The organism is uncultured Agrobacterium sp. (genome assembly GCA_913777615.1).
GTDB lineage: Bacteria > Pseudomonadota > Alphaproteobacteria > Rhizobiales > Rhizobiaceae > Agrobacterium.
This window is the reverse complement of record CAJYTK010000004.1, coordinates 1-115,343: the sequence shown is the minus strand read 5'-3', so window position 1 is coordinate 115,343 and position 115,343 is coordinate 1. Positions and strand designations below refer to the sequence as shown.

At 57.4% G+C, this 115,343-nt stretch carries 99 protein-coding genes, 2 other RNA genes and 2 pseudogenes (1 of these 103 running past the window's edge); 60 read left to right on the top strand and 43 right to left on the bottom strand.

Annotation, left to right across the window (positions count from 1 at the left end; all coding sequences use genetic code 11):
• A protein-coding gene (locus tag QZ862_RS02610; RefSeq protein WP_062440491.1) for a RidA family protein crosses the window boundary here: on the top strand, positions 1–173 show its 3' portion. The gene continues 169 nt to the left of window position 1, outside the view; only the last 173 of its 342 coding nucleotides appear in the window; its start codon lies beyond the left edge, outside the window; the stop codon is at positions 171–173.
• Positions 174–285: 112 nt separating this feature from the next.
• Here the strand turns inward: QZ862_RS02610 and QZ862_RS02605 are convergent, their stop codons facing one another.
• The 4 genes from QZ862_RS02605 to QZ862_RS02590 all read right to left on the bottom strand — a co-directional run bounded on the left by QZ862_RS02605 (position 286) and on the right by QZ862_RS02590 (position 5,107).
• Entirely contained in the window at positions 286–1,050 is a 765-nt protein-coding gene (locus QZ862_RS02605) for a pyridoxamine 5'-phosphate oxidase family protein (RefSeq protein ID WP_296097295.1), read from the bottom strand.
• 152 nt (positions 1,051–1,202) lie between these two features.
• Positions 1,203–2,867, bottom strand: a complete 1,665-nt coding sequence (locus QZ862_RS02600; protein WP_296097293.1) for a thiamine pyrophosphate-binding protein — start codon at positions 2,865–2,867, stop codon at positions 1,203–1,205.
• Positions 2,864–4,069 (bottom strand): CaiB/BaiF CoA-transferase family protein, encoded by a 1,206-nt coding sequence (locus QZ862_RS02595; RefSeq protein ID WP_296036190.1) that lies wholly within the window; start codon positions 4,067–4,069, stop codon positions 2,864–2,866. The genes QZ862_RS02600 and QZ862_RS02595 overlap by 4 nt, the downstream gene beginning before the upstream one ends.
• Positions 4,070–4,141: 72 nt before the next feature.
• Complete coding sequence (locus QZ862_RS02590) at positions 4,142–5,107, bottom strand: alpha/beta hydrolase (protein ID WP_296076307.1); 966 nt, start codon at positions 5,105–5,107, stop codon at positions 4,142–4,144.
• 116 nt (positions 5,108–5,223) lie between these two features.
• On the opposite strand from QZ862_RS02590, the gene ettA reads away from it, so the two are divergent.
• Positions 5,224–6,873, top strand: coding sequence for an energy-dependent translational throttle protein EttA (gene ettA, locus QZ862_RS02585; RefSeq protein ID WP_296015240.1), 1,650 nt, complete (start codon positions 5,224–5,226; stop codon positions 6,871–6,873).
• A 97-nt stretch (positions 6,874–6,970) separates the two neighbouring features.
• Here the strand turns inward: ettA and QZ862_RS02580 are convergent, their stop codons facing one another.
• Positions 6,971–7,441, bottom strand: coding sequence for a VOC family protein (locus tag QZ862_RS02580; RefSeq protein WP_296036192.1), 471 nt, complete (start codon positions 7,439–7,441; stop codon positions 6,971–6,973).
• 296 nt (positions 7,442–7,737) lie between these two features.
• Here QZ862_RS02580 and QZ862_RS02575 point away from each other — a divergent pair, with 296 nt between their 5' ends.
• Both QZ862_RS02575 and metF read left to right on the top strand, forming a co-directional pair.
• Complete coding sequence (locus QZ862_RS02575) at positions 7,738–8,751, top strand: metalloregulator ArsR/SmtB family transcription factor (RefSeq protein WP_296097291.1); 1,014 nt, start codon at positions 7,738–7,740, stop codon at positions 8,749–8,751.
• A gap of 1 nt (position 8,752) precedes the next feature.
• Positions 8,753–9,649: a methylenetetrahydrofolate reductase [NAD(P)H] gene (metF, locus tag QZ862_RS02570; RefSeq protein ID WP_296097289.1), complete on the top strand. Its 897-nt coding sequence runs from the start codon at positions 8,753–8,755 to the stop codon at positions 9,647–9,649.
• A 421-nt stretch (positions 9,650–10,070) separates the two neighbouring features.
• Here the strand turns inward: metF and QZ862_RS02565 are convergent, their stop codons facing one another.
• The 7 genes from QZ862_RS02565 to QZ862_RS02535 all read right to left on the bottom strand — a co-directional run bounded on the left by QZ862_RS02565 (position 10,071) and on the right by QZ862_RS02535 (position 17,903).
• Positions 10,071–11,297: a lytic murein transglycosylase gene (locus tag QZ862_RS02565; protein WP_296097287.1), complete on the bottom strand. Its 1,227-nt coding sequence runs from the start codon at positions 11,295–11,297 to the stop codon at positions 10,071–10,073.
• 237 nt (positions 11,298–11,534) lie between these two features.
• A complete protein-coding gene (locus QZ862_RS02560) occupies positions 11,535–12,326 on the bottom strand; it encodes a GH25 family lysozyme (RefSeq protein ID WP_296015215.1) in 792 nt (263 codons plus the stop codon).
• Between the two features lie 140 nt (positions 12,327–12,466).
• A complete protein-coding gene (locus tag QZ862_RS02555) occupies positions 12,467–13,144 on the bottom strand; it encodes a class I SAM-dependent methyltransferase (RefSeq protein WP_296015213.1) in 678 nt (225 codons plus the stop codon).
• Positions 13,141–14,391, bottom strand: a complete 1,251-nt coding sequence (locus QZ862_RS02550; RefSeq protein ID WP_296076289.1) for a DUF3419 family protein — start codon at positions 14,389–14,391, stop codon at positions 13,141–13,143. Before QZ862_RS02550 ends, QZ862_RS02555 begins: the two co-directional genes overlap by 4 nt.
• A gap of 200 nt (positions 14,392–14,591) precedes the next feature.
• Positions 14,592–15,695, bottom strand: coding sequence for a lytic transglycosylase domain-containing protein (locus QZ862_RS02545; RefSeq protein ID WP_296097286.1), 1,104 nt, complete (start codon positions 15,693–15,695; stop codon positions 14,592–14,594).
• Positions 15,696–15,816: 121 nt separating this feature from the next.
• A complete protein-coding gene (locus tag QZ862_RS02540; protein WP_296097284.1) occupies positions 15,817–16,452 on the bottom strand; it encodes a LysE family transporter in 636 nt (211 codons plus the stop codon).
• A 239-nt stretch (positions 16,453–16,691) separates the two neighbouring features.
• Positions 16,692–17,903 (bottom strand): pyrophosphate--fructose-6-phosphate 1-phosphotransferase, encoded by a 1,212-nt coding sequence (locus QZ862_RS02535; RefSeq protein ID WP_296015179.1) that lies wholly within the window; start codon positions 17,901–17,903, stop codon positions 16,692–16,694.
• 308 nt (positions 17,904–18,211) lie between these two features.
• Here QZ862_RS02535 and QZ862_RS02530 point away from each other — a divergent pair, with 308 nt between their 5' ends.
• The 18 genes from QZ862_RS02530 to murB all read left to right on the top strand — a co-directional run bounded on the left by QZ862_RS02530 (position 18,212) and on the right by murB (position 38,010).
• Positions 18,212–18,952 carry a DnaJ family molecular chaperone gene (locus QZ862_RS02530; RefSeq protein ID WP_296076302.1) on the top strand — a complete coding sequence of 247 codons (741 nt, stop codon included), beginning with the start codon at positions 18,212–18,214 and terminating at the stop codon, positions 18,950–18,952.
• Positions 18,949–19,716, top strand: coding sequence for an N-acetylmuramoyl-L-alanine amidase (locus QZ862_RS02525; protein ID WP_296097283.1), 768 nt, complete (start codon positions 18,949–18,951; stop codon positions 19,714–19,716). Before QZ862_RS02530 ends, QZ862_RS02525 begins: the two co-directional genes overlap by 4 nt.
• A gap of 246 nt (positions 19,717–19,962) precedes the next feature.
• Positions 19,963–20,499, top strand: a complete 537-nt coding sequence (locus tag QZ862_RS02520; protein ID WP_296097281.1) for a transglycosylase SLT domain-containing protein — start codon at positions 19,963–19,965, stop codon at positions 20,497–20,499.
• An 87-nt stretch (positions 20,500–20,586) separates the two neighbouring features.
• Positions 20,587–21,774: an FAD-dependent oxidoreductase gene (locus QZ862_RS02515; protein ID WP_296097278.1), complete on the top strand. Its 1,188-nt coding sequence runs from the start codon at positions 20,587–20,589 to the stop codon at positions 21,772–21,774.
• Between the two features lie 126 nt (positions 21,775–21,900).
• Positions 21,901–23,094 carry an FAD-dependent oxidoreductase gene (locus tag QZ862_RS02510; RefSeq protein WP_296097276.1) on the top strand — a complete coding sequence of 398 codons (1,194 nt, stop codon included), beginning with the start codon at positions 21,901–21,903 and terminating at the stop codon, positions 23,092–23,094.
• An 83-nt stretch (positions 23,095–23,177) separates the two neighbouring features.
• Positions 23,178–23,581, top strand: an RNA gene (rnpB, locus tag QZ862_RS02505) — RNase P RNA component class A.
• Between the two features lie 389 nt (positions 23,582–23,970).
• The gene (gene mraZ, locus QZ862_RS02500) at positions 23,971–24,411 is read left to right on the top strand and encodes a division/cell wall cluster transcriptional repressor MraZ (RefSeq protein WP_296015110.1); all 441 of its coding nucleotides are present in this window, start codon (positions 23,971–23,973) and stop codon (positions 24,409–24,411) included.
• Between the two features lie 14 nt (positions 24,412–24,425).
• Positions 24,426–25,451, top strand: a complete 1,026-nt coding sequence (gene rsmH / locus QZ862_RS02495) for a 16S rRNA (cytosine(1402)-N(4))-methyltransferase RsmH (RefSeq protein WP_296097274.1) — start codon at positions 24,426–24,428, stop codon at positions 25,449–25,451.
• A gap of 1 nt (position 25,452) precedes the next feature.
• Positions 25,453–26,016 carry a hypothetical protein gene (locus QZ862_RS02490; protein ID WP_296015094.1) on the top strand — a complete coding sequence of 188 codons (564 nt, stop codon included), beginning with the start codon at positions 25,453–25,455 and terminating at the stop codon, positions 26,014–26,016.
• Positions 26,016–27,755, top strand: coding sequence for a penicillin-binding protein 2 (locus QZ862_RS02485; RefSeq protein ID WP_296015087.1), 1,740 nt, complete (start codon positions 26,016–26,018; stop codon positions 27,753–27,755). The genes QZ862_RS02490 and QZ862_RS02485 overlap by 1 nt, the downstream gene beginning before the upstream one ends.
• A 58-nt stretch (positions 27,756–27,813) precedes the next feature.
• Positions 27,814–29,274 carry a UDP-N-acetylmuramoyl-L-alanyl-D-glutamate--2,6-diaminopimelate ligase gene (locus QZ862_RS02480; protein WP_296097272.1) on the top strand — a complete coding sequence of 487 codons (1,461 nt, stop codon included), beginning with the start codon at positions 27,814–27,816 and terminating at the stop codon, positions 29,272–29,274.
• A complete protein-coding gene (locus QZ862_RS02475) occupies positions 29,271–30,704 on the top strand; it encodes a UDP-N-acetylmuramoylalanyl-D-glutamyl-2,6-diaminopimelate--D-alanyl-D-alanine ligase (protein WP_296097270.1) in 1,434 nt (477 codons plus the stop codon). The genes QZ862_RS02480 and QZ862_RS02475 overlap by 4 nt, the downstream gene beginning before the upstream one ends.
• Positions 30,705–30,820: 116 nt before the next feature.
• Positions 30,821–31,921, top strand: a complete 1,101-nt coding sequence (gene mraY / locus QZ862_RS02470; RefSeq protein ID WP_296015068.1) for a phospho-N-acetylmuramoyl-pentapeptide-transferase — start codon at positions 30,821–30,823, stop codon at positions 31,919–31,921.
• Positions 31,922–31,924: 3 nt separating this feature from the next.
• The gene (gene murD, locus QZ862_RS02465; RefSeq protein WP_296097269.1) at positions 31,925–33,334 is read left to right on the top strand and encodes a UDP-N-acetylmuramoyl-L-alanine--D-glutamate ligase; all 1,410 of its coding nucleotides are present in this window, start codon (positions 31,925–31,927) and stop codon (positions 33,332–33,334) included.
• 4 nt (positions 33,335–33,338) lie between these two features.
• The gene (gene ftsW / locus QZ862_RS02460) at positions 33,339–34,493 is read left to right on the top strand and encodes a putative lipid II flippase FtsW (RefSeq protein ID WP_296015051.1); all 1,155 of its coding nucleotides are present in this window, start codon (positions 33,339–33,341) and stop codon (positions 34,491–34,493) included.
• A gap of 6 nt (positions 34,494–34,499) precedes the next feature.
• Entirely contained in the window at positions 34,500–35,636 is a 1,137-nt protein-coding gene (gene murG / locus QZ862_RS02455) for an undecaprenyldiphospho-muramoylpentapeptide beta-N-acetylglucosaminyltransferase (RefSeq protein ID WP_296097266.1), read from the top strand.
• A complete protein-coding gene (gene murC / locus QZ862_RS02450) occupies positions 35,633–37,048 on the top strand; it encodes a UDP-N-acetylmuramate--L-alanine ligase (protein WP_296015021.1) in 1,416 nt (471 codons plus the stop codon). Before murG ends, murC begins: the two co-directional genes overlap by 4 nt.
• Entirely contained in the window at positions 37,045–38,010 is a 966-nt protein-coding gene (gene murB / locus QZ862_RS02445; RefSeq protein WP_296097264.1) for a UDP-N-acetylmuramate dehydrogenase, read from the top strand. Before murC ends, murB begins: the two co-directional genes overlap by 4 nt.
• Before the next feature lie 122 nt (positions 38,011–38,132).
• Here murB and QZ862_RS02440 read toward each other — a convergent pair whose 3' ends face one another.
• Positions 38,133–39,437: an MFS transporter gene (locus tag QZ862_RS02440; protein ID WP_296015009.1), complete on the bottom strand. Its 1,305-nt coding sequence runs from the start codon at positions 39,435–39,437 to the stop codon at positions 38,133–38,135.
• A 524-nt stretch (positions 39,438–39,961) separates the two neighbouring features.
• On the opposite strand from QZ862_RS02440, the gene QZ862_RS02435 reads away from it, so the two are divergent.
• The 7 genes from QZ862_RS02435 (at position 39,962) to recN (ending at position 49,273) form a co-directional block, all read left to right on the top strand.
• The gene (locus tag QZ862_RS02435; protein ID WP_296039533.1) at positions 39,962–40,888 is read left to right on the top strand and encodes a D-alanine--D-alanine ligase; all 927 of its coding nucleotides are present in this window, start codon (positions 39,962–39,964) and stop codon (positions 40,886–40,888) included.
• Positions 40,876–41,805 carry a cell division protein FtsQ/DivIB gene (locus tag QZ862_RS02430; RefSeq protein WP_296014975.1) on the top strand — a complete coding sequence of 310 codons (930 nt, stop codon included), beginning with the start codon at positions 40,876–40,878 and terminating at the stop codon, positions 41,803–41,805. Before QZ862_RS02435 ends, QZ862_RS02430 begins: the two co-directional genes overlap by 13 nt.
• Complete coding sequence (gene ftsA / locus QZ862_RS02425) at positions 41,802–43,136, top strand: cell division protein FtsA (RefSeq protein WP_296014966.1); 1,335 nt, start codon at positions 41,802–41,804, stop codon at positions 43,134–43,136. Before QZ862_RS02430 ends, ftsA begins: the two co-directional genes overlap by 4 nt.
• A gap of 93 nt (positions 43,137–43,229) precedes the next feature.
• Positions 43,230–44,990 carry a cell division protein FtsZ gene (gene ftsZ, locus QZ862_RS02420; RefSeq protein WP_296014956.1) on the top strand — a complete coding sequence of 587 codons (1,761 nt, stop codon included), beginning with the start codon at positions 43,230–43,232 and terminating at the stop codon, positions 44,988–44,990.
• 297 nt (positions 44,991–45,287) lie between these two features.
• Complete coding sequence (gene lpxC / locus QZ862_RS02415) at positions 45,288–46,247, top strand: UDP-3-O-acyl-N-acetylglucosamine deacetylase (protein ID WP_296039535.1); 960 nt, start codon at positions 45,288–45,290, stop codon at positions 46,245–46,247.
• Positions 46,248–46,716: 469 nt separating this feature from the next.
• Positions 46,717–47,583, top strand: coding sequence for an outer membrane protein assembly factor BamD (locus tag QZ862_RS02410; RefSeq protein ID WP_296014940.1), 867 nt, complete (start codon positions 46,717–46,719; stop codon positions 47,581–47,583).
• 16 nt (positions 47,584–47,599) lie between these two features.
• Positions 47,600–49,273, top strand: coding sequence for a DNA repair protein RecN (gene recN / locus QZ862_RS02405; protein ID WP_296097262.1), 1,674 nt, complete (start codon positions 47,600–47,602; stop codon positions 49,271–49,273).
• A gap of 76 nt (positions 49,274–49,349) precedes the next feature.
• Here the strand turns inward: recN and QZ862_RS02400 are convergent, their stop codons facing one another.
• The 3 genes from QZ862_RS02400 to QZ862_RS02390 all read right to left on the bottom strand — a co-directional run bounded on the left by QZ862_RS02400 (position 49,350) and on the right by QZ862_RS02390 (position 51,217).
• On the bottom strand, positions 49,350–50,117 hold the full coding sequence (locus QZ862_RS02400; protein ID WP_296039540.1) for an EAL domain-containing protein: 768 nt from the start codon (positions 50,115–50,117) through the stop codon (positions 49,350–49,352).
• A gap of 105 nt (positions 50,118–50,222) precedes the next feature.
• A complete protein-coding gene (locus tag QZ862_RS02395) occupies positions 50,223–50,585 on the bottom strand; it encodes a VOC family protein (RefSeq protein WP_296076238.1) in 363 nt (120 codons plus the stop codon).
• 17 nt (positions 50,586–50,602) lie between these two features.
• Positions 50,603–51,217 (bottom strand): LysE family translocator, encoded by a 615-nt coding sequence (locus tag QZ862_RS02390; RefSeq protein WP_296076234.1) that lies wholly within the window; start codon positions 51,215–51,217, stop codon positions 50,603–50,605.
• Between the two features lie 222 nt (positions 51,218–51,439).
• Between QZ862_RS02390 and ligA the strand changes: the two genes are divergently transcribed.
• Both ligA and QZ862_RS02380 read left to right on the top strand, forming a co-directional pair.
• The gene (ligA, locus tag QZ862_RS02385) at positions 51,440–53,614 is read left to right on the top strand and encodes an NAD-dependent DNA ligase LigA (RefSeq protein WP_296097260.1); all 2,175 of its coding nucleotides are present in this window, start codon (positions 51,440–51,442) and stop codon (positions 53,612–53,614) included.
• A gap of 391 nt (positions 53,615–54,005) precedes the next feature.
• Positions 54,006–55,187 (top strand): hypothetical protein, encoded by a 1,182-nt coding sequence (locus QZ862_RS02380; protein ID WP_296097259.1) that lies wholly within the window; start codon positions 54,006–54,008, stop codon positions 55,185–55,187.
• On the opposite strand, the gene QZ862_RS02375 is transcribed toward QZ862_RS02380, so the two are convergent.
• A complete protein-coding gene (locus QZ862_RS02375) occupies positions 55,169–55,756 on the bottom strand; it encodes a GNAT family N-acetyltransferase (protein WP_296097257.1) in 588 nt (195 codons plus the stop codon). The genes QZ862_RS02380 and QZ862_RS02375 overlap by 19 nt on opposite strands.
• 206 nt (positions 55,757–55,962) lie before the next feature.
• A complete protein-coding gene (locus tag QZ862_RS02370; RefSeq protein WP_296097255.1) occupies positions 55,963–56,883 on the bottom strand; it encodes a DMT family transporter in 921 nt (306 codons plus the stop codon).
• Between the two features lie 130 nt (positions 56,884–57,013).
• Here QZ862_RS02370 and QZ862_RS02365 point away from each other — a divergent pair, with 130 nt between their 5' ends.
• Together QZ862_RS02365 and QZ862_RS02360 are read left to right on the top strand one after the other, a co-directional pair.
• A complete protein-coding gene (locus QZ862_RS02365) occupies positions 57,014–57,604 on the top strand; it encodes a 3'-5' exonuclease (RefSeq protein WP_296097253.1) in 591 nt (196 codons plus the stop codon).
• Positions 57,605–57,667: 63 nt separating this feature from the next.
• Positions 57,668–58,156, top strand: coding sequence for a CreA family protein (locus tag QZ862_RS02360; RefSeq protein ID WP_296014023.1), 489 nt, complete (start codon positions 57,668–57,670; stop codon positions 58,154–58,156).
• A gap of 89 nt (positions 58,157–58,245) precedes the next feature.
• On the opposite strand, the gene QZ862_RS02355 is transcribed toward QZ862_RS02360, so the two are convergent.
• Positions 58,246–58,713, bottom strand: a complete 468-nt coding sequence (locus QZ862_RS02355) for a chemotaxis protein CheW (protein WP_062426540.1) — start codon at positions 58,711–58,713, stop codon at positions 58,246–58,248.
• Positions 58,714–59,004: 291 nt separating this feature from the next.
• A complete protein-coding gene (locus QZ862_RS02350) occupies positions 59,005–59,292 on the bottom strand; it encodes a hypothetical protein (RefSeq protein WP_296097251.1) in 288 nt (95 codons plus the stop codon).
• Between QZ862_RS02350 and QZ862_RS02345 the strand changes: the two genes are divergently transcribed.
• Positions 59,291–59,890 (top strand): SCO family protein, encoded by a 600-nt coding sequence (locus tag QZ862_RS02345; protein ID WP_296097249.1) that lies wholly within the window; start codon positions 59,291–59,293, stop codon positions 59,888–59,890. The two genes, QZ862_RS02350 and QZ862_RS02345, sit on opposite strands and share 2 nt — an antisense overlap.
• A 100-nt stretch (positions 59,891–59,990) precedes the next feature.
• Positions 59,991–60,875, top strand: a complete 885-nt coding sequence (locus QZ862_RS02340; RefSeq protein WP_296039557.1) for a 50S ribosomal protein L11 methyltransferase — start codon at positions 59,991–59,993, stop codon at positions 60,873–60,875.
• Positions 60,876–61,016: 141 nt separating this feature from the next.
• Here QZ862_RS02340 and QZ862_RS02335 read toward each other — a convergent pair whose 3' ends face one another.
• Positions 61,017–61,190, bottom strand: coding sequence for a hypothetical protein (locus tag QZ862_RS02335; protein ID WP_296014029.1), 174 nt, complete (start codon positions 61,188–61,190; stop codon positions 61,017–61,019).
• Positions 61,191–61,452: 262 nt separating this feature from the next.
• Here QZ862_RS02335 and QZ862_RS02330 point away from each other — a divergent pair, with 262 nt between their 5' ends.
• Positions 61,453–63,282, top strand: coding sequence for an aminopeptidase P family protein (locus QZ862_RS02330; RefSeq protein ID WP_296097247.1), 1,830 nt, complete (start codon positions 61,453–61,455; stop codon positions 63,280–63,282).
• A gap of 27 nt (positions 63,283–63,309) precedes the next feature.
• Here the strand turns inward: QZ862_RS02330 and QZ862_RS02325 are convergent, their stop codons facing one another.
• Both QZ862_RS02325 and QZ862_RS02320 read right to left on the bottom strand, forming a co-directional pair.
• Positions 63,310–63,624 (bottom strand): AzlD family protein, encoded by a 315-nt coding sequence (locus tag QZ862_RS02325; protein WP_296014032.1) that lies wholly within the window; start codon positions 63,622–63,624, stop codon positions 63,310–63,312.
• Positions 63,621–64,334, bottom strand: a complete 714-nt coding sequence (locus QZ862_RS02320) for an AzlC family ABC transporter permease (protein WP_296039562.1) — start codon at positions 64,332–64,334, stop codon at positions 63,621–63,623. The genes QZ862_RS02325 and QZ862_RS02320 overlap by 4 nt, the downstream gene beginning before the upstream one ends.
• A gap of 187 nt (positions 64,335–64,521) precedes the next feature.
• On the opposite strand from QZ862_RS02320, the gene QZ862_RS02315 reads away from it, so the two are divergent.
• Positions 64,522–64,770 carry a DUF2164 domain-containing protein gene (locus QZ862_RS02315; protein ID WP_296084926.1) on the top strand — a complete coding sequence of 83 codons (249 nt, stop codon included), beginning with the start codon at positions 64,522–64,524 and terminating at the stop codon, positions 64,768–64,770.
• Between the two features lie 4 nt (positions 64,771–64,774).
• On the opposite strand, the gene pncA is transcribed toward QZ862_RS02315, so the two are convergent.
• Positions 64,775–65,401, bottom strand: a complete 627-nt coding sequence (gene pncA / locus QZ862_RS02310) for a bifunctional nicotinamidase/pyrazinamidase (protein ID WP_296097245.1) — start codon at positions 65,399–65,401, stop codon at positions 64,775–64,777.
• Positions 65,402–65,806: 405 nt separating this feature from the next.
• Between pncA and QZ862_RS02305 the strand changes: the two genes are divergently transcribed.
• Positions 65,807–67,078 (top strand): tlde1 domain-containing protein, encoded by a 1,272-nt coding sequence (locus tag QZ862_RS02305; RefSeq protein WP_296097243.1) that lies wholly within the window; start codon positions 65,807–65,809, stop codon positions 67,076–67,078.
• A 151-nt stretch (positions 67,079–67,229) separates the two neighbouring features.
• On the opposite strand, the gene QZ862_RS02300 is transcribed toward QZ862_RS02305, so the two are convergent.
• Entirely contained in the window at positions 67,230–67,652 is a 423-nt protein-coding gene (locus QZ862_RS02300) for a DMT family transporter (protein ID WP_296039569.1), read from the bottom strand.
• Positions 67,649–68,122 (bottom strand): DMT family transporter, encoded by a 474-nt coding sequence (locus QZ862_RS02295; RefSeq protein ID WP_296097241.1) that lies wholly within the window; start codon positions 68,120–68,122, stop codon positions 67,649–67,651. The genes QZ862_RS02300 and QZ862_RS02295 overlap by 4 nt, the downstream gene beginning before the upstream one ends.
• A 150-nt stretch (positions 68,123–68,272) precedes the next feature.
• Between QZ862_RS02295 and QZ862_RS02290 the strand changes: the two genes are divergently transcribed.
• Positions 68,273–68,398, top strand: a complete 126-nt coding sequence (locus QZ862_RS02290) for a hypothetical protein (RefSeq protein ID WP_296014042.1) — start codon at positions 68,273–68,275, stop codon at positions 68,396–68,398.
• On the opposite strand, the gene QZ862_RS02285 is transcribed toward QZ862_RS02290, so the two are convergent.
• Positions 68,395–69,234, bottom strand: a complete 840-nt coding sequence (locus QZ862_RS02285) for a glycosyltransferase family 25 protein (RefSeq protein ID WP_296097613.1) — start codon at positions 69,232–69,234, stop codon at positions 68,395–68,397. The two genes, QZ862_RS02290 and QZ862_RS02285, sit on opposite strands and share 4 nt — an antisense overlap.
• Positions 69,235–69,350: 116 nt before the next feature.
• Positions 69,351–71,822 carry a UvrD-helicase domain-containing protein gene (locus QZ862_RS02280; protein WP_296097239.1) on the bottom strand — a complete coding sequence of 824 codons (2,472 nt, stop codon included), beginning with the start codon at positions 71,820–71,822 and terminating at the stop codon, positions 69,351–69,353.
• 350 nt (positions 71,823–72,172) lie between these two features.
• On the opposite strand from QZ862_RS02280, the gene QZ862_RS02275 reads away from it, so the two are divergent.
• The 4 genes from QZ862_RS02275 (at position 72,173) to QZ862_RS02260 (ending at position 81,789) form a co-directional block, all read left to right on the top strand.
• Positions 72,173–73,321 (top strand): efflux RND transporter periplasmic adaptor subunit, encoded by a 1,149-nt coding sequence (locus QZ862_RS02275; protein WP_296039577.1) that lies wholly within the window; start codon positions 72,173–72,175, stop codon positions 73,319–73,321.
• The gene (locus QZ862_RS02270; protein ID WP_296097237.1) at positions 73,318–76,482 is read left to right on the top strand and encodes an efflux RND transporter permease subunit; all 3,165 of its coding nucleotides are present in this window, start codon (positions 73,318–73,320) and stop codon (positions 76,480–76,482) included. The genes QZ862_RS02275 and QZ862_RS02270 overlap by 4 nt, the downstream gene beginning before the upstream one ends.
• A 121-nt stretch (positions 76,483–76,603) precedes the next feature.
• Entirely contained in the window at positions 76,604–78,013 is a 1,410-nt protein-coding gene (locus tag QZ862_RS02265) for an FAD-linked oxidase C-terminal domain-containing protein (protein WP_296097235.1), read from the top strand.
• 86 nt (positions 78,014–78,099) lie between these two features.
• A complete protein-coding gene (locus QZ862_RS02260) occupies positions 78,100–81,789 on the top strand; it encodes an AsmA family protein (protein WP_296097232.1) in 3,690 nt (1,229 codons plus the stop codon).
• A 115-nt stretch (positions 81,790–81,904) separates the two neighbouring features.
• Here QZ862_RS02260 and QZ862_RS02255 read toward each other — a convergent pair whose 3' ends face one another.
• From QZ862_RS02255 to ssrA, 4 genes are all read right to left on the bottom strand, one after another.
• Positions 81,905–82,117, bottom strand: a complete 213-nt coding sequence (locus QZ862_RS02255) for a ribbon-helix-helix domain-containing protein (RefSeq protein WP_296097611.1) — start codon at positions 82,115–82,117, stop codon at positions 81,905–81,907.
• Between the two features lie 490 nt (positions 82,118–82,607).
• Positions 82,608–82,805 (bottom strand): DUF4169 family protein, encoded by a 198-nt coding sequence (locus QZ862_RS02250; RefSeq protein WP_296097230.1) that lies wholly within the window; start codon positions 82,803–82,805, stop codon positions 82,608–82,610.
• 57 nt (positions 82,806–82,862) lie between these two features.
• Positions 82,863–83,372: an SspB family protein gene (locus tag QZ862_RS02245; RefSeq protein ID WP_296097228.1), complete on the bottom strand. Its 510-nt coding sequence runs from the start codon at positions 83,370–83,372 to the stop codon at positions 82,863–82,865.
• Positions 83,373–83,561: 189 nt separating this feature from the next.
• Positions 83,562–83,934, bottom strand: a transfer-messenger RNA (tmRNA) gene (gene ssrA, locus QZ862_RS02240).
• Positions 83,935–84,068: 134 nt separating this feature from the next.
• Between ssrA and QZ862_RS02235 the strand changes: the two genes are divergently transcribed.
• The 8 genes and pseudogenes from QZ862_RS02235 (at position 84,069) to QZ862_RS02200 (ending at position 94,942) form a co-directional block, all read left to right on the top strand.
• Positions 84,069–84,377, top strand: coding sequence for a DUF2853 family protein (locus QZ862_RS02235; protein WP_296097227.1), 309 nt, complete (start codon positions 84,069–84,071; stop codon positions 84,375–84,377).
• A 95-nt stretch (positions 84,378–84,472) separates the two neighbouring features.
• Positions 84,473–84,994: pseudogene (locus QZ862_RS02230) on the top strand (thymidylate synthase); the annotation flags it as partial.
• A 286-nt stretch (positions 84,995–85,280) separates the two neighbouring features.
• On the top strand, positions 85,281–86,201 hold the full coding sequence (gene thyA / locus QZ862_RS02225; RefSeq protein ID WP_296097226.1) for a thymidylate synthase: 921 nt from the start codon (positions 85,281–85,283) through the stop codon (positions 86,199–86,201).
• A gap of 1 nt (position 86,202) precedes the next feature.
• Positions 86,203–88,830 (top strand): hypothetical protein, encoded by a 2,628-nt coding sequence (locus QZ862_RS02220; RefSeq protein ID WP_296097224.1) that lies wholly within the window; start codon positions 86,203–86,205, stop codon positions 88,828–88,830.
• Entirely contained in the window at positions 88,831–90,819 is a 1,989-nt protein-coding gene (locus QZ862_RS02215; protein ID WP_296097222.1) for a hypothetical protein, read from the top strand.
• On the top strand, positions 90,819–92,798 hold the full coding sequence (locus tag QZ862_RS02210; protein WP_296097220.1) for a hypothetical protein: 1,980 nt from the start codon (positions 90,819–90,821) through the stop codon (positions 92,796–92,798). The genes QZ862_RS02215 and QZ862_RS02210 overlap by 1 nt, the downstream gene beginning before the upstream one ends.
• Positions 92,795–93,328: a hypothetical protein gene (locus QZ862_RS02205; protein WP_296097218.1), complete on the top strand. Its 534-nt coding sequence runs from the start codon at positions 92,795–92,797 to the stop codon at positions 93,326–93,328. Before QZ862_RS02210 ends, QZ862_RS02205 begins: the two co-directional genes overlap by 4 nt.
• Before the next feature lie 207 nt (positions 93,329–93,535).
• On the top strand, positions 93,536–94,942 hold the full coding sequence (locus QZ862_RS02200) for a site-specific integrase (protein ID WP_296097216.1): 1,407 nt from the start codon (positions 93,536–93,538) through the stop codon (positions 94,940–94,942).
• Positions 94,943–94,978: 36 nt separating this feature from the next.
• Here QZ862_RS02200 and dcm read toward each other — a convergent pair whose 3' ends face one another.
• From dcm to QZ862_RS02175, 5 genes are all read right to left on the bottom strand, one after another.
• Entirely contained in the window at positions 94,979–96,931 is a 1,953-nt protein-coding gene (gene dcm / locus QZ862_RS02195) for a DNA (cytosine-5-)-methyltransferase (protein WP_296097214.1), read from the bottom strand.
• 381 nt (positions 96,932–97,312) lie between these two features.
• Positions 97,313–98,461, bottom strand: a complete 1,149-nt coding sequence (locus QZ862_RS02190; RefSeq protein WP_296097212.1) for an SAVED domain-containing protein — start codon at positions 98,459–98,461, stop codon at positions 97,313–97,315.
• A gap of 55 nt (positions 98,462–98,516) precedes the next feature.
• Positions 98,517–98,987, bottom strand: coding sequence for a Mov34/MPN/PAD-1 family protein (locus QZ862_RS02185; protein ID WP_296097210.1), 471 nt, complete (start codon positions 98,985–98,987; stop codon positions 98,517–98,519).
• Positions 98,968–100,686, bottom strand: a complete 1,719-nt coding sequence (locus QZ862_RS02180; protein ID WP_296097208.1) for a ThiF family adenylyltransferase — start codon at positions 100,684–100,686, stop codon at positions 98,968–98,970. The genes QZ862_RS02185 and QZ862_RS02180 overlap by 20 nt, the downstream gene beginning before the upstream one ends.
• A complete protein-coding gene (locus QZ862_RS02175; RefSeq protein ID WP_296097206.1) occupies positions 100,683–101,894 on the bottom strand; it encodes a nucleotidyltransferase in 1,212 nt (403 codons plus the stop codon). The genes QZ862_RS02180 and QZ862_RS02175 overlap by 4 nt, the downstream gene beginning before the upstream one ends.
• A gap of 503 nt (positions 101,895–102,397) precedes the next feature.
• Between QZ862_RS02175 and QZ862_RS02170 the strand changes: the two genes are divergently transcribed.
• The 7 genes from QZ862_RS02170 to arsH all read left to right on the top strand — a co-directional run bounded on the left by QZ862_RS02170 (position 102,398) and on the right by arsH (position 106,757).
• Positions 102,398–103,144, top strand: a complete 747-nt coding sequence (locus QZ862_RS02170; protein ID WP_296097205.1) for a tyrosine-type recombinase/integrase — start codon at positions 102,398–102,400, stop codon at positions 103,142–103,144.
• A gap of 92 nt (positions 103,145–103,236) precedes the next feature.
• Positions 103,237–103,590 (top strand): metalloregulator ArsR/SmtB family transcription factor, encoded by a 354-nt coding sequence (locus QZ862_RS02165; protein WP_296097203.1) that lies wholly within the window; start codon positions 103,237–103,239, stop codon positions 103,588–103,590.
• On the top strand, positions 103,584–104,024 hold the full coding sequence (gene arsN2, locus QZ862_RS02160; RefSeq protein WP_296097201.1) for an arsenic resistance N-acetyltransferase ArsN2: 441 nt from the start codon (positions 103,584–103,586) through the stop codon (positions 104,022–104,024). The genes QZ862_RS02165 and arsN2 overlap by 7 nt, the downstream gene beginning before the upstream one ends.
• Before the next feature lie 14 nt (positions 104,025–104,038).
• The gene (locus QZ862_RS02155) at positions 104,039–104,566 is read left to right on the top strand and encodes an arsenate reductase ArsC (RefSeq protein ID WP_296097200.1); all 528 of its coding nucleotides are present in this window, start codon (positions 104,039–104,041) and stop codon (positions 104,564–104,566) included.
• Position 104,567: 1 nt separating this feature from the next.
• Positions 104,568–105,626: an ACR3 family arsenite efflux transporter gene (arsB, locus tag QZ862_RS02150; RefSeq protein ID WP_296097199.1), complete on the top strand. Its 1,059-nt coding sequence runs from the start codon at positions 104,568–104,570 to the stop codon at positions 105,624–105,626.
• A 2-nt stretch (positions 105,627–105,628) separates the two neighbouring features.
• Positions 105,629–106,054: an arsenate reductase (glutaredoxin) gene (gene arsC, locus QZ862_RS02145; protein ID WP_296097198.1), complete on the top strand. Its 426-nt coding sequence runs from the start codon at positions 105,629–105,631 to the stop codon at positions 106,052–106,054.
• Positions 106,047–106,757: an arsenical resistance protein ArsH gene (gene arsH, locus QZ862_RS02140; protein WP_296097197.1), complete on the top strand. Its 711-nt coding sequence runs from the start codon at positions 106,047–106,049 to the stop codon at positions 106,755–106,757. The genes arsC and arsH overlap by 8 nt, the downstream gene beginning before the upstream one ends.
• A 3-nt stretch (positions 106,758–106,760) precedes the next feature.
• Here the strand turns inward: arsH and QZ862_RS02135 are convergent, their stop codons facing one another.
• The 3 genes from QZ862_RS02135 to QZ862_RS02125 form a co-directional block, all read right to left on the bottom strand.
• Positions 106,761–107,567, bottom strand: coding sequence for a sulfite exporter TauE/SafE family protein (locus QZ862_RS02135; RefSeq protein ID WP_296097196.1), 807 nt, complete (start codon positions 107,565–107,567; stop codon positions 106,761–106,763).
• 66 nt (positions 107,568–107,633) lie between these two features.
• A complete protein-coding gene (arsK, locus tag QZ862_RS02130; protein ID WP_296097195.1) occupies positions 107,634–108,848 on the bottom strand; it encodes an arsenite efflux MFS transporter ArsK in 1,215 nt (404 codons plus the stop codon).
• Positions 108,841–109,200 carry a metalloregulator ArsR/SmtB family transcription factor gene (locus QZ862_RS02125; protein WP_296097194.1) on the bottom strand — a complete coding sequence of 120 codons (360 nt, stop codon included), beginning with the start codon at positions 109,198–109,200 and terminating at the stop codon, positions 108,841–108,843. The genes arsK and QZ862_RS02125 overlap by 8 nt, the downstream gene beginning before the upstream one ends.
• A 42-nt stretch (positions 109,201–109,242) precedes the next feature.
• Between QZ862_RS02125 and QZ862_RS02120 the strand changes: the two genes are divergently transcribed.
• Positions 109,243–109,758: a DUF6428 family protein gene (locus QZ862_RS02120; protein WP_296097193.1), complete on the top strand. Its 516-nt coding sequence runs from the start codon at positions 109,243–109,245 to the stop codon at positions 109,756–109,758.
• Between the two features lie 359 nt (positions 109,759–110,117).
• Positions 110,118–111,380, top strand: coding sequence for an abortive infection family protein (locus QZ862_RS02115; protein WP_296097192.1), 1,263 nt, complete (start codon positions 110,118–110,120; stop codon positions 111,378–111,380).
• Between the two features lie 439 nt (positions 111,381–111,819).
• Here QZ862_RS02115 and QZ862_RS02110 read toward each other — a convergent pair whose 3' ends face one another.
• The 3 genes and pseudogenes from QZ862_RS02110 to QZ862_RS02100 all read right to left on the bottom strand — a co-directional run.
• Positions 111,820–112,962, bottom strand: coding sequence for a hypothetical protein (locus QZ862_RS02110; protein ID WP_296097191.1), 1,143 nt, complete (start codon positions 112,960–112,962; stop codon positions 111,820–111,822).
• A gap of 1,127 nt (positions 112,963–114,089) precedes the next feature.
• The gene (locus tag QZ862_RS02105; RefSeq protein WP_296097190.1) at positions 114,090–115,160 is read right to left on the bottom strand and encodes an IS3 family transposase; all 1,071 of its coding nucleotides are present in this window, start codon (positions 115,158–115,160) and stop codon (positions 114,090–114,092) included.
• Positions 115,127–115,279, bottom strand: a pseudogene (locus QZ862_RS02100) (transposase); the annotation flags it as partial. The pseudogene QZ862_RS02100 and the gene QZ862_RS02105, both read right to left, overlap by 34 nt.
• Between the last annotated feature and the right edge of the window lie 64 nt (positions 115,280–115,343).

Sequence of the window (115,343 nt, the reverse complement as noted above, 5' to 3'; positions counted from 1 at the left end):
CGAAGATCCTGCAGACGATCATCTACCTTTCCGACATGTCCACCTTCGGTGAGATGAACGCCGTCTGGGAAGGCTGGATCGACCCGGCAAACCCGCCAGCCCGCGCCACCAGCGAAGCAGCGCTCGCGACGCCGGACTACAAGGTCGAATTCATCGTCACCGCCGCAATCTGATCGTCAGGCGATAGATGTTTTGAAAGCCGGTCCATTGGGCCGGCTTTTTCGTTGGACGGAGATTATGTGCGAGAACGGCCAATTCTCTTTCCGTTCGAATCGCTTACCGCGATCACTTCGCAGATTGAGTCAGTGCCTTGGCAAGTTGATTCAAGTCGGTGACCCGCTCGGCAAACCACAGTCTTGCCAGATCCTGTGACGAGGCCAGATTGACGCCGTCAGGATCGATCGAGGTGACGTTCCATGCCCCGGGCTTCCTACCGGCCATGACGGCGAGCCGTGAGGCTTCGCCCTTGATTGCGTTGATGCGGGAAATCTCGTCGTCAACCGCAGCGATCAAACTGTCTGCGCCGCTCAGATTCGTGCGCAGGTCGTCGGCGGTGATGTTGTTGGCGTTGCGCGCAGGGCCGCCATTGATCTGGACACCGTCGATTCTCATCCGGTAAAGCTGGGTGTCCGGCAAACCGAGGTAGAGCTTGGCCTTTGGGTAGCGTGCGATATAGCGCGCCTTGGCGAGTGGTGTTTCCGCGTCGCTCATAAGTTCCGCCCGGCCGACCAATGTCAGACGGGGCAAGGTAAGGGCGTCGCCCTTGTTGAAGGGAGCCAGCACCAGCGAGATGCGGGGATCGGCCTCGATGTTGCGCGCATGAAGCGCCAGGCGGGCTGCGAAGAAGAAGGGTGTTCCATCCGGCTCGACGGCGATGTTGGTGGCGGTATTGTAGGGGTAGCCGCTTGCGGGATCGAGAGTTGCCAGACCGCAGGTTCGGGATGTCAGCAGCACATCGCGTGCCACCCGGATGGCTTCGAATGGCGCACCAGCCGAAGCTTCGATCTTGGCATTGCGGGGTGTGATGACCGGGATTTTGCTGTTGTGCATGGCGGCTTGTCGTTCCTTCATTCCGGCTTTTCAAGGTGACCAAGGCAGCCCAAGGATATTGGGCCGACAAATCACCTTGGTTGCGCGCAAGCGCTTCAGCCTGATCTCTGCCACGGAGACAGGGATGAGGGAAGACAGGAAGATCTACTACCTCAGCTCTTGTTCCTGATCTGCGTCAGCGTGCGGGCAGGGGTGATCGCTTCTGCGTCAAGCTTGATCTCGATTATGGCCGCTTTGCCGCTGGCGCGTGCGCGCTCGAAGGCAGGACCAAAGTCTTCGGTCTTTTCCACCAACTCCCCATGGCCGCCGAAGGCTTGGGCATAGGCGACGAAGTCCGGATTGACGAGATCGGTGGCGCTGACGCGGCCGGGATATTCCCGTTCCTGGTGCATGCGGATCGTGCCATAGGTGCCGTTGTTGACGAGGACCGTGATGATCGGCAGGCCGTAGCGTACGGCTGTAATGAATTCCTGGCCGTGCATCATAAAGCAGCCATCACCGGCAAAGCAGATGACTTCACGCTCGGGGAAGAGATGCTTGGCCGCAACGGCTGCCGGCAGGCCATAACCCATGGAGCCGGACGTGGGCGCGGCTTGTGTGTTGAAGCGGCGGAAACGGTGGAAGCGGTGGACCCATGTGGCGTAGTTGCCGGCGCCATTGGTGAAGATTGCGTCTTCCGACACATTGGCCTCGATCCAGTCCATGATCGGCCCCATCTGCACGTTGCCGGGACCGGTCTGGGGTGGTGTGGACCATTTCAGATAGGCCTCGTGCATGGCAGAGGTGCGTTCTGCCCAGGCTGGGTTTGCATCCATTTTGAGCTCTGCCAGAGCTTCGACGAAGTTCTCTGGCGCGGCGCAGATGGCGAGATCCGGGCGATAGATGCGGCCAAGCTCCTCGGCCTCTGGGAAAACGTGCACCAGCGTCTGCGACGGGTAGGGGATGTCCAGCATGGTGTAGCCGGAGGACGGCATTTCCGACATGCGGGCGCCGACAAGCACGATGAGATCGGACTCCTTGATCTCCTTCGATAGCGCCGGATTGATGCCGATGCCGACATCGCCTGCATAAGAGGAACTCGTGTGATCGAAGAGCATCTGGCGGCGGAAGGAGCAGCCGACTGGCACCTTCAGGCTTTCAGCAAAATTCTTGAAGGACGCAACGGCCTCTTCCGACCAGCGCGTGCCGCCGAGGATGAACATCGGACGCTTGGCGTTTGCGAGCAGGTCTGTGAACTTCGCCATCTGCCTGGGGCCGGGATGGTTCTCCACTGGCGTGTAGGCTTTGGCTTCGGGGGCTTCGACCTCTTCCACCAGCATATCTTCCGGCAGTGTCAGCACCACGGGGCCGGGGCGGCCGGATGTGGCGACGGCGAAGGCACGGGTCACGAATTCGGGAATACGGCGGGCATCGTCGATCTCGCCAACCCATTTGGCAAATTCGGTGAAGGCGCGGCGATACTCGACTTCCTGGAAGGCTTCGCGCTCGCGGGCATCACGCTGCACCTGGCCGATGAACAGGATCATCGGAATTGAATCCTGTCTTGCGACATGTAGACCGGCGGAGGCATTGGTTGCGCCCGGGCCGCGTGTGACCATACAGATGCCTGGCTCTCCCGTCAGTCGGCCCCAGGTGTCAGCCATCATCGCGGCACCACCTTCCTGGCGGCAGACGACGGTTTCGATGCCGCTTTCATAAAGCGCATCGAGAACCGCCAGATAGCTTTCCCCGGGCACGCAGGAGACGCGCGACACGCCATTGGCCTTCAGCGCTTCAACGATCAGTTGGCCGCCGGTTCTCTTTCCCAAAGTCGTCATTGCGCGATGTTCCTTTCGATATCGTCCAGTTCGGCCAGAACTTCGGCCTGATGTTCTCCAAGGCGCGGGCTTGGACGGTTGTAGCGTAGTGGCGTTTCAGAGAGCACGATGGGCGTGCGAACGCCAGGGATGACCGTTCCATCCGCGGCTTCCAGGTCTATACGAAGACCGCGTGCCTGAACTTGTGGATCGGCAAACATTTCTTCGATGGAGTTGATCGGACCTGCTGGAACTGCGTTGCTTTCGCAAGCCGTCAGCAAATCGCGCTTCATCCATTTGAGCGTCTCTGTGGAAACGATCTGGCGGACCTCCAGCTTGTGCGCAACGCGTGCCTTGTTGGTCGCATAACGCTCGTCTTCAGCGATCGCATCGACACCGAGGATCTTGCAGAGTCGCTTGAACTGACCGTCATTGCCAACGGCGAGGATCAGGAAACCATCGGCTGTCGGCACCACCTCATAGGGTGAGATGTTCGGATGGGCATTGCCGAGCCTGACGGGTGGCCTGCCGGAGATCAGGTAGTTCATGTTCTGGTTGGCCAGCACGGCGGACTGCACATCCAGAAGTGCCATATCGATGTGCTGACCCTCTCCAGTGCGGAGCGTGTGGATGAGCGCCGCTTGGATCGCTGTCACGGAATAGATGCCGGTAAAGATATCGGCAACGGCAACGCCTGCCTTCATCGGCTGGCCGTCCGGCTCACCGGTAATCGACATGAAGCCGGACATGCCTTGAACGATGTAATCGTAACCGGCAAAATCCGCATAGGGGCCAGTCTGGCCGAAACCGGTGATGGAGCAGTAGATGAGCTTCGGATTCAGGGCGCGCAGGCTCTGGTAATCGAGGCCGTATTTCTCCAGCCCGCCGCGCTTGAAATTCTCGATCACCACATCGGCGGTCTTAACCAGACGCCGCACGGTCTGGCGGCCTTCCTCAGTCTTCAGGTCGACAGTGATGGAGCGCTTGCCACGATTTGTCGAATGGTAATAGGCGGCCGAAAGATTGTCGCCATCCTTGCTCTCGACAAAGGGCGGTCCCCAGGCGCGCGTATCGTCGCCACCATCCGGGCTTTCAACCTTGATGACATCGGCGCCCATATCGGCCAGCATCTGGCCCGCCCATGGGCCTGCCAGAACCCGGGCGAGTTCGATGACACGGATGCCCTTGAGGGGCGGCTCTTTCGACGATGATGGTTCGACCATGAGTTACCTTGCGCTTTCCCCAGCCTTATAAACGGGTGGGTGAAAGCGCGCATGTGAATTTATCTCATGGGTTTATTCCGTTTGGGCAACGTCACTTTTCTTTCCGTCCGCCGTTCTCGCAGCCCAGGCCGCGAAATCCGCTGCAGGCTTTTCCCAGCCGATCTCGTTCAGTGTTTCGTGGCGCATGCCCTTATAGATCGTGTTCTCAACATCCGAGAAACCGGCGTTGCGAAACCTCTCCGCCAGCCAGTGGATTTCCCGCCCGTTATTGGTGGCGGCATCCTCGTCACCACTAACGAGGAGGACGGGAAGTTGTTTGGGTAGGCGCTCCATCAGCTTCGGGCCGCGATAAGACATCTCGAAGACATCCTGCCACAGCGAAACACTGGCTTCGAACTGACAGAGCGGGTCGCCCACATAGGCATCGACAGCTGCTTTGTCATGGCTCAGCCAGTCGGCAGTTGTGCGCTTCTCCGGCATACGCGCGTTCCAGATGCGAAAGGTGGCCTGCGGCAGAACGGCGCTTGGCACGTCCGAGCCCTTCAGCATTTTTTCGATGCGCAGCACCGCTTGCGCGAGGCGACCCATCACGCCGGTGTTGAAATTGGAGTTCCAGATGGAGAGAGCGTCGAAACGGTCCGGGTGGCTTACGGCAGTGTTGAGCGCAATCAACCCGCCCATGGAGTGACCGAAGAGGATAACCGGTAGGCCAGGATGACGTTTCGCTATGAGATCTCGCATGGCGATGACATCCTCTACGACCTTGTAAAGTCCATCCTTGGGAGCGAAGCGTCCGACGGGGGCGTCCGCAGAGCGCGTGCGGCCGTGGCCGCGATGGTCATGCGCATAGACCTGGAAACCGTGGCTGGCCATGAAATCGGCAAAGTGCCTGTATCGCCCGGCATGGTCCACAAGCCCGTGCAAGATCATCAGGACGCCGCGCGGTTCGCTTCTGGCAGCCTCATGACGATAGGCGAGTGTGGCGCCGGAAGGGCTCTCCAGCCGCTCGATTTTGCCGAACATCAGATCGTCGCCCATGCGCTGTTCCACTTGCTTATTATTGGCCAAGAGGTTGCTCCTCAGCCCCATTTACCTTACATAGCGGCAAATTTCCCAATCCGAATTTTCAAATCCGACGCGGAGCATTCGCTACAATGGCACGCCAATTCATCTATCACATGTCCGGGCTGAACAAGTCCTATGGCGCGAAGAAGATTCTCGAGAACGTGAACCTCTCCTTCTACCCTGATGCCAAGATCGGTATTCTTGGTCCGAACGGCGCCGGTAAGTCCACGGTTCTGCGCATCATCGCCGGTCAGGACAAGGAATTCACCGGTGAAGCCTGGCTCGCAGAAGGTGCGACTGTCGGCTATCTGGAGCAGGAGCCGAAGCTCGATCCCAACAAGAACGCTTTCGAGAACGTCATGGAGGGTGTCGCCGACAAGCAGGCCGTTCTCGACCGCTACAACGAACTGATGATGAACTATTCCGACGAGACCGCCGACGAAGGCGCCAAGCTTCAGGATATCATCGACAGCCAGAACCTCTGGGATCTGGAACAGCAGGTCGAAATGGCGATGGAAGCGCTGCGCTGCCCGCCGAAGGATGCCGATGTCACAGTGCTTTCGGGTGGTGAGCGTCGTCGTATTGCGCTTTGCCGTCTGCTGCTATCGCAGCCGGACCTGCTGCTGCTCGACGAACCGACCAACCACCTTGATGCTGAAACGATCGCCTGGCTCGAAAAGCACCTGCGCGATTACCCCGGCGCCGTCATGATGATCACCCACGATCGCTACTTCCTCGACAACGTCACGGGCTGGATCCTCGAGCTTGATCGTGGCCGTGGCATTCCCTACGAAGGCAACTACTCTGCCTATCTGACGGCCAAGGCCAAGCGCATGCAGCAGGAAGCGCGTGAAGAAGCCGGTCGCCAGAAGTCGCTCTCGCGCGAACAGGAGTGGATTGCTTCGAGCCCCAAGGCTCGTCAGGCAAAGTCCAAGGCGCGTATCAAGGCTTACGAACAGCTGGTTGATGCGGCCGAGAACATCCGTCCCGGTGACGCGCAGATCATCATTCCTGTCTCAGAACGTCTCGGACAGGTTGTTATCGAGCTTGAAGGGATCAAGAAAGGCTTCGAAGGCCGCACGCTGATCAACGACCTGTCGATCAAGCTGCCGCCAGGCGGCATCGTCGGCATCATTGGTCCCAACGGTGCCGGTAAGTCGACGCTCTTCAAGATGATCACCGGTCAGGAAAAGCCGGATGCCGGTTCGATCCGCGTCGGTGAAACGGTTCATCTCGGCTATGTCGACCAGAGCCGCGACGCGCTCGATGCCGACAAGACCGTCTGGGAAGAAATTTCGGGCGGTGCAGAAGTCATCAAGCTCGGCAAGTTCGACATGAACAGCAGAGCCTATTGCGGCGCCTTCAACTTCAAGGGCGGCGATCAGCAGCAGAAGGTCGGCAATCTTTCCGGTGGTCAGCGCAACCGCGTTCACCTGGCCAAGATGCTGAAGGCCGGCGGCAACGTTCTTCTCCTCGACGAACCGACCAACGACCTCGATACCGAAACGCTGGGTGCGCTCGAAAGCGCGCTTGAAGCATTTGCCGGCTGCGCCATTATCATCAGCCACGATCGCATGTTCCTCGACCGTCTGGCCACACACATCCTCGCCTTCGAAGGCGATGGCCATGTGGAATGGTTCGAAGGCAACTTCGAAGATTACGAACAGGACAAGATCCGCCGTCTTGGTCCCGATGCGCTGAACCCGGGCAGCCAGGCTTACAAGCGCCTGACACGCTGAGTTTTCTGAGCCGAGTTCGAAAAAGCGGTTCAAAATCTATGAGGCGAGAGAGGCGGGAGATGATTCCGCCTCTCTTTTTTCTGGAGTAGTCTCTGCTTCAGGAATGATCGGCAGTCAGTTGCTTCCACTCGGAGAATGTCAGCGTTCCAGGGATGTCTGTCCGAGGCTGATCCGGCAAGAGCGCGATATACTCAAGAGAATGACCATCGGGGTCGTCGAAGTAGACGCTGGCTGCGGGCATCCATGGAAAGACGATCGGCTCTTCGATCTCCGATCCTGCACCGTCGCGGGGGATGATGGTTTTTGAACGCAGGTACTCGGATGCTTCGAGCAGTTGCTCAAGGCTGGTCTGAAAAGCGATGTGCAACCGACTGCGCAACGGAGAACTGTGTATGGACCACAGGCCAAGCATGGAGGTCTCGCGACCTGCGATCCAGAAGAAGGCGACATTCCGTTCCGGAATGGTGTGGGCCAGCTCCAATCCCACAACATCGCGGTAGAAATCTATGGATCGATGAAGGTTCGATACGGTCAAATGGGTTTCGTAGAGACCTTTGAGTGAAATCACGAGCGTACTCCTTGTCAAAGCCTGCATTGAGGCTGTTTTTGGAACGCCGTGTTGGTAGGACCTCAAGTATAGTTGAGGTCAATAGAGTTTTTTGGAAATCGCGTGGGGGTGGCAAGTCACGGATCGTGTAGTCGGATCGACCGCGGCTGGATTATCGTGCCGACCGTCTTCCTGACAGGTCGGCTTCGCTCCGGCTTTTCGTGGTGCTTTTCTTGTCCGGATCAAAGTCCTGTCTTGCATCTCTGACTCAATCGTATAAAGATATCTTTATATGTTGATTGGGTGAGGTTGCGGCTTTGGCGCTTGGACTGGATAATCTGGTGGATCTATTGAAGGCGGCGGGAGAGCCTACGCGCTTTCGTCTCCTCGCGCTGCTCTCTGCCGGTGACTTGACGGTGACAGATCTCACCGAAATCCTTGGTCAGTCGCAGCCGCGCATTTCGCGTCACCTCAAGCTTCTTGCAGAAGAAGATCTGATTGACCGCTATCAGGAAGGTGCCTGGGCTTACTTCCGTTTGAAGCAGGATGGCAAGTCAGCCGAGCTCGTGAAGCAGTTGTTATCACTCGCATCCTCCGCCGATGCGGTTCTTGCGCGCGACAACGAGCGCCTCGCCGCGGTCAAACGCGTGCGCGCCGCTCGCGCGCAGGAATATTTCAGCCGCAATGCCTCTGCGTGGGACGAGCTTCGACGTCTGCATGTCAGCGATGAGGCCGTGGACGCGGCACTTTTGAAGTTGATCGGCACCACGCCGGTCGACTCGATGCTCGATCTGGGAACGGGGACTGGCCGTATTCTGCAGCTGCTGAGCGGCATCTATCGTCGTGCCATCGGCATCGACGCCAGCCGTGACATGCTGGCCGTCGCGCGCTCCAATCTGGATAAGGCGGGTGTCTCCCACGCGTCTGTGCGCCATGGTGATATTCTCAATCTGCCCTTGGAAGGCCAGGATTTCGATCTGGTTGTCGTCCATCAGGTTCTGCACTTCCTCGATCATCCGGAAATGGCGATTGCCGAGGCGGCGCGCATGCTGCGCCCCAATGGCCGTCTGGTGATCATCGATCTGGCGCCGCATTCTCTGGAATATCTGCGGGAAGAGCACGCGCATGTCCGCCTGGGATTTTCGAACCAGACCATGGAAGAGTGGCTGAAGAAGGCCGGTCTCTCGCCGGAAAAGTCGATGGACTTGCATTCCGGCAAGGCATCCGCCCAGTCGCTGGACGTCACCATCTGGGTTGCACGCGACCCGCGCCTGCTGATTGCCGGGGATCAATCGGCAGAGGCTCAATTCGTTTCCGCCGGGAGGGCATGATATGACCAAGACTGAAATCGACCGCAACCCTTCCAGCGACTTCAAGCTTTCCTTCGAGTTCTTCCCGCCGAAGAGCCCCGATATGGATGTGCAGCTTTGGGAGACGGTGGAAGAACTGTCCCGCTGGAACCCGGACTTCGTGTCCGTGACCTATGGGGCAGGGGGCACCACCAAGGCGCCGACGCTGGAAGCAGTGCGCCGGATGATCTCGGTGGCAGGCTTGTCGACGGCATCGCACCTGACCTGCGTGGATGCCAGCAAGCGCGAGACACATGAGGTTGTGGAAGAGCTGCGCAATGTGGGCGTCAAGCATTTCGTTGCGCTTCGAGGCGATCCTGCGACGGGAATCGGTACGGCCTACAGGCCGCACCCGGAAGGCTACGAGAACGCCGCTGCCCTGGTGCGCGGCCTGAAGGAACTGGGCGACTTCGAGATTTCGGTGTCCTCCTATCCGGAAAAGCATCCGGAGAGCGAAAGCAACTCCGTCGATATCGAGATGCTGAAGCTCAAGGCGGATAACGGCGCAACGCGGGCGCTGACACAATTCTTCTTCGACAATGATATCTTCGAGCGTTACATGGAGCGCGTCACCAAAGCCGGTATCAAAATACCGGTCGTGCCGGGCATCATGCCAATCCAGAACCTCACGCAGTTGAAGCGTTTTGCCGGTCGCTGCGGCACCAGCATTCCAGCCTTTCTCGACGAGCGCTTTGCTGGTTATGACGATGATCCGGCAGGCCGCGCCAACGTTGCCGCCGATGTCGCCGCCGAGCAGATCCAAGACCTGCGCCGCCGCGGCGTTAACGAATTTCATCTCTACACCATGAACCGCGCGCCTCTGGTGAATGCGGTTCTGGAGAATGTCGGCTTCCGTCCAGCACGCAGATCTGCTGCCTGATGGAACCGCAGTCATTCGGCATAAAAAAAGCGCAGGTACCAAAACCTGCGCTTTTTTAATGGCTTATGAGGATCAACTTGCGGCCGGGCGTCCTAAACCCCAACGTGTCGTCAGATGAAAAGCATCAATCCGACAAACGCAAACGCCACGCCGACTGCCAAGGCATTAAGAGAATTTGTAAGTCCCATGCTCTGCCTCCTGTTCGTTGACAGTAAGCATTATGACCGTTTTGTGTCTTTTGAAAAGCGCTTTTTATGATGCACTGCACACCAAACAGGCCGCTTATGGGTGAAATTGCGGCAGCAATCCATTGAAAAACAACTTATATTACACGGTGAAGATTTCGTTATTCTGACCGTAAAAAAGTAAATGGCCGAGGTTTCCCCCGGCCATTTTCATCGAATCCGATCGTCTCAGATCATTAGAGCTTGTCGAGAAGCTCGCGGGTCGGCCAGCCATCGGCAGGCAGGCCCAGACGCTGCTGTTCGCGCTGAACGGCGATGCGCGTCCCGGAGCCAAGAATGCCATCGATCTTGCCGACATCATGTGTCTTGGCATCCAGCTTCGTCTGCAGTTCCTTCATCTCGGCATCGTTCAGGCCGGGATCCGGGTTGCCTTTGTTGTAGACCGGAGCGCCCATCAGACGTGTGGCGAAATAGGCCGCAGAGGTCGTGTAGATAAACGACTGGTTCCACTCGAGATAGATGTTGAAGTTCGGGTAGGTGAGGAAGGTCGGTCCCTTGCGGCCCTGCGGCATGATGAGCGCTGCCTGGAGATTTGCGAACTTCTTGTCGCCGTCGCGCGGCGTGACCCCGAGGTTGAACCATTCACCAGCGGTCATCGTCCCGCCGAGGCCGGATTTTTCCCATGGCAGGTTTTCCGGCACCGACACTTCCTGAATCCAGGGCTCACCCTTCTTGAAGCCGAGATGCTGAATGAACTTTGCAGCCGTCAGGATGGCGTCCGGCGCACTGCCCTTGACGTTGACGTGGCCATCGCCATCACCATCGACGCCGAATGCAATAATGTCCTTCGGCAGCATCTGCACCTGGCCGATTTCGCCGGCCCATGCACCGGTGTTGGTCGCAGGGTCTAGATCGCCATGCTGGACCATTTCGGTGAGCGCGATCAGCTGTGGTCGGAAGAGCTCCGGACGGCGGCAATCATGCGAGAGCGTCACAAGAGCGTTGCGCGTGTTGAAATCGCCCTGCACGGCGCCGAAATCGGTTTCCATAGCCCAGAAGGCGGCAATGACACCGGCTGGTACGCCGAACTCGTCTTCGGCACGCTTGAAGATGGAGGAATATTCCTGAATCTTCTTGCGGCCCATGTCCAGGCGGCCCTGGCTGACGGTGCGCTGCGAGAACTCGAGGAAGGTCTGGCGGAAAACGCCCTGGGCGCGGTCGCGCGCCAGGACCTTCTGGTCGATCTGCGCACCTGCCAGTGCCTTGTCGACGGCCTCTGCAGGAACACCCTTGGCCACGGCCTCGTCTTTCACGCCTTTCAGAAAGGTGGCCAGATCGCCACCGCAGGCAACCTGTTTCGGATCATCGGCAGAGACAGTTGGGGTTACGGCAAGAGCGGTGCCGCAGGACAGGGCGAAGAGCGTGGCAGCGACTACCAGGCTGCGTTGCGGGAAGCTGAACATCGGAATTCCTCAATGTGCGATTGGCCCACTGGTTTCATGCCCTTTGTGGCAGAAGCATGGGCGACATCGTGAAAGACAATAGCAGGGCTTAGGTTTCCTCAAGCCCTGCGATTATTTCGCAGCACATCTGCCCTTCTCGGCGGAAAAATCAAGTTAAAAGGCTGCGGCGCGAGTGTATCAAGCCGCTTCACGACGAGAGGCTTGGCAAAACTTCCCAGTTTGAAGGATTGGTCGCCCTCAACTGCGAGTGTTGGACGCCGAGGCGACCCATGTGCGCCAGTTCTTTTCGCTTCCAGCAAAGACGTTGATATCTGTCGGCGTGCTGATGCCGGGAATGACGCCCGTGCCGGTATATTGCCAGAAGGCCCATTGGCGGTCCGGATAGATTTCCGATGGGTGTGCGGCAACCGAGCGCACCCAGAAACGGTAATCCTTGAACTGACCGACGAGATTGTCGCGGTGAAAATCGACGCTGGTGTAGATGATCGGACGCTTGCCGTAGTAATTTTCGATGCGGGTGAGAAAGCGCTGAATTTCGGCGCGTACGACGTCCGGCGAAGGGCGGGTCTTGCAGGTCGGCGAGGCAGGGTTCCACTCCACATCGAGAACCGGCGGCAGCTTCATCGATTCCTTCGGCACGTTGCGGATGAACCACTCAGCCTGCGCTTCCGCAGGGGCGCAAAAATAATAGAAGTGGTAGGGCGCGTGCGGCACACCGGCGGCGGCGGCACCGCGCCAGTAGTCGTCAAAACGGGAATCCACGCGGTCGGTCCCTTCCGTTGCCTTGATGAAGGCAAAGGACACGCCGGATTTGCGCACCGTCGCCCAGTCGATCTCGCCATTCCATTTGGAGATGTCGATGCCGTGGACCTCATGACCATGTGGCGATTTGCGGCCAAAATCATGCGGATCGCTATCCTTGAATTTCGGTCTCGCAACGGATGCGGTTTCCAGAAAATCATAGCTGGTGGAGGTGCAGCCGCTGACAAGCAGCAAGGTGCCAAGAAGAGCCGGAATGAGCCGCCGCATGATGTTCCCAGTTAAATGATGTCGCGCCGATGACGGCCTTCGGTTCGAAAGCGCATATCGTTAATCCTCGTTTACCATAACAGGGTAAACAAGCGGTTATGACAAGAGTCCGCGCGATAAAATCATCCTGAAAACGTCAGTCAGCTGTTGGGCGTGGTCAGCACCGCCCTCCAGGCGTAGCCACGTGCAATCGGCTCGAATTCCAGTCGAGCATTGTGCCTTCCGGCAAGCGTTTCCAGCACAAAGCGCAGATTGGCCCTGGGGGTGACGTGAAACTTCGTCAGCCATGCCTGAAGCAGTGAGCGGAACCAGACCGGCAGCTGTTCCTGCTGGCCGAAATCGACGATGTGCAAGGATCCGCCAGGCGCGAGCGAGAGGAGGGCGCGTTCGATGGCCTTCTCCCATTCCGGGATCATCGAGATTGCGTAGGAGATCATGATCCGATCGAAACCATCGTTGCGGCCAAATTCTGAAAGGCGGAACGTGGTGGCGTCGGACACACGCAAGGTGGGACGCGCCGTCTTTCCCGAAAAGTTTTCCGCCGCAGTCGCAAGCATTTCGGAGGAGATATCCAGGCCATAGAGCTTGGCGAGCGGAAAGTGGCGGGCTGCGAGGAGAAGATTTCGGCCAGTGCCGCAGCCGACTTCCAGGAGGCTTCCGCCATGGGGCACATCCAGGCGCTCGATGGTTCTGTCACGGCCGAGGAGATAGTATTTGCGTGTGATGTCATAGATGTGCCGCTGGTGGCGGTACATCCTGTCCATGAGGGTTGCATGCTGAACGTCAGCAAGCCCCACGCTGTCTCCGATGCTCTTCATGCTGACGCCCTCTGATAGATATGAAAGCCGCCATAGATGGCTGAGCGGTCTTTTGCGTTGAGCTCCAGTGAGCGGTCTTCGAGATAGGACCATTGTGCACGAATATCGGATGAAAGACGGCCTTCGATGACACTTTTTTCTGCCGCTGTGCGGAAGATCACTCGGGCATCGGCTGTCGCCGTGCGGCTGATCTGCGCCCACAAGTCGTTGATCTGCACGTCGCTCATCCAGTCCTGCGCGTCCAGCAGCACGTAACGATCTACCGATGAGGCGGGTTTCGAAGCCAAAAGCTCCGTGAAGGTAGCGTGGTGGACGCTGACGCGATCGGTATTTCGACGAATGGCGTCATAATAATCCGCCTTCAGATAATCCGGTAGCGCCCCTTCGCCTGCGTCCGGGTAGCGACGGGCGAAAGCCTGCCAGGCGAAGTAATTGTCTTTCAGTGGAAAATCACATGCGAGCTTTTCCAGGCGTCTGCGCAACACCGGCGCTATGGTATTGCCGTCTGAAAGGCTGGCAAGTTCGTCATATTGCTTAGGTGGAATGCCAAGACCAAAGAGTGAGCTCTTGCGTCTGGTAAGCCAGCGCACCATCGGCTTGTCGAAGAGCGGGGCGACCTTTTGATCGAAGAATTGACGCTGCTCTTCGACAGAACGGGCATTCGCCAAGTCGTTGAGCTTCACTCCGTGAAGGCGCGCCAGGATATGACCTGCACCGATAAAGCGTCCGAGTAGGCCGGTGCGGTAGATGTTGCGATCAAAGACCGAGATGCGACGGCGTCCTGCGATGGTTCGCTTAGACCAGTAAGCGCGCGTCTGCGGGTCGAGGTTTGGAGCGATGAAGCGATCATAGCCGTGGCTGTTGGTGGCGATATCGGCTTTTCCGAATTGGCGCACCACGTCGCTATGGCTCGGCAGGTGACGAAAAGCTGCAAGCTTCAGGCGGTTCAGCGCAATGTGGTGCGGGTTGAGATCAACGACATCGATGCTTTTTGGGCTGCGCGACAGATAGGCCAATGCATTACAGCCGCCAGAACCGATGGTGACGATGCTATGGCCTTCGCGCAGTTCCATGGCTTGCATGTCGACCTCTGGGTCTTCCCAGATCTGTGGATAGACGAGGCCGGAAAACAGCATGCCGAACAGCCGTTCCGAAAAGCCGCTGGTCGATATCGGCTTGTGCTGGAGAAGTGCGCTTTTGAGCTTGGTGTTTTTGCTGAAGCCGGTTTTGGGGGCAGCATTCGTCATATGATTCCACCTATCGTTCGGGTGACAGGCGTGTAGCGTTAGGACGCAACAGTTTCATGACGGCAGATACGGGTGAGAGGCACGAGCGGGCAGGGTGACGTTGCGCCACTGCACCTGTCGGCCACATGCTCACAGCTGGATTTCAACCCAAAACTGCGCAGCAGTTCAAATTGATATGAGGGAAAGAACTTGCCCGTCTGCTACTGGCGCAGGACGTGGAGCATGCCTTTGCGCTTGGCGTCGTAGTAGTAGCCACGGGCATAAAGCCGAACGGCACCGTCGCGGTCGTTCTCGGAAACCTTCCAGGCGCCGCTCAGATATTTTACCGCATAGCGCAGGTTGGTTTCGGCATCGAAGAGGCCGGAAGCCGGGCCATTGAAGCCCATGGAACGTGCTGTGGCGTGCTTGATCTGCATCAGACCGAAATGGCCATGATTGTAAGCGCCGGGATTGTAACGGCTTTCGCGCATGACGACGCGGTGAACCAGATCTTCCGGCACGCTGTACATGGTGGCGTATTTGGAGATCAGACCGCTGAGCTTCTCGCGACCGACGGGCTGCGGTCCGGTGCTGAGACCCTCGCGCGTGCTGATCGCAGCCAATGCTGCGTTCTGCGAGGCGGAGGCATAGGCAAGCACGGTGCTGTCCGGCTTTGGCAGCGGAACAATGGTTTGTGCCCGCACCATGTCTTCGGTCAACTGCACAGGCGCAGCCGATGGGGTGCCGGGCGGTGGTGGCGCTGGCGGAAACGCGCCCTTGACCGCGGCGACCTGCGGCAGGGATGCGGTTGCGGACGTGCTGGCCGCGGCTTGAAGACCGGCTGCGTGTCCGGTGGTCATCGCTGTTGCTGCAACGGGGGTTGCGCCGAGCGAGGCGCCGGTCGAGGCAGACGCCATCTGCGGTGCGCCGGCCGGCGACTGCATCTGCGCGGAAATGGCCGCTGCGGCTGCAATTTCGGCGGCGGGTGGTAGTGCGATGCGACCGCCCTTGACGGCTGCGGCGGCGGGAAGGGGCGTGGTAGCAGACGCCGATGCGACTTCGATTTGAGAGCTTGCGTTGTTTGTGGCGGTGCTTGGTGCTGCCGCCGCAACAGTGCCGGGCTGCTGACCTTCAGTCTGCGCCTGCGCTTCAGGTGCTGTAGACGGTGCATGCGCGGGAGCGGATGCTGCTGCAATCTTGGGGGATTTAATGTCTGAATTTGCGGAATATTCGACGCTGGTGCATCCTGCCAATGCCAGTGCCAAGCCCATAGTGGACGACAAAAGTGACGCCGATCGAAGGCGCAAATTGTCAGAAAATATCATGCTGCCGCCTCTAATTTGCCTGCCGTTTGATGCCCCCGTATCAAACGAAGCACGCAGTCTCCTGGGCGGATCATTAACGCATTGTAAGGAATCCAGCAAGACGGTGAGAAGCAGTTGTGTGTCAGGCCGCGATTCGACGATAGCCGGCGGACACGGCGCGACCCGTTATGAAGCGTGTTCCACGGGCGCTTTTGATCCTTTTCGTGGCCGACGCACGGCGCACGAGAGCGATAGTGCTACGGCCAAAAAACGCTTGAAGCGTCAGGCACAAAATCGAAACGAGCAGAGCCGTAGCCTGCATCTGCGTCAACATCTCGAGGGTATCGCGTGAGCGGTTGATGAACTGCGACAGGAAAGCGATGAAGAATGCGAAGTAGCGCAGTCGCAAGGCCGACAGCATAAAACAATCGACGAAGATTGAGCCGAGCGTTCTGCCCGGTAGATTGTCGTTCTCCGCCTGAGATTCGCGTGCTGCCGGTGTAGCAACCGTCCACAGAGCAAAGAGCATCAACCAGCCGCTGGCCGCCCATTGAAAAATTTCGATGAAGGATTGAGGTGCAAACGTCGTCGCAGCAATCGCGATCGCGGCAGCCGTAAAGGTCATCATGACACCAAGTGCCGCGCCTGTGACGGACGCGATCATGGTGCGCTTGCCGCGGACAACCGCGTAGGTTGCCACCTTGAAGGCGACGGGCGATGGCAATGCGAAAAGAATGGTACAGGCTGCCAAGAAGACCAGCCAGACTTGTGCGGACATGAATACCTCCTTGCCCATCCGATCAATTTACCAAGCAACGAGGCGATAATAAAGCCTTCGTCACATGGAGTTGCCAACATCGCCGTCTTTCCCGCTCCGCGTTGTGCGAAAGCCACGCCAGGTTCTTCATACCCTCACGGCGTACAGGAATCATTGGCCCGGAAATCAAACCGATTTCCGGGCCAATGGATGCATAACCACGCGAATTTCGTCTGTTTTGTCGAGGCAGACGCCTCAGTTTATGCAGCCTTAAAGGGCTGGCCGATGTGATTCATAACGTCGCCGAACCACGGCGCGGAGATGTCGAAGTGCTTGCCGCCCTTGATGCGCGGGAACTCGATCGTGCGCAGCTTCCCGCCCTGATCCTCATCATGGCCGGTGACGCCGGAGATTCTGTTGAGCGCACTTTCTACCGCGAGATCGACCATGCTGTGAATCAGCCGCAGGTCTTCGCCGTTGGCGGGAGCGGAGCGGGCATAATAGCCCGACTTCTGCACCATGGTGCGCTCGGCGCCGATAAGGCTTGCGAATTGCTTCTGGAACCAGCCGCCGACATTGATCGTATCGATCTTCACGTGACCGAAGGCGTCGCGCTTGATCGCTTCGCCAGCCGCTTCACGCTCCGCCACGATGGAATCAAGGCCCGCTCCTTCCGACACGAAGAGTGTCACGAAGCCGTTCTTCTCCATGATTTTTTTCAGGCGTTCGGCTTCCGCCTGAATGTCGAAGGCCATTTCTGGCAGATAAAGACCATCGATGCGCTTCAATTCCTCGCCCATTAACAGGCCTTCGACATAGTCGTTGCCTTTGACCTTCTGGATATAGGCGCGTGCAGTTGCGGCCGTCAGCCAGCCGCAGTGGCGGCCCATGACCTCGTGAATGACGAAGGTCTTGGGTGCAGCACTCTGTTCATTGCTGACATTGTCGAAGAAATTCGCGCCGACTTCGGCAGCCGTCCATGCGCCGAGCGACTGCTTGATCGGCACCACGTCGTTATCGACAGTCTTCGGAAGACCGACGACGGTGAGATCATAACCATTTGCACCGAGATAAGCGGCGAGATCGGCGGCGGTTGTGTTGGTGTCGTCGCCGCCAATGGTATGGAGAATGGTCACCCCGTCCTTGGCGAGGCGGTCTGCGGCAACCTGCAACGGGTTCTGGCCTTCCTTCACCAGTCCGCGCTTGGCGCAGTCTGCAGCATTGGTCAGTTTCACGCGGCTGTTGCCGATTGGCGAGCCGCCGTAGCGATGCAGGAGCGGAGCTTTTTCGCGCATTTCTTTGGTGATTGCGACGCTGTCGCCCAGAAGCACGCCCTGGTAGCCGGAGCGGTATGCCACAATGTCGATCTCGGGAGCGATGTCGGTGTAACGCTCGATCAATCCGCCGACAGCAGATGAGAGGCAGGGCGCCAGGCCGCCCGCGGTCAACATTGCGACTTTCTGTTTGGCCATCGAGGCTCTCCTTTGTCAGTTCCAACGCGTGTCGGGGCAAATGGATGCGACAGCATCATGGTCATGTAAAGTGAATTTCTCAAGAAAAACGGGTATTTCGCGGTATTTTCGAAGAACGGTGAACCGCGTCGGCAATATAATCGTTTCAATGATTACAAGTGTTCGTCATCCCGGAACTTGGCTGTGGAAAAGCTGTTACACTTGCAGTTGGTGATCAGCGCTACGCCAAACTATCATGACGAAAACTTAATGATCTGCGACCTTTATGCATATTGCATTCCAACCACGGAGCCGTCATGCTGATAGACATGATGTTCGATTTCGCCTGTTTGCAAATTTCATCCCTTTGGGAACGGCTGCTCGGCGCAATCGGCGAAGCGGCAGGAAACGTGCTTGGTCGTGTGATCGAAGCGGTACGCACCGTCTTCGAGGGCGACCCGGAAACACGGCGAAAGGTTTCCTTCTCCGTTGCCATCATCGCGCTTTCCGCCAAGATGGCTAAAGCCGACGGTGTGGTCAACGACGCAGAGGTCCGCGCTTTCCGCCAGATATTCGATTTTCCCGAAGAAGAAGCCAGAAACGTCGCAAGGCTTTATAATCTGGCGCGTCAGGATGTCGCCGGTTACGAAGCTTACGCCGAGCGGCTTTCGGGTCTTTGCGGCACCGGACAGGAAAATTGCGAGATGCTGGAAAGCGTGGTTGACGGCTTGTTCCACATCGCCAAGGCTGATGGCCTGATTCACGAAAGAGAATTGGCGTTCCTTGGTCGAATCGCGGAAATCTTCCGCATCACCGACGATCACTTCGAAATGATCATGGCGCGTCACGTTCATATGGAGGGACGAGATCCCTACCGTGTGCTTGGCGTTTCGCCGTCAGACGACTTCTCCGATATTCGCAAGCGCTACCGTCTGCTGGTCGCGGAACATCATCCCGACAAGCTGATCGCTCGAGGCGTGCCCATGGAATTGCATGCGGCGGCAAATGAGCGTATGGCGGCACTCAACGCCGCCTATGCAGCCATCGAGAGAGAACGCCGCGTCGCATGAGTGACTTCACGCCGGACTATGCCGGTGCCAGCGTCCAGCCCTCGCCAAACCATGGCGAGCGAGTGGGCGTGAGCGCACCCGATGCCATCATTCTACATTACACCGGTATGGAAAGCGCTGAACGGGCGCTGACGTGGCTTTGCGATCCGGCAAGTCAGGTGTCCAGCCATTATCTCGTCTTCGAGGACGGACGCATCATTCAGATGGTGGCGGAAAGCCGTCGCGCCTGGCATGCGGGCAAGAGCTTTTGGGCGGGAGAGACCGACCTGAACTCGCGCTCGATCGGCATCGAAATCGCCAATGGCGGCCATCCCGCCGGATTGCCGGAGTTTCCTGAAGCCCAGATAAATGCAGTCGCTGAATTGTGTCGCGACTGTGGCTCGCGGTGGTCGATCAAGCCGGAACGGGTGCTCGCGCACTCGGACATCGCACCTGTTCGCAAGGTTGATCCCGGTGAGAAATTCCCGTGGGACATCCTGTCGCAGAAGGGTGTTGGCCACTGGGTTCAACCGGCGTCCGTCGGCGGCGGACGTTTCTTTCAGCGCGGCGATAGCGGCCAGCCGGTCGAGGCCTTGCAGTCAATGCTGTCTCTTTACGGTTATGGCGTTGAAATTTCTGGTGCTTACTGTGAGAAAACGGAGGGTGCCGTCGCATCCTTTCAGCGTCATTTCCGGCCTGCCCTGGTGGATGGGATTGCCGATTTCTCCACCATCGACACACTGCACAGGCTGATTTCGCAACTGCCAAAATACAAGAACGCGTAACTGCGATTTCGATAAAACCGCTGTGATCGAATCCGCTCTTCGACGTAGTTGTAGAACTCTGCCACAGTAAATCCTTATTAGCCGACTTTAAACGCCGCATCGAAATGCGGCTGGCTGGATATCGTCCTCGACGCCGATACTATCAATGATGAAGACGTTCGGCGGGAAAGTCGCGATGACTTCCCGGATGCGCGCCCTTGCGTGTCCATTACTGCACGTCTTTGTGCCTGGAGACTATTTATACTAATGAGAAATGTGATTGTTTCTGTCTCGGTCTGCATCTCGATGCTGGCCGTGCAGACCGGTATTGTTTTGGCCAAGGATGATGTGAAGACTAAGACCGTGACGCTGCAGACCTTTTTCCGCAAGCCCGGCTATCCCATCCCCGAGCGAACCCTTCCCGCCACGCTGAAGAACGATTACTCCGATCTCATCGTCAAATACGCCAAGCGCTACGGCGTACCGATCAATCTGGCGCATGCTGTTGTTGCCGTCGAAAGCCGCTTCAACCCAAAGGCCCGAGGCAGTGCGGGCGAAGTGGGGCTGATGCAGATCAAACCCGCCACCGCACGAATGATAGGTTATCGCGGCACGGTGAAGGCGCTCTACGACCCTGAAATCAATATCCGCTGGGGTATGCAATATCTTGCCACTGCGCACCAACTTGGAGGTGGCGAGGTGTGCAGCACCATTTTGCGCTACAATGCAGGTCACGCCGCCACCCGCATGAACCCGGTGTCCAAGGCCTATTGCGGAAAGGTTCAGGCATTGATCGAGGGCTGATCGGGCACGACGCGGCATTCGTAAGCCGGGGCTTTTTTCGATGAGCAGAGTTTGTTAGTCAAAAAAGCGCAAGTGGTGGAGCGCAGCATGAGAGACTTTAGGTATATCGTGATCGGAGCCGGGATGATGGGTGCTGCCGCAGCTCGCCATCTCTCGTCGCAGACGGACGGGGTCGCTTTGATCGGTCCTGCCGAACCTTCGAACCGAAAGACCCATCATGGCGTGTTCTCAAGCCATTACGACGAGGCGCGAATCACACGCGGCTTCGATGGCGATCCCGTGTGGGCTGAGCTTGCGAAGCGCTCGATCTCTCGTTACGGCGAGATCGAGCAAAAGAGCGGCATTGGCTTTTATCACGAGGTCGGCTGCCTCTTCAGCGGCAACGGCGCGGGTCTCGGCGGTGCATACGTATCGGGCGCCATGGGTCGCAAGGACGCCTTGGGGTTGACGGTCGAAACCTACGATACCCGCTCGCTTTCGGCTCGCTTTCCGATGTTCTCGCTACCGCAGGATCATCATGGATGGTTCGAGCCGCGTAATGCCGGCTACGTCAATCCACGCGCGATGGTCAAGGCCCAGATCGCGATCGCCGAGCAGCAGGGTGCCTCGATCGTTCGTGAGACGGTTGCCAAGGTTTTCGACAGCTCTCGCGGTGTCGAGGTCGAAACATCGGAAGGTGCGCGCTACTCGGCGCAAAAAGTCATCGTGGCGGCTGGCGGCTTCACGAATATGGGCGATATCCTGCCCGTCAAAGTCGATATGGCGGCCACCGGCCGGACCATCGCCTTCTTCGAACTCGATGAAGACAAGCAGAAAGCCTTCGCCGGTATGCCATCCACTATCGTCCTTGCGGAAAACGAAGACGACATCGTCTATATCCTTCCACCTGTGCGATATCCTGATGGCAAGGTCTATTTGAAGATCGGCGGTGAAAGCGAGAAGGGCCGTTTGGACACGCTCGATCAGGCGATCCGATGGTTTCATTCGGATGGAACGGCGAGTGAAGTGGAATTCCTTGTCCGCCGTGCTGTCGAATTGATGCCGGCTCTTGCAGGATGTCCCATCACCTCCGGCTCCTGCGTCGCCTCCATCACTCGCACCGGCTATCCCTACATCGGCTACACATCGTCTTCCAATATCGCGGTCCTGACTGGTGGCAATTTCGTCTCGGCAAAATCGTCCGACGAAATCGGCCGTCTGGGAGCAGTGCTTCTGCTGGAGGGGCAACTCGGCGAGGATGATTTTGCAGCGCAGATGGCGCCGGTGTTCGTTTGACGATGTCAATGATGCAGACGTTGTCGCAGACGTGCGCCTTCATCGATGTCTTAAATCTCTCTGACGGTGATTCAAGAAGCCGCTACAAGTCACTGAAGCAGAATCTCAAATTGGAGGACACCGGGCATGGCAGCGCAGTTTAAATACATCGTCGTCGGCGCGGGTATGATGGGGGCTGCCGCGGCCCGGCATCTGTCTCTTGGGTCGGATGGCGTCGCGCTGATCGGGCCGAATGAGCCGGCGGACATCGCACGTCATCAGGGTGTGTTTGCCAGCCATTACGATGCGGCGCGGATTACGCGCACCATCGATGACGATGCGGATTGGGCCCGGCTCGCCAATCGCTCGATTGCGCGTTACCAGGAAATTGAAAACGAGAGCGGCATCGATTTCTACCATGAGGTCGGTTGCCTGATCGTCGGCAAGGCGCGCGGCACGGGTGTTCCCTATATCGAGAATGTCTGCGCGGCGGCAGAGACGCTTGGTGTTGAAACACAAGTTCTGGGCGATGCCGAGTTGATCCAGCGCTTTCCTTACTTTTCCTTTGAAAGCGGTTGCGAAGGCGTGTTCGAGCCGCGCAATGCCGGACACATCAATCCACGTGGGTTGGTGCGGGCACAGATTGTTGCCGCCGAGAAGCGCGGTGTTACGCGCTATGACGACGTTGCGGTTTCGGTGCGCGACGAGGGTGGTTTGGCGATTGTCACGACGGTCTCCGGCAAGCGCTATACAGCGGAAAAGGTGCTGGTTGCTGCGGGCGGATTTTCCATCGCAATGGGACTGCTCCCTGAGCCTCTTTCGATGGAAGTCTATGGTCGCACGGTTGCTTTCTTCGAAATCGACAACACCAAGCTTGCAGACTATGCCGAAATGCCATCGCTGATCTACGAGCCGAGTGACGCGAGCAAGCATATCTATCTCTTGCCCCCCGTCCTCTATCCTGATGGCAAGACCTATCTAAAAATCGGCGGTGAGCCCGAAGATATTCTGCTGGGCAGCGACGCGGAACTGCGCGCCTGGTTTCGCGCTGGCGGTAAGCCTGAGGTGCGCGACAATCTCGCAGCCATCGTCAAGACGCTCGTTCCCGGTATCGATGTGGAGAGATTGTCGATGGCAGGCTGCGTCACGTCCTATACGTCGAGCGGTTATCCGGCGATCGGCTATTGCGGATCGCAACGGATTGCTGTTCTGACAGGCGGCTGCGGTGCGGCGGCGAAGAGCTCTGACGAGATCGGGCGGCTGGGCGCGGTGCTCCTGAGGCAAGGCCACCTCAAGGATGAGGGATACGAAACCGATTTCGCACCGGTCTTTTGTCCATAGCGTTGCCACCATCTGCGAACGCGCTCCAGAGCGTGCCGATTTTCCGTTGGCTTTTCATCCTGAACCCGTCTAAGGAGCGCGTGCCAGTTGGCCGGGCAGCCGCGCTTTACCAATGTCGAAAGACGGTAGGGTGAGGAAAGTCCGGGCTCCACGGAAACACGGTGCCGGATAACGTCCGGCGGGGGCGACCCTAGGGAAAGTGCCGCAGAGAGTAGACCGCCACCTTTTAGGTGGTAAGGGTGAAAGGGTGGGGTAAGAGCCCACCGCGCCGCTGGTAACAGGGGTGGCATGGTAAACCCCACCGGGAGCAAGACCGAATAGGGATGACGTGGGGCGCTGCCAAAGCAGTGCCTACAGCCTGTTTCCGGGCGAGTCATCCGGGTGGGTTGCGCGAGGCGGCATGCAAATGTCGTCCCAGATGAATGGCTGCCACGTTCCGGGTCAAACCGGAGCCATACAGAACCCGGCTTACAGGCCAACTGGCGATTTTTCTCTTTTTCCAAAGTGGTGCGAAGCAGATTCCGCTCATCGGAATAGGCTCTTGTTATCGTTCGATAATTTTTGCTCCTGACTTCCGTTAGGTCAAGTGAAGAAGTCGCTTCAAACCCTTGCCGGTAAACCATTCGTTAAACTTAACGGGATATGAATATTCGAATCCGAAGTCGGTTCGCGCCGCCTTCTCCCATTGACGCCCATAGTGTCCCATGGTAACCCAAATGCACACCGCAAGGGGTCGTGTTTTTGACCCGCAATCGCTGAAACGGAGACAAGGCCTTTCCAAGGCTGCAGGACTTTTGGTTCTGCCGGTCAGCGATTTGTCGTGCGTATCGGTGTCGTCTGAGCATGCGGCTTCAGGCGTTTTTGGCGAGTTGTCACATGGGGCGCTTTTTATCGAACGTGACGAACAGGATCGACGCCAAGGGGCGCGTTTCGGTTCCTTCGGCGTTTCGTTCGGTGTTGGCGCAGCGCGAAATCCAGGAGCTTTATTGCCTTCAGGATTTTGCCTTTCCGGCCATCAGCATTGGCGGGCCGGACCTGTTGGATCGCTACGAGCGGCAGATCGCGTCGATGGACGCGTTTTCGCCGGAAGCAAATGCGATGTCGCTGCTGGTTCACGGTGGCGGCGTGTTCATGAAGCTCGACGGGGAAGGGCGGCTGATGGTCACGGATTTCATCCGGGACTTCACCGGCATCACCGCGGAAGTGACCTTTGTCGGTCGGGCGGATCATTTTCAGTTGTGGCGGCCGGAGGCGTTTCACGAGGCGCAGACGGCCGCAAGAGCGGGGCGCAGTTTTTCTGCTGTTCGTCCCGTATAAGGCGGGGACACGGAATGGCGGCGAATTCTGGCGGACGATCTTCTGATGCCGGTGGCGGACCTGTTCGCCACATTCCGGTTCTCCTTCGCGAAGTTTTAAGCGCGCTCGATCCCGCTCAAGGCAAGATCATTCTCGACGGTACATTCGGCGCTGGCGGCTACACCCAGGCGATCCTCGATTGTGGCGCCAACGTGATTGCGCTTGACCGCGATCCCACCGCCATTGCTGGCGGACAAGCGATGGTCGCAGCCAATGGCGGGCGGCTTTCTCTCATTCAATCGCAATTTTCCGATCTGGCAACGCACGCACCCTCTGAAGGGCTTGACGGCGTCGTGCTCGATATCGGCGTGTCCTCCATGCAGATCGACGAGGCAGAGCGCGGCTTCTCCTTTCAGAAGAACGGCCCACTCGACATGCGCATGTCCGCATCCGGCGTGTCGGCTGCCGATGTCGTCAATCGCTGCAAGGTCGGCGATCTGATCCGCATTTTCGGCTTCCTCGGTGAGGAAAAGCAGGCTGGGCGTATTGCTCGCGCCATCGAGAAGAAGCGTGCCGAGGAGCCTTTCCGCACCACCCGCGATCTTGCCGGGCTGATAGAAATCGTCACGCCCCGCAAGGCGAAGGACAAGATACATCCCGCAACCCGTGTTTTCCAGGCGCTGCGCGTCTTCGTCAATGACGAACTAGGCGAACTGGCCAAAGCCTTATTTGCTGCCGAGCAGGTATTGAAGCCCGGTGGTCGTCTCGTGGTCGTTACTTTTCACTCGCTGGAAGATCGCATCGTGAAGAAGTATTTCGCTGATCGTTCCGGCCGTGCGGCAGGGTCCCGTCACATGCCGATGGTCGAAGACAAGCCGGCGATCTTCGATGCGCTGGGCAAGCCGATGATCGCTGCGAGCGAGGAAGAGGCGGAGATGAATCCGCGTGCCCGTTCCGCCAAGCTGCGTGCGGGTATTCGCACCAACGCTGCGGTCCGTTCGCCGGACATGTCAATTTTCGAACTTCCTGATCTCGCCAGCCTTGAAAAGATGGGAGGCTGATATGCTACGCACACTCGACCTCATCCTCGTCGGCGTGATGGTGGCAGCAGCCGTCGTCACCTATTCCATCAAGCATCAGGCCGATCTCAAGCTTGAATCGGTCAAGAAGCTCGAAGCCGAGATCAGGCTAGAGCGCGACACGATCGATCTACTGCGGGCCGACTGGGCGCTTCTAACGCAGCCGAACCGCCTGCATCGTCTCGTCAATGCCTATCAGGCCGATCTCCAGTTGGCGCCCACCTTGCCGACGCAGCTGGCGCAGCCGCAGGAACTGCCGATGCTGCGTTCGCAGTTGCCGCAGCCGCCAGAGCCTGAAGGCATGAGCGTCGAGGACGTGATTGCTGCGGCCGTCAATGGTTCGAAGCCGGGTGCCACACTTGGTGGTGCCAAGCCGAAGTCTGCGCCTGCCGGCCAGATTGTCGCTACTGGCGGCAAGCCTGTTCCAGCACCGGCGCCGCGCTCTCATGTGGCACGCGCGCCGAAGCAGCCGATGCCTGCGCCAAGAGCGCCGGTTGGCGACGAGTCTGGCGAAATGGATGAAACGATAACAGGATCGGTGGACTGATGTCTTTTCTCTCCCGCGTCATGGTTTTGAAGAGCAAGGCCCATTTCTCCGCCAGCACGATTGGCGGAGCGGACCATGCTGCGTTTGACGGTGCGCGCAAGAAGCGCGCTTCGCAGGCAAAAAGCCGCGTCGGCCTTTTGATCTTCGGCTTCGTCTGCTTCTACGGCGTCATCGGCGGTCGTCTGGTGCAATATGGTCTGGCCCAGCAGGAAACAGTGTCCAGCATCGCGCCTGCCGACAGGCTGATGGCCTCGCGTCCCGACCTTCTGGACCGCAATGGCGAAGTGCTCGCCACCGATATCCGCACCGTATCGCTCTTTGCCGAACCGCATCGCATCGTCGATGTCGACGAGGCAATCGAGAAGCTGCGCACGGTTCTTCCCGATCTCGATACGCGCGGCACCTATCAGAAGCTGACCTCCAGTTCACGCTTCCAGTGGCTGCGCCGTCAGTTGACGCCGAAGCAGCAGAGTCAGATTCTCGCGCTCGGCATTCCCGGCATCGGCTTTCGGCCTGAGAAACGTCGCTTCTATCCCGGTGGCCCGACAGCAGCGCACGTCATCGGCCATGTCAATATCGATAACCGCGGCGTTGCCGGCATGGAGCGTTATCTCGACAGTCAGGGCCTTGCGGATCTGACCGCACTCGGCATGACGTCCGATCAGCCGCTGGAGCCGGTGAAGCTTTCCATCGATCTCCGCGTCCAGGCCATCGTGCGCGAAGTGGTGGTCAACGCTATCCAGAAATTCCAGGCGATCGGCGCGGGTGCTGTCGTTATCAATGTGCATACGGGCGAAATCCTCGCCATGGCATCACTGCCGGATTACGATCCCAACAATCCGGCGGAAGGCGCCAAGGAAGGCTGGCTGAACCGCATGTCGAACGGTACGTTCGAAATGGGCTCGACCTTCAAATCCTTCACCATCGCCATGGGTCTGGACGAGGGTGGCATCAACTTGGGGTCCACCTTCGATGCCCGCTTCCCGATCCGCATCGGTGGCTTCACCATCAAGGATTTCCACGGCAAAGGCCGCGTGCTTTCCGTGCCTGAAATCTTCCAGTATTCGTCCAACATCGGCACGGCGAAAATCGCCGATACGGTCGGTACGGAAGGGCATAAGGAGTTTCTGACGCGTCTTGGCCTGTTGTCCAAAATGCAGACGGAGCTTCCGGAAGTGGCAATGCCGACGCAGCCGCGCCAGTGGAAGAAGATCAACTCCATCACGATCTCCTTCGGTCACGGTGTTTCGACGACCCCGCTGCAAACGGCAATTGCCGGTGCGGCACTCGTCAATGGCGGCAAGCTGATCGAGCCAACCTTCCTGCCGCGCACTGTCGAACAGGCCGATCTCGTCGCCAAGCAGGTCATCAAGCCCACCACTAGCCGTGACATGCGCTTCCTGTTCGAGTGGAATGGCGTCAACGGCTCAGGCCGTAACGCCCGTGTCGAAGGCTTCAACGTGGGTGGCAAGACGGGTACTGCCGACAAGGTGGTCAATGGCCGCTACGTGCATGACAAGAACTTCAACGCCTTCCTCTCGGCTTTCCCGATGGAGAAGCCAGAATATGTCGTGCTTTCCTTCATCGACGAACCGAAGACGGACAAGGGCAATGGTGCGGCACTTGCAGGCTCTTCCGCGGCTCCGATGGTGCATGACATCATCGCCCGCTCTGCCGCGATCCTCGGCGTGAAGCCGAAGTTCGGTAAGGATGGCTCGGCCTTGCTCGTGTCTTATTGATTGGTACAGCTTATGATGGACCGGCGATTCGCGTCGGGGGGACATGACGGACACATCAATGAATTTGCGAGATCTATCGGGACAGTCGTTTCCGGAACTGAATGAATTGCTTCGCGCAGATGCCGGAGCGCTGACCATCACCTCGATCACGGCTGATAGCCGCAAGGTCGAGCCGGGCGCGCTCTTCGTTGCCGTTGCAGGCAATAAGGCGGACGGCACGAGTTTCGTAAAGGATGCCGTCGCCAAGGGTGCGGCCGCGGTCGTGACCGGCCAGCCTGTATCCGCAGACGTACCGGTTCTCGTCGTTTCCGATCCGAGATTGTATCTCGCGCTCGCTGCCGCCCGCTTTTACGGAAAACAGCCGGAAACCATGGTTGCCGTGACCGGTACGGCTGGCAAGACTTCCGTTGCATCCTTCACCCGCCAGATTTGGGCTTTTGCCGGCCATCCCGCAGCACAGATCGGCACCACCGGCGTTATTGCGCCTGGCCGTGAGGAGTACGGCTCGCTCACCACGCCCGATCCTGTTTCGTTGCATGCGCTTCTGGCAGAACTCGCCGCAGAAGGCGTGACGCATGCGGCCATGGAGGCGTCGAGCCATGGTCTCGACCAGCGCCGTCTCGACGGCGTCAAGCTCTCGGCTGCCGGTTTCACCAATCTCGGCCGCGATCATATGGACTACCATCCGACCGTCGAGGACTACATGGCCGCCAAGATGCGGCTCTTCGATACTCTTCTTCCGAAGGGCTCTCCGGTCGTCATCTTTGCCGACGACCCATGGTCTGCGCAGGCAATAGAGGTCGCGACCAAAGCCGGTCACGACGTGCGCACCGTGGGTCGAAAGGGTGACTATCTGGCGCTGAAGCGTGTAGAGCACTTTCGCCACAAGCAGATGATCGAAGTGCATCACGAAGGCGCAATTCACGAAGTGGATATTCCGCTCGCCGGCGACTTCCAGGTGGCCAATGCTCTCGTTTCAGCGGGTCTTGCCATGTCCACCGGTGTGCCTGTGGCGGTAGCCATGAAAGCGCTGGAAAAGCTGATTGGCGCTGCCGGTCGTCTGGAACTGGTAGGGCAGACGAAGAACGGCGCGTTGGCTTACGTGGATTATGCTCACAAGCCGGACGCGCTGGAGAACGTTCTGACCTCCGTGCGTCCTTTCACCTCGGGTCGCATCATTACTGTTTTCGGCTGCGGCGGCGACCGTGACAAGGGCAAGCGTCCGATCATGGGCGAGGTCGCCACACGGCTTTCGGACGTTGTCATCGTCACAGACGACAACCCGCGTTCGGAGGAGCCCGCCACCATTCGATCCGAGATCATGGCGGCGGCACAGGGCGCACTGGAGATTGCAGACCGCGCAGAGGCGATCCGCCATGCCGTGTCGATGCTGGGGAATGGAGACACATTGATCGTTGCGGGCAAGGGGCACGAGGAAGGTCAGATCATTGGCGGCGTGACGCTGCCGTTTTCCGACCATGAACAGGTGCGTTCGGCGCTGGAAGGATTGAAGATTTGAACTGGTTATGGACAGTTGCGGACATGATCGCCATTACGGCTGGTCGTCCGGTCGGCAATCTGCCGCAAGGCATTACGGGAATTTCCATCGACAGCCGCACGGTGCAGCAGGGCGAAGCCTTCTTCGCCATCAAGGGCGATCGCGTCGACGGCCATGATTATGCGAGCTTTGCCGTTGCGAATGGCGCGAGCCTGATGGTCGTTGCCGAGGCAAAGCTGCCAGCGCTAGGTCGTTTGACCGTGCCGATGATCGTTGTCGACGACGTGCTCAGCGCACTGGTCAAGCTCGGTATCGCCGCGCGCGAAAGAACCTCGGCCCGCATCATTGCGGTCACCGGTTCCGTCGGCAAGACGACCACCAAGGAAATGCTGCGGCAGGTGCTGGCGCCATCGGGCAAGGTTCATGCGGCGGTGTCGTCCTTCAACAATCACTGGGGCGTGCCGCTGACGTTAGCGCGTATGCCGGCAGATACCGAATTCGGCGTGTTCGAGGTGGGCATGAACCACCCCAACGAAATCCGCCCGCTGGTCAAGCAGGTGAAACCGCATCTGGCGATCATCACCACCATTGCTGCAGCACATCTTGGCAACTTCAATAGCCTCGAAGAGATCGCTGACGCGAAGGCGGAAATTTTCGAGGGCGTGGTGCCGGGCGGCGCCGTCATTCTCAACCGAGACAATGCGCAGTTCGAGCGGTTGGAAGCTACCGCGATCAATGTCGGCATCGAACATATTCTAACGTTCGGCCAGCATGCCAAGGCCGATTTTCGTCTGGCAGATTTCGAAAGCACGCCGAACGGATCGACCATTTGGGCCATCATCAATGGCGAAACGAGCGAGCTCAATATCGCTATTCCGGGTCGTCACATCGCTGAAAACGCCATGGCGGCGCTCGGTGCCGTGGCTGTCACGGGCGCCAATCTCGACCGCGCATTCCAGGCGCTTGGCGCTCTGAAGCCGGTCAAGGGCAGGGGAGAGCGGCATCGCCGTTCCATCGGTGACGGCTCATTCCTGCTGATCGACGAAAGCTATAATGCCAACCCTGCTTCCATGCGTGCGGCAATTGCGCTTCTGGCGCAGGCCGAGGTGCACGGGAATGGGCGGCGCATCGCGGTTCTCGGCGATATGCTGGAAATGGGCGAGTTCGCCGCCGAGGTCCATGAAGATCTGTCGAGCCCGATCTTGTCTGCCGGTATCGAACATGTGTGGCTTGCGGGAGAATCGATGGCGTATCTGCGCGATGCGCTGCCGGAAAGCGTCAATGTCTCCTGGTTTCCAACAACAGGTGAACTGGCGGAGTTCGTGCTGAAATGGGTGCAGCCGGGCGACGTGGTGATGATAAAATCGTCACTTGGCATCGGTTTCGGCAAGATTGTGTCGGCTCTTCTTGACAAGTATCCGGCATTCCCCGAGACGGAGCGCCAGAATTAGGAAGCCTGAAAGGCCGAAATTTTCGGCTTTTTGCGCTCGATACGGAAACAAGAACCTCGAAGCGGTGCTGGTCATCCTCCCGCCCGCCGCTTCGACCGCCTTTCGAAAGGGCAAACATGCTGATCTGGCTCGTTGAACTGTCGGACAAAATTCAAATCTTCAACCTGTTCAGGTACATCACGTTCCGGGCAGGTGCCGCGCTCTTCACCTCAGCGCTCATCGTCTTCCTGTTCGGACCGGCCATCATCAATTCGCTGCGCATTCGCCAGGGCAAGGGTCAGCCAATCCGTGCCGACGGCCCGCAGACGCATTTCAAGAAGGCCGGTACGCCGACCATGGGCGGCTTGATGATCCTCGCCGGCATTCTCGGCGGATCGCTGCTTTGGGGCGATCTGTCGAATGTCTATGTCGTTGCGGTTCTTCTGGTGACGCTTGGCTTCGGCGCGATCGGCTTTTACGATGACTACCTCAAGGTAACGAAGCAGAGTGACAAGGGCTTTTCCGGCAAGGCGCGTCTGGGCATCGAATTCGTCATTGCTGCCATCGCCACGTTTTTCATGATGCAAATTGCGCTGGCGACCGCACCGCATGGAGGGACGCTTGGGAGCTCAGTCGCGTTTCCGTTCTTCAAGGAATTCGTCATCAATCTTGGCTACTTCTTCGTTCTCTTCGGCGCCTTCGTCATCGTCGCGGCGGGTAACGCGGTGAACCTGACGGACGGTCTCGACGGTCTTGCTATCGTGCCGGTGATGATTGCTGCGGCGACCTTCGGCGTGATTTCCTATCTCGTCGGCAATGCCATCTTCGCCAATTATCTGCAGATCAACTTCGTGCCGGGAACGGGTGAGCTTGCGGTGATCGTCGGCGCTGTCATCGGTGCCGGTCTCGGCTTCCTCTGGTTCAATGCGCCGCCTGCCGCGATCTTCATGGGCGACACTGGCTCGCTCGCACTCGGTGGTCTGATTGGCTCGATTGCCGTTGCCGTCAAGCATGAGATCGTGATGGTCATCGTCGGCGGTCTCTTCGTGATGGAAACGCTCTCCGTCATCATCCAGGTGTTCTGGTTCAAGCGCACTGGACGTCGTGTTTTTCTCATGGCGCCGATCCACCACCATTTTGAAAAGAAGGGCTGGACGGAAAGCCAGGTTGTTATCCGCTTCTGGATCATCTCCGTCGGTCTTGCCATGCTCGGTCTCGCCACACTGAAGCTGAGGTAAGCGATGATCCCGGTCACATCTTTCGCGGATAAGAAGGTTGCTCTCTTCGGTCTCGGCGGTTCGGGCCTTGCGACCGCCAGAGCGCTGGTTGCTGGCGGCGCCGATATCGTTGCTTTCGACGACAACCCGGACAGCGTTGCGAAGGCTGCGAGTGAGGGTATCCCGACCGCCGATCTGCGCACGCTCGATTGGTCGAAGCTTGCCGCTTTCGTTCTCGCGCCGGGCGTGCCGCTGACCCATCCGAAGCCCCACTGGTCGGTCGATCTTGCCAAGGCTGCTGGTGTTGACGTGATCGGTGATATCGAGCTCTTCGTGCGTGAGCGCCGAGCGCATGCGCCGGATTGCCCCTTCATTGCCATTACCGGCACCAATGGCAAATCCACCACCACGGCCCTGATTGCCCATATTCTGAAATCCGCTGGCCGCGATACGCAGCTTGGCGGCAATATCGGCACAGCCGTTCTCAGCCTCGATCCACCGAAAGCTGAACGGTTCTACGTGGTCGAATGCTCTTCCTATCAGATCGATCTCGCTCCGACGTTGAACCCATCGGCCGGGATATTGCTCAACCTGACGCCCGATCACCTCGATCGCCACGGCACTATGCAGCATTATGCCGACGTCAAAGAGCGTCTCGTTGCAGGAAGCGATGCGGCCATTGTCGGAGTCGACGATAGCTATTGCACCTTGATTGCCGATCGTATCGAGCGCGCTGGCGTGAAAGTCAGCCGGATCTCTAAGCGCAATGCAGTGGCCAATGGGCTTTACGCCGAAGGCAGCCGGATCATGAAAGCCGAGGGCGGTACGTCGTCGCTGCTTGTCGATCTGGACGGCATCCAGACGCTTCGCGGTAGCCACAATGCTCAGAACGCTGCGGCTGCCATTGCGGCTTGCATTGCAGTCGGCGTCTCCGAGGACGAGGTGAGGTCGGGGTTGAAGTCCTTCCCCGGTCTGAAGCACCGCATGCAGCCCGTCGGACGGCGTGGCAACGTCACCTTCATCAATGACAGCAAGGCGACCAATGCGGATGCATCTGCGCCCGCGCTTTCGAGCTATGACCGCATCTACTGGATTGCCGGCGGTTTGCCGAAGGCAGGCGGTATCGCCAGCCTTTCACCATTGTTCTCGCGTATCGCCAAGGCCTATCTGATCGGCGAGGCGGCAGCCGAATTTGCCGCGACGCTGGGTGAAGCCGTACCTTATGAAATTTCCGGCACGCTGGACAAAGCGGTCGCGCATGCGGCTGCCGAAGCCACGGCAGATGGTCAGAGCGGCAATGTCGTGATGCTATCTCCGGCTTGCGCAAGCTTCGATCAATATAAGAATTTTGAAATACGGGGTGATTCGTTCGTTTCGCACGTCGCTGCACTCGATGGTGTGACGATGCTGGTGGAAGTGCAAAAGGAGCACTGAAGATATGGTAAGCCGTACTGACCGTGGTCCAGTCGCGGAGTGGTTCTGGACAATCGACCGCTTCTTCCTGGCCGCCTTCATTGCTCTCATCGGCATTGGTCTGATGCTGTCCTTTGCCGCGTCGCCGGCGGTGGCCGAGCGCATCGGCCTCAACAGCTTCTTCTTCGTCGAGCGCCAGGCGATGTTCATCGTCCCGTCGCTGGCGATCATGATCGGGCTGTCCTTTCTTTCGCCGCGGCAGGTTCGCCGCGTGGCTATCGTGCTATTGATCGTATCGCTCCTGATGATGATCTTCGCGCTGTTCTTCGGCATCGAGGTGAAGGGTGCGCGCCGCTGGATTTCGATCGGCAGCTTTTCCATCCAGCCATCCGAATTCATGAAGCCAGCCTTTGTCATCGTTTGCGCCTGGCTTTTTGCCGAGCGTGCGCGCCATCCCGAGATTCCAGGCAACCTCTTCGCCATCATCACTTTCGGCATTGTCGCGGCGCTTTTGATCGCCCAGCCGGACTTTGGTCAGACGATTCTGACATCCGTTGTCTGGGGTGGGATGTTCTTCATGGCCGGTGTGCCGTGGTTTTGGATCATCATGCTCGGTGGTCTGGGTGTTGGTGGCATCGTCACTGCCTATCTGACGCTACCGCACGTGGCCGGTCGTATTGACCGATTCTGGACAGGCGAGGGTGACACGTTCCAGGTGGATACCGCGCGAGAGGCGATCATTCGCGGCGACTGGTTTGGCCAGGGCCCGGGCGAGGGCATCGTCAAGCGGATCATTCCTGACAGCCATACCGACTTCATCTTCTCCGTGGCTGCGGAGGAATTCGGTATCGTCTTCTGCATGGCGTTGGTTGCGATCTTCGCGTTCATCGTTCTGCGTGGCCTCAGCCATGCCTTCAAGGAGAAGGACGATTTCGTCCGTTTCGCGGTTGCAGGCCTCGTTCTACAGATCGGCATCCAGTCGATGATCAATATCGGCGTCAATCTCGAACTTATGCCAGCCAAGGGCATGACGCTGCCGCTGATTTCCTATGGTGGTTCTTCGATGATGGCGATCTGCGTGACGGCTGGCTTCCTGCTGGCACTCACACGACACAGACCCGAGAAGCGCGCACAGGAGCGCAGCTTCTTCCGCGTGGGCGCGGGTCTTCCTGCGGAGTAAAGATTTATGACCAAGGGTATTGTTATGCTTGCCGCCGGTGGAACCGGCGGCCATGTTTTTCCGGCAGAAGCGTTGGCGTACGAGTTAAAGGCACGCGGTTACTCCGTACACTTGGTGACCGACAGCCGAGCCGAGCGCTACGCGGGCAAGTTTCCCGCCGAGGAAATTCATGTCGTGCCATCAGCGACGATTGGCTCGAAGAACCCGATCCGCGTGATCAAGGCGCTGGCCACGCTCTGGACGGGTCTTCGCTCTGCGCGCAAACTGATGACTCGACTAAGGCCTGTTGCCGTTGTCGGCTTCGGTGGTTATCCAACGGTTCCGCCGCTTTTGGCATCCACCGGTATGGGTGTACCGTCGCTGCTGCATGAACAGAATGCGGTCATGGGCCGCGCCAACAAGGCGCTGGCAAAGCGGGTTAAGGCGATCGCCGGCGGCTTTTTGCCGGAAAACAAAGGCGAGTATGGCGACAAGATCGTCATGACGGGGAACCCTGTTCGTCCAGCCGTCCTGTCTGCTGCGCATGTTGCCTACACGCCATCCAATTCGGGCGAAGAGTTCAATCTCGTCGTTTTTGGCGGAAGCCAGGGGGCGCAGTTTTTCTCCGCAGCTGTTCCTGCTGCCATCTGCCTCCTTCCTAATGATCTGCGCAGCCGCATCACGCTGACCCAGCAGGCGCGGGTCGAGGATAAGGACAGCGTTGTCGAATCCTACAAGAAGCTTGGTGTGAGGGCGGATGTCTCGCCATTCTTCGGCGATATGGCCGAGCGTATCGCTCAAGCCGATCTGGTGATCAGCCGCTCAGGCGCTTCGACCGTCTCGGAGCTTTCGGTGATCGGTCGGCCGTCGGTTCTCGTTCCTTATCCGCATGCGCTCGATCACGATCAGGCGGCCAATGCGGCGGCTCTTTCCGCAGCCGGCGGTGCCAGCGTCATCAAGCAGGCTGATCTCTCGCCGAATGCGCTCTCGGCGCTTTTGGCTGACGCGATGAACGACCCGGCTCGACTGGAGAAGACGGCTGCTGCCGCCAAGGCCACCGGCAAGCCGGACGCGGCCAAGCGCCTCGCCGATCTCGTGGAGGCGATTGCCGCCGGGGAAAGCGTTCAGCAATTTAAATCGAAGAATGAAGGAGTGCATCCATGAAGATGCCGAAAGCCATCGGTCTAGTCCATTTCATCGGAATTGGCGGCATCGGCATGAGCGGCATTGCCGAGGTGCTGCACAATCTTGGCCATCGCGTTCAAGGTTCCGATCAGGCAGACAGTGCCAATGTGCAGCGTCTGCGCGAGAAGGGTATTGAGGTTTTCGTCGGTCACAAGGCTGAAAACCTTGGCGACGCGGAAGTGGTGGTGGTTTCGACCGCCATCAAGAAGAACAATCCCGAACTGGTCTCCGCACGCGAAAAACATCTGCCCATCGTTCGCCGTGCCGAAATGCTGGCCGAGTTGATGCGTTTCCGCAATGCGATCGCTATCGGCGGTACGCATGGCAAGACCACGACGACGTCCATGGTGGCGACGCTGCTGGAAGCTGGCAATCTCGATCCGACCGTCATCAATGGTGGTATCATTAACGCCTATGGCACCAATGCCCGCATGGGTGAGGGTGAATGGATGGTGGTCGAGGCCGACGAATCCGACGGTACCTTTCTGAAGCTGCCCGCAGATGTTGCGGTGGTCACCAATATCGACCCGGAACATCTCGACCATTACGGCAATTTCGACGCCGTGCGTCAGGCCTTCCGCCAGTTCGTGGAAAACGTGCCTTTCTATGGCTTCGGGGTCATGTGCCTCGACCATCCAGAGGTGCAGACGCTGGTCGGCAAGATCGAGGATCGCAAGGTCATCACCTATGGTGAGAACCCACAGGCGGATGTGCGCTTTTCCAATGTTCGTATCGATGGCACCAAGTCTGTCTTCGATGTCGAAATCCGTCGCCGCCGCACGGGCAAGGTGTTTTCCTTCAAGGATCTCGTGCTGCCGATGCCCGGCCGTCACAATGTCTCGAACGCTACAGCTGCGATTGCAGTCGCCAACCGGCTCGGCATTTCGGAAGCGGACATCAAGAAGGGGCTCGGTTCTTTCGGCGGCGTCAAACGCCGCTTTACGCTTACGGGTGAGTCCAACGGCGTGCAGGTTTTCGACGATTACGGTCATCACCCCGTGGAAATCAAGGCCGTGTTAAAAGCTGCACGCGAGGCCTGCAAAGGTCGCATTATCGCCGTGCATCAGCCGCACCGCTTCACGCGCCTGTCGAGTTTGTTCGAGGATTTCGCCCATTGCTTCAACGATGCCGACACGATTCTTCTTGCTCCGGTCTATGCAGCAGGTGAAGATGCCATCGAAGGTGTCAACTCCGAGACGCTGGTTTCCGCCATCAAGGCGGCAGGCCATCGCGATGCCCGTCATCTTGCCTCGCGCGACGATCTGGCAAAGACGGTTGCAGCCATTGCGAATCCGGGTGATTTCGTGGTTCTCTTGGGCGCTGGTAATATTACGCAGTGGGCAGCGGCGCTGCCGTCAGAATTGGATAGCATTTCAGGAAAGTCTGCATGAGACAGGTGGATGGGGTAAAGTTGCTGGAAAGGCTCGGCGACGGAGTAAAGGAACTAAGAGGACGTGTGACGCCGGACTCGCCAATGGACCGCGTGACGTGGTTCAGGGCCGGTGGTCTTGCGGAACTGATGTTCCAGCCCCACGACACGGATGATCTCATCACCTTCCTCAAGATTCTGCCCGAGGATGTTCCGCTGACCGTGGTTGGCGTTGGCTCCAACCTGCTGGTGCGTGACGGCGGCATTCCGGGCGTCGTCGTGCGCTTGTCCGCCAAGGGTTTTGGTCAGGTCGAGCTTGCTGGCGAAAATCGTATCAAGGCGGGTGCTATCTGCCCGGACAAGCATATCGCAGCCATGGCGATGGATAACGGCATCGGCGGCTTCCACTTCTACTATGGCATTCCAGGCTCCATCGGCGGCGCGCTGCGCATGAATGCCGGCGCCAATGGTGGCGAAACCCGAGACCGTGTCGTGGAAGTCTATGCGGTGGACCGCAAGGGCAACAGCCATGTGCTGTCCAATGCCGATATGCAGTATAGCTATCGGCATTCAGGTGCCGATAAAGATCTGATCTTCACGGGCGCACTTTTCGAGGGTTATCCGGAAGACCGTGCAAAGATCCGTGCCGATATGGACGCTGTGCGTCATCACCGTGAGACTGTTCAGCCGATCCGCGAACAGACCGGTGGTTCGACCTTCAAGAATCCGGAAGGCCACTCGGCCTGGGAGTTGATCGACGAGGCGGGTGGTCGCGGCATGGTGATCGGCGGCGCGCAGATGTCGTCGCTGCATTGCAACTTCATGATCAATACCGGTCACGCGACGGGCTACGATCTCGAATATCTCGGTGAAGCCGTGCGCAAGCGTGTCTTCGAGAAATCCGGCATTCGTCTGGAATGGGAAATAAAGCGCCTTGGCCTTTTCATGCCGGGCCGCGAAGTCGAGCCCTTCCTCGGCGGCTAAGCGCATTCAGTAAGATATAAAGAAAAGCCCGCGAAGTCAGAAACTTCGCGGGCTTTTTTATTAGCTTGATTCAGGCTTCAAGCGGCGCATCGGGAATGGTGCGCCGCCATTGTCGGGATCGCTTACACTTCGTCCTTGCCTGAGGCGAGGATGCAGACCAGCGTGATCACGGCAGCGATGCCGAGATAATAGCCGACGGCGGCCATGCCGTAATTCGTCTGCAGCCACGTCGCGATGTAAGGTGCGAGAGAGGCGCCGACGATGCCTGCGAAGTTGAAGGTCAGCGACGCGCCGGTGTAGCGCACGCTGGTGGGGAAGGGGGCAGCCAATGCCGCGCCGATCAGCGCGTAGGTCATGCCCATCAGTGCCATGGCCGAAGCCGCGAAGATTGCGACGCCTGTTTCGCCGCCGCCCAGAAGAACCGGAAGCAGGAAGGAGAAGGCGGCGATCAAGACCGTGATGACGATCAGCGACAGGCGACGACCGACCTTGTCGCCGACGATGCCCGTCAGCGGAATGAAGATGCCGAAGACGACAGCGCTAAGGATCTGGATTTCCAGCGCGTCGAGGAAGGGGATCTTCAGGACCTTGACGTTGTAGGACAGCAGCCAGGCGGTCGCGATGTAGAACAGCACGAAGGTGACGAGCGCTACAAAGGTGCCGAGGAACAGGCTGCGCTTGTACTTGGTGAAGATTTCCTTGGCTGGAACGGCAACGCGTTCATGCTTGTCGATTGCCTTCTGGAACGCAGGCGTTTCCGAAATGGAGAAGCGAACCCACAGGCCAACGGCGATCAGCAGCGTCGAGGCGACGAAGGGAATACGCCAGCCCCACGAGATGAGCGCTTCATTCGACATGACATGCAGCAGCAGCCAGAAGATACCCGAGGAGAGGAAGAGACCAACCGGTGCGCCGAGCTGCGGGAACATCGCGTACCAGTTGCGTTTGCCCGGAGGCGCATTTTCTGTTGCCAGAAGAACGGCGCCGCCCCATTCGCCACCAAGTCCAAAGCCCTGGCCGAAACGGCAAAGGGCTAGCAGCAGAGGAGCGAAAACGCCTGCTGTTTCATAGGACGGCAAAAGACCGATCACGACAGTAGAGATACCCATCGTCAGCAGTGCTGCGACAAGCGTCGTCTTGCGGCCCACGCGGTCGCCGTAGTGACCAAACACCAGTGCGCCGAGTGGACGGGCAAAGAAGGCGATCGAAAAGGTGGCGAAGGATGCAAGCAAAGCCGTCATCGGATCGCTGTTGGGGAAGAACAGCGTCGGAAACACGAGCACGGCGGCGGTCGCATAAACGTAGAAATCGAAGAATTCGATGGTCGTACCGACCAGGCTGGCAGTGAGAACTCGTGCAGGCGAATTTGTCTTTACATCGTTCGGCGTGGCAGCTGTCGGCGATACAGGAGATATCGCGTCAGTCATGGTATTGGTTCCATTGTTAAGTAAGACTTATGACCTTGGAGGAGGCTGCCGTTGCGTTAACGCAATTTTCGATCCTTTGGAACGACTAAAGCGCAATAAGCTGTAAAAAATCACGAGAATTTCAGGTGTTTTTGGACTTTAAGGTGACAAGCGCTCAATGCGCGGCATCCTTTTGCCGCTCAGCGCCAGTGCCTTAAGGTTCTAAAATCCCTGGGGACAATCGGGCGATCTTAACGAATCGATCTTGCTTTTGATGCCGATGCTCGAAATCCGCGCAATGGATTTATTTGATCCGGCTTAAATTCTGAATCTTGCATCGACCGCAACACTCTGATTCCAAGGAAGGAATCCGTGCCTCATGTGATTCTTTAACAAAAATCGCACCAATGGCCGCTTCGGTTAAGGAAAGTAAACGCTTCGTTAACCTTAATGACGTTTAAGTGTCTCGTACGGGTCGGGCGAGAGAATCGCGAACCATTCCGGTTCCGGTGCCTCGTCTGGAATTTCAGGTGTCAGAGGTTTTTATGAGCGGCAAGCACGTAGCTGTTCTTATGGGTGGGTTTTCTTCGGAGCGGCCGGTCAGCCTCTCGTCGGGAGAGGCTTGCGCGTCCGCACTGGAAGGTGAGGGCTATAAGGTCACGCGGGTGGATGTCGATCGCAACATTGCTGCGGTCCTTGCTGACTTGCGGCCTGACGTCGCCTTCAACGCTTTGCATGGTCCCTTCGGGGAAGACGGTACGATCCAGGGTGTTCTGGAATATCTCGAAATTCCCTATACCCATTCCGGGGTCGCGGCGTCGTCTTTGGCGATGAACAAGTCGCAGTCCAAGAAGATTGCCGCTGCCGCTGGCATCCCTGTTGCTGCCGAGAGGCTGATGAACCGTTTCGATATCGGCTCCGACCATCCGATGGCGACGCCTTATGTCGTCAAGCCTGTTTGCGAGGGTTCGAGCTTCGGAGTTGTCATCGTCACGGAAGATCAATCCCATCCTCCGCAGGTGCTTGGTTCGACCGACTGGCGTTACGGTGATTCGGTCATGGTCGAACGCTATGTTCATGGCCGCGAACTCACCTGCGGCGTGATGAACGGCGAGGCTTTAGGCGTGACGGAAGTCGTGCCGCTCGGCCATAATTTCTACGATTACGACGCAAAATACGCCAAGGGTGGCTCAAAGCATGTCATCCCGGCAGAAATTTCACCGAATATTTACCAAAGAATCCAATCATTGGCGGTCATGGCGCATCAGGTGATTGGCTGCCGTGGCGTAAGCCGTTCGGATTTTCGCTACGACGACCGTTTCTCAGAAGATGGCGAACTTATCTGGCTGGAGATCAATACCCAGCCGGGCATGACGCCGACCTCCCTCGTGCCCGAGATGGCGGCTCATCAGGGCCGTTCCTTTGGTGATCTTGTCCGGTGGATGGTGGAGGATGCGTCGTGCTTGCGGTAAAGGGCAAAAAATCGGCAGCTAGAAAGCGTGACCAGCACGCAGCCGCAGGTGTGGATGACCGGCTGGTTCTTCCGCGTCCGCTGCGCCGTGTCTTCCGCTTTTGTGCGAGCCTTGCAACGGGACGCATTCATATTCCTGCCCATACCGGCACGGTATCGACGCTCGTATTTTTTTCCGCTGTCGGCCTTTACGGCATGTCGCTTGGTGGCCACACGGAGCTTGTTGCTCAAGCAACAACGTCTGCTGCCGGTTTTGCCGTTGAAGACGTCAAGGTCTCCGGTAATCTTCAGACATCGGAAATCGAAGTCTTCCAGCTTCTCGGCCTTGATGGCGCAACCTCGCTGATTGCGCTGGACGTCAACGCTGCGCGCAAGAAACTGACCGAACTTCCATGGGTCGACGATGTGGAAGTGCGCAAGGTCTATCCGAAGACGATCGAAGTGCGCCTCAAGGAGCGTCAGGCCTTTGGTATCTGGCAGCACGGCTCGGAGCTGTCGTTGATCGAAAAAAGCGGCAGTGTCATCGCGCCGTTGCGTGACAACAAATATGCAGGTCTGCCGCTGTTCGTTGGCCGCGATGCCGAAACCGGTGCTGCAGGCTTTGTCGATGAGCTTGCGGACTGGCCGGAGATTCGCAACCGCGTTCGCGCCTATGTTCGCGTTGCCGGTCGCCGTTGGGATTTGCACCTCGACAATGGCATCGTGGTAAAGCTGCCGGAAGAGAACGTGCCGAAGGCGCTGCAGCTTCTGGCCCGTCTCGATATGGAGCAGAAAATTCTTTCGCGCGACGTCGCAGCAGTTGATCTGCGTCTTTCCGACCGCACCACGGTGCAGTTGACGGACGGTGCAGCAGAGCGTCGTCAGGCTGCCGTCGAAGCGCGTAGCAAGGCCCTCAAGAAAGCGGAGAAGAACACATGAGCTTGTTCGGTTCTTCCCAGTTCGGTCTTCCGCGCCTGAAGCCATTGTCGTCCAAGCGCAGCCATGTGGTTTCGGTTCTCGATATCGGCTCCACCAAGGTCGTGTGCATGATCGGCCGTCTGACGCCGCGCCAGGAGAGCGAAGTTCTGCCCGGTCGCACGCATAAGGTAGACGTGATCGGCATCGGTCATCAGCGTTCGCGTGGCGTGAAATCCGGCGTGATCGCCGATCTCGATGCGCTGGAAGGCGTCATTCGCCTGGCCGTCGATGCCGCCGAGCGCATGGCAGGCCTCACCGTCGACAGCCTGATCGTCAATGTTTCGGCTGGCCGTCTGGCGAGCGATATCTACACTGCCTCCATCGATCTCGGTGGACAGGAAGTGGAATCGGGCGATCTGCGCAAGGTTTTGATTGCTGCAAGCCAGCAGTCGCTTCGCCAGGACCGTGCTATTCTGCATTCGTTGCCGACGGGCTATTCGCTGGATGGCGAGCGCGGCATTCGCGACCCACTCTCCATGTATGGCGATCTGCTGGGTGTGGATATGCACGTCGTTACCGCTGAACGCACGGCGCTGAAGAACCTAGAACTTTGCATCAACCGTGCGCACCTCTCGGTCGAAGGCATTGTTGCAACTCCCTATGCCAGCGGTCTGGCTGCATTGGTGGATGACGAAGTCGAACTCGGCTGCGCTGCTATCGATATGGGCGGCGGCACGACGACGATCTCGGTTTTCGCCGAAGGCCGTCTGGTCCATACCGATGCAATCGGCCTTGGTGGCCACCACGTCACCACCGACCTTGCACGTGGTCTCTCCACGCGTATCGAAGACGCAGAGCGTCTGAAGGTGGTTCACGGTTCGTCGCTTGCCAATGGCGGCGTGGACGATCGCGAGATGATTGCCGTTCCGCCGATCGGCGAGGACGATCGCGATCAGCCATCGCAGGTCTCTAAGGCGCTGGTCAGCCGTATTATCCGCGCTCGTATCGAAGAGACGCTGGAACTGATTCGTGACCGGATCCAGAAGTCCGGTTTCAGCCCCATCGTGGGCAAGCGCGTGGTGCTGACGGGTGGCGCTAGCCAGCTCACCGGTCTGCCGGAAACGGCGCGTCGCATTCTGGCTCGCAACGTGCGCATCGGTCGTCCGATGGGTGTGGCGGGCCTACCGGTTGCGGCCAAGGGCCCGGCCTTTTCCACGGCTTGCGGATTGATGATCTATCCGCAGATCGCGGACATCGAAATTCATGCGGCGCAGAGCGGAATGTTCTCGCCGTTTGGAATGGGCAGCGGGCGGATCGCCCGTGTGGGGCAGTGGCTGAAAGAAAGTTTCTGATCCTTTTCCTGCGTATCACGGAAAAGGAATGAGTGAAGATCGAAGAAATTGGCCAGCGGGGCGTTGCCGGCCATCAAAAGAAGGAATGGTAAAATGACGATACAGCTGCAAAAGCCGGATATCACCGAGCTGAAGCCACGCATCACCGTTTTCGGTGTTGGCGGCGGTGGCGGTAACGCTGTCAACAACATGATCACGGCGGGTCTGCAGGGCGTCGATTTCGTCGTCGCCAACACGGACGCACAGGCGCTCACGATGACGAAGGCCGACCGGGTTATCCAGCTCGGCGTGAACGTCACCGAAGGCCTCGGCGCCGGTTCGCAGCCGGAAGTTGGCCGCGCTGCTGCCGAAGAGTGCATCGATGAAATCATCGATCACCTGAACGGCACTCACATGTGCTTCGTCACCGCCGGCATGGGCGGCGGCACCGGCACGGGTGCGGCTCCGGTCGTTGCACAGGCAGCCCGCAACAAGGGCATCCTGACGGTCGGCGTCGTAACCAAGCCGTTCCATTTCGAAGGTGGACGCCGCATGCGTCTGGCCGAACAGGGTATCGAAGAGCTGCAGAAGTCGGTCGATACGCTGATCGTCATTCCGAACCAGAACCTTTTCCGCATTGCCAATGACAAGACGACCTTTGCCGATGCCTTCGCAATGGCTGACCAGGTTCTCTATTCGGGCGTTGCTTGCATCACCGACCTGATGGTGAAGGAAGGTCTCATCAACCTCGACTTCGCCGACGTTCGCTCGGTCATGCGCGAAATGGGCCGCGCAATGATGGGTACGGGTGAGGCTTCCGGCGAAGGCCGCGCAATGCAGGCTGCGGAAGCGGCGATTGCCAACCCGCTGCTCGACGAAACCTCGATGAAGGGCGCACAGGGCCTCCTGATCTCCATCACCGGTGGTCGCGACCTGACCCTCTTCGAAGTCGACGAAGCTGCAACGCGTATCCGCGAAGAAGTCGATCCGGATGCCAACATCATCCTCGGCGCGACCTTCGACGAAGCGCTCGAAGGCCTCATCCGCGTTTCCGTTGTTGCCACCGGCATCGACCGTGTACCGGGCCAGATGGAGCAGAACATTGCTGAAATGCGTGCAGCCGCAGCTGCCGCAGCAAAGCCCATTATCCGTCCCTCCGCGGCCGTTGCATCCGCACCGGCCGCAGTTCAGCCTGCCCCAGTATCGCAGGCACCAAAGACCGTAGATCCGATTGCTCAGACCATCCGCGCTGCGGAAGTCGATATGGAGCGCGAACTTGCTCTGGCCGCTGCCGAACAGCAGCTGCGCCAGGCACAGGCAGAGGCCGAGTTCCGCCCACAGAGCAAGCTGTTCGCATCTGCTCCGGCCGAAGCGCCGGTCGTTGCTCGCCCCGCAGCACCGGTTCAGGCTGCTCCGGCACCTGTATACCACGCTCCGGAGCAGGTCGCAGCGCCGGCTCCGCGCATGGCACAGCCGCAGGCTCAGGTTTATCATGAACCTGCTCCTGTCGCACGCCAGCCGGAGCCGGTTCGCATGCCAAAGGTCGAGGATTTCCCTCCGGTCGTGAAGGCTGAAATCGATCACCGCGCACAGGTTGCTCATGCAGCGCCTGAAGAGCGTGGTCCGATGGGTCTCTTGAAGCGAATCACAAATTCGCTCGGTCGCCGCGATGAAGAAGATACTGTTCCTTCCGACATGATGGATGCTCCGAGCCTTGCTCCGCAGCAACGCCGTCCGCTGTCTCAGGAAGCCAGCATGTACGCACCGCGTCGGGGCAATCTGGATGATCACGGTCGCCAGATGCCGGCATCGTCCAGCCATCACGATGACGATCAGCTCGAAATTCCGGCCTTCCTGCGTCGTCAGTCGAACTGATCGGATTGCCGGTCGGTGAACCGATCAGGCGATTCTACGTTTAGCGAATACCCGGGTTCGAAAGGCCCGGGTATTCGTGTTTCATCCGCTTCGCAAAGGCGAATTTAGATCAATTGTTTCAAATGCTTGTGTCTGTAACAATGCGAAATCAACAGTGATTTGTTATGGCGCTGCACTGTGCGTATGTAAGAGCATGGGTTTGGGAAATGACGTCTTCGTGAAGGCAAAATTTCCCCTCGTTCGACTTCGAACCGAGCCGGTATCGCCGGCTGGTTCACATGAAAAGGCTTAATACGCATGACCATCGGATTGCTCGGTTTCCAAACAACTATCGCCAACCCTGTTCAGCTCAAGGGCATCGGCGTTCACTCGGGCAATCCGGCTTCCATGACGTTTCAGCCGGCGGAAGCCGGAACGGGCATCGTCTTCAGCCGCACGCTGGAGAACGGCACCGTGGTCGACGTGAAGGCCGTTTCTGCCAATGTCGGCAATACCGATCTTTGCACCGTCATCGGCCGTTCGCCGGCACAGTCGGTTGCGACCGTCGAGCATGTCATGGCTGGCATCTACGCCATGGGCATCGACAACCTGATCGTTGAAGTCGACGGTCCGGAAGTGCCGATCATGGATGGTAGCTCCGCACCTTTCATCGAAGCGATCGAGTCGGTTGGTATCAAGAATCTCGGTGTGAAGCGTCGCTACATCCGCGTGATCAAGCCTGTTCGTATTGATGCGGGCGCTTCCTGGGCGGAATTCCGTCCCTATGACGGCACGCGTTTCGAAGTCGAAATCGATTTTGATACGCCGCTTATCGGTCGCCAGACCTGGAAGGGTGACCTGACGGCTGATACATTCAAGAACGAGTTGTCCCGCGCCCGTACCTTCGGCTTCATGCGTGATGTGGAGCGCCTGTGGGCTGCCGGCTACGCGCTCGGCTCGTCGCTCGAAAATTCCGTTGTGATCTCCGATGACCACACGGTCATCAATATGGAAGGCCTGCGTTACGCGAAGGACGAATTCGTCCGTCACAAGACGCTTGATGCCGTTGGCGATCTGGCACTTGCAGGTGCGCAGTTCATCGGTTGCTATCGCTCCTATCGTGGTGGCCACAAGGTCAACGCCAATGCGCTGAAGGCACTGCTCAGCGATCCGACCGCGTATGAGATCGTCGAGGCGCCTGCCGCGCGTCATCCGGTCGTTCGCGCACGTGAGTTTGTCGCCATCAACCAGCCGGAATTTGCCCCCTGGTCCGCTTAAACTCTGCGATACATTCGACCTTTACTAAGGGCTGCTCCTCCAGGCAGCCTTTTTTTATTTGCTGCCGAGACTTTATTACAGTGTGCCGTTAGCGTTGCAGGTTACGCCACCGGAAGAGCTTGCAAAGCGGACTTCAAGTCATCAGAAAAGTGCTTCGTTCAAGGGATGAGTAGTGCCGGTGTTTATCTGTCGCGACGCGTGATTGGCTCTACCGAATGTCGAATACGTCCACCATCGATCACCTGTGCGACGGCGAAAATCTGCTCGAGCAGAACGCTTCCATTTAAAAAGGAAACCCTCTAATAGGAGTTGCACGGGTGGAGATCGGGATTATCGCGTCATGCGCGGTTGCCTGCCATAAAAATGCGTTAATGCGTCATCATTGCGTTGCCCTGCTGGTGCTTTTACGGCTAGAAACGCCTGCAAGAAGCCAAAGCTCTGTGTTGACGCGGGAAGTGGGAACTGTCGAATGAAGCGTGTAGGTTCTGGTGCTATGAATGGAACGATGCGGGTCGGACTCGTGTCGCTGATGCTGCTTGGCGCCGGAACGCTGGTCACTGCCTGCCAGTCCGATCCCGATATCGACATCACCAAACTCGGCGTTGAGAATGATCCGCCGGATGTGCTCTATCGCCAGGCCCTTGCCAATATGAACAAGGGCAACATGACCGAAGCGGGCCGCAAGTTCACAGCGATCGATAAGCAGTATCCTTTCACCGAGTGGGGCCAGAAGGCTCTGGTGATGAACACCTTTATTGCCACCCGCCAGAACAAGAACGAAGCAGCGATCACCTCTGGCCAGCGGTTCCTCAAGCAGTATCCGCGCGCCAAAGACGCCGCCTACGTTCAGTACATGATCGGCCTTGCTTACTCCAAGCAGATTGCCGACGTGACGCAGGACCAACGCGCCGCCCAGCGCACCATCGAAGCGATGAGCAAGGTGGTCAACGATTATCCCGATTCCGAATATGTAGCCGATGCGCAGGCCAAGATCCGCTTTGCGCGTGACCAGCTTGCCGGTCGCGAAATGCAGGTCGGTCGTTATTACCTCGAGCGCAAAGAATATTTGGCCGCGGTGTCGCGCTTCCGTATCGTCGTGGAGCAGTACCAGAACACCAACCAGATCGAAGAGGCGCTGGCGCGTCTTACCGAAGCTTACTACGCCATGGGACTGGTGGATGAAGCCCAGACGGCTGCTGCCGTGCTCGGCAATAACTACCCTGACAGCCAGTGGTATGCCGATTCCTACAAGCTCTTGAAGGGGCAGGGGCTGGAGCCGCGTGAAAATCGCGAATCCTGGATCTCTCGCGCCGGCAAGAAGCTGATCGGAGCCTAAGGCAAGGGCGTCATCCATGCTGGTCCAGCTTTCGATCCGCGACATCGTTCTGATCGAACGGCTCGACCTTGGGTTCGAGGCCGGTCTCTCCGTGCTGACCGGTGAAACCGGCGCTGGTAAATCCATTCTTCTCGACAGCTTGTCGCTTGCTCTTGGCGGCCGCGGCGATGGCGGCCTTGTGCGTCACGGCGAGGAAAAAGGTCAGGTTACGGCCACGTTCGAAGTCGGATTGGATCACCCCGCTCGGCTGCTGTTGCGTGAGAACGGTCTGGACGACGACGGGGATCTGATCTTTCGGCGTGTGCAGTCGGCGGACGGGCGGACCAAGTCCTATGTCAACGATCAGGCCGTTTCGGTGCAGATGATGCGCCAGCTCGGACAACATCTCGTTGAAATTCACGGTCAGCACGACGATCGGGCGCTGGTCGATACCAACGCGCATCGTGCGCTTCTTGATGCTTTCGCCGGTCTTGGCGACGAGGTCGTTTCGGTGCAGGGTCTGTACCGTACGTGGAAAGATGCCGAGCGCGGCTTGAAGGTGCATCGCGCCAAGGTCGAGGCGGCGGCGCGTGAGGCCGATTATTTACGGTCCTCGGTTGATGAGCTGGAAGCCCTGTCTCCTCGCGATGGTGAGGAGGACGAACTGGCCGAGCGTCGGGCCGTGATGCAGAAGTCCGAACGTATTGCCGGTGATATTGCCGAAGCGAGCGAGTTCCTGAACGGCAACGCATCTCCCGTGCCGATCATCGCCTCGATGATGCGGCGACTTGAGCGCAAGAGCCATGAAGCGCCCGGTCTGCTGGAAGACACGGTGCAGCTGCTGGACGCCGCGCTCGACAATCTGTCCAATGCGCAGATGGAGGTGGAGGCAGCTCTTCGCCGGACCGAATTCGACCCACGCGAGCTGGAGCGGGTTGAAGAGCGTTTGTTTGCGCTTCGTGCGGCGGCTCGCAAATATTCCGTTCCCGTGACCGATCTTCCAGCCCTTGCCGAGCGTATGGTGACGGATCTTGCCGATCTCGATGCGGGCGAAGAAAAGCTTGCGAAACTCGAGGCGCAGCTTGGCGTCGTCAAGGCCGATTTTGACCGGGCGGCATTATCGCTGTCGGAGAAAAGGCGTCATGCTGCGGAGGCGCTCTCCGAAGCTGTCATGGCCGAACTGCCGGCACTAAAGCTGGAGCGGGCGCGCTTCAGCGTAGAGGTGACGAGCGATTCCTCCTCGGCGACGGCTGACGGCATCGACGTTGTGGAATTTCATGTCCAGACCAACCCCGGCACGCGACCCGGTCCGATCATGAAGGTCGCTTCGGGCGGCGAGCTCTCACGCTTCCTGTTGGCGCTCAAAGTTGCCCTTGCCGATCGTGGATCTGCGCCGACGCTGGTGTTCGACGAAATCGATACGGGAGTAGGGGGCGCAGTGGCGGACGCCATCGGTCAGCGTTTGAAACGCTTGTCGAAGACTGTGCAGGTTCTATCCGTCACCCATGCGCCGCAGGTGGCAGCACGCGCTTCCACGCATCTGTTGATCGCCAAGGGACCGGCAGGCGATGGGACCGAGCGCATTGCCACGCGAGTGGCCACCATGCAGCCCGAACATCGTACCGAAGAGATTGCCCGCATGCTCGCCGGCGCTTCAGTGACGGACGAAGCCAGGGCAGCGGCTGCGCGGCTTCTGGCCGCGCAGGATTGAAGCGTTTCCTTTAATAAGAATATCGAGCTTGCTGGAAAGGCTCGGGTGGTTCTGCCGAGCCGGCTGAACTTTGCCGTCAGGCGGCAGGCGCAAGCAATTCTTGGACCGTGCTTGGCACGACAACCGACTCGAAGGCGGGTTTCGCCAGAAGGTATCCCTGCACCAGAACAACGCCGAGATCGCGAAGTACCGAAAGTTCACCGGCGGTTTCCACACCCTCACAGAGAGGTGTGATATTCAGATCGGCCAGCATATTCAATGTATTGCGAACAATGACGCGTCTGACCGGATCGCGGTCGATCCCGCGGATCATGTCCATGTCGAGCTTGACGATATCGGGCTGGAAATGGGTGAGAAGACCGAGCCCGGAATAGCCGGCACCGAAATCATCGATCGCCGTCATGAACCCGATGTCCCGGTATGTGCGCAAGATATTCAGCACATGCACAGAGTCCAGCTTCTCCGTTTCCGTGAACTCGAAAATGATACGGTTCAGCGGGAAGCCGGTCTTCATAGCGGTTGCGAGCGTCAGGCGGATGCAGGCGCGCGGCTCGTAGACGGCGTTCGGCATGAAGTTGATGGAGAGCTTGGTGGTTTCCGTCGGGTCGAAAAGGCGCGCTGCCAGCTCAATTGCCTTGATGCGACATTGCTGATCGAACCTATATCGGTTGCTGTCATCGACCTGAGACAGGATCGTTCCAGCGCCCTCGCCATTCGGACCACGCACCAGCGCCTCATTGGCAAACACCGAACCGGTGTTGACATCAAATATCGGCTGGAATGCCATCGAGAATGGCAAATCGACCCCCTTGCCCTCGCGGCAACCTTCACAATTTGTCGACATGTCCAACTTTTCTCCATGGTTGTTGCGGAAACCTAGCTGGGTGATGTTAACTATTCGTGTGGAAGGCGCGATATAAACTGTGTTCGAAAGCGTACGGTCGGACGCTTAACTGTCGTCTTGGTGAGACAAAATATTGATCAATCGCCCAAAGGGATCTCTTACGTAGAAACGCGTTACCCCCCAAGGCTCATCGGCAGGCCCATATTCTAGCGCCAGGCCTGCGGCTGTTACCCGTAGAAGTACCTCCTGAAGGTTGTCCACTTCAATCGAGAGATCCGGGACAGGCGTGCCTGATCCGCCTTGGGTTGCGATGCTGATCTGCGGCCTGGCTTCTATTGCCGGTGCGGCGAAGGTCGCGATCCACCCGTGGTCCATTATGAGGTCGAGGCCGAGGATATCGCGATAAAACGCCTGTGCGGTTTTGACATCCGGCGCGGCAATATTGGCGACAATCCTTTTGACGACCATGGTCGCTTCGCTCCTTGTCATCGGCTGGCGGCGACAGCCACGCCTGAGCCGATCATGACGCTGCCTGCAACGCGATTGACACGCTTCACGATGCGTTCGGATCGTAGAAGCTTCCGTGCCCGGACCGCAAGCATCACGTGTCCGCCGATCACCAAGACCTCCACGCCCAGGATGACGGCGGCAAGTACTGCCAAATGATCCACGTTCAGCGACGTGCCGACGATATTGGGCAGGAGGGCCACATAGAACAGCGGCATTTTTGGATTGCCTAGATTGAGTACGAAGCCGGTGAGGAGGATGGAAAGAAGCCCTTGTCTTCCACCCGCTGGCTGAAGCTCCGGCACGACGGCCGGTGTCGTCCACATCTGCACGCCCATCCAGATCAGATAGGCCGCGCCACCATAGCGCAGAACAGTCATGACGACGCCCATCTCCTGCGCGACCAGCGACAGGCCGAAGGCGGCGAGTGTGAGAAAGATCAGGATACCAGCGACGGTGCCTATCCCGTAAGCAATCCCTGATAGCGCGCCATGGGTGATGGTTCGGGCGACGATCGTCATGTTGTCGGGGCCGGGACTGGCTGCAAAGACGAAGAACGCAGCGGCGAAGGCAAGAACAGTCGTCATGTCCATTGGTCAGCTCCGGAACAGATTTATCATCCGGATGTTCAGAGTAGCCGATTCCGGGCCGATGAAAAGGGGCCGGTTTGTCCGCCTCGATAGCCGAACAAGCGCTATCTTTCAGATTCGCGTCTATTCAGATATTCGTTGTGGCATGGCGTTATCGCAAAACCGCTTCACACTTTCGCACGACATGCTCTAAAAGCACTGGCAGATTTCCCCAATGAGGCCGCCATGTCGAACGACCAGACACCTGTCGAAAACCTGACCGAGCTTGAAGCGTCTTCAGAGCTCGCTTTTCTCGCAGCAGAACTGGCGCGGCACGATGCGCTCTATCACGGCAAGGATCAGCCGGAGATTTCAGACGCAGAATATGACGCGCTGAAACGGCGCAATGACGCGATCGAGGCGGCATTTCCTGCATTGGTGCGGGCCGATAGTCCGTCGAAGAAGGTGGGCTTTACGCCCCTGCCAACCTTTGCGCCCATCGTTCACGCGCGCCCGATGCTTTCGCTCGACAATACCTTTTCCGAGGAAGATGTTACGGATTTCGTGGCTTCGGTTTACCGTTTCCTCGGCCGTCCGCCGGATGATTCCATCGCCTTCACGGCCGAGCCTAAAATCGACGGACTTTCCATGTCCATTCGCTATGAGCGTGGAAGACTGACGACGGCGGCCACTCGCGGTGACGGAACGACGGGCGAAAACGTTACTGCCAATATCAGGACGATCAAAGAAGTTCCTAACGAGTTGCCCGCTGGGGCGCCGGACGTCGTAGAGGTGCGCGGTGAGGTCTACATGGCCAAAAGCGACTTCCTGGCTCTGAACGCGCAGATGGAGGCCGAGGGCAAGCAGACCTATGTCAATCCGCGCAACACCGCGTCCGGTTCGCTACGCCAGCTCGATCCGACTGTGACGGCCCGGCGCAAGCTGAGATTTTTCGCTTATGCGTTGGGTGAGGTTTCGAATGGTGGCCAGCCGACCCGTATTGCCGACACACAGCACGGCATCGTTGAGACGTTTCGCAAGTGGGGCTTTCCCGTCAACCCCTTGATGAAGAGATTCACCTCTGCCGCGCAACTGCTTGAGCATTATCATGAAATCGGCATTGCCAGACCGGATCTCGATTATGACATCGATGGCGTGGTCTACAAGGTCGATGAGCTCGATCTGCAAGAGCGCCTCGGGTTTCGCTCCCGGAGCCCTCGCTGGGCGACAGCGCATAAGTTTCCCGCTGAGCAGGCTTTCACAATGGTGGAGGCGATCGACATTCAGGTGGGACGCACAGGTGCGCTGACGCCAGTGGCGCGGCTGACGCCGATCACCGTCGGCGGCGTGGTGGTGACGAATGCGACATTGCACAATGCTGATTACATCGATGGCATCGGCAATAACGGTGAGCGCATCCGCCCACAGGAGCACGATATCCGCATTGGCGACACCGTCATCGTTCAGCGGGCAGGCGATGTCATTCCGCAGGTCCTCGATATCGTGCTGGAACGTCGCCCCGACGGTCTGAAGCCCTATGAGTTTCCGAAGAAGTGCCCGGTTTGTGGCAGCCACGCGGTGCGTGAGCGCAATGAAAAGACCGGCAAGCTCGATTCGGTGACGCGTTGCACGGGCGGTTTCGTCTGCCGGGCGCAGGCAGTGGAGCATCTGAAGCATTTTGTCTCGCGAAATGCCTTCGATATCGAGGGGCTTGGCACCAAGCAGATCGAGTTTTTCTTCGAGAGTGACGATCCGGCGCTGTCGATCAAGACTGCTGCGGATATCTTTACGCTGAAGGAGCGGCAGGACAAAAGCGCACTGACCAAGCTTGAGAATATCGATGGCTTCGGCAAGGTCAGCGTGAAGAAGCTTTTCGATGCCATTGATGCCAGGCGCGAGATCGATCTGCACCGGCTGATCTTTGCCTTGGGCATTCGCCATGTCGGGGAAACCACCGCAAAGCTTTTGGCCCGAAATTACGGTACTTACGCACATTTCGAAGAATCAATGAAGGATGCTGCGGATATCTCCGGTGATGCATGGAGCGAGCTCAACACGATCGATGGTATCGGCGAGGTCGTAGCACGCGCCATTGTGGAGTTCTACAAGGAGCCGCGCAATCTCGATGTCATCGACCGGTTGATAAAGGAACTGCGCCCGAAGGAGGCGGAGAAACCCTTGACGGAGGGAAGCCCGGTGGCTGGCAAGACGGTCGTCTTTACCGGGTCGCTGGAGAAATTCACCCGCGATGAGGCCAAGGCGCGGGCCGAAAGCCTCGGCGCCAAGGTGGCGGGATCGGTGTCGAAGAAGACCGATATCGTCGTGGCAGGTCCCGGTGCAGGATCGAAGTTGGATAAGGCACGCGAGCTTGGTGTGCAGACCATGGATGAGGATGAATGGCTGGCTTTGATCGGGGGGTGACTGCAGGGTCGTTTCGCATGTCCCGCTACAATCACTGTTTAGGAGCCTACTAAGGCGAGCGGAGTGCGGACGAGACGAGAGACTGAGCGAATGGTCGCGCGGGATTATTCGCGAGTTGATGAAAGATCATCTCCAAGATGGCAAGGGCTGATGAAGAAGGTATGCCGAACAGACACTCTTGATGCTTTTGCTCCACACCCTTAAATTTCGGTTGCTGAGTTCAGTATCAATTCCAAATTGTGCAACCCATCTGTATGTGTCACAGATCTCAGGGGCTACAGCATCGGGCCGATGCGTGGATTAAAGAAGATAGGGCGTCCTTTGTGCGTTTCATAAGACGCACGGCGTTCTAGGGGCGCAAATGGACATATTTTCTTATAGACTTCTGACCTTGAATGAACTGCAGGACGTGCTTTTTTCCTGGGCGATTCTGTTCGGGTCTGCTGCTTTAAGCGCAACGGTCTTCAAATTCGACTTTCAGCTCAGGCGCCCGCTTTACGCCTTCATCGTTGGCATCGCTGTGCTCGTTTTGGGGATACGATCTGCCTCCTTTGTCGCAGTATTTGACGCAATCAAGGGCGGATATCTGACGCAACTGACGCTCGCGCTTTATGGGGTATTGGTTCCGATCGGCATTTTAATGGGGATTTTTTCCGCAGCGCGAAGCAGGGACGCTTATGGCTCCTCCGACAAGTGGGCATATGGACTTATCCCCATCCTCAACTTGGTCATGCTGTTCGCGCCCTCGCAGGAAAACGCTGACAAAACGGGCTTCTTCAGAAGGGCCGGGAAGATCGCAGTCGTCAGCGTCGCCGTAATGCTGATGCTGTCAGGTCATGTGGTGCGGTTGCTAGCCGAAAAGCAGGCTGAAATATCCCAGACGGATATCGATCCCGAATTGCAGAAGAAGATTGTCTTTTATGAGCTTCGTAGCGGCAACATGGCTTCTTATGCTACGCTCATCACGCAGGAGTTGTCCAACTCAAAGGATTATAGTGCTGTCTTCACGAGCAAACATGTGGATGTTGATGAGTTGACAGTCAATTATACTTTTGAAGTCGCGGATAAGGATTATCGGTTCTCGGAAATATGGCGCGATTCCCTGATCAATGATTTATGCGAGGGAAAATCGGGAATCTTGATAGATGCTGGCGCGACGATCAATCAAAAGTATCTTTCCAATGACGGAACGGTATTGGCCGAGCTGAGCCTTGACGCAGCCTCTTGCGATCAGTGGGCGTCGAAGCTGGATAGTAATATGAAGCAGGTCGCCAGATCCATTGATGGAGTAAAGGAAATCAATGGATTGAATTTGAGAGTTCGTGCCGAATATTATGATAAAACATTGAGTATTCGTTATATCGCCAATCAGGTTCCTGAGGAAGGCTGGGAAAATCGTATTTCAGAGAGCTTGTGTAACAACAATGATCTGAGGATCATAATGGGTTTTAATATCAACATTCATACCTTTTTTTTCTATGGGGCCAGGCGCGTCGGCGACTTTTCGGTCAACTCTCAGATTTGCGATACGCGATCACAGAAGAGTGCAAGTTCTCAAGGTAAGATATTGTAAGTCGCAATCTCCAGCCGATGCTGGAGATTGCTCCAATTGAACGACCTCAGCCGCGCCATCAAGTAACAATCGGCATATGCGCCGGCTCGGAAGGCGTATTGGCGCATCGTGCCTTCTTTCTCGAAGCCGAACTTTTCATACAGCCGGATAGCGGGCGCGTTGTCGGTGAAGACGTTGAGCTCGATCCGTTTCAAGTCATGCCAGTTATCGGCAGCGTCCAGCAAAGTCTTGATGAAGAGCGTTCCGAGCCCCTTGCCCGTGAAGTCATCATGGATGCCGAGCCCGAGCGATGCCGCGTGTCTTCGACGGCCACGTTGGGCGTGCAGGCCAGCGTTTCCGAGTAGCATTCCATGCCATTCTGCGACGATAACGATATCGGCGTGCGTCAGCGATTCGATATATTGGCGGGTGTGAGCGACGCTCTGGAAGGGCTGGCGCAGCGTGCCGTGGCGGACGCCCGGCATGTTCAGCACCTGTGCCAATGCTTCGGCATCGTCAGGGCGTATGCCGCGGATGGTGACGTCGTCGAGTGAAAAATCGGCGGGAGATGGTTCCTGGGACGGCGACATGCTGTTTCCTTTTGGTTGGAAGAGCAGGTGCATCCTCTTGCCCTGCTGCTTCGGCAGGGCTCTGGTGTAAAGATCGCGCGACCTATCGCGCCAATGCTCGACACAGGGCTCCACCGTCCACCGGCGCGCCGGTGGTACCCGTGGAAAGCATCACTGTGTTGGTCTTTGCGATCATGACGGAAGGATGAGGTCACAGGCCAGCCCTGTCAAGACGCCTTCAGAGACTTGCGCCGCAACAGCCGTCCATCGATGGCAACGAGGCCAGCGGCAATCATCGCCATGCCGATGAAATGCTTCGCTGCAAGCTGTTCTCCGAGCGCCAGCGATCCGAGCAGGATGGCGCTGACAGGAATGAGGAAGGTGACGAGCGCAAGATTGGTCGCCCCTGCTGAGGAGAGAATGCGGAAGAAGATCAGATAGGCAAGTGCGGTAGAGAGGAGCGCGATGCCAAACAGCGCCGCCCATGTCTCGCCACTCGGAATGGCGAGCGTCCATGGCCGGTCGATGACCATGGCAAGCGGAAGAAGCAACAGGCTCGAGGCGGTAATCTGGCCGGTGGCCGTGACCAGTGGGGCGACGCCCATGATCTTGAAACGCCGTCCGAAAACGCTAGCGAAGGAATAGGATATCGCGGCTCCCAGAATGGCAAGTTGACCCAATAAGCTCGATCTCTCACCGCTGAGTGCAGCGGGGCCGATCAAGGTTGCGACGCCTGCAAAACCGATGATGACGCCTGCCAGCTTGTTGGCGTTGAGTTTTTCATCTGTGGTCAGCATATGGGCCACAAGCACGGTAAAGAGCGGTGTGGTGGCATTGAGGATGGAGGCGACGCCGCTTGCAATATGCGTCTGGCCCCAGACGATCAGCGAAAAGGGTATGATGTTGTTCAGCAGCCCCATCACGATGAAGGCGCGGAGAACCTCCGGCTTTCGCGGCAGGCTGTAGGCGAGCACCCGACACACCGTGAGCAGCGCGAGCGCTGCAATAAACACCCGTAGAGTGACGATGGTGATCGGCGGCACTTCTCTGACCGCGATGCCCACAAAGAAGAAGGAGCCGCCCCAAAGGATGGACAGGGCGACGAGCATTGCCCATTCCGTCGAATTCATTCGGCTATGTACGCTCATCTCGATCATCCCCGTCGCGGTATTGGGGCTTTAAGCTGGGGCGGCTGTGGTTCCCACCCGTTTCTTGCCCGGTGGTTCATTTCCGGGCCATTTTGTTCTATGCCGTTTGCGATATACGGGGAATCACCTCTTGAAAACAATCGCAATCGATTTCGAAACCGCCAATGAAGAGCGTGGTAGCGCTTGCTCGGTTGGGCTCGCCTGGATCGAGGACGGCGCAATCACGCGGGTAGAAGAACGGCTGATCCGGCCGAAAGACATGCGCTTTTCGCCCTTCAATATTGCCGTCCACGGCATTCGTCCAGCAGATGTGGAGGATGCTCCGGAGTTTCCCGAGGTGATGGAAGAGTTTGTCGACGAGTTTCGCGATGCGACGATGATCGCGCATAATGCTGCTTTCGATTTCAGCGTCATGCGCGCCAGCTTCGACAAATATCGGCAGAGTTATCCGTCGCTTTCTTATTTCTGCAGCGTGAAGATGGCGCAGCGCGTCTGGCCGTCGCTACCGTCGCACAAGCTCAACATCATCGCGCATCATCTGCAGCTTCGGTTCGTCCACCATAATGCGGCAGAAGACGCCGTTGTCTGCGCCTCTGCGGCTCTAGCGGCGGCGAAGTCCCTCGCACTTCAGCATGTGCGCGACATTCCAGCAAAGATCGGCATGGTTGCAGGGCGTTTGCACGCTTTGGGCTACGAGCCCTGCACCATGAGAAAACGATAATCCAACGGCTTGTCACCGTCGCGCGCCACCCTATCTGTTGTTGCAGACATGGAGGTAAAGGCGATGGTTTCAAAGAAGTTTCGGGCAATTCTGGTGGCGGGGCTTGTGCTTGCTCCGCTCGGCGCGCTGGCGCAAGTGGTGGGCAAGGTCGGCGTGGACTGGACCGGCAACGATATCGTTGTGGAGGCCATTGCCGATCCCAAGGTAAAGGGTGTTACTTGCCACATTACCTATTTCGACCGCGGCGTGATCGACCGGCTAAAAAACGGCAACTGGTTCGAAGACCCTTCCAATAACGCCATTTCGTGCAGCCAGACCGGGCCGGTCGAAGTTGACGATATCGATCTTTCCAAGGGTGGGGAGGAAGTTTTCCGTCAGGGCATGTCGCTCGTGTGGAAGAAAATGGTCGTCAACCGGATTTACGATAAGGCCAATGACGCCCTGATCTATCTGGTCCACACCCGCGAACTTACCGATGGCTCGGCTAAGATGGCGATCTCGACCGTGCCACTCTATGGGCAGACGGTCACATGGAAGAACGGTAAGCCTTAAGACTTGGGACGTGCGCGGACTGTGCGCACTCAACGAAAAACGGCGGACCCGAAGGCCCGCCGTTTTATGAAGTTCGTCAAGACCGGTGGTTAGGCAGCTTCGCGCGACAGTTCGTCGGCGATGACCGTGTCGAGGTTGAGGAAGCAGACCATACTCTTTTCCAGCGCCACGATGCCGCGGCAGAAATTGCGCTGCTCTTCAGGAATGATTTCCGGGGCAGGCTGGAGGTCTTCCGAGCGGATGGTCATCATATCGGATACCTGTTCGACCAGAAGGCCAACCAGTTTGCCGCCAATATCGGTGACGATGATTGCGGAGCGTTCGGACGGTTCGGTCATCTTCATGCCAAGGCGGCAAGCCATGTCGATAACCGGGATAACTGCGCCACGAAGGTTTATGAGGCCGAGAACGTAAGGCGGGGTATGGGGCATCGGCGTGACTGGCGCCCAACCGCGAATTTCGCGGATCGCCATGATGTCGATGCAGAATTCCTGATCGCCGAGATGGAAGGAAACGATTTCGAGGTATGCGCCGGATTGTTTGATGGCGTTCGACATGGTCGTTGCTTGTCCTGACGGCTCTCTGGCGGGCCGCTTGTTTGGGAAGATGAATGCGGTGTCCAGTTGAACCCGGTGACATCATGTCGTGCGCTTATGCGGACCGCTGACGAACATGATGGCAAGAATCGTTTAAACTTTCACTAACAAATACATTCAAACCTCTTGTTACCAAGCTTTGCACTTTGCCTGGCAAGGATATTGCAGTATTGTTTGGCGATGAGCGGATTATCGTCCAACACCGGAAAGTTGCTTCTTGGCGCTGCTGCAACAGCAGCATTTCTTTATGTGTCAGTGGCAACCTTCGACGGCTGGCTGCGGCACGGCACGGACATCTTCATCGCTTCGGTACAAAACGGCATTGCCTGGTGTTTTTGACCGGCCTCTACGCTGACTTCCTTTCTTGCATGGCACTGGGACAAAACAGCGCGGTTCGGCTTTCAAGCCGTTGTTGATTTGCGCAATGTTGAAGGCTTGGTTATCAAGCGCTTTAGGGCGCTTGGCGTCAATCGAGAGCGGTTCGCGATCATCCGCACCATGCTCTCGGACATTGTGTGTGGCATGGTGAGGAAACAGCATGAAATCGATCCGTCTTGCGCTCTGGGGTGCCGTGGTCGTTCTTTTGGGCGTCATGGGCTGGTTGACTGTTGAATTGACCAAGAGTCGCGAACAGATGGTGGAGGAAGCCTATGGCGTTCCGTTCCAGCTGGTCGCTCAGAACGGCCAGCCGATTACCGAAAAGGCTTTTCAGGGCAAGCCGACAGCGTTGTTTTTTGGTTTTACGCATTGCCCCGAGGTTTGCCCGACAACGCTGTTCGAGTTGAATGGCTGGATGGAGAAGGTGGACCCGGCAGGCGACAAGCTGCAAGCCTATTTCGTCTCCGTAGATCCCGAGCGGGACACGCCCGAGGTGATGAACCAATATATTTCCAATGTCTCAAAGCGCATTACCGGTATTACCGGGGCTCCGGACAAGATTGCTGAAACGCTGAAGGGCTATCGCATCTACGCCAAGAAGGTGCCGGTCGATGAGAAGGAGCCGAATGGCGATTATACGATGGATCATACCGCCTCAGTGATCCTGCTTCGGCCCGATGGCTCATTTGCCGGGACGATTGCCTACGGCGAAAATCCGGATATCGCCGTCCAGAAGCTGCAAAATCTCGTCAAATCCTAAGCGGGCCGCGCAAGAAACTCGCTTCGCTCCATTGGATTGGTGTGTGTTTTGTGGCAAAGGCTGACGCGTCAACCAGCCAGGTTTTGAGAAAGCGTCTGCCGTGAGCGAAATCCGTCTCTATGTCACCACAACCGAAGTTCAGGCAGGCGATGTGCTCGACGTGATGTCTGAGGTTTTCGGCGAGGAAGATATTGCGATTGCGACCACCGAAGTGGATGAGAAGCGCGATATCTGGGAAGCGTCGATCTATATGCTGCGCGAGCAGGAAGAAGAGATCGCGGAGCGCTTTGCGTCCTTGCTACAGGCGTCCTTTCCGCACCTCGTCATCGAGCGCGAAGTCATTCCCGATGTCGACTGGATCGCCAAATCGCTCGAAGGGCTGAAGCCGGTGAGAGCAGGGCGCTTCCTCGTTCACGGGTCGCACGATCGCGACAAGGTTCGACCAAACGATCTGGCCATCGAGATCGAGGCGGGGCAGGCTTTCGGGACCGGACACCACGGCACCACGGCAGGTTGCCTGGAAATGATCGAGGATGTGCTGCGCGCCCGTACCATCCGCAATGCGCTCGATCTGGGAACGGGAAGCGGTGTGCTGGCAATCGCTGCCGCGAAAATGCGTAAAGTTCCTGTGCTGGCTACAGACATCGATCCGATCGCTATCCGGGTCGCAAAGGAAAATGCGCGGCTGAACGGCATCGTCTCCGGAATATCTTTCGAAACCGCGCCCGGGTTCCATTCGGACTCCTTTCGCCGGCATGGGCCGTTCGATCTGATTATCGCCAATATCCTGGCGCGTCCTTTGATCAAGATGGCACCGCAGCTCGTTGCGCATCTGGCGCCCGGCGGCACGGTCATTCTGTCCGGTATCTTGAGCACCCAGCGCTGGAAGGTCCTGTCTGCTTATAATGGCATGAAGCTCAGCCATATCCGCACGATCTGGCGCAATGGCTGGGTCACGATCCATCTTCGCCGGGATGCCTTCTGAGACAATGAAAAAGGCGACGCTCGCGCGCCGCCTTTTCAATCGGTCCTTCTGACCGAATCCGCGAACCTTGGGAGGAGAGGCTCAAGCGGATAAACGTATTCTTTTCAAATCGGGCTTGGGAGGAGAAGACCCGATTGATGATCAGAATACGTAAGTGGATTTTGCCTTACGACGAAGCTCTTCACGTGTGGTGCCGAAAGCGGCGATCGTGGTCGCGTCGAGATTGAGCATTGCGCTGCTGACATGGCGATCGGCCTGACGCTGGCGGGCCTCAACGACGCGCTCGAATGCTGTGCGAAAGATCGACTTCGACATGTAGACATCCTTGTTTCACGGGCGTTTCGTCACCCTTTCGATGCTTTGGACCTTAAGCCATACCGGCGTTGCAGGCCATAGACGCTTCGGCATCCTTGCTATGCGATTTTCGCAATGCTCATCCATCTCGGCATCGAAAATCTTGCTAGTTGCCTACAGTTTGTGCGGATCGGCTGCAGGCAAAAGCGCCTGTGCTTAGGTCTGGACGTTCAAGACGCTGCCGGGATATGCTCGGCCACACTGACGATTTAGAAAGCATTCCATGTTTCAGTCCTTCGACAACAAATCCGCTCCACAATTCGGCAAAGCTCGCGTGGAGGCGCTACGCGCGACGTTCGATACGCTCGGAATTGATGGTTTTCTTATTCCCCGTGCTGACGAGTATCAGGGTGAATATGTTCCCGAATGCGCCGAGCGGATGGCGTGGCTCAGCGGCTTTACCGGATCTGCCGGCGTGGTGCTGGTGACGCGATCCGAGGCTATCGTATTCGTCGATGGTCGTTACACGACGCAGCTTGTGGCGCAGGTCGATCCATCGGTCTTCACGGGCGGCGACCTTGTTGGTGCGCCTCCCGCACGATGGCTTGCCGACAATGCGTCCGCGGGATTTCGCCTAGGCATCGATCCGTGGCTTCACACGAGCGCCGAGTTGTCGCGTCTTGAAAAAGCGCTGGAGGAGAAGGGGGGCTCGGTGGTCCTGCTTGCTGCCAATCCGCTCGATCCATTGTGGGAGGGGCGTCCAGCGGAGCCTCTCGAGCCGGTGACGATTCAGCCGGATGCTTTTACCGGTACCCCCGCGCGCGACAAGATCGGGGCGGTTGCGGCTGAGGCTAAAGGCCGGAAGGCAGATGCAGTTCTGGTCACCGATCCGTCTTCGATTGCCTGGATATTCAATATTCGCGGCAACGACGTTCCGCACACGCCGCATCCGCTTGCCCGTGCCATTATCCATGCGGACGGCAAGGCTGATCTGTTCCTGGATGAGCGAAAAACGAATGACGAGGTCAAAGGCTATCTTCGCGACCTCGCTGAGCTTCAGACGCCGGCAGAGATCAAGCCGATGCTTCGCAGCCTTGCGGAGAAAGGCGCGACGATCTTGGTTGACGCCGATGTGGTGCCGGTGGCGCTGACGCGGATCATCAAGGATACGGGAGGCTCGGTCGTAGAGGCCACGGATCCGGTGAAGCTGCCAAGGGCCTGCAAGAACGAGGCAGAGCTTGCCGGTTCCGCCGCTGCCCATATTCAGGACGGTGCGGCTATGGTCGAGTATCTGGCCTGGCTCGATGCCCAGCAGCCCGGCACTGTGACGGAAATCCAAGCGGTGAAGATGCTGGAGCAGACACGTGCCAAGCTTGGGCAGGCGATGCAGAACCCGCTGAAAGATATTTCCTTCGATACGATTTCCGGTTCCGGCCCGAATGCTGCGATCATTCATTACCGCGTGACCACCGACACGGATCGCACTCTACAGAATGGCGAGATGTTCCTGGTCGATTCCGGAGCGCAATATATAAACGGCACGACGGATATCACCCGCACTGTCGCCATCGGCTCTGTGCCTGAGGAGCAGAAGCGCTTCTTTACCCTGGTGTTGAAGGGCGTTATTGCCATCAGTGACGCGAAGTTTCCGAAAGGCACGCGCGGTTGCGATCTCGATCCGCTGGCGCGCATTGCATTGTGGAAGGCAGGCGCCGATTACGGCCACGGCACGGGCCATGGCGTCGGCTCCTATCTGTCGGTGCATGAGGGTCCGCAGCGCATCTCGCGCGTATCTCAGCAGGAACTGCTGCCCGGTATGATCCTTTCCAACGAGCCCGGCTACTACAGACCTGGTGCCTTCGGCATTCGTATCGAAAACCTGATCTATGTGCGGGAGGCGCAATCGATCGAAGGTGGCGACCAGCCCATGCTTTCCTTCGAAACGCTGACGTGGTGTCCGATCGACCGCAGGCTGATCGTTGTTTCTTTGCTGACGGAGGACGAGCGCAATTGGCTGAACGACTATCACGCCAAGACGCGGGAAAAGCTGCTGCCGTTGATCAGCGATGAGAGCGTCAAGCAGTGGCTGACGGCTGCGACCGAGGCTTTGTAACGTCACGCTTTTGGCGGCATTTTTAGCTCATGCGAGCTGAAAATGCCGCAACGCCACGACCAATGCCCAGCCAGCAAACAGCATGATCAGTCCGGGAAAGCGTAAACCGACGATCAGGGCCACGATCATGCCGAGTTTCACGTCATAGCCGCCCTCGAAAAAGGCCGGCGCCACAAGCGTGGTCAGAACCGCGACAGGCACGGCGTTTAGTCCGGCCTCCACGCGGGGTGGGATGGATTTCAGCCGCGTCATCAACACGTAGCCGCCAACGCGGGTGAGATAGGTCGCGACAGCGCCGGCAAAGATGATGATCAGCGTCTGAAGATGGAAAAACTCGCTCATGACGTTTGCACCTCACTGTCCGCATTTTTGGTTTTGGCAGGCGGCAAAATAACGGCGATGATGATGCCGGTCATCGCGCCGATGCTCACATGCCATGGCGAGCCGACGAAGTGGAAGGACGCGATCGCGCCCACGGCGCTTGCCAGCATGACGGGGTAGAAGCTGTCGCGCTTACGGAAACCGAGAACCATGCCCATGAAATAGATGGGTAGCAGCACGTCGAAGCCGAGCGCCTTTGGATCACCGACCAGATTACCGAGCGATGCGCCGAGGACGGTTGAGATCATCCACAGCACATAGACCACTAAGGCATAGCCCATATAGAGGGCATAACGCACTTGCCCGTGTATTTCCTTCTGCCGGACGGATTCGGCAAATTGCGGGTCGACGAGAAAGAAAAAGCCGATCGCCTTGCGGGCGAAGGACCACTCCGGAACGATGCGAACCATGGCGGCCGAATAGAGCACGTGCCGAAAATTGACGGCGAAGATCGACAGGACTACGAGCCAAGCGGGCAAGTTTTGATTGAAAAGCTCGATGCCGACGAGTTGGCTGGCGCCGGCGTAGATGATGCCGCTCATCAGCGTTGCTTCATAAATGGTTAGGCCATTGTCGATCGCGACGGCGCCAAACAGCGCGCCGAAGGGCAAGACGGCAAGAGCGACGGGAAGGCCAAGGCGGATGCCTGACCTGAAAGGTGACTGGGTCATGGGGAGCCGGTCCTGCACCGGAGAACATTGAATAGCTGTTGACCTACAGCCTTGGCGGCACCAGCACAAACAAAAATAAGGAATGGCTCGATTGATTTATTTGAAGCTGAAATTAAGCTGACTTGGCTTGGAGCGCGGTCCCGTCTTTTTAGACGCACAAAGCCCGATGCTGTAGGAGATCATCATTGTGGAACTCAAAGTCGATAAACAGCAGAAAGCAGCAATGACCAAGCTCGTTCGGGACTATCTGGTCAACGAACTCGACGTGGATATCAGCGGGTTGCAAAGCGAAATGCTGGTGGACCACCTTGCGCAGGTAATCGGCCCTCAGTTCTACAATCAGGGTTTAAGGGACGCGCAAGCTGTGATCTTGCGCCGCATGGACGATGCCGCCTCTGACATCGACGTGCTGGAGCAGCCCTTGCATGGCCGCTGACGGCTCAGGCTGTCAGAATATCGGTGCTATTGACGACCGCCACACCCTTGGCACGCATGGCTGCAATGGCGGCCTTGATGCCCTCCGGATCGATGCCTCGGCTCGCGTCCTCAATGAAGCGCACCTTAACATCCGGAAGCATGTCGCGCGCATCTAGCGCCGAGAAACTGACGCAGTAATCGGTTGCAAGGCCGCAAATATCGAGAACGGTCACACCCTGGCGGCTAAGATAGTCCGCAAGGCCAGTGGTTGCCCACTTATCGTTATCGCGAAAGGCGGAATAGCTGTCGACGGCAGGGTTGTCGCCCTTTTGCTGGATGAAATCGAAGGCCTGAATATTGAGATCGGGATGAAACTCCGCATCGGTTGTTCCCTGAACGCAATGGTCTGGCCACATGACTTGCGCTTTGCCTGACAGCTCACCCATCTCGAAAGGCTGCGTTCCCGGATGCTGAGATGCAAAGCTGCCGTGGTTGGCCGGATGCCAATCCTGGGAGGCGACGATCAGGTCGTAGCCGCCATTCTCGATCAGAGCGTTGGCGATCGGCACGACTTTGTCTCCATCGACAACGGGAAGATTTCCACCCGGGCAAAAACCGTTCTGGATGTCGATCAGTAATAGCGCTTTCATGTGTCTTCCCTGAACGTGTCGGAGCAGGTCGAGCTTAAAGGCTTTCAAGTAAAATGAAAGCCGGTGCCGCCGCTATCGCCCCATTTTCGGCTAAGTCAAAAGATACTGGCTTCTCTAGAAGAGGGGATCCAGACAAAGCCGGTTTGTGCGGCGCTGACAGCCTTGCTCTTTGGTTTCGACGTCCGAAAAAACCGGCGCGAACATCGAATCTTACCTGCATGACCACAGCTCACGCTTCAGGGACAGCGTTTTCAGGGGACTCGTAAAGACTTTGGTTACCATAATTCGGCATGCTTCGGACCTGTTCACTTCGAAGTTGGTGCGATTCGCTCCTTGCATTCGAAGCCAACACCAAGTCGCTGGCCATAGGCCGGTTTTGCGTAAACGGTTCGAGTAACGAGTATCATGGCGTCATCAGTCGTGACCTATCAGGGTCGCCCCGTGCGCGGCGCGTCCCCAGCCAAAAAACGTGCCGCTCTTTCTAGCGGTGGCTTCTCTGCCCTTATGGGCGGCGGAGTTCTTGCCAGCGTCTGCGCAATCGCGGCTTTTGCCTCCTTGCACGGGATGGCGCAGGCCTCGCATGGTGCGCGCGGTTTTGAGAAAACGCTGGTTGCGCGTCTGGATCGTCCCTCAAGCGATCCGTCCGATGCCGCTCAGCCGACTATCCACGTTCACAAATTTTCCAGGCTTTCGGCCAGCGCTGAAAGTCACCAGAAAATGACCCGCCTTGCAGCGGAGCATCACCTCAACGCCAAGCTTTTTGCCGCGCGTTTCGGTGCCGCCGCCATCGATGCTCAAGGGCAAGCGACAGTGAAGGAGCTTGCGGCGCTTCGCCCTTCGGCTATCGTCGATTCGGCGCTTGGACGCGGCCCTGAAACCGCCATGCTGGAAACGCCGACCGAGAAGGAACATCCGGCATTCGCAGCGGCGCTTGGACGTCCGCAACCAGCGGCGGAAGACGAAATCGACCTTCTGCCAGAGACGGTTCCACTGCCAAGTTTCCGCCCCGAGATTGCTAAGGCAATCGAAGTAGAGCCGATGCCGCGACCTGACCTTCCACCGGTCGCCGAAAAGACAGTCGCTACGCCTGCCACCATTCCAACACCCGTCAGACCGCCGGTGCAGCAGCCTGCAACGTCCACGATGGTGGCCTTTGCCAAGCCAGACAATCCGATGCGCGAAACGAAAATGGACGCTGTTCCGTGGCCCGACCGCGGCAATGGAACGGCCATCTATGATATTTCTGCAGGTGTTGTGCACCTCCCCAGCGGCGAAAAGCTTGAGGCCCATTCGGGCATCGGAAAGATGCGCGACAATCCCGATTTCGTTCACGTGAAGATGCGCGGCGCGACACCGCCTTCCAGTTACCGTCTGACGATGCGTGAATCGCTTTTCCATGGTGTCGAGGCGATTCGCCTTACGCCGGAAAACGGCGTGAACCCGCATGGCCGCAACGGTCTTCTGGCGCATACCTACATGCTGGCGAAGCGTGGTGAATCGAATGGCTGCGTCGTCTTCAAGGAATATCCGAAATTTCTCGCGGCTTTCAAACGCGGAGAAGTCAAGCGCCTGATCGTCGTGCCGAAGTTGAATGGACGTCCATCTGCCATGGCTGCCAGCAACGGTGGAAAGAGCGGGGGCAAAACCTTGTTCGGTAGCCTGTTCGGCAAGAGCTAAAACCGATCGCGGATTTTTGGGCTCCGCGCCTCACGCTTCAAAGCAGGTCCGATGAACGCGATTTTACCAGACCTGCTTTAACCCGTTTTCTGCATTTTCGGTCGTGTATCCGCCGAACTCTTTCGCGCGGACCGTGCTTTATGAAATCGCTTCAGCGTCGCCGTTGCGTCAGCACCATGCCGGCGAGGATGAGGAGCACACCGAGTGCCGTCGCCCAGATTTTCGGCGGCTGGTCGCTCAGGAAATCCAGCGCCACGCCGGATACCATCTGGCCGCTGATGACGAGAAGCGCGGTGTTGACCGCGCCGATGCGCGCGATGAGCCAACTTCCCGAGGCGATGAAGACCACGCCGATCGGACCGCCGATGAAAGCGTACCACGGCGCTTCAGTCGCGCCTTCAGGGAACAGGCCACCAATAAAAAGCCCCAGCAAAGTCAGAACCGCAAGTCCGACAAAGTGATTCCAGAAGGATGCGGTGAGCGGTGAAGTGGACAGGCTGAGACGCCCGTTGATCTGGCGGCTGAGCGACACGAAGACGCCCCCGACGAAAGCCATGGCGATCCAGACGATCATGTCGCTCTTCCTATGAGAATGATAAGAGCGCTGCCGCCGAGGATCAGGGCGATTGCCAGAATGTCTTGGCCTTGCGGACGTCGTTTTGGCAGACCAAACAAACCCCAGAAATCCGCCGCGAGGCTGAAAATGACCTGTCCCGCCAATCCGAGCGCGATGGTGCCGGAGAGGGCGAGCGGCGAGTTTACCGCCGTGGAGGTCAACATCACAAGCACCGCGCCGATCATTCCCCCGAGATAGGCCCACAATGGAGCCTTGGGCTTTGTCGCCTGTCCTGGTGCCCGTTTCCGGTAAAGCAAGGCCATCATAATGATGGCGGCAACAGTGCCCGTGGCATGCGCCGTCCAGGATGAAAAGAGAGCGTTGCCATAATGGGCGAGCAGTCCGTTGAAATGCACCATCAGGGTCAAGAGACCGCCACTGGCAAAGGCTGCGGCCAGGTGAAGCGGGTTGGAACGTGTCGGCGTCATGGGAATCTTCGTCTCTTCGAACTGATCCTTCAGATGCTTCGCTTTAGAGGTTCACGGGCCGAAAGCAAAATGAAATGCATTCATCGGCTCGATCCTGTGTGGTTATGACGTAAAGCCGGAACAAAATCCGCACAGATCGGTTGTCTGCGCATGAAGAAAACCACACGCAAACCACTGAACCGGATGACTGTCTTCGTCATCTCCATCTTCGTTCTGGCCGTCATCATTGCCGCCGTTTACCTGATCGGTTTTACGCCAGGTGAGACGACGGCTTAAGACGTGCGCTGTTCCGCTGGAAGCATCACGGGCTGAACGGGTCGCTGGGCCACACTACGCGAAAAGAAGCCAATTGTTTTAACCTGTAGCAGCCTGAAGCCGCGGCACAGGAACCGCGCTATTTCCAAATAGGCGCGATAGGGAAGCACGGTGAGATAACGCCAGCCCGGCAGTCGATAGCTGCGGACGTTATCCTGGATCTGGCTCCGGGCATCGGCATGTTGGGTGGCGCAGACCGGGTAGATAAACGCAGCTTTCAGCCCGGCAAGATATTCGGTGTCGAACGCGATGTCATACGCAAGTCTCATCGGCACGAGATCGGTCGAAATCCATTGGGCCGCTCGACGATTGATGACATATGCGCCAGCGCCCTTTTCGCGGGTCATGGCGATGGCGAGCGCTCTTTGAGCTGTGAGCTTTTGAAACGGATATTTTCGGCCCGAATTGACCGTCGACAATCGCAGTATATCCCAGGATCCGCTCTTCTCGACGGCGGCTTCGACAGCCTCCAGAAAGTCGTCGTGGAAAATGACGTCGTCTTCGAGGATGAGAGCAAAGTTCGCCCCACTGCGTAAAAGTCTGCGGGCGCACTCTACGTGGCTAAGATAGCAGCCGACTTCCGGCGGGCAAGTGCGGCGGCCATGGAGCAGCTTGTAAGAGATTTCACTGAACTGCGGAATGGGGAAGGTCAACGCCCTGCCATCGACCGCCTCGATGCGTTCGGCAGTCAGGCCGATCGCACTCAGTCTTTCAGACATGCCCAACCTGCGCTCATGCGCATCCGCCATGTTGATGAGATAAACAGCAAGTATTTTTTTAGGTTTTTTCGAATAAATGCAATTTATCCTCAGAGGAAATTACTAGGTAATGACAATTGTTATTACCTAGAATCACTCGCAGAGGAAGGAGCGGATCATGAGGTTCCGGAGAATTACGACCTGAATATTTGATGTCAGGCTTTTTCCACGAAACCGTCTAGAACACGTTTTTGGCCGGCACGGTCAAAATCGATTGTCAGTTTGTTACCTTCGACGGTCGCGACGTTGCCATTGCCGAACTTGATGTGGAAGACACGATCTCCGACAGCAAATTTCGATGGGGCATCCGCGACTGACTTGGCCACCAGCTCGCCTTCAATCGTGCGGGTACGCGGGCCGCTTTCACCGTAACCAATCCGCTCCACCGCATGGCCAGAGCGGGACCCCCAATTGTCGCGTGTGGCATCGGAGCGATTGGCCTGCGCCCGCTTCCAACCCGGAGTTGAGTAGTTGTTGGTAAACGGGTCTGCCTTGTCAAAACGCGACTGGCCGTAGCCGCCGCGGCCACCATAGCCGCCATAATTGCTCTCCGATGCCGTGACCTCGACATGCGATGGGGGCAGTTCGTCCAGGAAGCGGGAGGGCAGGGTTGATTGCCAAAGGCCATGAATGCGGCGGTTGGAGACGAACCAGATGTGGCAGCGTCGCTTGGCGCGGGTGATGCCCACATAGGCAAGTCGCCGCTCTTCTTCCAGGCCGGAACGGCCACCTTCATCCAAAGAGCGCTGATGCGGAAACAGGCCTTCTTCCCATCCCGGCAGAAAGACCGTCTCGAATTCGAGACCTTTGGCAGAGTGCAGTGTCATGATCGAGACGGCGTCGAGGTCTTCGTTTTGTTCGGCATCCATGACGAGCGCTACGTGCTCAAGAAAGCCACGCATGCTCTCGAAGGATTCCATCGAGCGGATAAGTTCCTTAAGGTTTTCAAGACGTCCAGGCGCTTCCGCTGTCTTGTCTGCCTGCCACATGGCCGTATAGCCGCTCTCATCGAGGATCTGTTCCGCCAAAACCGTGTGCTCGGTGTTTTCAAGAAGACCTTGCCAGCGGCGCAAATCCTGAACCACATCGAAGAGCGCCTTACGTGCCTTGGGCTTCAACTCATCGGTCTCGATAATATCAGCGGCAGCCGCCAGCATGGGAATATCACGGGCGCGGGCGTAGTCGTGCAGCGTGCGAATGGTCGTGTCACCCAGTCCGCGCTTTGGGGTGTTGACGATACGCTCGAAGGCCAGATCGTCCGCCGGTTGGCAGACGAGACGGAAGTAGGCCATTGCGTCGCGGATTTCCATGCGCTCGTAGAATCGGGGGCCGCCGATGACGCGGTAATTCAAGCCGAGGGTTACGAAGCGATCTTCGAACTCACGCATCTGGAATGAGGCGCGGACCAATATCGCCATGTCGTTCAGATTGTGCTTGGTATTGCGCTGTAACGCCTCAATCTCTTCGCCAACAGCGCGTGCTTCTTCTTCCGAGTCCCATGCTGCATGGACCACGACCTTCTCGTCGTTCGGATCGACACGATCGGTAAAGAGCGTCTTGCCGAGGCGGCCTTCATTGTGAGCGATCAGATGGCCGGCGGCGCCGAGAATATGCTCCGTGGAGCGATAATTGCGCTCCAGCTTGATGACCCTGGCGCCGGGAAAATCCTTGTCGAAGCGCAGGATGTTGTCCACCTCCGCGCCGCGCCAGCCGTAGATGGACTGGTCGTCATCGCCGACGCAACACACGTTCTGAGGCTCTCCTTTGGCGCGCTGTGCCAATAGCCGGAGCCACATATATTGAGCGGTGTTGGTGTCCTGATACTCGTCGACGAGAATGTAGCGAAAACGCTGGTGGTAGTCTTTCAGAATATCGCCATGGCGGCGGAAGATGGTGATCGGGTGCAGAAGAAGATCGCCGAAGTCACAGGCGTTCAGAGTCTTCAGACGCGCCTGATAGGCGGTGTATAGGTCTCGACCCTTTCCGTTGGCGAAAGCGCGACTGTCGCCTTCCGGAATGTCCAGCGGTGTCAGGCCCTTGTTCTTCCAGTTGTCGATCATACCGGCAAACTGCTTGGCAGGCCAGCGTTTGTCATCCAGACCTTCTGCCTGGATGAGCTGCTTGATGAGCCGCACCACGTCATCCGTATCGAGGATGGTGAAGTCCGATTTCAGCCCGACCAGTTCTGCGTGACGACGCAGCAGTTTCACGCCAATGGAGTGGAAGGTGCCGAGCCACGGCATGCCTTCTACCGCGCCGCCGACGAGAACGCCAATACGCTCCTTCATTTCGCGGGCGGCCTTGTTGGTAAAGGTCACGGCGAGGATCTGACTTGGATAGGCGCGGTTGGTTGCCAGAATATGGGCAATACGCGTGGTCAGCACGCGGGTCTTGCCGGTGCCCGCTCCTGCAAGAACCAGCACAGGTCCGTCCAATGTCTCCACCGCATCCCGCTGTTCCGGATTGAGGCCTGAGAGATAATCGGGTGCGGAACGTGCCTGATCGCGTGCAGCCATAGCGCGGGCAGCAATTCCCAGACCGCCAGCAGCCGGCGCGGCAGGTGCCGGGCGGCGCGGCTCGTTTGGTTCTTCGTCGAAGAACGGCATATCGTCGAAACTGTTATTCATGCGGCCCAATGTAGTGATTCGGTATGTAAACGCTAGAACATCGTTCTGCTTTTATTCCCGCATCAACTGCGATCGCGTCCAATCCAAGGCAGAGGCTCCTGCGTTGCAGGTGCGTTTGTGCTGCCGATCAGATGCGTTTTTTCAGGTTTTCCGACCAGCATTACAACTCCTGATACTGCTAGTTGGTCGATTTCAGACTGAATGTCGTCAAATGATCGAGAATTACAATTCAGTAAGAAACGGAATCATGCGTTGCGTTGTTAAGCGGCTGCAAAGATACTGCGATAAATCATTTGCGCGTCGGCACCATGGTGCGACTGCGTTTGCGTTTAAATTACACGGAGAATTGGATGCGGGTTTGGAAGCAGGTTGGTGTCAGTCTGGCGGTCGTCGGAGCCGGCTTCTTTTTGTGGGCCTTCAATTCGTCCACCGGGCGCGACCTTTTGGCAAGCGCGGGCATCGTCACGGCAGAAAATCCAGTTGCACCGACAGCCGCGGATTCTGCGTCGAAACCGTCAGGGCAGAGGGGCGGCGGGCGCAGCAATGCGACGCTTGTCGTGACTGCTCCGGTGAAAACCGCCACCGTGAACGACCGCCTGAACGCTATCGGCAACGGCGAAGCCATCCAGACCGTCATCGTGACACCTCAGGCTTCCGGCCTGGTTTCGGAAATCCTGGTGTCCTCTGGCCAGAAGGTTAAGAAGGGCGACGTTCTGGCCCGGCTCGATGATGACGAGCAGTTGATCGAGCGCGATAAAGCGCAGGTCGCTCTCAGGAGCGCGGTCGAGAAATCCTCATCCTACCGAAATCTCCGGTCTGTGGCGCGCCTCGATGTTCTCGATGCGCAGATTGCCGAGGAGTCCGCCAAGCTTGCCGTCAGCACCGCCGAGCTTAATCTCAAGAGACGCAACATCGTCGCACCCATCGAGGGAATCGCAGGCATCGTCGCTATCAATGTCGGCGATAATGCCACGACGCAGACAAGCGTTGTCAGCATCGACGACCGCTCGAAAATTCTCGTCAATTTCTGGGCACCAGAGCGGTTCGCGACCACGATCAAGGTGGGCATGCCGGTGGAGGCGACCTCGGTTTCGCGTCCGGGTGAAACGTTCACGGGCAAGGTCGAGGCGGTTGATAATCGCGTGGACGAAGCAAGCCGCACCGTGCGGGTGCGTGCGGTTTTCGATAATGCAAGGGACGAATTGCGCGCCGGCATGTCGTTCAGCGTGACGATGCGGTTCGAGGGAGAAAACTATCCATCAGTCGATCCGCTGGCCGTGCAATGGGACGCGGATGGATCGTATGTCTGGCGTGTGAACGATAACAAGTCAAACAAGGTGCGGGTGCAGGTGGTTCAACGCAATCCGGATGCGGTGCTGGTGAAGGCCGATCTCACACCCGACGATGTTATTGTAACGGAAGGCCTTCAGCGGGTGCGCGAAGGTGGGGCTGTGCGCCGTGCGGACGCTGCGAATGCAGCGGAGGTGGCAAGCCGATGAGTGCTGCATCGACCGGACAGACGCCGCCCGCAGGCCAGGATTCGAAGCTGACATTCACCGCGCTCTTCGTCCGTCGGCCTATCCTTGCTGCCGTTATCAATACGCTGATCGTCGTTGCTGGCCTTGCGGCGCTTGTCGGCGTGGAAGTGCGCGAATTGCCGGATGTCGATCGTCCGGTCATATCCGTGCGCACGACCTATGACGGCGCCTCGCCGCAGACGATCGATCAGGAGGTGACGCAGACCATCGAAGGCGCGGTCGCTCGCGTCAGCGGTGTGAAATCCATTTCCTCTGCTTCCCAATTCGGGACCAGCCGCGTGACCTTGGAATTCGGTGACGATATCGATCTTGCCGTTGCGGCGAACGACGTGCGCGACGCAATCGGGCGCGTCACCAATCAGATGCCCGAGGATGCCGATGAGCCGCAGATCATCAAGGCCGATTCCGACAGCCAGCCGATCATGCGTCTGGCCGTCACTTCCTCGACACTAAGCATGGAAGACCTGACGAAGCTCGTGGACGATGAGATCGTCGATCGTCTGGCTGCCGTGGATGGCGTTGCCGATGTGGAATTTTATGGCGATCAGGAAAAGGTCTTTCGGGTCGATCTCGATCAGGCCGCCCTCGCCAGTCGCGGGCTGACGGTGACGGACGTCTCGAATGCGCTGGCAACGGCCGCGCTCGACGTTCCTGCCGGATCGCTGAAGAGCTCGACGCAAGACATCGTGGTTCGCGCGACCGCCAATCTGACAACGCCCGCAGAATTCGAGAACCTTCTGATCAAGGACAAGGTCCGTCTGCGCGATGTGGCGAGCGTTCAGCTTGGCGCGGATGACGAGAACACGTCATTACGCTCCAACGGAGTGCAAGGGGTAGGGCTTGGCGTTATTCGTCAGGCGCAGTCCAACACTCTGAATATTTCGAGCGGCGTGAAGGCGGCTGTCGAAGCAATGACGCCGAACTTGCCAGAGGGCACCAGAATTGTCGTCACCAGTGACGATGCGGTCTTTATCGAAGGCGCGCTTCACGAGGTGGAACTGGCGCTGGGCCTGTCCGCGCTGATCGTTGTCGTGGTTCTCTATCTTTTCCTCAGGGATTGGCGCGCCACGCTCATTCCGGCGATCACCATGCCGGTCGCGTTGATCGGTACGCTGGTTGCGATCTATATGGTCGGTTTCTCCATCAACATCCTGACGTTGCTCGCTATCGTTCTGGCGACGGGTCTTGTGGTGGACGACGCCATCGTGGTGCTTGAAAATATTGTGCGCCGCCGTGCCGAAGGCATGGGGCCGCGGGCGGCAGCCGTGCTCGGTACGCAGGAGGTGTTCTTTGCGGTTCTTGCCACGACGGCAACGCTTGCTGCGGTCTTCATTCCGCTATCTTTCCTGCCCGGCCAGTTGGGCGGCCTATTCCGCGAGTTCGGCTTCGTGCTCGCCTTCGCGGTCGGCCTATCCTCCATCGTGGCGTTGACGCTTTGCCCGATGCTCGCCTCCCGGATGCTGAAAAAGACCGTCGAGCATCAGACTGGACCGCTTGCCTGGTTCGGCAACGTGTTTGCCAGTACCTACAAAAAGACGCTTTCGAGCTGTCTGAACAATCCGCTGATCGTCATTGTCGTATCGCTTGCCTTCGCTGGCGTGTCCTGGATCGCTTTCGGCATGGTACAGAACGAGTTGACGCCGCGCGAAGATCGGTCTTCGATCTTCATGCGCGTTACGGCACCGCAAGGTGTCAGTCTTGAATATACGCGAGACCAGCTGCAGCGTATCGAGGAAAATCTTGCGCCGCTTCGCGAAAGCGGGGAGATCCGCAATATCTACTCGATTACCGGCATGAACGGAGCGACAAATTCCGGCTTCATGGTGCTGACGCTGGCGCCGTGGGCAGATCGCGATCGAACTCAGAACCTGATTGCTCAAGACATCAACGCGGCTGCGCAAAAAGTGCCCGCTCTGCGCGGTACGGCGCAGCAACCGAACAGCTTGCGCATTCGCGGTGCTGGCAACGGGTTGAGCATGGCGATGGTAGGATCCAACTATCCGGCGCTGACAGAAGCGACGCAGAAGTTGCTGTTGTCCATGGAAGAAACCGGTATGTTCGATACGCCGCGTTTTGACAACGAGCCGAACCAGGCTCAGCTTTCGGTGTCCATCGATCGTGAGCGGGCATCCGATCTCGGTATCGATATCACCGGGCTTTCCCGTGCAATGCAGTCTCTGCTCGAAGGCCGCTCTATTGTTGACGTGTTCGTGAACGGTGATGCCATACCGGTACGCCTGCTGGCCTCAACGCGCCCGATCAACGATCCGACTGATCTTGAGAATGTCTTCCTCAAGACCGATGACGGAAAGATCGTGCCGATGTCGGTTATCGCGACTATGAAGGAAAATGCGGTGGCGCCGCAGTTGAATCGCGAACAGCAACTGCCGTCGGTCGGCTTTTCTGCCAACCTGCGCGAGGGTGTTTCCCTTGGCGAGGCGGTCGCGAAGGTCAACGAGCTTGCCGGCCAGATCATGCCATCCGGCGCGCGTTTAATGCCGCTTGGTGAGGCCGCGACATTGCAGGAAAATTCCAGCGGCATGCTGCTGACCTTCGGTTTTGCCATTGCGATCATTTTCCTGGTACTGGCAGCGCAATTCGAAAGCATACTGAGTTCACTCATCATCATGACGACGGTCCCGCTCGGCCTGGCCTGCGCCGTCATCGCGCTGTTGGTCACCGGATCGAGCCTCAATGTCTACAGTCAGATTGGCCTGGTGCTTCTTGTCGGCGTCATGGCGAAGAACGGCATTTTGATCGTGGAGTTCGCCAACCATCTGCGTGACCAGGGGGCGAGTGTGCGTGAAGCCATTGAGAAGTCCTGCAGCATCCGTTTGCGCCCGGTGATGATGACAATGATCGCCACCATTCTCGGCGGCGTGCCGCTTGTGTTGGCGCAGGGTGCGGGTGCTGAGGCCCGTATCGCGCTTGGCTGGGTGATTGTCGGCGGTCTCGGTTTCGCGACGCTGGTGACGCTCTACATTACGCCGGTTTCCTACCTGCTGATTGCGCGCTTCGCCAAGCCGCAGGCCGATGAGGAAATCCGTCTTCACCGCGAGTTGGATACGGCCATTCGTCGTCGCGCTTTGGAAGAAGACAAACCGCTTCTCGCGGCGGAATAATTTGGAGTCCAACACTGAAGCAAGGTAAAGCCTGCGCTGGACAAAGTGAAAGCCTTGTCACATACCACACCATGACCCGCGCGCGGCGCGGGTCGAAATTTGCAGTGTGGTGGAGCATGTCATGGCTTTGAAAGATGTCGTATCGGGAACGCGAAACGAGGCTGGAATTGCCGCTGTTCTAACCGTGCTGAAGCACGATCTCGGCGATAAATTCCAGACGGGCCAATCCTTTCGCGAGCAGCATTCCCACACCACGACGTACCTGACGACCCAGCTTCCCGATGGCGTGGCCTTCGTTGAAAGTGCAGATGATGTGAAAGCGGTGGTCAAGGCCTGTGCGGAGCATAAGGTCCCGGTCATCCCTTTCGGTACGGGCTCATCGTTGGAGGGTCAAGTCAATGCGCCCTCGGGCGGCATCTCCATCGATTTCAGCCGGATGAACCGCATCACAGAGTTGAACGCCGAGGATCTTGACGTAACCGTCGAGCCGGGCGTCAACCGCGAGCAATTGAATACGTATCTGCGCGATACGGGTCTGTTCTTCCCGATCGATCCCGGCGCGAACGCTTCCATCGGAGGCATGGCATCCACCCGTGCATCCGGAACCAATGCGGTGCGTTACGGGACGATGAAGGATAATGTTCTGGCTGTGACCGCTGTCACCGCCAAGGGTGAGGAAATCCGCACTGGCAGGCGTGCGCGTAAATCGTCCGCCGGTTATGATCTGACGCGGCTTTTCGTCGGCGCCGAAGGAACGCTCGGCGTCCTTACCTCTGTTACCCTTCGTTTGCAGGGAATTCCCGAAAAAATTGCCGGAGGTGTCTGCAGCTTCGAGACAATCAAGGCCGCCTGCGACGCGGTGATCATGACGATCCAGATGGGGATACCAGTGGCCCGGATCGAGCTTCTGGACGAGGTACAGATCCGCGCCTGCAATGCCTATTCCGGTCTTGGCTATGAGGAGAAGCCGACGCTCTTCGTCGAGTTTCATGGCACGGAAGAAACGACCGCTTTGCAATCGCAGCAATTTGCCGAAATCGTTGGCGAGTTCGGCAGCACAGATTTTAACTGGACGGGCGACGCGCAGCAGCGCAACGCGCTGTGGAAAGCGCGCCATGATGCCTATTGGGCATCCCGCGCGCTCGCACCACATCTCGATGGACTTTCCACCGATGTCTGCGTGCCCATTTCCCGCCTTGCCGATTGCGTTGTGGAAACGCAGCACGATATTAGGGAAAATGATATGTTGGCGCCGATCGTCGGTCATGCAGGTGATGGGAACTTCCATGTTCTCGTGCTTTTTGACGGAAAAGATCCGGAGAGCGTGGTAAAGACCGAAGCTTTCGTCGCACGTCTCAACCGCCGTGCACTTTCGATGGATGGCACCTGCACCGGTGAACACGGGGTAGGGCAGGGGAAGATGAGCTTTCTCGAGGAAGAGGCTGGTGCCGCGCTCGATATGATGCGCACCATCAAGCGTTCGCTTGATCCGGATAATATTTTTAATCCGGGCAAGCTTTTCCGGCTTTGAACTGGTTAGAACCATCAACCAATTGATGCTTGCCCTGAGGCGAAAAAACGCTAGTTTTCAGCGGTGATTATGGGAGACGACGGGTCGTGCTCGGACGCATACTGGTTTTTCTGGGCGGACTGCTGGTCGTGGCGCTTTTTGCGGCGCTTTTGATTCCGTATTTTATCGATTGGACGGACTTCCGTCGCGACTTCGAAGATCAAGCAAGCCGCATCTTGGGCAAGAAAGTCGTGGTTCACGGACCAGTCGAGGCCCGGCTTCTGCCGTTTCCATCCGTGACTTTGCACGATGTACGGGCAGGCACCGATGCCGATGGCTCGCCGCTCATTCAGGTGGCGCGCTTTTCCATGGATGCCGAGCTTGCGCCGTTTCTTTCCGGGGAAGCACGTATCTTCGATATGCGCATCGAAGAGCCGAAAGCGAAAATTCGTCTGCTGAAGGATGGAACGCTGGACTGGATGCGTGGAGGTCGCGCCGAGATCCCAGCCCGTACAGTGGTGCTGGAAAGCGTCAATATCGAAGACGGGCAGATTGAGTTCATCGACGAGCAATCCGGGCGCAACCGCACCATCACCGGGCTGGACGCCGCCATGTCAGCGAAGTCTCTTGCGGGACCCTGGCGTGCGGATGGGCGTGCAGCTATCGACGGGCACGCCGGTTCGTTTTCGCTCACAAGCGGCGAGCCCGATCCGACGGTCGGTCGGATGGGACTTCGTTTGCGGCTGCAGCCGGATGAGTATCCGGTCGAAATCGATCTCGATGGCGGTATCGGCGCGACGGCTGGTCGTCCAGTCTATAGCGGCTCCTTCGCCTTTAATTTTAGGCGCGACGATAAGCAGCAGAAGCAGGATCAATCGATCTTTTCTGCGCCACGCACGCGCGGCAGCTTCGAGCTGACAAACGGACGTTTGCGGGTTCCAAGCTACCGTATGGAACTGGGGTCCACCGATAATCCCTATATCGTCACCGGCGAGGCAACGCTGGATACCGGGGCGGCGCCTGAGTTTCTGCTGACTGCCGACGGTCAGCAGATCGACTTCAATCGTTTCACGCCAGCGCCAGCGTCTTCCAGTGGCAAGACATCGCGGGTTCCGACCGTGTCGGTGCGCCAGCGGATCGAGGCATTTGCGGATCTGATTGCGCGCATTCCGGTGCCGCAGGTGCCGGGCAAAGCAAGCATCAGTCTGCCCGCGCTGGTTTCCGACGACACCACGATCCGCGATATCCGCCTCGATGTTCGACCGGACGGATCGGGTTGGCAGGTGGTCAATGCCGTTGCCGTGCTACCGGGCCGCACCCAGTTCGAGGCAAAGGGTTCGCTGACGCTGACAGGCGGGCCTGCTTTCAACGGCGATCTACTTGTCGCCTCCAACCAGCCTTCCGGACTTGCGAACTGGTTGACGGGTAGTGTCGATCCGGCAATCCGGCAACTTAATGCCGCCGGGTTCTCATCCAAGGTGTCGCTGACCACCAAGGCGCAGCGCTTCGACAACCTCGAACTCGCCATTGGTCAGGCGTCTTTGCGCGGTAGTCTTTTACGCCAGGCGATGGACAAAGGATCGAGCATCGATATCGATCTGGCCGGTGACGAGATCGATCTAGACGCCTTGAAGGCCCTTGGAAGCCTGGTGCTTGGCGATCAGAACGGCTCGTCGGTCTTCGATCATCGCATCACTGCGAAGTTCAAGGCTGATCGTTTCAATATGGCGGGCGTAACCGCCAATAAGGTGGAGACCGCCTTCACGGTATCAGAGGGCGTTCTCTCGCTCGAGACGATGACGGCAGGTGATATTGCCGGTGCCGAGGTTCACGCCAAGGGTGAGCTGAAGGGCTCGCTGCTCAAATATGGTGGCAAGGGCACGGTCAATCTGCGCGCCGCCGATGCGCAGCCGGTTCTTGAACTCGTTGCACGCAAGCTCCCGCACCATCCTTTGCTGGATCGTCTGGTCAGAAGTGCTGCCTGGTACGCCAATTCCGATGTTACGGTTGATCTATCCGTCGATAGCAATAGTGGCGGCGCAAACGCTGCCGTTTCCGGCACCATCAATGGCAGCCGGCTCTCAGCGGTTGCCAAGCTGCCCGATTTCTTCTCCATTACCGACGATACTGCCCTGACGCTCGAAGCGGTCCTCAAGAACCAGTCGACTGCCATTCTGTTTGGCCAAGCGGGGCTCGATCCGTTACCCTTCGATGCCGATGGCGAAGGCCTGCTATCGGTTAAGCTCAACGGAAGCGTCGGCGCTGCAATGCAGACCGATTTCCGCTTTTCAACCGAGCGTACTCACTTCACCGCCGCAGGCAGCTTCTCGCTGGCGCCTGGAAGCTTCGGCGAAGGCAGTGCCGATGTGGCGCTCGAAAGCGCCGATATCGAACCCTATCTCATCATGAATGCCGTGGGGCTGCCGCAACTGGGCGGCGGCATGTCGACCAAGCTCAATGCCAAGCTTGCCGTCGACAAGGACAAGGCGAATTTCACAAATCTGGCCGGTCAGGCAGGCGGTAACGCTTTCTCCGGCAATGTCGCGATATCAAGAGCAGCCCCCTACAGATTGATGGGCGATATCTCACTTGCCAGCGTCGATATGGACTGGCTGGGTGACGCCATGTACGGGCCGGTTATCGATCCGGAAAATGGCGGCCTGAATGCCAAGCCGGTCGCACTTCCCGCATTCCCGAAAGTGGAGGCGGCGTTGGCGGTCAAGGCGGCGAAGTTCGCGGCAGGACCTTTCGGCACGGTTTCGGGCTCTTCGTTTAATCTGACCCACGCCAACGGCACGTTATCGCTCGATAATATGTCCGGCGACTGGATGGGCGGCAAGGTTTCCGGCAACGTCGCCATGGCGACAGGGGAGGGTGCCGCTATTTTTCGCACCAAGCTTTCCATTGCCGGTGCCAATCCCGAAAGCATCATTTGGAGGAATGCAAACGGTCCTGTGGTGACCGGGCGCTTTGCTGCCGATCTGACAGCGGAAGCCACGGGCAAGAGTGTGCGTGAATTGTTGACCGCGGCCAGTGGTTCTGGCGAGATTCGTACAGACGATCTCGTCTTGCGCGGCCTCAACCCGAATGCCTTCCAGCCTTGGCTTCAGGCAGCGTCCGGGCTTCAGGGCGACATTGATGCGGCAAAGGTTCGCCCGCTGGTCGATCAGCAGTTATGGCAGGGAGACATTCCGCTCGGGCAGATCTCTATGCCGTTCACCATCTCCGATGGTAGTCTGCGCATGCAAAATGTGACGGCTTCCACCGACAAGCTGTTCATGACAGGCGAGCTTTCTCTCAATCTGGCGGACGAAACGCTGACCGGTGGCGTCGCGCTCGATTATAAGCCGGGCATCGAAGAGCTCGCCGGTGCTTCGCCGTCCATTCGCCTCAACTATGTCGGTCCCCTCGCGCAGCCTGCTTTGACGACCGATGTGTCCGGGCTTACCGGCTACCTGTCTCTTCGCGCTTTCGAAAAGGAAAGACGGCGCGTCGAGGCGCTACAGGCAAGCGTTCTGGAAAAGCAGCGTCTGAGACGCGAGGTTGCGCTGTATCGCTTTCAGGCCGCAGAGCGAGAGGCCGCCAAGGAGCGTGCGCAGGCAGAGGACAGAGCCAGGAAGGCGGAGGAAGAACGCCTGCGCAACATGGCACAGGAGCGTCTGCAGGCGGAGAAAGAACAGCAGGAGCGCTTGCAGCGTCAACAGCAAGACCAGCAGTCCGCGCCGACCCTGACGGTTCCGCCGACGCAGGACGTGATCAGGCAATTTTCCAATCCACCGAAGGACTCGCCGCCCTGACCTCGGCTTGTATGGCGCGCAGGTTGTGGTGACGAGAAACATGTTTGCGGGAATGGCGTTCCGCATGTCAGCAGGATCGGAGATCGCAGGATGCTTCGACCTTGATCGGGTTTTGCTATGGCTGGGCTTTGAGCCAAGTCAGGACGTAGACCCGCAGAGCCGACGACAGATTGCTGCTTTCCGATCTGTTGTCATCAATCTCAGCCAGCAGCGCCGCAAAGCTCATTTTTCGCTTTTCTGCGATGGCACGCAACTCATCCCAGAATGCATCTTCCAGAGAAATGCTGGTGCGGTGACCATGAAGAGTCGTGGAGTGCTTGCGTATCAAGGTCGCTGCTTTCCAAACTGGTTCAAGAGGATTGCAATCTGATTCACTGTCTGCCTGCAAGTCCATGAAATGTATAGGAGCTTGCGTTCGATAACGCCGCTATCCGGCGTGGGTTCCACGGCTTTTGGCGCGCGTTGGCATAGGCCCAAAAATCGTAACCGATTTTGGGACAGCACGATGCGCAGATTAAAGAAGATACAGCGTTCTCTGTGAGTCGCATGAGGATGACGCTCTAGTGCCGCTCTGCCCGATATCGACACAGCGATCGGAAAGCCAGCGAGAGCTGGGCGGTGGTCCGACTGGCGCATCGACAGAGTGAATGGAGGACGGATGCAGTTTTTTAACCGGCGGTTGGCGGTGCGCTCAAATATGAAGATGGGGGAGCGCAAGATGAGACCGTGGTACCGGGCTCTGCCTTGAAGGCGTGTCGCGATCTTTCAGGTCAGCCGCTTCCGCTAGAGGCTTTCGTTGTCAAAGAAACGAAAAAGTTCTACTCGGCGTCGCCGTCGTTTTTCTCAAGCTTGCCCTGATCGAACTGACGATCCGACTTGCTCTTAAGCGCGTCAGTCAGGGACTTTTCGGCTTTTGTTCGGCCAAATGACAGGCGGTTTTGCTCCGCCTGTTTTTCCTTTTCGGAGCGTGTCTTCTGCTTGCGAAACTGGCGAAGGTTGACGACGTCGCCGGTCATGCAGTGCTCCCAGTGATCACGGTATTGCTTACGGCGCTTATGCGGGCGCCTAACACTTTACTTGTTCTTACGGAATGCATCGAGCGAGACGACCGAACCGGCCTTCTTATCCTCATCTACCTTCTTTTCTTCCGATACTTGCGGCTTGCCCTCTGCAGGAACCGGGTATGCGGTGATCTCTGCTTCCTGAACCTCTTCCTCTTCCGCCATCGGCACGTCGAATTCGAGTTCGAAGTTGACCGACGGATCGTAGAACCCGCGAATTGCGTTGAAAGGGATCACCAGCTTTTCAGGCGTGTCGGAAAAAGACAGGCCAATCTCGAAAAGGGTCTCGGTGACCTTCAGATCCCAGAACTGGTGCTGGATGACGATTGTCATCTGCTCGGCATATTTCGCTTTGAGGTGTTGCGAAATGCGAACGCCCGGCGCGCCGGTCAGGAAGGTGATGAAGAAGTGGTGATCGCCCGGCAACCGGCCGGTGGCCGCAACCTCGCTCAGAACCTTGCGGATAACGCCGCGAAGGGCATCCTGTGCGAGAATGTCGTAACGGATATGATCCTGCCCCATACGGTCCTGTCTTTCCTTATTCGAACGTCTTTTACCTAAGTATACGCAATGTCTTAATGCGCAGCAATGAAAAAGCCTTTGCCGCTTCCAGCATGTTCTACTCATCAACCGCGGCAAATATACGCGCAGTGACGTAAGGCTGAAAGCGAGTCAGACGCACCCTATAACGAATTTCAAAAGAGGAGAGAAGGTGGAGGTTTCTGTTGCCAGGTACCTCCGAACCCCGCCTTACGGGGCTAACCGTAAGGACTTAGAGCGGAATTCCCGCACCGCCATTAGGCAGCGAGAGCGTATTCCTTAGCGTTGTTGTCATTTGCAACTACACTTGTGACCCGATAACGGCGGTATCATGCCGAGCAAAAGTTCGATCTTTACGCCCTTGTCGATCCTATTTCGCCCCCATCAAAAGCCGGCCTTATCGCAAGAAGCCGCCGGTTTTTGGTGGAGGCGCCGGGTACCGCCCCCGGGTCCAATAGGTTTATTCCATCGACCGTTTATCGCCATAGCCGGATTTGCATCCGGCAGAGGTCATATAGGCATTTCTTCGCTGTTAGAAAAGAGGCCTTGTGACATTTCGATAAAGGAACGAACCACGTTTGGTTGCATGAGATTCTTGACGCGGTTGCGGGGTTGGAACATGTTCTTCTTGAAGCGGACGTAGATACGATCCGGCCGCTCAACATGGAGGATAAGGACATGACGGACTATCTTGCAGATGTGAAGACATACGATCCCAATGCCGATGAAGCCGTGGTGAACAAGATCGTCAAATATTTGGGTATCGCGCTTCGCAATCGCGACTCGGCGCTGGTGTCGTCATCTGACCCGCAGGAGCTTGCGAGAGTGAGGAGTGGATGGTGCGCCAAGAAGCTCGGTGTGGATGGCGCTGAAGCTGACGCCGCGATTGCGGCGACCGCGAAGGAGATGGCGGCCGACCGCAGCAAATCGCGCGTGACCTTCTATTACCTCGTGGCCAAGCATCTGGACAAGCTTGAGACCGTCTGACGTACAAAGCTGTTGGGGATTTAATTCCTCAGTCGATTGGTTCCGCTGCCGGGAAGGGGTATAACAAACCCATAGAGACTCGGTGGCGGAACGACATGAAGCAATATCTCGATCTTCTCAGGCATGTGATGGAAACGGGAAGCGATCGCGGCGATCGTACCGGGACGGGCACGCGTTCCGTCTTCGGCTATCAGATGCGTTTCGATCTCTCCGAAGGCTTTCCGGTGCTGACCACCAAGAAGCTGCATCTACGCTCGATCATCCATGAGTTGCTGTGGTTTCTGAAGGGCGATACGAACATCGCTTATCTCAAGGAAAACGGTGTTACCATCTGGGACGAGTGGGCCGATGAAAAGGGCGATCTGGGTCCTGTATACGGGGCGCAGTGGCGCTCATGGCCCGCACCGGATGGTCGTCACATCGACCAGATTCAGCTTTTGATCGAGGGCCTGAAGACCAACCCCAATTCGCGTCGGCATATCGTTTCGGCCTGGAACCCTGCGCTGGTCGACGAAATGGCGCTTCCGCCCTGCCACTGCCTGTTCCAGTTCTATGTTTCGGATGGCAAACTCTCCTGCCAGCTTTACCAACGCTCCGCCGATATTTTTCTCGGAGTGGCATTCTATGCCGGTGGGGAGTTGGTATCTTCGATCGCAAGTGACTGTTATTTAACGGTTCACTGATGGCCTTGCTTGCGTACCGGTACAGTAGGCTTGGTTCGTCACTGCTCGTGTTGCTCTTGGAGCGCTTTGCTTTGTTCTTGATCGATTAGCCGCTCATAGAAATTGACGGCCGCAGGCTCCGTTACCGCCTCAGGTTACACTCGCAAAAGTTTTGCAACTTTAGACGCCTTGCAGCCGCCCGCTGCGGACGCCACCATCGCACGCAACTCAGGAAAGACTCATGGCCCGTCATCAAGAATACCAGTATCTGGACCTCGTCGAGCATGTCTTAAAAAATGGCGACCGGCGTGTCGACCGGACAGGCGTTGGCACACTCGCGTCGTTTGGCGCTATGATGCGGTTCGATATGAGCGATGGGACATTCCCCGTTTACACTACCAAGCGCGTATACTGGAAAACGGCCGTCAAAGAGATGCTGTGGTTTCTGACGGGTCAGACCAACATACGCTCTTTGCTTGAAGACAACGTTCGGATCTGGACCGATTGGCCGCTCGACAAGTACAAGAAGGCGACCGGGACGGATATCAGTCAGGAAGAGTTTGAAGCTCGCATACTTGCCGACAGCGACTTTGCTCTACGGTGGGGTGACCTCGGCCCGGTATACGGCAAGCAATGGCGACGTTGGGTGGGGCCGGATGGCGAGGAGTACGACCAGATTGCATCCGTCATCAGCACACTGCGCTCGAATCCGGCAAGTCGGCGAATGCTCTTTCACGCTTGGAACGTGGCCGACCTGGACAAAATGGCTCTAAATCCCTGCCACAATTTTTATCAGTTTTTCGCAAGCGGAATTAGTGAAAAAGATGGCGGTGCGCCGAAGCTTTCATTGATGACTGGCACCAGGAGCAATGATCTCGGTCTCGGAAATCCCTTCAACGTATGTCAGCAGGCCGCTCTGCTAGCGATGGTGGCGCAGCAGGTCGATATGGTTCCACATGAGCTGATTTGGGTAGGAGGAGATGTCCACCTCTATCTGAACCATATCGAACTCGCAGAGACCATCCTTCAACGAGAGCCTAGACCTTTCCCGAAACTGAGACTGCTTCGACGGCCGGAGAGTATCGACGAATATCGTATCGATGACTTCGAGGTTACAGGCTACGACCCCCATCCTCCAATCGAGGCTCCGGTGGCGGTCTGAGATGGCAACGCTCCTGCAAAAGCGGCTCGAAGAAGAGCTACTTGGTGATCAGGAGCGAGGAACGATAATTTGGAACGAGCTCGGGCAGGTAAACCGGGCTGCTTATGCGCAGCGTCTAGGCGTCACACGCCGCGCCTTAAGCCAAGAAATCTTACGGAGGTTCGACGCGTGCGGACCTCGAATACCCCACGTCGAGAGTCTCTTGAGGTCACTGCTTGACGACGACCTCAAGAATGGCGTCGTGGTTTTTTCGAAACCAGGCTTCATAAACAAAAGGCACTATGCCCGGCTCGCGCAATGCACCAACACGCAGTACTACAAGGCGCTATTCGAGGAGTACGAGACGAAGGCTGGCGGGCTTCGAACTGCTACGGCGCTGGAGGAAATGCTCTCCGGCGACTACGAGTGCGGCACGCTTAAGTTCAGCCGCGGCGGGAAAATCGACCGAACGACTTATGCCCGTGCGCTCGGGGTTCAGAAGTCTGCCCTCACAAACTATTTACAGATGTTTGCGGTTTTCGAGGAGCGGGTTGGCGGCGCCAAGCGATACCGCGACGACGACCTTCGCAAGATGGCCGACTGGCTGAGGGAAAGCCACCTTGCCGGCAAGCTTCGGTTTCGTGCAAACGGTAAAGTCGTCAGACAGCAGTTCAAGGACGCCTTCGGAATTACGTACGGCGATTTCGAGGTTCGCTTCCCCGAGGTAGGGGCACTAATCGCTCAGTATGATGTTCAAGGGGTGGCGTCCCTGGGTTCTGACATTATCAGAATCGACCCTGCGCTTGCAGTTGGGCAGGGCGTATCGCAAGGTTTACTAGAGTCTGCGTCGACCAAAAGGGCCGATGTTGACCAGCCCTATCGTCGAGCAGAATTGCAGCCTCACGGTGACGAGGGCTGCGGAGATATCGTTTCTATAGGTGAGGTCAATCCGAAAGATATCCGGGAAGACCACACGCTGACTGCTGTAGACGACGAAAGCGGCGAACTCGATCACGAAATTGATGCTGTTACTTCGAAATTCGAGGTTTTGGATGCGCAGGCTGAAGACCCTGTCATTTTCGTCTCTGATCTAGCGGGGGCGAATACGGGCCAAAAGCAGCCAAGCGCGCAACATAATTGTCCAGATAGACCAATTTCATTAGAACCGATCTCGGACGCCACCGGACCAGAAGAAGAATACGAACACCAGGATCTTTCAGGGCCGTTGCTGGTCTACTACCCTAGGCTCAAGCGGCACCAGTTTTACGAACAACATAGTGTCGCCGCGAGGATCGTTTCGTTGCTGAACGAGTTCGTCCTCGGCCCCGGACTGCCGAAGAGCGTCGACGGCACCCTCAACAGAAACGAGCTGCTACCTCTCTTGCGATTGACCCGTGCGGAGCTACTTGCCCACGATCAGATTGTGACGGATTACGATGTCGTCACGCGGTTCAAGTCGCGGGAATCTCCGGTCACCAGTCTAAAGCCGTTCGCGACCTCCTCGGATGAGCTTGTCGCTAAGCACCAGTCTTACGAGCCCTTGAGCGCGTTCGGCCGCGCAGTTGCGGTTCTCGATGGGATGGTGGACGCTGGAACTTTTCCGCGTATGGCTGGCGGACCGGACTACGGAGCCTTAGCGAAGGCTCTCGGCATCAGGGCATGGTGTCTAGACCCTTACAAACCTATCATTAACGACTACGATCGGCTCGATCGAGCACGAACTGGGTCTTCCCAACGCTTCGTGCGACGGGCCGCGCATGATGGTTCGAATGTCAGCAGCCGCACCTTTAGTCCTGTCGACCAGACACCGACCCCGACATTAAAACCTAGTGAAAAATCATCGCTCGCGACAAATGAATCGACGTCGAACCAGCACACATTGCCGACACGATCTTTCGAAGCACAGCCTGAGCAGTCGCAGTCAATTCCGGCTCCTGCAGATGCTCAAGGTAGAGAGCGAGAATGTGGCGCCACGCCTACCACTGACAAAATCGATGAGATCCACCCGGATTTGAGAAAGCATCAATACTACGACACCCACACCACACGAGGCCGTCTCGTCGCCGTACTGAACGACGACCTACGCACGGGCGACATCCCGCGGAGCCGCGGTGGGAAAATAGATCGTCGGCGCCTCTGCTCCATGTTCGGTTTTTCGATCACCGGGATGAATAATTACCTGGACATAATAGAGGACTACGAGCGGGCCACGGGAGGGTTGGCCAACGTCCACCAACGACGAATACCCGAAATGGAGGCGTGGCTTAGGTCGGAGATGGACAATGGAACTCTGGAAGTGCGTGACGGCAAGGTAGAGAGAAAGGCCTTCCATAAACATTTCGGCCTAGCTGAAACTAAGACCGTTCTTGTCCGAAATCCAGAAATCTTGGAGTTGGTCGAGAAGTTCGACAATCTCATACAGACCACAGGCTACTTGCCACAGCAACTTAGAAACGAAGTTAGGGTTTTACGAGAGACTCTGGCGTCAGACCCGCCGATATTTAAGACCGGCCTATCATATGATCGAACCAAGTTGGCGAAGCTTACTGGCATCCCTCGCGGCAGGATCTTGAGGTCGCCATTCAGGGAGGTTCTTGATGAGGCCGACGCAATTCTAAAGCAGAGCGTCGAAAATGATCCGCTTTGCTAATTGTTGGGAGGACGCCTTTTCTCGTTCAGCGATCTGGCGGACGCGGGATGGTCGGCTGGCTTTCTGGCAAAACTAGCGAAGACATTCCAGCAGGTCTACCAAACGAAGCCCGCAAACGAAGCGAAGAAGGCGTACAACGTGTTGAAGGAACTGTTGCGCTTCGTCGGTGCGTCTGCCGATCCATCATGCAGCGGTATTCGGGCAGCTTTGAACAGTGGGCATCCTCGGTCTGCGCGCGCCAAAGACTGGACGCTCGGTACGCAACTTTATGCAAGCTGGTTGGATAATAGAGACGATCACCACGGAGGAACGGCCAAAACCAAGTTGATGACGGCAACTAACGTGCTTCGTCATCTTGGGAATGCAGGCGCGCTTCCTGAGCTTGAAAGCCAGTTGCGGTCGAAAGGTGAGGCGTCGCAGCACCGTAGAACACTCGCTCAGGAGCCTCACAGGGAAGGGGTTGACGATTACTTGGCCTTCGCAACCGCGATGCTCAGAGACGCTGCAAAGCTGCGGGAGATCGATATCGACGATGGTTCAGAGACGGGATTTTTACAAACTCTTCGCATCGAGCTAAGCAAAACATCGCCTACGAACGACGACACCCCTTCAAGCTTGATCCTGAGGGTCCTGAAGAGGAGGCTGGCCGCGATAAAAGACGCGCTTGGGGTCATCTACATGAACTGGCGCGCGCATTGGGAACGAGGCCAGATCCTGGTTCAAAATGGAAAAAGCGTGGGCGATGATTGGTGTTCGCTACTGGTTTCCGGATCGCTGAATAACCACACTCGGAAGATCAATCTTCGTAATCTGTTTCCGTTGGACGATCGCGACCGTGCAACTTCAAACTTTATCAAACTGCTTTCTGACCATTTCAACGGAATGTTCCCAGAAAACGAATACGGAAATGGGCCATATGGTCAGTTCTTTAACAAGAGGGCGCTGGAGCTGGGAGGAAAGCTAAACCTTCAAGCCTTCATTCATCCACATAACGACGCAGTAGCAGCGGTTGCCCTCCTGACAATCTGCGAATCAGGATTGAATGTGGCGGTCGCGCGCAGCCTTTTCACTGACGCAATGGAGGCATCGACGATCACCGGTGCAACGCACGTCACCGGAGAGAAAGCTCGCGCGCGCGGCAAGCCCATCCATGCCCATCTCGACAACCGATCGCATGCAATGATGGGAATGAAATGGTTACTCGACGCTTCATCTGGCGTTCGTTCGCTGCTCTCATCCGACGAGCAAAAGCTGTTGTTCGTGACGCTGGCTAAGGCTTCCGGTCCCAAGCAATTGGAAGAATTCTTTCTCAGGGATTTCTTAAAACGGGTTGTGGCGGAGATACCCGAACTCGCCGGCTTGAACGTAACGCCTGCCATGCTGCGTCCCACCGTCCTTCTTATCGCGGCGCTCGAAGGCGACGGCGGTCTGCGCGTATCCGCAGCGTTGGGACAGCATGGGGACAACGTCAATCAAGGCTACAGCAACCATCCTCCTACGCGCTTCAACCGTGATGAGGAAGTCCGCAATTTCGTGGATAGTTTGGAGTTAGTTGCGTTCCACATGAACGAGGACGTTCAGGAGTGGCTCGGGTACTCCAAAACGGAGATGGAAGGCAAGGTCGACGACGTCATGGAGACAGGTCTCGGCACATTCTGTCGCAATCTGCATGGGCGTCCCGGTAACGAGGGGGCCAAGTGCAAGACTTTCGATTGCTGGAACAGTTGCCCGCAAATGATTTTCATCCCCCGCAAGAAAGAGCTTGTTCTGCTTATCATATGGAAGGCGTCGCTGATCGAGGCCGAAGCGGAGTGGGTCCGCGATCGTCCCGAGCGATGGTATGGTCTGTGGTTCTATTGGCTCGAGTTTATTGCCGCAGTCGAGCGCAAAATCCTTAAAACCTCGATGGGAAAGCTGTGGCGCGAAGCCCAAAAGCTGGCTGGAGAAGTGATGGCGCACCCGAATTTCAAGCCACGGAGACCATATTGATGGCACTTAAGGTCGCAGGGATTACCACCACGTCCAAGCCACGGGTCTTGCTAAAGCGTACCGCAAAATGGCTGGCCAGCAGCTACGAGGAAACCTCTTGGGAAATAGTGGACACCGTTGGCGAAGGCAAAAATGAGATCATCGACTTCTATGTGAAGCTTCCCAACGGAAGGTATCTAACGGAGGAGCCCGAACTTTACGCGACTGTGAAGGAGCTCACGTTCTGGATCAGGGAATCATCCTTCACGCGTATCGACGACGCCGCCCGGCACAAGACGTACGGCCTCGTGGCCACACAGATCGCATGGGGGCTAGTTGCTCGAGGGTTCACGTCCTTTGCCCAACTGGGGAAAGATGACGTCCATAAGATATGCGAGGATAGCGCAAGGGGAAAGGACGGCATCACCAATGCCTCGGTTCTATTGAAAGATCTCCTTGATAAATTTAAGTCCTGGGACGAGGTGCCATCGAAGTTTGCGGCGGGGAAGCATTTCGATTTCGATCGCGTTGTCTCTGCTCTCCACATTCCCGACCGGTGGGATCGCGCCCCATTGCGTCGCGAGCTCGCATATACCACGGCAAAATTGAATGGTCAGACGCTGCTGCGCGTCGGGCCTAAGCAGGTCACCGTCCAAAATGTGCACCTCGTAACGACGATTTTCGAAGCGCTGTACAAGCTTCGGCATCATATGGAATCGTCGTCGTTGTCCGTCGATCCATTTGATGATGGAGCCTCGGCGATGGCCAATAGTCTTGGCGCAGGTACCGAGCCCACACCGATAGCACCGCCAGATCTTGTTCTGAAGTTCATAGAAAGCTCGGCCGATTATCTGGTCCGCCATGCTCGTGAGGTGACGGCACGGTACATGGTAATCTGGAACTCGTTTGGGACCGAGGCTTGGAGTCCTGACCAAGCCGCGGAGATGAAAGCTCGAGTTAAATCGCTCGCCGGAGCAGCGTTTGTGTTGATCGCGGCATTTACGGCGCGGCGCCTTGAGGAAATCAACATGCTTCGCCGCGATTGCCTAAAGGGCAGCGATGCGGAAGGCTGGTGGCTTAACGTCTACATTCAAAAGTCTGAAAGAAAATGGACCTGGATCCCGATCCCAAGGGTCGTCGCGCGTGCCGTAGATTTTCTGAAGGGCTTGGACGTAGATGACCCCGCGGACGATCAGAAACTGTTCACGCTGAACGATCCTATAACTGGGAAGAGGATCAAGCTGAACCACCGGATCAAGGGACTTGCGGCCAAATTTGGCGCGGACCGATACGTTCGCCGGAACGGCGTCGCCGTAATGTGGGACTGGACACCTCGACAGTTCCGCCGGTTCTTCGCAGTCGTGTTCATCTATCGTTGGTTCGGCAAGAAGGAAACGTTGGCTCACCATCTCAGGCACTACGATCTTCAGACCGCGAACGACTATCTTAGGCTCGATCCCGAGACCTCGGATATTTGGCTTAAGGAGATTGCGAACTACAAATCATTCCTGGCCGAGAAGGTCGCTGCAGACGATCGGCAATTTGTCGGGCCGATGGGCGAGCGCCTCCAAAAGCATATCGACCGAGTTCGCCGTATGATCGATCAAAATCTGATGATCGTTCCAGAGGAAAAGGCAGAGGTCATCCTTAGGTTGATGAACAAGCTACATCTGGTGGTGACGGTCAAGCCGTGGGCGACATGCTGCTGTCCAAACACTCAAGGCGGCTGCGAGCGCGCGGCTTGTCGGAAGGATACAGTATATGTTCCCGGTTCGACAGGTCCGGACTTCGTTGCGGCCGGTCCGGCGATCTGTCCCGGATGCCCTTGGGCGCTCATCTCTGAAGGTAACATTGATTACATCGAGTTGGAGCTCGAGGAGTTGACGGAAAGCAATGCGCAAGTTTCGGGCGCCTTCGCGGAATTAGCGTCCGAGAAGATCGTTATTCTCTCTCAGTACCGGGAATCCTTGAGGGAGAATTTGGCCGGGAGACGCGCATGAGCCAGAGCCTTTCAACCCGAATAGCAGTGCGTATCGAGCTCATCGCTAGATGGCTGAAAGAGGGTATTCCGAACGACCTCGGAAAAATTCCGACGACGTTGAATGGGTGGCGCGAATATCACAATCCCGACTTGGGGGTGACGCGGATCGGCTCGAAGACAAGTTTCACCACCACCCATGCCAAGTTGGGCTCGCAGGTGCTGAGACTGCAGGGGCTGATAGAGAACCTCAAAGAAGCTATCGACGCGGAGGCAGACAAGAAGCGCTCGGACGCAAAAAGGCGGCGAGTATACAAGCCAGAAAGTGCCCGGCGAAGGCTGTCGGAGGCGGAGCGCGACGCCGCGCTTAAAGACCTCGCAACGGTAACGGGCCACTGGCATCAGGCTCGTCACGAACTAGAACGTAAAAGCAAAGAGGCGGACGAGCTCAAGACGAGTGTGCTCCAACTTAATGCGAAAGTCGACGAACGAGACGATCGCGTCCGCTATCTACTCGAGCGTCTCCGCACCGCTGGTATCCGCGAGGTCTGAAAGATGAGCTTCGATAAATCTCTGGCGGAGCTTCTCGCCAGCAATTTCAACGAACAGGAGCCGGTATGGACGAAACGCGGGGTTTGTCGAAGGTGGGTTGCCTCTCTCGTCGGCTGCCGACCAGGAACTCTCAGCTCGAACTTCAGGCTGCGACGGATGATACGGGAATGGGAAGCACGTCACCTGAAGGCGCCGAGGCTTGTAGACGTGAAGTTCGCGGTGGAATCAGAAGACAATGTAGTTCCATTTCGGCGCAACAACGAGCTTGAACGCATCGTTTGGGCGACCGTAAAGCTCCACAAGAAACTCTGGTCCATTCCAACCATCGTTTCCAAATCGGGTGAGCAGTATTACAACGACTGGTTCCGCTATCTTGTCATCAAGAGGAAGCTTGAACCCAACTCAGTCTGCGAGACCGCCAAACAGGTGCGGCAGTTTTTGTCGTTCTGCAGCCGGAGAAAAATTCGCCTCGACGAGGTCGATGACGACGTGCTCATCGCCTGGCGTGAAGAGCTATGCGACACCGGAACCAAAATGGCTCGTCGCAATGTTCTTTTGCGGACGATCCACGCCTTTTACAAATGGGCTGCCCAGCAAAAGATATTCAAGTACATCGTCCAGGTGGACAGGTACAGCAACTACCCCGAGCCCATGCTCGATCATGTGTTTAGAATATCTTCGGAAGAGATAATTGTCGTCACCAGCCGTGGGTACAAGCGTGTTCACTGGGTGTGGCCGTTCTTGGAACACGGAGCCGGCGCTCGCTATGGACGGAGACACACGCCCACATTCGAGGAAATTGATCGTATCTACGCCTTCACTGACGTTGAGAAGCATGGAATCCGAAATGTCCTCATCATGAACTGGGCTCTTCGAACCGGAGCTCGTGTGAGCGAAATCCTCTCGCTTCAGCTCAAGGACCTTCCTACGGAGGCACACTATTCCGAGATGATTGAAAAGGACCAATGGATCGTCAAACTGAAGAAGCGAAAGTGGCGCAAGGAGGGTGGCGTTCTCTATGTGCCTGCGGATCTTATCTGGGATACATTGAACTACGTCGACAAGGAGAGACAGAGGATCGTCACCTCGCGTGGTGCGAAGGGCGGGGGCGCCCTGTTTCTTTCAGAGCGCGGGACACCACTCGTCACCGACAGCGTCACCAGGATCTGCAATCGGCTCTTCAATGCGGCTGACGTACAGCGGGCGAACATTCACCGGCTTCGCGCGCGCTTCGCTCAAAACGTCGTCGAAATCGCTTTGAATCATTTGGAGCAGGCGGGCATCACTCTGGACCCGTCTTCGGGTTGGCATGAGACGGCCTTGATCATCGCCGCCGAAATGATGGGGCATAGCTCTCCCCGTTCTCTTCAGCCTTATCTCCATGACATCATGTTCCGACGCTCCGAAATCGCACGACTGAAGAGCCAGGGCGCGGTGATCAGGGTAGAGGAGGACAGAGAGTCGGAGAAGGCTCAACTTGTGTTGCTCGGAGAGCGCATTTCAACGCTGTTGCGTGACGGCAAAGAGTCCGAGGCTCGCCAAGTGGCGCGCCGTATATCCAACTCGATCGACAGAAGGCTTCTGTGGCAGGACCCGGTCGCGATGGCGGCGTGATGGGTGGTCGGATCCTATGACTAGCACTACGACGGACTATGCGCTTGTAAGAAGGTTTGCTGAGGCCTTCCGATCCGAGCGCGAACTTGGAGGTACGATTTCGTACGGGAGTGGTCGCGAGCGTAGCATCGTTTCATAATTGAATTCAACGCCCTGAATTGCCGAGTAGACCGCCAATCCTATCGCTTGCGACACTCTAGGAACGACGGCGTTCCCGATCTGCTGGGCTTGCGACGCATTTTCGCCGACTACCACCAGGTCGTCCGGCAACCCCATAAGACGAAGCTTCATTTCGATGGTCAACCCTGGCATGAAAGCGTCTCCGCTGAGCCTGGCTAACTCGTCGGTAGGAGGGCCAGCAGAGATCCTGCCAACCGCGATTTCGCGACGTCCCCAACGGTCAGCTTCCTTTTCTTGCGGAGTCCTCTTTTCGCCAGTGATGGTAGAGGCCAGCGCCCCGATCTCGATCTTGCGGCCGCGGACGATCACCTGGGTGCGGCGCCGGTCAGCCCACGCCGCTGCCTCCGACCAATTACCCGCAGCCATCTGGTCCGCAAGCGCATCACCGAGCGTCGCGCGCCATTGAGGAAGCGAAGGCGGCGGGCGGAACCGCGCCATATACTCCGGACGCAAGCCGACAATGAAAACGCGCGCACGTTCCTGAGCTATGCCATAGTCCTTAGAGTCAATCGACACGACGCGTACTTCGTATCCTGCATCCGCGAAACTGGCGAAGAGCGACGCCCGATGATCGGCGTGCTTGGCGTCTAGGAAACCTTTGACGTTTTCGAAAACGAACCCCTTCGGTTTAACTGCATTGACAATCTTCACAGTCTCGGGAAACAGGTCTCGCTGATCGTTCTTTCCGAGTCCGCGGCCGTTGCGGGAGTAAGGTTGACATGGGACCCCGCCGGTAACGAGATCCACGTTCTCACAATAGACGCTGCAGTCCACCAACTTTATATTGGCTTCGATCACGTTCCAGTCGTCTCGATTGGCGCGCATTGTCGCGCTTGCGTCGGGATCAATCTCGATGAGCGCCACAGGGTCGAATCCGGCATGCTCCATTCCCATTGCCATCCCGCCCAAGCCTGCGCACAACTCCAAGGAGCGTAAGCGCTTCGGCGTCGATGTCAGATCTGTCTCCCGGAAGGGATGGGTACGGTAAAGCCAGTCCGATCGAAGAGGGCGCCTGGTGAGTACCTGAAGCGCGGATATTATCTCCGCGAACTCGAAGTCGCCTGCCTGCTCGTTGAAGCTCCAGCCTCCAAGATGCGAAAAGCGTCCAGTCGAAAAGCGCTTCAATGCTGTGTAGGCCCTGGCGATCCAGCGATGCGTATGACCACCTGAGCCGAAAAGTCGCTCGAAAGACTCGAGTAATTTTGCGCCTCCCAACTTCAGCAGTTCGTAGTCCTGGAGGTAGACATCATTTTCAAGGTATCGGGATCGCCGAGCGAGCCGCCTGGAGCGCTGGTGCAACTCCATCGCCTTCTTGATGAAGATTGCTACTTCTTCCTCAAGCGTAGATAGAGCCGACGAGCTGTAGCGCCTGCTTTCGCTTGTTATCGCGGCCTTGCGTTCCCGCTCTTGGGCGACGACGAATGGAGTGGTCTCATAGCGCCGACGACGTCTCAGCGCGGCTATGTCTTTCGTACCAAGATGCGCCCCAGCGGCGATGTTGGTGAGCGCTTCTGCACGGGTATCCTCATCTAGCGCCACCAACGACTTCATAACCGAAAACTGCACGCGACCGGAACGCAGCACATCCTCGGCGCCCTTCAGAGTTCTAGAAACCTTCACATAGACGCCGAATTCGGCAGATCCAAGTCCGCAGCTAGTCTTGAGGAATTGGCGCGCTTCACGGGTGGGGGTGTGCTCGATCAGGGCGTGGACCTCGGCCGCAATTTCGAGCTCGCGATCGGTGATCTGCCTTCGCAACGCCTCGATCCGCTTCGTTGCTTTCGTGAGTGCGTCAGCCGTAGTGTTCATCCGTCACCGTTGGTGTTTCAATAGGAAACGTTTATCGAGAGAATATTCATTCTCCGGAAATAGAGATGATAAAATGCAAGTAGTATTGCCCCATAACTACTTCAGGAGTGGTTTTAGTAATGGTCCCCATGTTCCCTTCTCGGCCCGAGAGCATGCGTATTCTAGGATACGCTCCGGGCGCTACCTCGGTCTAGAACGGAACCCGAATCCCGAAGAACTCGCCAACGCACTCTCGCAAGAACTCGATGGTGCATAAGGTGGCGCCGAGGCTATGTGACTGTGAACTGTATGAGGAGGTATTGGCAAACAGATGAAGGATGTCGGACCGTCCCTATAATTACAGCGTCGAACGTGAAATGCTTGAACAGAGCAGAGTTCTGCTCAGACTTGTCCTGCCTCACCCCCTATCAGAATTGTGGGGACAAAGGCCTGCGCTGTTCGGTTCTGATCATAGATTTTCATCGCGAGATCCGCTTTCGGCATCCAGACGCGCCCTGTCTCCAGCGCTACCGACGCGGGTACTGCAGGGAACACATGGACCATGACACCCTCACCATGGTGAGCTTTAATCTTGTCGAAGAGGTTGCGCAGCAGCTTCTTGTACGCAGCTAGGTCGTCTTTCCTGCGCATGATGTCGTTTCCGGGTTGCTCACATGTGATTGACCAGATGGCCGTGTTCTGCCCCAACAAGGAGGTGATCCTGTCATCATTCACAATAGCGCTCAGAGCCAGCTTTAGCGCAACCGGCACTTTCTTGCTCCCATTATATTCCGCGACTTGGTAGCAAATGCGCGGTTGGTCAGGAAGCCACTTCCATGTGTCTGGCTCTCGGTGTTTCTGATGTACTGAGACGGGAACTATGTCTCCCAAGAGCGTACCAAGTCGGATGAGCAGCGGTTGCGGTGCCAGCGCAAATACACTGAGCTGACGGATCTCCCTCTGCTCGATGCGCTCCTTGATCTTGCGTGCGAAAAGGCGCTCCAAATTTTCGTTTTGCTCTGTCCAGTAGGCCTGTTCGTGATCCTTTCGCTCCGATCCGATCAGTTCGATATCGATCGTCCGGCCCTCCGCGGGATGGTGATCCGGCGGCATAGCGCTGAAGATCGCACGGGTCGTCACCAACGAGTCGCGTTGTCCGATATTGGCGGCGAACCGCACTACGTGAGCGACACGATCGACATCCATGTTGGTGACAATCTCGATCCGGTCCTCGTGCTCCGCCTTCATTGCTAGGAGGACATCTTCGGGATAGTCAGCCAAATAGTCGACGTCGATCGCCTTGTGATGGACTGGACACATCAGCATTAGGTTATCGATGTCCTGCGCAAGCAGAGGAGACCTAACTGTATCTCCCCTAGGTCCGCCTGGCTCGTCGGCCACCACATGTGCTATGTAGCCGAACTTGCCCGTTTTTTTCCCCGAAATGAGGTCGCCGATCAGAAGCTTGTTACATCCGCGGAACTGACATCTCCCTCCCGCCTTCGCCCAAAGAGCATTAGCAACTTTTGCTGGAATTGGCGTCGACGACATGGTCCCTCCTGTTCCGTACTGCCCGCGACACCGTTAAAACTTAACTTCAAAACGATTACGGCTCCGGGTCATCGATCATTTCTACAGGCTGCGGCACCCGACCGCGCATGAATATGTATGTTCCTACTTGCATCATCACGAACATCCGCAGCCTAACAATCATCAAGACTGAGAAATCGATATTACCGCTGTCCTCGACCATCGCCTGCATCGTCACTATATCCGTCGGGCTCGGTTTTACTGCGAAGCTTGGATGGGAGTGCCACTCTCCTAGATAGTTGAAGCGACGGAAGTTGTTGCCATGCTTCTCGAAGAAAGCCTCCAATGCTTGGGCGTGCAGCTCCGGCCGACGCTCAAAATAGTCCTTATCGCCGCCCTTCGGATCCACAGTGACATCTACAACCCGAAATCTACCCTCGCCGTCCAATTGTTCAGCAAGCAGCAAACCGCCGGTTTCCTTGTTCCCTGATCGGAACAGCTCCAAGCAAATCTTCCTGCGGACAGAGCTAGACAGAGCAACTTGCATCCTGGTCCTGTTCGGGGAAGAGAAGGGACACGAGTTCTTTCAGCTTTGATTCGTCGGGGGACGATCCTCCGACCCATCCGTCAGTGCCCGTGTAGGTGATGGGATGTGTGTCGAAAGGAGCTGTAAATATCCAACCTTCGGCAAGGCCGATCGCATATGCCGGCGCGGGAAACTGGCTTCCGCCTCCTCGAAGAGTGTCTATAGCCAAACGTGCGAGGTGGCCGGCGATTACGGAAACATCTGCATCGTCAGCGATCAACGGCGGCTGATCCGTCCTTGAAACGCCATAGTCCACATGAATCGATAACGGTTCCCACTCAACATTCTTATCCTCGCACCATGTGAGTATCTGGCGCCGCGCGAGGTCGGGTGAAGGATCGTGTCCTGGTCGAGATCGAGCCACTATCCCGCCGATCCCGCCGCTAAAGATCTCAGCCCAGATCATGGCCCGGCCCCTAAACCTAGCAGCGGCTGCGGCGAGGCCAAAAACGGTGGCATCCGCTGTAGCGTCGATAATCAGGTCGCATTTGGAGAGTGTTTCGAGCGCAGTGGCCGTCCATTCAGAACTCTCCTGACCGCCAAGATTTACGATTTGCACTGCGATATTCGCATTCGGCGCAATTTCGCGAAGCCGCGCCCGTAGTACCTTCGCCTTGTGAGCACCGACACCACGCCAGTCCAACTCATTCCGGACCAAGTTTCCAGGAGTCAGAATGTCGTCGTCAAACAATTCAAGACTTCGGGCACCCGATCGCACCAGCATTGCCGCGGTTCTCGATCCCAGGGATCCGCATCCTATCAGCGCGATACGCTTGTCGGCTAGCGTTGAGTTTGCCACGGGTAGTCGCTGTTGGTCGGGCCCGATTACGAATGTCGCGTAACCGTAAACACGGACGCCGCCTTCCGCTTTGCGAACGGCCATCGCCAACCATGCGGTCGCGTCATCCACAAGCAGGTAGGTGGCAGGCGGCCATTCCGGGTACTCTTCGACGACACATACGGCCTCAAGAATGAAAGCTAAGGTCTCTTCGTTAGCTGGACCTGGAAATGTCAATCCCCTGCGAACGCGGATCGCGGTACCTTTGTAATTAGAGGAGGTCGAAACTGGCTTACCTTGTTGCCACATTCTCTTGTCGCTAGTGCCAACAGCCGTAAGATGCGCCACAGCAGCTTCACCGTATAAGTGCTCCTCTATCTCGATCGGTATTTGGTTGTCATCCTCCAAGAGTTGCATCAAACGTAATGCTTCTTCAGGAATGACCAGTCTCAGATAAGTTCCGCGAAGTCGCTGGCCTTCTGATACCGCGTGAACTGAGATGACCTCCTGGCCGTGAGATCCTCCACTCTCGCCGACCAGCAGGCGATGAGCACTTTCGATCATCATTGAGCCGGTGCAAGTGATCTCCCAGTTATCTGGGCGATACTCAAGACAAAGCTCGCCCGACTGACCGTACTGATGTCCGGAGATACGTTCTCCGTCCGCATTGAACACCAAGGGAGGAATCGAGGGAAAAAATTCTGGGTAGTGCATTGTGAGGCGCCATCTGGAATGCGCATCGACAATCTCAAAGTCAAGTAACAGCTTCAATCCATCAAGTCGCCACCGCACATTCTGTAGCCAATCAGCCGATTGCTCTAACCGGGCAATTTCAAGCCGTTCAGACAGACCTCGGTCGGGATCTGAAACCCACCAAATCATTTGCTGCCGAAGCCTGCGGGCTTACCTGGGATGCGGGCTTGGGCGGGGAACGATGGCGCAGCGGCGGCGGAGGTTGCGACGGTAGCGGGACGGAGTAGCGACGCCGCCGGCTTTGGCGCCGCGCGATCTCTCGCTCTCTCTGCTAGACCACGACCTATGCCGAGCGCCACGGAGTCGGTTATTACCTGACTGCTGCTCTGCTGGGCAGCGTATAGGAAATCTCGCCTTGCCGCTTCCAGCCACTCGAAGAAAGCAGCGCGACGTTCCGGATACTCGGCCCACTTGTCGGCAAAGTTCTCAAGGGGGTCAGACGGATTAGGAATACTGTATTGGAAGCCATCGAAGCTGATGAAGCTGTTCATATTCGTGAGGATCGAAACGAGGGCCTGGCCGATCGTTTCTTCGCCCCCGTATGCGTGCGCCGACAGGGTAGTGAGGATTACCGAGATTGGTTTCACATCCTTACGGATCGCAAACATTTGGTCGCGGTGCCGTTTCAGGATCATAATTGCCTGTTGTAACGGTGTCACCACACGATACTCAGGGATGCTTTCCACGCTTGCATGGAGTGCTTCGGCGAGTTGACGTCGCTTTCGCGTAAACGCGACAGCCATACGCGAGCGAAACCAGTTGGCATAGCCCTTCGGATTAGATCGCGGCCACTCCGTCGTTTGCTGATAGAAAAGAGGGTGTTTATTGTCCGTGATGGCTATCGCGCTCCCGGCCCACTGCGCGTCAAGCCCCCTCGTTTCCAGCAGCAAGCGCGTAGCGGTCCCGTTAGGCAGCGCCGGAACAATGTCCATGTGAAACTGGGCGCCCTCTGCATACTCAAGCGTCCAGCAACGACGGCCTTCCCCGAGCGGCTTTCGCATTGATTGCGCCACGCGATATGATTCAATCTCGACCCGAAGCATTTCTTTGAGCGAATACTGAGTCAAAGACCCCTTCGTGAGGGAGGCCAGCTCGCAAACGGAGTCAACATCATACTGACCGTTTTCGTCGTCTGGTCTGATAACGGTACCCAGTCGAAACGAGCCTTGGGAGTAGACCTGCGGATCGTACTGCCTCACGGTCGATGCCTCACGATGCAGCCAGGCACCCAAGGATTCGTACCGGGCGACTGCTTGCTCGTATCTGCTGGGCGAGATGGTAAGTTCGTCTGCCAGTGCTTCAAGATAACCTTCGGCTTGTTTGGTTATCGTAATCATAAGCGCCCCATTCTGCTGACCGATTGACAAGCACGCCCTCAGAGCTTGCTCGGACGTGCACATTGCCTGACAACTCAACACTCTACGGGTTAGAGTTCAATCGATCCCGAGGGCCAGCAATCCGCTGACGGATTACAGTCGCAACGACTGATGTGGAGTTAGGTTGTATTTACTTAAGTATTACACGTTAATCAAGAGGGCGCTTTATGTCAAAGCGTTGCTGATATCGCGACGGTCTTTGAAAGAAGATTACAGCCTCGATATAGCACTGGCGAGGGTGGCGTCGAAGCCGGGGGCACTATCGAAACCGTGTTAAATAAGACAAGCCGCATTAAGTGTCCATCGGCGGTTGGCTTGATTTCCGAACACTGCACGTAAAGCCGAAGCTGAGCGCCAGAAAGGATCAAACCTACTAATTTGGCGGCATCGGCGACTATGATGCTTGAGCTTGTTTCGTTTGGACAAGAAGCAACAGCGGGAGTCAACTTCGACGCTTATGATTGATGGCGGCGGATATTCGAGCGTTCTTTCGGTTCCTTGCTTTCGAGGAGCCTGCCTTTAGCCACCAGATCCAACGCGTGCTTGCCATCCCCGGCAAAATCGGCGCGAAGCGCGAGGTACAGTTCCTTGTCCGGGATGAGATCAAGGCGCTTTTGGCAGCACCGGACAGGCGATTATGGATCGGTCGCCGCGACTACTGCCTCCTCCTGACGGCAACTCAGACAGGCATGCGGCTCTCCGAACTGGTCGGGCTTGAACGGAGTGCCGTGACCCTGGACGCCGGCGCCCACATTCGTTGCTTCGGAAAGGGACGGAAGGAGCGTGCCACACCGCTGACCAAAATTCTGAGTGCTGCGCTCAAACAATGGTTGGACGAGCCAAGACCGGAGACTTCCGACATCCTCTTCCCAACCGTGCATGGATCTCGGATGAGCCCGGACGCGGTCCAATATCTGCTGGCGAAGTATGTGAAGCAGGCGGCACAGCAATGCCCCTCTCTGCGAGCAAAACGAATATCACCGCACGTACTTCGTCACAGTGCGGCAATGGAATTGCTGGATGCCGGCGTAGACAGCACGGTGATTTCGCTATGGCTGGGGCATGAATCCACACGCTCCACACAGGCCTACCTTCACGCGCATCTCGCAATAAAGGAGGCGGCGCTTGCGAAGGTGGCCCCATTGAGCGAGCAGCCCTTCCGCCGGTTCAAAGCTGGTGACAAGCTATTGTCGTTTCTCGACAACCTGTAACAGCACAATGGCGCCGCTGGCCTTTTAGCGGCGCCATCATCTCGTGGTATCGAGCCGCTTGACTTCAACAAGATATCCGTTATTCTGGATATATGGAAAGCAATAGCGCGATAACGGCCCTCGCGGCCTTGGCCCAGAACACCCGCCTTGAGACATTTCGGTTGCTCGTCCGGCACGAGCCGGATGGCATTCCGGCTGGCGAGCTAGCCCGGTTCCTCGATGTCCCGCAGAACACGATGTCAGCGCATCTTGCAACACTATCGCGTGCCGGGTTGGTGAAGAGCGAGCGCCAGAGCCGATCAATCATCTACCGGGCCGACCTCGACGGCCTGCGCGACCTGACTCTATTCCTGCTGAAGGACTGCTGTGGTGGTTCGACAGAGGTTTGCGCGCCGCTCATTGCAGAACTGACCCCTTGTTGCGCGCCGGAGGCGAAGCCATGTTGAGCGCGATCACATTACACCAAGTTTCCGGTGACGACACCCGTCTACGTGAAGCGCTCCACGACGCAAACCTTCCGACCGATGATATCGAGGATCAAGGTCGCGCCTTCTTTGAAGCCATTTCTGGTACAAACGAGATTGTGGGCTATGCCGGCCTCGAACGATGCGACAGCGATTACCTGCTACGATCTGTTGTCGTGCTTCCGGCCTGCCGGGGTCATGGCGTGGGACAGGCCATCGTAGAAGCTGCTCTGCAAGGCGTAGGCGACGGCGACGTCTTTCTTGCAACGACGAGCGCCGCGCCATTTTTCTCGAGCATCGGGTTTTCAGAAGTGCCGCGGGCCGAAGTGCCGGCCGCGGTGCTTGCGACCCGCCAACTATCCTCCATTTGCCCCTCGTCGGCGACCATCATGAAGCTCAACAGGCCTCCAACCTAACACGGACCACGACCATGACTGACAAGACCTATAACGTGCTGTTCCTCTGCACGGGCAATTCCGCTCGCTCTATTCTCGCCGAGTCTATCCTCAACAAAGAGGGCGGCGGCCGGTTCAAGGCCTATTCCGCCGGCAGCCAGCCGAAGGGCGAAGTCAATCCGCACGCGCTGAAAGAACTGGATGCGCTCGGCTATCCATCGACGGGTTTCTCATCGAAGAGTTGGGACGTGTTCGCCGAGGCAGGCAGCCCAGAGATGGATTTCATCTTCACCGTCTGCGACAGCGCAGCCGGTGAGGCCTGCCCGGTCTGGATCGGCCATCCGATGACTGCCCACTGGGGTGTCGAGGATCCGGCGGCCGTCGTCGGCACTGAAGTCGAGATCCAGCGCGCATTCGCTCAAGCTGCACGGTTCCTCAAGAACCGGATCAGCGCCTTCATCAACCTGCCCATCGCCTCGATCGACCGCCTGGCCCTCGAACAGCACGTTCGCCAGATCGGTTCATTGGGAGGCGCGTCGGTCAAATCCGCGAAGGCCGAGTAAGATGTCGACATTTGAACGATACCTGACCGTCTGGGTCTTCCTCTGTATCGCCGTCGGCGTTGCCCTCGGTCACCTGATGCCCGGCGTCTTCCAGATCATCGGCGGCGCCGAGGTCGCTAAGGTGAACATCCCTGTCGCCATACTGATCTGGCTGATGGTCATACCGATGCTGCTGAAGATCGATTTCCGGTCGCTGGCACAGGTCGGCTCCTACTGGCGCGGGATCGGCGTCACGCTGATCATCAACTGGGCGATCAAACCGTTCTCCATGGCATTGCTGGGATGGCTGTTCGTCGGCTGGCTCTTTCGGCCCTATCTGCCGGCAGACCAGATTGACTCTTATATTGCAGGCCTGATCATCCTTGCAGCGGCTCCATGCACAGCCATGGTCTTCGTATGGTCGAACCTGACACGGGGCGAGCCGCTTTTCACCCTCTCGCAGGTCGCCCTGAACGACGCGATCATGGTCGTCGCCTTCGCCCCGATCGTCGGTCTACTTTTGGGCCTATCGGCTATCACCGTGCCGTGGGCGACGCTCGCCCTGTCGGTCGCGCTTTACATCGTGGTTCCCGTCATCATCGCCCAGGTGCTGCGCAGCTACCTGACGACCGACGGCACGACGGGCGCGCTCGACCGCTTGCTTGCGAAGCTCCAGCCGGTATCGCTCATGGCGTTGCTCGCCACGCTCGTGCTTCTTTTTGCCTTCCAGGGCGAGCAGATCATCGCCCAGCCGGCCATCATCGCACTGCTGGCCGTGCCGATCTTGATCCAGGTCTATTTGAACTCCGGTCTGGCTTATATTCTGAACCGCATGGCAGGCGAGCGCCATTGCGTCGCCGGGCCGTCAGCGCTCATCGGTGCCAGCAACTTTTTCGAACTTGCGGTCGCAGCCGCCATCAGTCTCTTCGGGTTTCAGTCGGGCGCGGCACTCGCCACCGTCGTCGGTGTTCTGATCGAGGTGCCCGTGATGCTGTCGGTCGTCTGGATCGTGAACCGCTCGAAGGGTTGGTACGAGGCATCGCCCGCCGTTTCCCGCAACACCATCATCGAAAGGCCCTAACCATGGACGCCGTCATCTATCATAATCCGGCCTGCGGCACGTCGCGCAACACGCTGGCGCTGATCCGCGCCGCCGGGATCGAACCCACCGTCATCGAATACCTTCAGAACCCACCATCGCGCGCGCAGCTTTCGAAGATGATCGCAGATGCCGGCCTCACGGTCCGCGAAGCGATCCGTGAGAAGGGCACGCCCTATGGGGAACTCGGCCTCGACAATCCGGGCCTCACCGATGAGCAGTTGCTGGACGCGATGATCGCCACCCCGATTCTGATCAACCGACCATTCGTCGTCACGCCGCTCGGCACCAGACTTGCTCGCCCCTCGGAGGTCGTGCTCGACATTCTGCCGGTCGACGCCTTCAAAGGACCGTTCACCAAGGAAGACGGCGAACAGGTCCTCGACCAGGAAGGAAAGCGCATTGTCTGAGACATTTCCCGCTCTGCACGACGACCATCTTCAGCCCATCGCGGCAGAATCGCTTCGGCCGGCATTCTCGACGCACAAGCCGAGGATCCTGATCCTCTATGGATCTCTGCGCGAAGTCTCCTATAGCCGCCTTCTCGCCTTTGAGGTCCGGCGCCTGCTAGAGCGCCTCGGATGCGAAATTCGGATATTCGATCCCGCCGGATTGCCGCTCCCGGATGAGGCACCCGTCAGTCATCCCAAGGTTCAGGAGCTGCGCGATCTCACGCAATGGTCGGAAGGCCAGGTCTGGATCAGCCCGGAGAGGCACGGCGCGATGACCGGCATCATGAAGTCGCAGATCGACTGGATCCCGCTATCGCTCGGCTCCGTCCGCCCCACCCAGGGCAAGACGCTGGCGGTGATGGAGGTTTCCGGCGGCAGCCAGTCCTTCAACGCCGTGAACCAGTTGCGCGTCCTCGGCCGCTGGATGCGGATGATCACCATTCCCAATCAGAGCAGCGTTGCAAAGGCGTTTCAGGAATTCGACACCGATGGCCGGATGAAGCCGTCGTCGTATTATGATCGCGTCGTCGACGTCTGCGAGGAGCTGGTGAAGTTCACGATCCTGACCAGGGATGCATCCTCTTATCTGACGGACCGCTACAGCGAGCGGAAGGAAGAGGCGGCCGAGCTGGAGAAGCGGGTTTCGCTGAAGTCGATCTGACGGTTATGTGTGCCGCCAGACTTTGATGGCAGACAGCAGCAGGATCACGGCGAGCGCGGGCAACAGCACCGCGTTCGGAACGATCCCCAGCATTTGTCCGCCGATAAAGGTGCCCACGATCGAACCTGCCGCCATGACCAGCAGGAATGTTTTGTTGCGGCCAAGGACCGAGAAGCTTTGGTCGCGGCTATATCGGGTGAAGCCGACCAGCATCGTCGGCAGGCTGACGGCAAGCGACAGTGATCCTGCGAGTTTGATGTCTGCGCCGAACAGGAGCACGAGCGTCGGGATCAAAAGCTCACCGCCTGCCACGCCGAGCAGGGAGGCGACTACGCCGATCACGAACCCTGCGACGATGCCCGCGACGATCTGTGCTCCGCCCAATAAGAGCGGCTGTCCCGCCGCGGCATCGTGGCCGAAGATCAGGACGAGCGCGATGACCACCAGGAGTGCCGAGATGATCTTATACAGCGTCTCGGATTTCAGGCGGGTCGCCCACCCTGCGCCGAACCATGCGCCAGCAAGGCTTCCGGCCAATAGGTTGACGACAATCTGCCAATGCGAAGCGATCTCGCTGAAGGGTACAGTCGCCGCTCGGAACGGCAGGGCTGATGCGACCACCACCAGGCTCATGGCCTTGTTGAGGATGACCGCCTCAAGTGCTGCGAAGTTGAAGATGCCGATGAGAAGGGGCAAACGGAATTCGGCGCCGCCAAGCCCGATCAAACCACCCAATGCTCCGATGATCCCGCCCCCGGCGAAGGCCGGTATGAGTTTTCTCTGAGCTGTGTCGTCTGTTGTCTCGGTCATGGGATGGCCCTGTCAAATTGATATGCAAGCCATAGCATAGGTGCGCTCGCTCTACCCGAACGAAGTTCACGCGCTGTCTGCGATAGAGCTGGTCGTTTGCGATCTTGCAGATGCTGCCACTGCGACGAATGCCGCGATGCTGACCGCCCCGAGGCATGCGTTTGCGACGAGGGCGAAGCTCAGCCCGATGTTCTCCATGGTCGCCGCGAACACGAAGGGCGCGCCAGCGCCGACCGCCAGACGGGCGGCAGCCATCTTGCCGGTGATCGCACCATAACCGTCCGATCCGAACAGATAGAGCGGCAGGCTCCCCTGCGCGATGCTGTTGATGCCGGAACCGAGACCGAGGCAAATGGCGAAGGCAACCGCACCCGGCAGCCAGTTGCCCGTCATCAGCAGGATCAGGACGCCGAACACGATCATCACGGCCGAGAGGACGGCAAGCCCTGGTGGTGATAAGCTCTTCCCAAACACCATGTTGATCAAGCGGCTCAGCACCTGCGCCGGCCCGAACAGTGAACCGATCACGACGGCGGTCGCGCTCAGCCCGATCGACCCCAGCATCGGCACCATATGGGCAAGGATCGCGGCGAGCGTGAAGCCAAGCAGCGCGAAGGCAAAGGAGACGATCAGCATCGCGCGGCGCCGGGCGTGCGGCGGGATCGCGCCGATGACCGTCTCGCGCGGCCGGATGGATGCTTCGCCTGCCTTCTTTCCTAGGCTTCGGATCCAGAAGTGCAGCGGCATGCAGAGGAACAGGTTCAGCGCCGCAAAGACGAGATAGATCTCCCGCCAGGACAGATAGCCGGTGAGCGTCGCCGAGATCGGCCAGAAGATCGTCGAGGCAAAGCCGCCGATCAGCGTAAGATAGGCGATGCTGCGAGAGGCTGTGCGGGGATCGCTCTCGACCAGCGCCGCGAATGCCGCCTGATACTGGACCATGCCGGACGACACCTCGAGCAGGATGATAGCGATGGCGAAGATCGCGACCGAGGGCGACCAGGCGCAGAGGGCGAGTGTCAGTGCAGCAAGGGCCGAGCCGATGGTCATGATGGTCGCAGCGCCGATCCGGTCCATCTGCTTGCCGATATAGGTGGCCGACAGGCCACCTATGAACAGCGACACGGAGAACACGCCAAAAACTTCTGCCAGCGACAAGTCGAGATCTTCTGCCATGCCGGGGGCGAGGATGCTGAAGCTGTAATAGAGGGTGCCGTAACCGATGATCTGGGTCAGGCCGAGAGCCGAGACGAGCCCGGCCGGGATTTTCGAACTATGCAACGACGTCACCCCTGTCGGCCGGAATGCAGCAGTCGTCGGCACACTCGACGTTCTCCCTGATCGCCGGATGACCGGCGCAGCAGTCTTCCATGAGGAATTTGACGAGATCGGCGAGCGCCTCGTAGCTGGCGCTGTAGATGATCGAGCGGGATACCCTTCGCTGCGAGATCAATCCCGACCGCTCCAGCTCCTTCAAATGGAACGAAACATTCGTGGCGGAAACGCCCATCCGCTCGGCGATGACGCCCGCGGCCAGCCCTTCAGGACCAGCGACGACCAGCGCTCGGACGATGGCAAGGCGCGTCTCCTGCGACAGCGCCGCGAATGATGAAAGGGCTTGACGTTGATCCATACTTCAATAATCCTTGAATTATCGGATGAAGGGATAACCCACATGAACTCGATCGACAAGTCAGTTTCAACCGACATCGGTCTCGGCCATCTTCTGGATATGCTCGCGGTAGCGCCCGATGCCCCGTTGGTGTTCAGTTATGAGGGCAGTCCCGTCCGGCCTGGCTATCATGTCACCGGGGTCAAGGCCGGGATGTTTTCGGCACTCGACTGCGGTGCGAACCCGGAAGCCTGGTCGGAGATCTTCGTCCAATTGTGGGATATCGACGAAGATGGCCGCACACACATGCCGGCCGGCAAGTTCGCGGCGATCATCCGCAAAGTCTCCGACCATGTCCAGCTTGAGCCGATGGCAAAACTCACGTTCGAGGTCAGTGACGGAGAGCGACCGATGGCCCTTTACTGCGCGGCCGCGCCGAGGCTCGTCGCTGGCTCCTTCGAGGTGTCCCTTGCTGCTCGGCCAGCGAGCTGCAAGCCGCGAGATCGCTGGCTGGCGGAGGAACAGGCGAAATCATCTTGCTGCGGGCCGACAGCTAATGAGTCGAAGTGCTGCGGATAATCAAACTCGTCAGCTTTTAATCGCCGATATTTATGGCGAGCTTGCTGGGCGATTTTACTTGAAATCTCGGGCCTTAGGGAACGCGCTCGGCATAGTATCCGGCTCGGGATAAGTAAGAGACTTGCACATAGATACACTGAAAGTGAAAAGCCGGAATTTTCAGTAGGGACGCGTGTTTCACTCCGCGCGTGTTTAATGCTCGCGACGCATTTTCTATCGAAGTCATCGGTCTGCCGATAACGCCGGCCATAGGCGAATTTGAGCGATCCTTAGGCCTGATCGGATCTCGTTCCTGTTGAAATCGTCGGCTACTATCTTGATAAGATATGCCGAAGACAATCAGGCGGAAATCAAACTAAATGAGCTACATGTCCGAGAGATACGAAGACTACCTCGCGACGACGTCCGAATTGCTGATAGCGGAAAACATGGTCGAGGCAGCCGAGGTGCTTCGAACATCGATGCCGAAGGTTGAGGAGACAGGATATGATAACTGGAATGGAGGTACTCGGATTTGGACTGTTTACTTGCAACTCGAGCCGTCGGTCTATTCGCAACTGGGTACTAGCCGCGAAAGTCTAACGGAGCAGATTGCGAACCGCCTGAAATCGGTACTTGAGCCATTTTCTGAAGACTGGTTCAGCGTGAAGATCGTTCCGATAGTTCGCCCGCGACCGGATTGGCGCGAGACGGGTAAGGGCGTATCTCGTGCGACCCGTCAAAACATATTTGATGGAATGCGGATTGAGAAGGTCGTATGGAACGGTCGGCTCGACGAGGTTGAGTTCCTGGAACGGCTATACGACCTTAAATCGATGCCGTCTCACGACAGTCGCTACGCTGATGCTGCAAGGGACATTTGGCAGCACCGTGTCAACAACCCAACCGATTGGGATGACGACTGGATCTATGGTGACGCTCGGTTTAATTTGCTTCATTGCCCAGCGCATGAGTTTCTCCGCTTCTTATCCGAAGTGGTACATCCGGTGGTTCGGCCCGACCGCAACGATTGCTTGAAGCTGGTTCAGCAGATCAACGATCAGCTTCGGGCCGACGGTTGGCACCTAATCGAAGACGAAAAGATCGCCGGAAGGCCGAGATTCGTTGGGAGACCGCTGAGGGATTCTGGTCACCGATCGGTATCTAGGGCTCGCTCGGCGGCCGATGCGTTGGACGCTGGTTGGATGCAGAAAGAAATCGAGCGTTTAGAGAATGCCGTCGAGAGAGATCCGGCATTAGCGATCGGGACGGCGAAGGAACTTGTCGAAACATGTTGCAAGACGATTTTAGGCAAGTTGGGTGTGGCGGTATCTCGTTCAGACGACCTTCCTAGGCTGACGAAGGCCCTCGCCAAGGAGCTCAAGCTCGTACCGGAGGGGATTTCAGATGCTGCAAGAGGTGCCAACGCCATCAAGCTGATCCTACAAAACCTGTCGGCAATGACGCAGAACATAGCGGAGCTTCGTGGCCTGTATGGATCCGGGCATGGCCGCGATGGGAAATATCGTGGTTTGGAAGCCCGCCACGCTAGGCTGGCGGTCGGCGCCGCAGCGGCGTTTATCGACTTCGTCACTGCAACCTACCAAAGGCGCACTTCGGATTCAGATGTTGAGAAGCGGTGATTTCGTCATGTCTATCAGCGCGCGCCCGCTGCTGCACTATTCCTGTGTTCTCCGGCGTCTAGCTAAGTCACCGGAGAGGTTCTTATAAACGAGAAGCGGTTACACAATTCGGTGACGCAAGTGGAGTCTGACCCGATAAAATGCGGGCAAATCAGACGGTACACCAGTCTTATCTCCAGCTTGGATTAGCATGGTCGTGGTTGCAGGTAACTGATCCGCTCGGTCTTCGGTGCAGCCATCCGGCTACATCTCCTTTGTGTTCAACGGAAGAAGCGAGGCCGGAAGGCCAGTCCTTGGGTCGTGCATGCTAAGGAACTGCAGCGGACCCGTCTTGGCCAGCAATTTGGTGACCGAGAGGAGACGACGATGTGATCGTCACTACAGTCGTATCCCAAACGTCGGCTTGTCCTACTCGTTGGTGTTGCGACGGGTCCCTATTTTAGCCCTGCTTTTTTGGCTTCTTCTTCCTGTTGGTTTTCTTGACCGACTTCTTCTTCCCAGTGATCTTTTTTGCCGACTTCTTTTTCTTGTTCTTTAATTTTGACTTCGACTTTAACTGATCGTCGAACTCCGGCTGAGATTTGACATAGTCCTTCCATGCTTTGGCATTGGTCTGGTGGATGTCGATCTCGAGGTAATCTGATCTGATCCTATCCAGGATCATTGACAAGCCTTGATGCATTTCTTGCCGACCGGCGTCGATTTCGTCCCACGCCTTCTGCCGAGCACCTACCAATGGCATGTCGCCTGGGTTTGTGAACACATGAACATTGCCGCTCGCAGTTGCATGATACTGGTTGTCGTGAGCCAGCGCCTTCGCCCAGCCGCTGTAGAGCTTGTCGACCGCGTCCTTAAGGACTGGATCGTAGACACTGAACAAGTTGTTGGCAACGACGCCCTTAAAGGAGTCACTGAACCAAATTGCCCTGTCAGAAATAGCATGCGGAAGTTCCTGAACATGCTGCTGAAGAGTCGGCAAGTGAAGCGACTCCATTAGCCAGCGCATGTTCTTCACATCATGATCATGTTCAATCCTCTCGCGCGTCAGCCCTTTTAGCTCGGCCGGACGTTTAGGATTTTTTTTGATCACAGCCTTGATGGCGACCTCAAGAAACGCACGGAGTTCATCACGCTTCGAAGGAGGATCGGACGGGGCATAGCTGTAAGGGCTAACGCGGTTCTGAATGAAGTCGAAAGGTAGATCGGCAGGGAATTCGCCGATGGCACTGTTGAATAGCAGGACGATCCGTTCCCAGCCCAATGTGGCAACGGCGTATCCAAGCTCATATCCGACATTCGGGTTAGGACATGGCCTCGGGACGCCAGGACCCGTGATGGTCGTGATGTCAGCGATAAAAATTGCCGACATTTCGATTTTCTCGAGTATCTTGAGGGCAATATTAGGACTGCCGCTCGTATCCCGAGTCGCTTCATCGGGAACGAGCACGATATGAGAATTTGCCGCTTCCAGGCGCTTGCAGGCATCCTCTAGAGCGCGTCGAATCGCATTGAGATTTGTCTTCTTCGGCGAGTCGCTCTGCCAAGAATAGAATACGTGTATTGTTTTTTTCTTCTTATCCATAGCCCCATCTATAATAGAAAAAGACCTATGAGAAGCTTATTGCTATGCATGGTCATCGGCCGGCTCCGCGACCAAGAAGTCATATGTAGGCAGTCGATTGTACGGGAAGTTGCATTGCGATGGTTGAAAGCTGCAATGCCAGAATTGAAATGGTAGCTGTAACCGCCTGCCTGCTTGGACAAGTTGCTGTGCTCTCCGTACGGAACCGACAGTGATGCATAAAGCTGTGAGAGACGTACAAGCAGAAGAAGCACATCCTTGACCGTGCTAAGTTTCGATGTGAATTCTAGACATCGCAATGCGCCCGTGACTTCGAAAAGCGCAGATGAAGGTTTGAAACAGCAAGTCTAGGAGCGTCTCGAAATGACCAAAAAGACACCGTCAACTAGCGGGGGCGGAAAGCCTGCACCCACACCTGGTAAGGGTTCTGTGACCGGTTCTTTCAACGGCGGGAAAACTGGGGTAACACGCAGCCACGGAAACCAGCCGCCTCCGCCTCCGCCACGGAAGAAGTGATAATGAGTGTCAACGTCGAGATCGAAGACGACGATTGTTATGTTGAAGTCTTCCATCTCAGGCACATGGCCTTGCGAAACGCCCTCTATCATTCTGCGCGACGGGGATGGTTGGACGGTTGGAACCGCTTCTACAATTTCGTTGTGATTCTCGGTGGCTCAGCGAGTGCGACCAAGATCGTTACCAATGGTTCCTCTGCCGACGTTTCTCTCGGGCTCGTAATCGCTGCTGTCGGAGCATCACAGCTTGTCTGGGATTTTGGCGGGCGAGCTAGGACGCATGAGTTTCTTCAAAGGCGCTTCTACGATCTCATGGCGGAGATAGATCTAACTACTCAACCGACGAGATCACTGTGCGCTGAATGGCGATCTAAGATCACGCTTGCAGCGGCTGACGCTCCTCCAGTATTGCGAGCGCTCGATGCAATTATGGACAATCAGGCTACTGGAGCACTCCGGGGCGCAAAGAGACCGAGGCTCCATGTAAGATGGTATCAACGTCGACTTCGTCATATCTGGCCCTTCATATCCGCAACATTCCCTGTTGTCGAAGGATGGGAAATTTCCGATCAGCAATAGCCTTTGGATGGCCGCTGACGTTGCCCCCGAGTTTTATCCAGTTTTGAGTTCGCTCCAGCGGTTTTGGGTTGCTGTATTCGGGGCGGTAGCGGCGGGTTGCGGTGCGGAGCCATTCCGGCTGCGCAGCACCGCATCACGTCGCGGGTTGATGGTCTGAGCGAACTCGGCAGGCGTCATCCAGCCTAGTCCAGAGTGTGGTCGATGATCGTTGTAATCGCTGCGCCAGTTTAAAAGCGCTGATCGTGCATGGGTCAGTGACGAGAAGAGCGTTTCATTCAGGAGCTCGTCTCGTAGCCGTCCATTGAAGCTTTCGATGAAGGCGTTCTGGATCGGTTTGCCTGGCGCGATGTAGTGCCATTCCACCTTGGTCCGGTCCGTCCATTGCAGGATCGCGTTGCTGGTAAACTCGCTGCCGTTGTCGCTGACAATCATTTTCGGCCTGCCGCGCTCCTCGATGATCCGGTCCAGTTCACGAGCAACGCGCAGACCGGAAAGGGACGTATCGGCGACGAGGCCCAAGCATTCTCTTGTGCGATCATCGACGACCGTAAGCACCCGGAACCTGCGGCCATCGGTGAGCTGATCTGACACGAAGTCCAGCGACCAGCGATCATTGGCAGCCGTCGGGATCAACATCGGCGCTCGGGTGCCTATCGCCCGCTTACGCCCGCCACGCTTGCGTACCGTCAGCTTCTCCTCCCGATAGAGCCGGAAGAGCCGCTTGTGGTTCACAAGGTGACCCTCACGCCTGAGCAGCACATGAAGGCGTCGATATCCAAAGCGGCGACGTTCATGCGCCAGCGCCTTCATCCGCTCGCGAAGGTCATGGTCATCGCTGCGCCTGGTTTCGTAACGGATCGTCATACGGCAAAAGCCCATGGCTTTACACGCCCGCCGTTCGCTCATCTGGTGGTGATCCATCAGATGAGCGAAAGCTTTCCGCCTTGCTGCGGGCGTCACCACTTCTTTCCCAAAAGGTGTTTCAAAGCGGCGTTGTCGAGCATCGCATCTGCCAGGAGCCGTTTCAGCTTCGTGTTTTCGTCTTCCAGCGTCTTCAGTCTCTTGGCTTCGGGTACGTCCATGCCGCCGAACTTGGCCTTCCACTTGTAGATGCTCGCATCACTGACACCGTGCTTGCGGCAAAGCTCCGAGACCGGCGTGCCCGCCTCGTGCTCCTTCAGAATGCCGATGATCTGTTCGTCTGTAAAACGGTTGCGCTTCATTCTCTGGTCCTCTCAATGGGCCAGAGCTTACTTCAAAATGGATTAGTTCAACGGGGCAAGGTCA

Bases quoted from the DNA above. Each gene is read 5' to 3' on its own strand.
- mraY (WP_296015068.1), top strand. From the start codon at position 30,821: ATGCTGATCTGGCTCGTTGAACTGTCGGACAAAATTCAAATCTTCAAC.
- QZ862_RS02435 (WP_296039533.1), top strand. From the start codon at position 39,962: ATGAGCGGCAAGCACGTAGCTGTTCTTATGGGTGGGTTTTCTTCGGAG.
- QZ862_RS02270 (WP_296097237.1), top strand. From the start codon at position 73,318: ATGAGTGCTGCATCGACCGGACAGACGCCGCCCGCAGGCCAGGATTCG.
- metF (WP_296097289.1), top strand. From the start codon at position 8,753: ATGACCAAGACTGAAATCGACCGCAACCCTTCCAGCGACTTCAAGCTT.
- QZ862_RS02265 (WP_296097235.1), top strand. From the start codon at position 76,604: ATGGCTTTGAAAGATGTCGTATCGGGAACGCGAAACGAGGCTGGAATT.
- arsC (WP_296097198.1), top strand. From the start codon at position 105,629: ATGGACGCCGTCATCTATCATAATCCGGCCTGCGGCACGTCGCGCAAC.
- QZ862_RS02565 (WP_296097287.1), bottom strand. From the start codon at position 11,297: ATGTTCAGCTTCCCGCAACGCAGCCTGGTAGTCGCTGCCACGCTCTTC.
- lpxC (WP_296039535.1), top strand. From the start codon at position 45,288: ATGACCATCGGATTGCTCGGTTTCCAAACAACTATCGCCAACCCTGTT.
- QZ862_RS02165 (WP_296097203.1), top strand. From the start codon at position 103,237: ATGGAAAGCAATAGCGCGATAACGGCCCTCGCGGCCTTGGCCCAGAAC.
- dcm (WP_296097214.1), bottom strand. From the start codon at position 96,931: ATGAACACTACGGCTGACGCACTCACGAAAGCAACGAAGCGGATCGAG.
- QZ862_RS02135 (WP_296097196.1), bottom strand. From the start codon at position 107,567: ATGACCGAGACAACAGACGACACAGCTCAGAGAAAACTCATACCGGCC.
- QZ862_RS02245 (WP_296097228.1), bottom strand. From the start codon at position 83,372: ATGGGGCAGGATCATATCCGTTACGACATTCTCGCACAGGATGCCCTT.
- ligA (WP_296097260.1), top strand. From the start codon at position 51,440: ATGTCGAACGACCAGACACCTGTCGAAAACCTGACCGAGCTTGAAGCG.
- murC (WP_296015021.1), top strand. From the start codon at position 35,633: ATGAAGATGCCGAAAGCCATCGGTCTAGTCCATTTCATCGGAATTGGC.
- QZ862_RS02590 (WP_296076307.1), bottom strand. From the start codon at position 5,107: ATGGGCGACGATCTGATGTTCGGCAAAATCGAGCGGCTGGAGAGCCCT.
- QZ862_RS02280 (WP_296097239.1), bottom strand. From the start codon at position 71,822: ATGAATAACAGTTTCGACGATATGCCGTTCTTCGACGAAGAACCAAAC.
- QZ862_RS02490 (WP_296015094.1), top strand. From the start codon at position 25,453: ATGCTACGCACACTCGACCTCATCCTCGTCGGCGTGATGGTGGCAGCA.
- ettA (WP_296015240.1), top strand. From the start codon at position 5,224: ATGGCACGCCAATTCATCTATCACATGTCCGGGCTGAACAAGTCCTAT.
- ftsW (WP_296015051.1), top strand. From the start codon at position 33,339: ATGGTAAGCCGTACTGACCGTGGTCCAGTCGCGGAGTGGTTCTGGACA.
- QZ862_RS02555 (WP_296015213.1), bottom strand. From the start codon at position 13,144: ATGAAGAGCATCGGAGACAGCGTGGGGCTTGCTGACGTTCAGCATGCA.
- QZ862_RS02305 (WP_296097243.1), top strand. From the start codon at position 65,807: ATGGCGTCATCAGTCGTGACCTATCAGGGTCGCCCCGTGCGCGGCGCG.
- ftsA (WP_296014966.1), top strand. From the start codon at position 41,802: ATGAGCTTGTTCGGTTCTTCCCAGTTCGGTCTTCCGCGCCTGAAGCCA.
- QZ862_RS02185 (WP_296097210.1), bottom strand. From the start codon at position 98,987: ATGCAAGTTGCTCTGTCTAGCTCTGTCCGCAGGAAGATTTGCTTGGAG.
- QZ862_RS02320 (WP_296039562.1), bottom strand. From the start codon at position 64,334: ATGACCCAGTCACCTTTCAGGTCAGGCATCCGCCTTGGCCTTCCCGTC.
- QZ862_RS02370 (WP_296097255.1), bottom strand. From the start codon at position 56,883: ATGAGCGTACATAGCCGAATGAATTCGACGGAATGGGCAATGCTCGTC.
- ftsZ (WP_296014956.1), top strand. From the start codon at position 43,230: ATGACGATACAGCTGCAAAAGCCGGATATCACCGAGCTGAAGCCACGC.
- QZ862_RS02350 (WP_296097251.1), bottom strand. From the start codon at position 59,292: ATGCTGTTTCCTCACCATGCCACACACAATGTCCGAGAGCATGGTGCG.
- QZ862_RS02300 (WP_296039569.1), bottom strand. From the start codon at position 67,652: ATGATCGTCTGGATCGCCATGGCTTTCGTCGGGGGCGTCTTCGTGTCG.
- recN (WP_296097262.1), top strand. From the start codon at position 47,600: ATGCTGGTCCAGCTTTCGATCCGCGACATCGTTCTGATCGAACGGCTC.
- QZ862_RS02410 (WP_296014940.1), top strand. From the start codon at position 46,717: ATGAAGCGTGTAGGTTCTGGTGCTATGAATGGAACGATGCGGGTCGGA.
- QZ862_RS02120 (WP_296097193.1), top strand. From the start codon at position 109,243: ATGAACTCGATCGACAAGTCAGTTTCAACCGACATCGGTCTCGGCCAT.
- QZ862_RS02295 (WP_296097241.1), bottom strand. From the start codon at position 68,122: ATGACGCCGACACGTTCCAACCCGCTTCACCTGGCCGCAGCCTTTGCC.
- QZ862_RS02115 (WP_296097192.1), top strand. From the start codon at position 110,118: ATGAGCTACATGTCCGAGAGATACGAAGACTACCTCGCGACGACGTCC.
- QZ862_RS02360 (WP_296014023.1), top strand. From the start codon at position 57,668: ATGGTTTCAAAGAAGTTTCGGGCAATTCTGGTGGCGGGGCTTGTGCTT.
- QZ862_RS02510 (WP_296097276.1), top strand. From the start codon at position 21,901: ATGGCAGCGCAGTTTAAATACATCGTCGTCGGCGCGGGTATGATGGGG.
- QZ862_RS02550 (WP_296076289.1), bottom strand. From the start codon at position 14,391: ATGACGAATGCTGCCCCCAAAACCGGCTTCAGCAAAAACACCAAGCTC.
- QZ862_RS02330 (WP_296097247.1), top strand. From the start codon at position 61,453: ATGTTTCAGTCCTTCGACAACAAATCCGCTCCACAATTCGGCAAAGCT.
- QZ862_RS02235 (WP_296097227.1), top strand. From the start codon at position 84,069: ATGACGGACTATCTTGCAGATGTGAAGACATACGATCCCAATGCCGAT.
- QZ862_RS02535 (WP_296015179.1), bottom strand. From the start codon at position 17,903: ATGGCCAAACAGAAAGTCGCAATGTTGACCGCGGGCGGCCTGGCGCCC.
- QZ862_RS02485 (WP_296015087.1), top strand. From the start codon at position 26,016: ATGTCTTTTCTCTCCCGCGTCATGGTTTTGAAGAGCAAGGCCCATTTC.
- pncA (WP_296097245.1), bottom strand. From the start codon at position 65,401: ATGAAAGCGCTATTACTGATCGACATCCAGAACGGTTTTTGCCCGGGT.
- QZ862_RS02390 (WP_296076234.1), bottom strand. From the start codon at position 51,217: ATGGACATGACGACTGTTCTTGCCTTCGCCGCTGCGTTCTTCGTCTTT.
- QZ862_RS02480 (WP_296097272.1), top strand. From the start codon at position 27,814: ATGAATTTGCGAGATCTATCGGGACAGTCGTTTCCGGAACTGAATGAA.
- QZ862_RS02290 (WP_296014042.1), top strand. From the start codon at position 68,273: ATGAAGAAAACCACACGCAAACCACTGAACCGGATGACTGTCTTCGTC.
- QZ862_RS02540 (WP_296097284.1), bottom strand. From the start codon at position 16,452: ATGTCCGCACAAGTCTGGCTGGTCTTCTTGGCAGCCTGTACCATTCTT.
- QZ862_RS02190 (WP_296097212.1), bottom strand. From the start codon at position 98,461: ATGTCGTCGACGCCAATTCCAGCAAAAGTTGCTAATGCTCTTTGGGCG.
- murB (WP_296097264.1), top strand. From the start codon at position 37,045: ATGAGACAGGTGGATGGGGTAAAGTTGCTGGAAAGGCTCGGCGACGGA.
- QZ862_RS02355 (WP_062426540.1), bottom strand. From the start codon at position 58,713: ATGTCGAACGCCATCAAACAATCCGGCGCATACCTCGAAATCGTTTCC.
- QZ862_RS02345 (WP_296097249.1), top strand. From the start codon at position 59,291: ATGAAATCGATCCGTCTTGCGCTCTGGGGTGCCGTGGTCGTTCTTTTG.
- arsB (WP_296097199.1), top strand. From the start codon at position 104,568: ATGTCGACATTTGAACGATACCTGACCGTCTGGGTCTTCCTCTGTATC.
- QZ862_RS02175 (WP_296097206.1), bottom strand. From the start codon at position 101,894: ATGATTACGATAACCAAACAAGCCGAAGGTTATCTTGAAGCACTGGCA.
- murG (WP_296097266.1), top strand. From the start codon at position 34,500: ATGACCAAGGGTATTGTTATGCTTGCCGCCGGTGGAACCGGCGGCCAT.
- QZ862_RS02325 (WP_296014032.1), bottom strand. From the start codon at position 63,624: ATGAGCGAGTTTTTCCATCTTCAGACGCTGATCATCATCTTTGCCGGC.
- QZ862_RS02335 (WP_296014029.1), bottom strand. From the start codon at position 61,190: ATGTCGAAGTCGATCTTTCGCACAGCATTCGAGCGCGTCGTTGAGGCC.
- QZ862_RS02275 (WP_296039577.1), top strand. From the start codon at position 72,173: ATGCGGGTTTGGAAGCAGGTTGGTGTCAGTCTGGCGGTCGTCGGAGCC.
- QZ862_RS02205 (WP_296097218.1), top strand. From the start codon at position 92,795: ATGAGCCAGAGCCTTTCAACCCGAATAGCAGTGCGTATCGAGCTCATC.
- murD (WP_296097269.1), top strand. From the start codon at position 31,925: ATGATCCCGGTCACATCTTTCGCGGATAAGAAGGTTGCTCTCTTCGGT.
- QZ862_RS02605 (WP_296097295.1), bottom strand. From the start codon at position 1,050: ATGCACAACAGCAAAATCCCGGTCATCACACCCCGCAATGCCAAGATC.
- QZ862_RS02110 (WP_296097191.1), bottom strand. From the start codon at position 112,962: ATGGATAAGAAGAAAAAAACAATACACGTATTCTATTCTTGGCAGAGC.
- QZ862_RS02375 (WP_296097257.1), bottom strand. From the start codon at position 55,756: ATGTCGCCGTCCCAGGAACCATCTCCCGCCGATTTTTCACTCGACGAC.
- QZ862_RS02545 (WP_296097286.1), bottom strand. From the start codon at position 15,695: ATGATATTTTCTGACAATTTGCGCCTTCGATCGGCGTCACTTTTGTCG.
- QZ862_RS02400 (WP_296039540.1), bottom strand. From the start codon at position 50,117: ATGTCGACAAATTGTGAAGGTTGCCGCGAGGGCAAGGGGGTCGATTTG.
- QZ862_RS02170 (WP_296097205.1), top strand. From the start codon at position 102,398: ATGGCGGCGGATATTCGAGCGTTCTTTCGGTTCCTTGCTTTCGAGGAG.
- QZ862_RS02530 (WP_296076302.1), top strand. From the start codon at position 18,212: ATGATGTTCGATTTCGCCTGTTTGCAAATTTCATCCCTTTGGGAACGG.
- QZ862_RS02125 (WP_296097194.1), bottom strand. From the start codon at position 109,200: ATGGATCAACGTCAAGCCCTTTCATCATTCGCGGCGCTGTCGCAGGAG.
- QZ862_RS02595 (WP_296036190.1), bottom strand. From the start codon at position 4,069: ATGGTCGAACCATCATCGTCGAAAGAGCCGCCCCTCAAGGGCATCCGT.
- QZ862_RS02440 (WP_296015009.1), bottom strand. From the start codon at position 39,437: ATGACTGACGCGATATCTCCTGTATCGCCGACAGCTGCCACGCCGAAC.
- QZ862_RS02250 (WP_296097230.1), bottom strand. From the start codon at position 82,805: ATGACCGGCGACGTCGTCAACCTTCGCCAGTTTCGCAAGCAGAAGACA.
- rsmH (WP_296097274.1), top strand. From the start codon at position 24,426: ATGGCGGCGAATTCTGGCGGACGATCTTCTGATGCCGGTGGCGGACCT.
- mraZ (WP_296015110.1), top strand. From the start codon at position 23,971: ATGGGGCGCTTTTTATCGAACGTGACGAACAGGATCGACGCCAAGGGG.
- QZ862_RS02520 (WP_296097281.1), top strand. From the start codon at position 19,963: ATGAGAAATGTGATTGTTTCTGTCTCGGTCTGCATCTCGATGCTGGCC.
- QZ862_RS02220 (WP_296097224.1), top strand. From the start codon at position 86,203: ATGGCAACGCTCCTGCAAAAGCGGCTCGAAGAAGAGCTACTTGGTGAT.
- QZ862_RS02560 (WP_296015215.1), bottom strand. From the start codon at position 12,326: ATGCGGCGGCTCATTCCGGCTCTTCTTGGCACCTTGCTGCTTGTCAGC.
- QZ862_RS02600 (WP_296097293.1), bottom strand. From the start codon at position 2,867: ATGACGACTTTGGGAAAGAGAACCGGCGGCCAACTGATCGTTGAAGCG.
- QZ862_RS02515 (WP_296097278.1), top strand. From the start codon at position 20,587: ATGAGAGACTTTAGGTATATCGTGATCGGAGCCGGGATGATGGGTGCT.
- arsN2 (WP_296097201.1), top strand. From the start codon at position 103,584: ATGTTGAGCGCGATCACATTACACCAAGTTTCCGGTGACGACACCCGT.
- thyA (WP_296097226.1), top strand. From the start codon at position 85,281: ATGGCCCGTCATCAAGAATACCAGTATCTGGACCTCGTCGAGCATGTC.
- QZ862_RS02395 (WP_296076238.1), bottom strand. From the start codon at position 50,585: ATGGTCGTCAAAAGGATTGTCGCCAATATTGCCGCGCCGGATGTCAAA.
- QZ862_RS02210 (WP_296097220.1), top strand. From the start codon at position 90,819: ATGGCACTTAAGGTCGCAGGGATTACCACCACGTCCAAGCCACGGGTC.
- QZ862_RS02180 (WP_296097208.1), bottom strand. From the start codon at position 100,686: ATGATTTGGTGGGTTTCAGATCCCGACCGAGGTCTGTCTGAACGGCTT.
- QZ862_RS02525 (WP_296097283.1), top strand. From the start codon at position 18,949: ATGAGTGACTTCACGCCGGACTATGCCGGTGCCAGCGTCCAGCCCTCG.
- QZ862_RS02155 (WP_296097200.1), top strand. From the start codon at position 104,039: ATGACTGACAAGACCTATAACGTGCTGTTCCTCTGCACGGGCAATTCC.